This is a genomic window from Citrobacter sp. RHBSTW-00570 (assembly GCF_013739755.1).
In the GTDB taxonomy this organism is placed as follows: Bacteria; Pseudomonadota; Gammaproteobacteria; order Enterobacterales; family Enterobacteriaceae; genus Citrobacter; species Citrobacter braakii.
Window position 1 is genome coordinate 3,854,243 of sequence record NZ_CP056399.1, and the last position, 115,343, is coordinate 3,969,585.

The following is a 115,343-nucleotide window of genomic DNA, read 5'->3' on the forward strand; positions in this document are numbered from 1 at the left end:
CTTTCCCGGCATCAATTAATTGTTGTTCGGTACCTTCGATCGGATTCGCCACGGCATACACTGGTGGAGTTTGTAACACCTGCCATTTTTGCGTCTGGGCTTTGAGCAATTCGGTGACGGGGACAATAACCCCGACCTGATGCCCATCGACAATCGAGGCCACCAGCGGGGGGATAATACGTAACGGCTCCAGCAGAATACTATTGCGGGCGGTCAGGCGAGCGATTGAGGCGGTACTCATCAGCAGGATCACGTCAAAGCCCTGGTTATCCAGCACCTCCACGATACTTTGCAGCGAGCGCTCTACCTTCTGGCGTGAGACATGCGCAAGTTGGTGGTCGCTGAGCAGCGTTAATAAAGGCTCGTCACCGGGCGAAACGCCGTACTCAGCCATCACATCTTCTCGCCGCATCTGTCCAAGCAGACTGTGGTGAGTAATGTGCTGTTCATCGATATATTCCGTCAGGAGCGGTAACACCTCACACATTGGCACCACGCCAATCGTGAGGATAGCCAACGACGCACTCATTTGTTGCTCCACCATCTTCTTACTTTGCTGTGAAATCCCGGGCAAGTGCCGGGCGCTGACCTGCGCTACAAATGCTCAAAAGCGTAGCAGCTGATCGGCGGTGTATTGTGTAAAGATTCCAAATCATTCCGGTACTGGATTGTTATTGCTTAATTTTCAATTTTAACGGTATACGGCGAAATTTAAGAAAATGTGATGAACGCCCGTCGTGGCACTTTTCAGACTCGTGCCAGGACGGTGCTTAATATCAGGTTTTATCGGGGTCTTCGTAGCGTTTTTTGGCATCCATGGCTTCCTGCGCAGAAGGATGCTCACTGATCAACGTATTCGGTTTAGGGTGATCGGCTCGAAGTTGATACCAGGTTACCGTCTGGCCTGGCGTCCCCTTTTCAACCGTAACAATGTTCGCTTGACGTGGGTAAGGTGGTTTTGTCGGCATAGTTCTTCCTTTTCACTGGATGAACATTAAGTATAGACACCGCCCTGTAACCGTGGCGCTGCCTGCGCCAGTATCTCAAGAATGTCTTCCACCACCTGCGCAGGTTTATGGGTGGCATCAACGATGTAGTGCGCAGCTTCACGGTACAGAACATCGCGCTGGGCGAGCACTTCCTGCACCTCTTCAGTCAACGGCTTACCGGTTAAGGTTGGGCGCAATCCCTCTTCAGGCGTGGCCTCCAGACGATCAACCAGTACTGATACCGGTGCGCTTAAATAGATGACCACGCCGTGGCTGCGCATGTAATGACGATTAAATTCGGTAAGAATGATGCCGCCGCCGGTCGCAACAACCGTTGCCGGGGCCGTGACGGCCTGCAGAGCGCTCGTCTCCTGGGCACGAAACCCTTCCCATCCTTCCCTTTCGACGATCTCCGCCACGGTCATCTGCACGTGCGATTGCAACCAGCGATCGGTATCGACAAACTGGAAATCGATAGCCTTCGCCAGCGCCATACCGGTAGTTGTCTTACCACACCCCCGGGGGCCGACAAGATAAAGAGGTTGCGTCATTACAGAAATTCCCCAGGGAGCCGCGAGCGAGCGGGATCTGATGCGGTTAAAGATATAATCATATCACCAAACTAGTACATCGCCAAAACGTAAAGAAAAAATTACATTTAGGGTGACTGTACCTATTAACCCCTACTATAACAAGAATTCACCATGAATAAAGTGTAAATAATAAATTACACGCTTTATTTTCTACGCTGTACTTCCAGCCACCACTTATCAAGCTCAGCAGCAAAATGCTGCCTGTCTCGTGGTGAAAGGCTGTCCGGCCCGCCGGTCTGAATACCGCTGGCGCGTAGCGTATCCATAAAATCACGCATCATCAGACGCTCACGGATCGTGGCTTCGGTATAACGTTCACCGCGCGGATTAAGCGCCGCCGCACCTTTTTCAATGACTTCCGCCGCCAGCGGGATATCCGCTGTTATCACTAAATCACCGGCACTACACTGACGTACAATCTCGTTATCCGCCACGTCAAACCCGGCGGGAACACGTAATGTGCGGATAAACCGCGAAGACGGGACGCGCAAACTTTGGTTGGCTACCAAAATAAGCGGCATCTGCATGCGCTCAGAAGCGCGGTACAAAATATCTTTAATCACATTCGGACACGCATCGGCATCCACCCATATTGTCATAATTTCTCCCCACTGATGTGCAGTTGCACATTGTCGCGTGCTTTTACTTGCAGGCAAAGTGCTGTTTATCCTTCTGCACATATTCAATCCGCGCTAAGCTTAGCTTTCCCAGGTAAAACAATGAATATCACGCATAGGGAGTGACAAAATGGACAAGAAAATCGGTTTTATCGGCTGCGGTAATATGGGCAAAGCGATACTTGGCGGCATGATCGCCAGCGGCCAGGTTCTCCCCGGACAAATCTGGGTCTACACCCCTTCCCCCGATAAAGTCGCTGCATTGCACGACCAGTACGGTATTAATGCGGCGCAGTCAGCGCAAGAGGTCGCGCAAATCGCTGACATCGTTTTTGGGGCCGTAAAACCAGGCATCATGATTAAAGTGCTGAGCGAAATTACCTCCAGCCTGAACAAAGACTCCCTGGTCGTCTCGATTGCCGCTGGCGTCACCCTCGATCAGCTCGCCCGCGCGCTAGGCCATGACCGTAAAATCATTCGCGCGATGCCAAACACGCCGTCACTGGTGAATGCCGGAATGACTTCCGTCACACCGAACGCCTTAGTCACGCCAGAAGACACCGCCGACGTGCTGAATATCTTCCGCTGCTTTGGTGAAGCGGAAGTCATTGCGGAGGCAATGATTCATCCGGTCGTTGGCGTCAGTGGTTCAGCCCCGGCCTATGTCTTTATGTTTATTGAAGCGATGGCGGACGCCGCCGTGCAGGGTGGCATGCCTCGCGCGCAAGCTTATAAATTCGCGGCGCAGGCAGTAATGGGTTCGGCGAAGATGGTGCTGGATACGGGTAAACATCCCGGAGAACTGAAGGATATGGTGTGCTCGCCTGGTGGAACCACCATTGAAGCGGTACGCGTCCTGGAAGAACGAGGTTTTCGTTCATCAGTGATTGAAGCGATGATTAAGTGCATGGAGCAGTCGGAAAAACTCAGCCGCTCCTGAGTTAATACCGCCGGACGTCAGGCCGCCGCCTCAGTGCGGTTACGTCCGGAATTCTTTGCTTTGTAGAGCGCCATATCCGCCGACTTTAACCATTCTCGATAATGCTCGGTTTCTGCGGTCAGCGGCGCAACGCCCACGCTGATCCGCAGAGCAACCTGCGGCGCGCAGGATAAACGCAGTTGGCCAAGTCGTTCGTGAACGCGAGACATCGCCGCAATCGCGCTGGTTGCCGGCGTGCCGCACATAATCACCGCAAACTCATCACCGCCAAAGCGCCCGATCACGTCGCTACCGCGTAAGGTCATCTGCAGCTGGCGGGTCAGCGCGACAATCGCCTGGTCCCCAACGTCATGACCCCAGGTATCATTAATGCTCTTAAAATGGTCGATATCGATAATCAGTAACGTGGCGTCACGCTGGTAGCGGCGGCAATTATCAAATTCATTACGCAGTAACAGTTCCCAATGGCGGCGGTTGTACACCCCAGTCATGCCATCTCGCGTACTCATCACCTGTAAACGGCGTTTATGTTCCGCCAGCTTGATGACCGTCTGGTAGCTGACCCAGGCAAACAGCAGCGGATAAATCACCAACACCGGCAGCGTCAATAGCACGCTAAGTTGAGTACTGCTAAAAGCGACGGAGATATCGGTTAACTGTAACGTCACCAGGCATGAAACCATCATCAAAACGGCGCCTGCGATGAATATTCGCATCCCGCCTGCGCCCATCAGGTTGATGCAGATAATCATCAGCAGCGCCGTGGATGGCAACAGGTTTACGCCCATAATCCCTATCCACATACCGGCAAGAATGGCATCGGCTTTTAAGTTGGTAAATTCTCTATGCAGAGGATCGTCGGCTTTGCTGGCCAACTGCCAGGCCAAATGCGGCCAGACAAACGCCCATCCCACCAGTAATAGCCACCAGCCACCGGTAATAGGCTGAGCAACTAATACCGACGCGATAGGGAAAAACATTCCCCCCAATCCCACCGCTCGCGGCAGCCTGATTCGTCGGGCGAATCGCAGACCGGAACGTTGGTGGTCATTTTGATGAAGCGATAAAAATGCTTCATTCGGGACGACCTTCTTTTGATAAAAGTTTTCATCATTCATTGTATTTGGGAATATTCTGAAACAAATTTCCCAAATTATAGGAAGGGGTCTGGTGGCGGAAGTATGATATTTCGGGTGAGCGATTTTACCTGCTCACCCGTAAGTGCTACGCAGATTTCTTCAGGCAAGCGCTCATAAATTTATTACGATCATCACCTTTCAGAGACTGCTCCGTCGCCTTAACGTTACATTCACGCATTTTTTGCTGCTGCGGCGTCAGGCTCTTTTCCTCCGGAGCAGATTTACTGTTTTTCAGGCAATCACTCATATATGTCTTACGCGCATCCCCTTTTAAGGTCTGCGCCGTTGCCTGCTGATTGCAGGTGGTCATACGCTGTTGTTGCGGGGTTAAAGTCTTCTCGGCAGCACCGACGGTAGTTAAAAAAATCAGACCAAAAAGCAGCGTCATTAATAATGTAATTTTCATAGCATCCTTCTTTTCTGAACGACAACACACAGGTAAGTTTGGCTGCTAACGATAAAAATACCACCCGGCGGCAAAAGTATTGCCGCCGGGCGTCGGGTTATTTCAGTCCTAACGCCGCTTTCATGGTGTAAAACAGGTCGGTTTGATCGGTCAGGCCGACCACATTCGCCGCATGCGGGCCATAGGCTGCAATTCGCAGTTGGCTGCCGGTGTGCTCCTGAGATTCCTCTTCAGAGTTGCCGTAGCTGATGACCATAACCGCGCCATCTTTGGTGTTCAGCGCCTGGGTCAGGCCTGGTGCTTTGGTATCCGGCGCGACAATCTGGCTGGCATGTGCGTGGTCAGCGGTTACCACCACCAGGGTGTTGCCATCTTTCTTCGCAAAGGCAAGCGCGCGCTGTACCGCTTCGTCCAGATCGACCGTTTCGCCAATCTGTCCGCACGGGTTGGCGGCGTGGTCCTGTTTATCGATTGACGCCCCTTCCACTTGCAGGAAGAAACCTTTCTCATTTTTGCTTAACAGCTCAATCGCTTTATCCGTCATCTGTGCCAGCGTTGGCACGCTGTCGTCACGCTTTGGATTTGGCGTACAGGTCACAACCGGCTTATCCAGATTGCCATGATAAGACGCTTTCGGACCTTCCCAGCGCACGGGCATATTGCCGTCAGAGAACAGACCCAGCAGCGGTTTATCCTGATTAGCTTCGGTAATCGCCGCCAGCGTCGCGGTATCACTCACCATCTGATAACCACGGGCCAGGGCTTGTTCACGCAACGTTTTACCCTGCCACTCGCCCGCCGCAGCGGTTTCCGCAAACGTTTTGGCCCCGCCGCCCAGCGTAACGTCAGCCCGGGCATTCAGTAATTGTTCGGTGATTGACCCTTTACCGCCTTTTTCCAGCGCATTGGTTGGGCATTTTTCACGTGTCACGCCTGGGCCATAGCACTTACGCGAAGTCACATGGGCTACCAGCGCCGCCGGGGTAGCATCCTGCAATTCAGCGGTAGAAACGTTGCCCGTTGCCAGCCCCGCCGCTTTTGCCATTTCAAGAATTGTGGCGTGATCTTTTTCATGAATATCAACGCCCAGCGCGCCATTATAGGTTTTCACACCGGTGGTCCACGCCGTCGCGGATGCCGCAGAATCCGTCACATAATCGGGTTTACCCGTTTTCTTATCCAACGCATAGTGCGTGTATTGTCCGGTCAACGGTAAAGCATCAATCCCTTTAAAAAAGCCGCCTGCGCCTTCGGCATAATTTCGCGCGGCCGTTATTTCTGAGTCACCCATCCCATCGCCAATCAATAAAATAATATTTTTGGCAGGTTTATCGCTCAGAGATTCGCGCAGAGCCGCCGTTTGATCGGCAGACAATCGGCGGGCGCCGCCCGGCGTGGTGATATCACCCTGAGCGGCACGATTATCCATAACCGTTATGGCAGAGGTTTCTGCATTAATAACCGGGGTAAACAGCAAAGGTAACAGGGCAATAGCGAGTGCGCTTTGTTTCACTTTATTTTCTCCATGTATAAATACGGTAAAATTAAAACAAAGCGACTATAAGTATTTGATGTGACACTTTTATGATAATTTGTGGATGACGCACCACGGATTACTCAAAACGCTTTTGGCACACTCTCGCCAGCGTTATGAACGTTGGTCAGAAACGCAGGCATACGGCCTTCTCCAGCCAAAGCCCCCTCAATTTGGCGAATAAATATTTGCCGATCGTTACACGTCATATTGCGCAGCATTTCGATGATTACCTGCTCCAGCGTTTCAACCTGCGCCGTCAGTTCTTGCGACTCTTCTTCTTTTTGGGCGAGCTTAAGTAACAACTCAGTAACGAGATTTTTCATTTACGTATTCCCTTAACCAAATATAGGCCACGTTATCATTAAGACTCACAACTGCCTAGAGGATGAAAGTTGTATTTTCATAAGAAATAAAACGTTTTGCGAAAACAATCACAACACAAAATAAGGGAGAAGGAGTCTTAGCGCAGAATTATTCCATATAAAAGGGTAAGGGGATTAATAATCACCTGGATATATAAATGCATAATGATGGATTAACAACGCTTGCGGGCAGCGTTGTTAATCAGGTACTCAGCGTGCGCAGCGCCGACGTCGCAACGCGATAGCCAGTTGCCAGATGTTGATTAGCACAATGCACGCCGTGGCAATAAACACCCAGCGAAAGCCCGCCATTGCCGAAACCGTTGCTCCCATTAATGGCCCGGCTACGTTGCCGAGGTACATAAATGACTGGTTATAACCAAAAATGCGCCCGGTTATCTGGTCGCTGGAGTATTTCACCAGCAACGTCTGCACCGCGGGCAACATCGCGCCGTCGGCAAAGCCGAGCAGAAAACGTAAGATCCCCAACTGCAACGGCGTAGTGACCCATGACATGGCGAAAAACAACACGACGGCGAAGATTAACGTTGCCATTAAAATCCGCTCGGTCCCAATACGATCGCCTAATTTACCTAGCCGGGGCGCAGAAATCAGCGCCGAGATGCCCGGAACCGAAGCAATCAGCCCGCTGAGAAAGGCAATATTAGAACTGTCTGGGACCATTGATTTAATAAACAGCGCCAGAATCGGCCCAATTGAGCCGTTACACAACTGGATCACCATCGTAGTAAAAAACAGGCTGATCACCAGCGCCGGATAAGGCAGCGAGGCAAAGACGGCCTTCCCGCTCAGGCGTTCGCTTTTTTTGATTGTCGGGCGCACACCTTCTTTGATTAAGAACAGCGTGACCAGAAAACTCACTACCAGCAAGGCCGCGGTAATACAGAATACCGCCCGTAAGCCAACGTGGTCGGCAATAAAGCCCCCCATCAGCGGTCCGCCAATTACGCCGCTAATTTGCGCCGTCGAGAGCGTACTCAGCGCCCACCCGCTGCGTTCGCGCGGAACCTGTGAGGCTACCAGCGCCATCGCATTGGGAATATAGCCAGACGTTAACCCCATGACCCCACGCAGCAGAAAAAGCTGCCAGACGTTAGTGGCAAAGGCCTGCAGTAAAATCGCAATCGCCATACCCAAAGAGGCCCGCAGCAACATTAGCTTGCGTCCTTTACGGTCGGCTAAACTCCCCCACATCGGAGAGACGATGGCTGAAATCAGGAAGGTGACGCTAAACGTTAAGCCGGACCACATTGAGAGTGCTTCATGGGAGCTCACCCCCAGTTGGGAGATATAGAGCGGTAAAAAAGGCAGGATTTGGCTGATCGCCAGGCCGGTGAAAAAGCAACCGAACCATACGGAAATGAGGTTTACTCTCCAGGATTCCATAGGGACTCATAACGATAAGTAGCTGAAAACTGTGAGTAGCTTAACAAATTACTTAGCCAAATAAGGGTCCACAGGTGCGATATATCACAGTTTAGGATTTTATCTTCCCGCTCATCATATTTGTGATATACCTCACATCAACCCCACAATATCAGCAGGGGTTTATGCTCCGCGTCCGTTCTGCGCGTTTGCGCTTATCTGTTCCTCTGTTGCCCATCAAAACAATCTGCCAGAAGCCGAGGAAACCTGCGTTTTGTCGTGGTAATGTATGTGCTTTGCATTCATGGAATGGGTTTTTAAGATGGCAAAGTTGCGGGTAGGAATCGTATTTGGTGGTAAATCAGCGGAACATGAAGTGTCATTGCAATCGGCAAAAAATATTGTCGATGCCATCGACAAGACTCGCTTTGACGTTGTGCTGTTAGGTATTGATAAGCAAGGGCAATGGCACATTAGCGATGCCAGTAACTATCTGCTCAATTCAGATGATCCAGCGCATATTGCGCTGCGTCCTTCCGCGACCAGCCTGGCTCAAGTCCCGGGTAAACAAGAGCACCAGTTGATCGATGCGCAAAACGGTCAGCCACTGCCAACGGTCGATGTTATTTTCCCGATCGTACACGGCACGTTGGGTGAAGATGGCTCTCTGCAGGGTATGCTGCGCGTGGCGAATCTGCCGTTCGTCGGTTCTGATGTCCTGGGTTCTGCGGCCTGTATGGATAAAGACGTAACCAAACGTCTACTGCGCGATGCCGGATTAAACATCGCGCCATTTATTACGCTCACTCGCGCCAATCGCAACCGCATCAGCTTTGCCGAGGTGGAATCCCGCCTTGGCCTGCCGCTGTTTGTGAAACCAGCCAACCAGGGCTCGTCCGTTGGCGTCAGTAAAGTGACCAGCGAAGCGCAATACGATCAGGCCGTCACGCTGGCATTTGAATTCGACCATAAAGTCGTGGTGGAACAAGGGATTAAGGGCCGCGAGATCGAATGCGCGGTGCTGGGCAACGATCAACCGCAGGCCAGTACCTGTGGCGAGATCGTGCTGAACAGTGATTTTTACGCTTACGACACCAAATACATTGACGATAACGGTGCCAAAGTGGTTGTTCCGGCAGCGATCGCACCGGAAGTTAACGATAAGATCCGCGACATTGCTATTCAGGCTTATCAGGCGCTGGGCTGCGCCGGTATGGCGCGCGTGGACGTTTTCTTAACCGCAGAGAACGATGTTGTGATCAATGAGATCAACACGCTGCCGGGCTTTACCAACATCAGCATGTATCCAAAACTGTGGCAGGCGAGCGGCTTAGGCTATACCGATTTGATCACTCGCCTGATCGAACTGGCGCTGGAACGTCATGCGGCGGATAGCGCGTTGAAAACCAGTATGTAAACCCGCCTGGATGCCTGATCGATAGCTATTGGGCATCCTTTGCTTCTTCTTCATCTTCCACGCGGCGACGGATAATTAATCCGGCCAGCCAAAAGCTAATCACCCACGTCACCAACCCCACCGCATAGGTCTGCCATCCCTGCGCTTCAAAACCCAGTAAGCCGACCACACCGTTCAGAATAAAGATAAGCCCAATAGCGAAGGCATAGTAGTGCCAGTCTCGGCGAATTTTAACAGGCAGGTTCATAACGGCTCCGGTGGAAATACAACGTGAAAGCGCATCCTCGCACATTTCCTCATAGACGTCTGTGGCCTGTGCGGAATTTCTGAAATGTAACTTGATTTCACTTAAGGTTACGTAATTGTGACAATCAGCAAAAAACCGAGATCCAGGAATAATCTCTACCTGAAATTACCATCATTCTGATATTGACATTGCCGATCACCTGTCAGACTCACTGTCAGTTCCAGGTATCACGTCAAAAAAGCAGGTTATTTCCGGAGGTCTTTATGGCTGATTTTACGCTCTCAAAATCCCTGTTTAAGGGCAAGCATCGGGATACCTCCTCCCTGCCCGGCAACATTGCGTATGCCGTATTTGTGCTGTTTTGCTTTTGGGCAGGCGCGCAGGTTTTAAATCTGTTGGCCCACGCTCCCGGCATCTATGAACAACTGATGCAGTTGCAAATGCAAGAGACAGGACGCCCACGAGTTGAAATTGGCTTAGGCGTCGGTACCCTTTTTGGGCTGGTCCCTTTCCTTGCCGGAAGTCTGATTCTTGGCGCCATCGCGGCATTCGTGCGCTGGCGCCGCCGTCATCATAATGATGGCTGACCTATACATTTCGCCCGACGCTCGTCCACGCGTTTCGCAAACCACGCGGTGGTCAAATTACGTGTAATCTTAGGGCTTTCCAGCTGAATGCCTGGCAGCATTTCACGGGGTAGCGCTTTCCCAGTCTTCGCTTTCGCCAGCTTATAGACCTTCTCGTACAGCGCGGTATCCTCAAATGCCAGGCTGTCACCTTTTTGCAGTTGACGGTGGATCTCACTCTCGCTCATCCCCAGCTTCCCGGCCAGTTTACGTACCGCCAGCTCGGTTTTGCCCGGCTCGCTGCTGCCGTAGAGAATCAAGTCACCATCCATCGCCAGTTTCACTCCGCTGGCTTTACTGACCGCATTCTGGAAAGCCGCATTGCGGCTGGCATACCATCCCGCATTGAAATCAGCGAAACGGAAGATTGGCGCGCTGTAATTCGCCGGGTAGTTAAGCAGATGATACGTACCGAACCACAGCCCACCGCGGCGGCTGAACACTTCCTGACGTACTGTTCCCGCCATTTTCCACGGATACCCGTCGGCGTGCTGCTCGGCAAACGCGATACTGACCTGCATTGGCCCACCGGTATGTACCGGATTAAGCGAACCAAACAGCGTCTGCCCCATCGGTACCATATTGATAAAATCATCAAAAATGGCGCTAAGCTGTTTTTCCGTTTTCACCGTATCCAGACGCTCGCTGTAACTTTTCCCCGTTGGCGAGTTAATCTTCAGTGCGGTATGCACCACAAACTGCGGGATATGCATACGCTCGGCGCGCCGGTCGATCTCTTTCCAGGCGATTTTACTTAAGTTTGGAACGGCCGGATCCGCCTGATAGTTTGACTCCTGTTGCGCGACCGCCAGCACCGAACAGATATTTTCAACCGTCGGCGCCAGCTTCTGGCTTTCAAACGTCTTCGCTAAATCCTGCGCCCATGCGTCCCGGTCTTTCACGCTGGCGGGCATTTTCTGGCGCACCACGCTCGCCACATCGACGGCTTTCTCCCCTTTTTTTAGCGGCTGCGCGGGTTGGCTACTACATCCCACCAGCACCAGAGCGGCCAGACCGGACAAGGGGTAAAGACGGGAAACCGTCGACATAACATCTCCTTTTTTATTAACTAAGCGTATGGGTAACTTCCTGAATATCCTGGCCATCAAGCTCACGTTCAAAGCTGCGCAGACGCTTATAAATAGACATCAGTTCGACTAACGTTGTCCAGGAGTTAATCAAATACTGGAACGAGCCGCGCACCTGGCCAAACACGTTGGTGATTTGCGTCATCAGGCCGAGCGTAATCGTACCGGCAACAATCGACGGAAACAGCAGGAACAAGCCGAAAACGTTATCAACCTGCAGGTATAGAATACGGGCGATATTGAAGTACATATAGTGAAAATAGAGGCGGAAGTAGTTCTGGCGCACCGCATGGAACAGTTCACGCACCGTCGGCGGGGTCGCACGATTAGCGTCATCTTCACCGTAAACCAGTTCTTTACGGTAGGCCGCTTCCACGCGCTGGTTTTTAAACTCCAGCCCCGGAAGTTTGATGCCGACTACCGCCAGCAAGCCGGTTCCCATCAACGACCAGACAATCGCGGCAATCACCAGGCCATAAGGAACATGTCCAACAATTGGCAGGTCCGGCACATGGGCTGAAAGAGTGACCAGTACAGGTAAGAAGGCAATCAGCGTCATAATCGCATTGATAAAGCTGACCCCCATATCTTCAAGTGTGGAGGCAAAACGCATGGTATCTTCCTGCACACGCTGCGCCGCGCCTTCGATATGACGCAGATGCTGCCAGTGCGCCATATAGTGTTCGTTCATTGCGGTACGCCAGCGGAAAACATAGTGGCTGACGAAAAAGTTGTTCATTACCCCAATAACCACAGCAATCAGCGCAATGCCAAGAAAGATGCCCACTTCATGATAAAACTGCTCAATCTTCACCTTATGCGGTGCACTCAACGCGGATTGAATTAAATCATAGAATGGCGCATACCAGGCGTTGACGGCGACGCCAACTTCAACCAGAAACCAGGTCACGAAAATAATTAGCGACGTGCCCAGTATGGACCAGTACTGCCAACGGTGAGGGCTGTAGATAAACCAGAACAGCGCGAACACGCCAACGCAAAGAATGTAATACGCATAAAAAATCAGGTAATTCAGTGACCAGAATCGGGCCGCGCTAATCGGTACGTCTCCCGACGCGCCGGTAATGTGTGCAACCCAGGCTCCCCCACCTGCTTGCCAGAATATAACGGCGACCAGTGCCCAAATAAATGCCGAAATAAAGAACGGCCCCGGCTTTGGGAAAAAAGACTTAAACATAGTGCTCTCCTGCTAACTTCTTATCGTTATGACGACTGCTGTGTATTTGCCACCGTGGAGTGCAGCGGCCAGACGGCTTACGCCCAAAAAACACAAGCTGAAACCGACAATTGTGACCAAAACCGCGGCACTTAGTTCGCACACGGGTATGAAGAATTGTTTCTGTGATTTTCACACTCGACAACGTTCCAGCAAGTGCAGATTATCACAGCGTGAGATCACAAAAGCGAACATCCCTAATCCGGGAAACGCTCGCGTTTACTCATCGTTACGTTTTTCACACTATCATTGGCTGATAAGCGCTTTGCAATACGCCGATGAGTAGTATAAATACGCATACGCACGACATCCTTTTTCACTTTCTCTAACTCATGGACACCACCGTTGAAACGTAGTCTGCTTTTTTCTGCCGCGCTGTGTGCGGCGTCATTGACATCTGTCCAGGCGGCACAGCCTATAACCGATCCGGTCTTCGCCTCTGATATCGTCGATCGTTATGCCGACCATATATTTTACGGCAGCGGTGCTACGGGGATGGCGCTCGTGGTGATTGATGGTAACCAGCGCGTATTTCGCAGCTTCGGCGAAACACGCCCTGGCAATAACGTTCATCCGCAGCTGGATTCCGTTATTCGAATTGCCTCTATTACTAAATTAATGACCAGCGAAATGCTGGTGAAATTACTCGATCAGGGTACGGTTAAACTCAACGATCCATTGAGCAAATATGCGCCGCCTGGCGCGCGCGTGCCAACTTATCAGGGCACGCCGATTACGCTGGTGAATCTGGCGACGCATACCAGCGCGCTGCCGCGCGAACAGCCTGGCGGTGCGGCGAAGCGCCCAGTGTTTGTCTGGCCAACCCGTGAACAGCGCTGGAGCTATCTATCAACCGCCACGCTTAAAGCCGCACCGGGTTCGCAGGCTTCTTATTCCAACCTGGCGTTTGACCTGCTGGCCGATGCGCTGGGAACCGCATCCGGAAAGCCTTATCCGCAACTGTTTGAAGAAAAAATTACCCGCCCGCTGGGAATGAAAGATACCACCTTTACCCCATCCCCCGATCAATGCAGACGCCTGATGGTCGCGGAAAAAGGTGCCAGTCCTTGCAACAATACCCTGGCGGCGATGGGCAGCGGTGGTGTTTATTCAACGCCCGGCGATATGATGCGCTGGATGCAGCAGTATCTCTCATCTGATTTTTACCATCGTAGCCAGCAGGCCGACCGTATGCAGACGCTGATTTATCAGCGTACGCAGTTAACCAAAGTGATAGGGATGGATGTTCCAGGTAGAGCCGATGCGCTGGGTTTGGGCTGGGTCTATATGGCACCGAAGAATGGGCGACCAGGAATTATTCAAAAAACCGGTGGCGGCGGCGGCTTCATTACCTATATGGCGATGATCCCACAGCAAAACGTCGGGGCATTTATCGTGGTGACCCGTTCTCCGCTAACCCGATTTACCAATATGAGCGACGGTATCAACGATCTGGTTGCAGAGCTGAGCGGGAATAAACCGCAGGTTATTCCTACATCCTGACTTAATACTCAAAAGGCAAACGGTTAATGCTCACCAGTTTGCCTTTATTCATTTCAATGTAACCACCTTTACGCAATGCCGCGAGAACCTCAGCGACAACTGAGCGTGAAATTCGCGTGCGTTGGTGAATATAGTTCATGACGCCGATACGCGAACGCAGTACGTCGTCCCATTTCATCATGGATATCAGCGTCGCGCGGATCTGATCGTAGGAGTTATTGCCGATCAGCTGCAGATCGCGCAACTCAAACATGGAATTTTGCCATGCTAACCAGCAAAAGGCTTCACGCCAAAGCTGGCATTGTTCAATTATATTTATCGTTTGCGAAGCAGGCAGGTGGTATCCCGTACAATTATTTTCGGTTATTAATCTGTATTGTACATCTGTTTTCATCACACCATCAGAAAGGCCCATAATAAAAGGCGCCTGTGCAATCCCGACCAGCACGCTTTCCCCTCTACGTAAGGAAACAACACCACTTAAAATAACAAAAGTTTCGTCACTATTAATATCGCTGGAAAAAATTATTTCTTTGTCGTTATCACACTCAAAGTGCTTACCATATTTCGCTAAACATTTATCAAGCTTACCAAACTCAAGAAGAGGTTTATTTGAAGATAGCATGTGCGAATTCCTTGCAAGAAATGCCCGTCAAATGCGTGACGGGCATTATTTCTAAATAAAATTACCTTTTATTTCTCTGCAAGAAAGTTTTTACCAGGTATATTTAACACCAACGTTTGCAGACCAGTCTTGATCGACATCACCGCCACCGAGGTAATTAGCATCGGTGTACGCGCTGAAGTTCTTGGTGAAGCTGAACTGAGTACCCAGCCCAACGCGTACCGCAGAACCTTCTACGCCGTTGTCGATAGAATCACCGTTTACATCAGAATCGTTGTTAGAGTCGTCGTAAACGTAGGCCAGTTTGAAGTACGGGGTCAGCGCCTGGTCATCGCTGTAGGCGAAGGTATAACCCGCATCTACACCAAGTTCATAACGCATGCTGTCATAAGACTGACCGTCAACTTTCATGTCGTTGCTCAGCTTATAGTCATCACCAGACTGGAACAGACCGGATACGCTACCGTAAGGGGTTACGTAACCTGCTTCACCCAGCTTCAGGTCATAACCCAGTTTCAAGCCGAAGCCCCAGGCATCAGAAGAGGTGCTGCCATCAACATACTGACCGTTGCTCATGCTGGCAGACAGATCGTTGTTGAAGTGGGAGTAGCTTAAGTTACTGTCAACAAAGATGTTGTTCGCAAAACGAGCAGAAGAGTAGAAATAGGCAGTCTGGCTATCCTGATCTACCTGACCGGTACGATCACTCATGTCACCTTTCGCGAAGCCTGCCGCAGCACCGACAATCCACTTAGCGTTGTTACCATCGATTTTGGAATCAACACCGACCATGATGCCGTTAACATCCTGATCATAGTTAATGTTGCCGTTATCCGCATCGAAGCTGCCGCCGAAGTAGCTCACCCATGCACCACCGTTATCTACCAGACCATGACGCGCGTTAGTCAGACGAGTACCAACGGTGTCTTGCTCCAGGTTCCAGATATTGGTGTTGGCAGACGGAATACTCAGCGCCATGTTCGCGTAGTCGGTCAGCTCCATCTGCTGCAGAACAACGGTGTTACCCTGCTGCTGAGCCTGATAGGTGTAAGCACCCAAGTCTGCTTTGTTGGCTGCAGAGAAGGTTGCGGTGCTGTTCTTGTCGTTAACGTAGATCAGCTCGTTACCCTTGTAATCGGTAACAGAACCTGCGCCAGTGGCGTTATCGATGCGAACTTTATAGTTACCGGTTGCCGCTGCTACGTGATCACCGTAGTTATCAACTTCAGACTGATCGCCTGAGGTGTCGGAATCACCGTTACCGTTGATAGTCAGATGACCATCAGAGTTCATCGCGATCACGCCATAACCGTAGTTAGCCTGGCGCGTATCGTTAGTACGATCGTTGGTCAGGTCAGCATTCAACACATAGTTAGCGCTGTTGATGTCGAAAACACCCGCATTAACATGGTTGTAAGCGTCGGTGTAGCTGGTCAGATTCAGGGTATCAACCTGCAGTGCGTTACCGGTGCTGTTGCCCACATCCAGAACGCCGTTGTTGGTGACGTTAATGGTATTGGCATACAGCGCGGCATTAAGCACATTCCAGCCAGCAGAGACATCATCAGCAATCGTTACGGTACTGTTGTCAATAGACAGCGTATTAGTCGCAACACGACCATCTTCATTGATGTTCAGTGCGGAAGCACCGGTCAGAGAGATGGAGTCAGAAACCAGCGCAGAATCGCCCACGTTGACAACGGAACCGCTGTTGATGCTCAGGGTGTCAATCAGAGAAGTTTTGGTGGTATCCCACTGGGAAGCGCCGTTCAGCGTCACGTTGAACAGACCGCTCTGATAAACGGTATTGCCAACCACATGACCATTTTCGTCATAAGAGGATGTGTTGCTATCGATACCGTAGGTTGAAGAAGGCCACAGGCTGTTGGCAGCGATATCAATCAGCGTAGGAGTGGCTTCAGTGCCCTCAGCATAGCTTTCGTAAACGCCATCACCATCAACGTCAACCTGATGGACGGACATTGCCGCACCAACCCACTTGCTGCCGTGGTTCAGGGTCAGATCCAGACGGTCAGTACCATCCCAGCCGTTGGTATCCAGATCGGCATCGGTATCACGGTAAGTATCAGCACCGTTCGGGAAGAAGTTCTCATCAAAGTTGCTGGAGAACAGCACATCGCCCATCAGCGTAGCGTTATCAAACGTGGCGGTGGTCTGCATCGCGTTATCTGCATTGGGATTAGCAATAACCGCCAATGCGATATCATTCGCGTTCCAACCGTTACCGTTGTAGTCGCTCGCATTGCTGGTGTTACCAAACCAGCCGGATCTTCCTTCATCAGACCAGGAACCTGAGGTCAGGGTAGAGTCGGTAACAGCGATAGTGTTGTTAAACACTTCGCCGCTGTTTACGCCGGTGATGACGGTATTATCGTCAATATCATCCCACTCATAACCCTGAGTCAGGGTAATACCCGCGACGTGAGAGTTGTTGGAGATAGACAGATCAACTTCTTGATCCAGAGTGATAGCCGTACCCAGGTTATAAACGTCGACAACGTGCGTATCAGCCACGTCATTATAGGTACCGTTGTAGGTATAATGTTCGTAGTTGTCATCGATAGTGGAGTTGATGACATTCATCGCCAGACGGTCGTAGTAATAGTCGGTACCCGTACGGTTAGTACAATCCGTGGTCATACATTCGGATGTCACCATTCCGTGAATGGTACTGTTTTTAATCGTCAGGCTGTTATAATTGCCGTTAGTTGACAGTCCATCATCCAGATAATAAGTAGAAATAACGCCGTTGACAGTAGCGTTATTGATTACCGGATAAATATCACCGTTATAAATGCTATCAGTGCCGTAATTGTTCCAACCGACATAGCCATCGAAGTAAACGTCATCAACATGTGATGCGTCATTATAATGGGTGAACGTTGTGTATGTAGTTCCAGAAATATCAGTAGAAGCATTCGCCTGAGAAGTGATTGCCAAAGTACAGGCTAATGCTAATTGTGAGACTACTAGTTTCTTTTTCCAAGTGTGCATTTGTCATCCCTCCTCAGGGACGTAATATAGTTGATCCATCAATTATCAATGCAAAGAAAACATTTTATGTTTCGCGGAGACGATTATGCGGTTTCACAAAGTAAAGGTTCAATTATTCTTTGCTAGTCGTCCGAAACCGGACAACACTACGAATATCCTCACCTCTGACACAAAAAACAAAAAAACTCATTCTTTCAATGAAATACCGTACAACACATCTCTGAATCATATAATTAACAAATAACTCACCACACACCCAAACAAATAAACAATAAATAAAGAGGAATTATCACCAGCCCTACACAAATAAACATATCGATATTTAAAATAATAAAAATAGAAACAAGCAAAATAATGAATATAAATAAATTGCCATAAATGTGAATAAATTGCTCTAATGATTCAGCCTTCCACGATGGAAAATCCAGATATAACGCCAACTTTCGTAAACCACCCACCCTCAGGTTCGGGTATACTACGGCCTTCGATTCCACAAACATCAGGCATACCATGACAGACCTAATCCAACGCCCTCGCCGCCTGCGCAAATCACCTGCGCTGCGCGCTATGTTTGAAGAGACAACACTCAGCTTAAATGACCTGGTGTTGCCGATCTTTGTTGAAGAAGAACTCGACGATTACAAAGCTATCGAGGCCATGCCCGGCGTGATGCGCATTCCAGAGAAGCATCTGGCGCGCGAAATTGAACGCATTGCTAATGCAGGCATCCGCTCGGTTATGACCTTCGGCATTTCTCATCACACCGATGACACCGGCAGCGATGCCTGGAAAGAAGACGGTCTGGTGGCGCGCATGTCGCGTATCTGTAAGCAGACCGTACCGGAGATGATCGTCATGTCCGACACCTGCTTCTGTGAATACACCTCGCACGGTCACTGCGGCGTATTATGCGAGCACGGCGTTGATAACGATTTAACCCTTGCCAATCTCGGCAAACAGGCGGTCGTTGCCGCCGCTGCGGGCGCAGATTTCATCGCCCCTTCCGCCGCAATGGACGGCCAGGTGCAGGCGATTCGCCAGGCGCTGGATGCCGCGGGCTTTACCGATACCGCGATCATGTCCTACTCCACCAAATTTGCCTCTTCTTTCTATGGCCCATTCCGTGAAGCCGCAGGTACCGCGCTGAAGGGCGATCGTAAAACCTATCAGATGAACCCGATGAACCGTCGGGAAGCAATCCGCGAATCGCTGCTGGATGAAGCCCAGGGCGCAGACTGCCTGATGGTCAAACCGGCTGGCGCATACCTCGATATTCTGCGCGATATCCGCGAGCGCACCGAGCTGCCGATTGGCGCTTATCAGGTCAGCGGTGAATACGCGATGATCAAGTTTGCAGCCCTCGCGGGTGCCATAGATGAAGAGAAAGTGGTGCTGGAAAGCTTAGGCTCGATCAAACGCGCTGGCGCAGATCTGATCTTCAGCTACTTCGCACTGGATCTGGCTGAGAAAAAAATCCTGCGCTAACTTTGTTGTTCCATGCCGGGTGGCGTAAACCATCCGGCCTGTTATCGCTAGCCTAAAGATTCTAATGAGTACCAGCGCTCAGCGACTTGCTGTTTATGATTCATTCTGAAAGTAATATCCCCTCTGAAATTCATCATTACAATCAATATCAATTATTCGTAAATGAATACTAAAATGACATATGTATTCTATTCTTCTATTTGAAGGTATAGTTACAGTACAATTTAATAACCTCATCATCTAATTATAAAAAACCAATCACTCAGAAAAATAAAACCAGTAAAAAAAATTAATGCATTCATTTTTCTTATTGATTAAGAAAAAACATCCTAACTTTCAATAAATATTATTTTTTGACTAATCAAATTACACATTGTAATATCTTTATTACGACAAACACTAATCCATCCCGTCTTTCCAACAAGAGCTTTAAATATCTGCAAAACAGATATTGTGTTTATATTCATTGAACACCCAAATAACACTCTCATAGAAAAGTGAAGGATTTGCTCATGGTTACATCATACCAAAAAGGGATATTAGCAATCGGTGCCCATCCGGACGATATTGAACTCGGATGTGGTGCCTCGTTATCCCGCTTAATAAAAGAAGGCTATCACGTTACTGCCGTCGTCATGACCGCAGGGGCTGAAGGGTGCGTTTTAAAAGCCGACCGACACGCAGAATCTCAATCGGCATTAACATCATTAGGCTGCCATCAGATTTTTCATTTTCATTTTGAGGACACACGCACACCGTACTTTGTTGATACGATGATCAAATCACTTGAAGACGTCATCACAAATCACATTCCCGCACAAATCAACATCGTGCGAACGTATACTATGCATGATTCTGACCGGCATCAGGATCATCGCGCGGTACATAAGGCTTCTATCGTTGCCTGCCGAAATATTCCCCAGGTTCTCGGTTATGAAACTCCCAGTACCTGGCTGACGTTTGTTCCCCAAGTCTTTGAAAAGGTCAGTGAAAACTGTTTCATTCAAAAACTTCGTGCGCTTTCATTTCACCAAAGCCAGCAGCAACGTGATTATATGCGTACAGAACGTCTGCGTACCGTAGCTCAATTCCGAGGGCAACAGGCCGGATGTGAATTATCTGAAGGTTTTGTTGTTCACAAAATGATTCTCTAATTATATGAAAACAATATTTTTTATTATGATGAGCCTATGTATATTACTTTGGTTCCTCACAACCTTAAAACGAAAACCTAGTTTACGTAACGACAGTATTGACGCCATTATTCCGGCCTATAACGAAGGTCCTTGCCTGGCACAATCGCTGGAAAACTTGTTATTAAATCCTTATTTTCATCGAGTCATATGTGTAAACGATGGTTCCACTGATGATACCGAAATCATTATGCATAAGGTGAAAGAAAAGTGGGGAGAACGCCTGATTACCGTGACGCAAAAGAATACCGGGAAAGGTGGCGCCTTAATGAATGGATTAAACTATGCTACCTGTGAGCAGGTTTTTTTAAGCGATGCTGACACCTATGTCCCTCCTGATGGTGACGGTATGGGATTCATGTTAGCAGAAATAGAAAATGGCGCCGATGCCGTTGGTGGAATCCCCTCAACACATCTGCCTGGTGCTGGATTGCTGCCACATATCCGTGCAACGGTAAAACTTCCGATGATCGTAATGAAGCGGACATTACAGCAGTTGCTCGGCGGTGCGCCTTTTATTATTAGCGGAGCCTGCGGCATGTTTCGTACTGATGTGCTACGCAAATTTGGTTTTTCCGATCGTACCAAGGTGGAGGATCTCGATTTAACCTGGACCCTGGTCGCGAATGGTTATTGTATCCGTCAGGCAAACCGCTGCATTGTTTATCCTCAGGAGTGCAATACCTTGGGCGATGAATGGAAACGATGGCGGCGATGGATCGTGGGCTATGCCGTTTGCATGCGTCTGCATAAATCACTCATCCTCAGCAGATTCGGCATCTTCAGCATACTCCCAATGGTGCTGGTCGTGTTGTATGGCGTAGCAATCTATCTCATTACATGGCAACACATCACGCTCACTATCGGCCCACATGCGATTGTGCTTTCCTTGTTTCCCATTATTTGGGTTGGAGTGGTTTGCTCAATTGGAGCATTTAGTGCCTGGTATCACCGATGCTGGAAACTTATTTTCCTTGCGCCTTTTTCTGTTTTTTACGTACTTCTGGCTTATTTAATTTGGATTGTATATGGACTTATTGCCTTTTTTACTGGACGAGAACCCCTACGTGACAAACCCACACGCTATACCGCGGTGGTGGATGCGCCAAACAATAACGCCCCCTCAGCTACCCGCGGTGGTGAAGAACTATCTAAAGCTTAGCGAACAGAATAATAAGTCAGTATCCATTGCACCTGGCGTTGTTATTGATGAAAGCGCGGGAGCGGTGACGATCGGTGCTGGCAGTAAAATTTGTCATGGTGCAGTTATTCAGGGGCCTGTCGTAATTGGGGCCGATTGCATTATTGGTAATTACGCCTTTATTCGACCGGGTTGCTTAATTGGCAATCAAGTACGTATTGGCTATGGCACCGAAATCAAAAACGCAGTATTGGAATCGACGACCACCATCGGTCCCCAATGCTTTATTTCTGACTCGGTTATTGGCAAAGGCGCTTACCTGGGCGCGCAGGTAAGAACCAGCAATCATCGCCTCGATGGTAAAACCGTGCATGTCAGGCTGGACGATGAAGACATTGATACAGGCTGCGAAAAATTAGGGTGTTATATCGGTCCCGGTGCGCGGCTTGGTGTTCAGGTCATTATTTTACCTGGCCGATATATCGCAGCTGAAAGCACAATTGGCCCACGGATAACCATCGAGCAAAACCTGCCAAAAGGTAAATATATCCTCAAACAAGAGATCTCCTGTCTCGTAGGTGAAGAATAATGAAAAGGACTTTATTTGTATCGTTGATACTCAGCACGGCTTCTCTCCCGGCTGAAGCAACCGACCTGAACCTGACAGCCGGATACGACTTTACTGATTATTCGGCAAGGCATGGCACCCGTAACGTCATGTTCAGCGAATTAAAGACGCAGATTGACGATGGTGCCGCGGTTTTCAATATTTCCGAAGGCAGACGCGATTACGACAACGGTGAATCATGGAACGCGTTACGTGGCCGCGCGACCGTTTGGTATAACTGGAATCAGTGGTTATCAACAAAAACGGGTCTGGCAATTGCCGAAAACACCCCCGTTTTTGCCAGACGCGATGCTCAGCAGGATATCAGCGTAAAAGTTCTGCCTAAAACCGTATTTACCTTTGGTTATCGCTATGCCAACTACTTTGACGATACGGACGTCAATGCTTTTTCAGGCGGAATATCTCTGTATACCGGACCGTTTATCACCTCATGGCGTTATACGCATTACGATACTGAAGATGCTGGGGGAAGCTATAGCCACATCGTTTCACTGCGCCTGAACGACCTGAACGGTAAAGGCAATACGCAGCTCTGGGTAAGCCGCGGAACGGGAGCCTATACCTATGACTGGTCACCGGACACCAAAAAAGGAACGTTAAAAAGCATCAGCCTGCGTCGCAATCAGCCGCTGACCGAGCAATTAACTCTCGGTCTTGCCCTCGGCAAACAATGGTATGACACGCCGGTTGAGAGCTATCACAGCCAGCAAATTCTCGCCGATCTCACCTGGCAGTTTTAAATCTCTCCCCCTCGATAGGGGAGAATCAACCACCAATGAAATAGCCATTCTCTCAGCCCTCACGCCGCCATCCATTAATCAATGCCGGATACGCAACGCTTATCCGTCCTACAACACCCGGCAAATTATTGCGATTTTGTTACATTCGTTACATATCAGCGCCACGGGGATTGCCAGCGCGGCGCTGGCAGGCATCATAGATGCCATTGTCAGGCAAGAGAGCAAGATCATGATTCATGTTGTGCTGGTGGATGACCATGTGGTGGTGCGTTCCGGCTTTGCGCAATTACTCAGTCTCGAAGACGATCTCAACGTTGCTGGCCAGTACAGCAGCGCGGCCCAGGCGTGGCCTGCATTACTGCATGATGACGTCAACGTTGCGGTGATGGATATCGCCATGCCAGATGAAAATGGCCTGAGCCTGTTAAAACGACTGCGGGCGCAGAAGCCCGGTTTTCGCGCCATTATTCTCAGCATCTATGACTCACCCACGTTTGTGCAAAGCGCACTGGATGCCGGTGCCAGCGGTTATCTGACCAAACGTTGCGGACCGGAGGAACTGGTGCAGGCGGTACGATCGGTTGGTATGGGCGGGCATTACCTGTGCGCCGACGCGCTGCGGGCGCTACGCGGCGGCGAACAGCCCGCGCAGGTACTGGAGGTATTGACCCCGCGCGAGCGCGAAGTGTTTGATCTGCTGGTCAAAGGCGACAGCGTAAAAGAGATCGCCTTCAAGCTCGACCTCAGCCATAAAACGGTGCACGTTCATCGTGCGAACGTGCTGGGCAAACTGCAATGCCACAGCACCATCGATCTGGTGCATTTTGCACTCGACCACCAGTTGCTGACGGGGCATTAATGTCACGCAGCCTTCGTCATTGGGTTATTTCTCTGTTTATTCTGCTGGCCTGGGGATCGGGCTGGCTGATGCTGTGGACGCTGGGGTTTTACCTGACCCACAACGGCCAGCAGGCAGCGCTATTCCTGCCGCACGGCGTCTATCTCGCCCTGCTAATCCTGCTTTCTCGCCGTTACTGGCCCGCGCTGGTACTGCCGCCGGTGCTGATGCTGTTCTGGCTGCACAGCGAGCAATTAGTGAATGGCTATATCCTGCTGGTTGCGCCGTTGATTAGCCTGATCCCGGCGAGTATCGGCCAGTCATACTGGCACCGATTCCCCCTTTACTGGCAGCGCTTAACGCTGCTGCTGGCCGCGGTGACGATCACGTCATTGCTCAATACCCTCCTGCTTTCACCGTTTATCCAAAGCCCGGCAACGTTAATTGGCCTGGCGTCGTTTACCGGCGGCGTGCTGCTGACGCCGTTTGTCTATCTGATCTATGAATTTCTGCGCCAGCAGCACCGCTATCATTTGCTCGGACTGGATACCACCAATCCCCCCCTGCGTACCTCGCTTATCATCTGGTGTAGTCTGTTTTTCATTATCGGCATAGGTACCCAGATGGTGCTGTCACCGGAGATCGAGCGCCTGCTGCTAATCGTGGTGTTCTTACCGAACGTGGTGATGGCGTGGAAATTTGGCTGGCAGGGCGGCGTGTTGTCCGGACTGCTCGGCAGCATGATGATCACCATCGCCCGGCAAATCGGCGTCGGGTTCAGCAATTTACTGGAGTTGGAGATTTTCCTCGCCACCCAGGCGCTGCTGGGCATAGGGCTGGGGATCGCTATCAGCCGCCAGCAGCATCTGGCGCAAAACCTGCACCATTATCGCCAGCGTCTGGAAGCCGAACTGGCAGCGCGACGCGCGCTGACCGAACAACTGATCCGCACCGAGGAAAATACGCGCAAAAGCCTGGCGCGGGAACTACACGACGAAATTGGTCAGAACATCACCGCCATTCAAATTCAGTCGCAACTGGTCAAGCGCGCGCCGGGTCGCGAGCAAACGCTTGAAGCGGCAAATCAGATCAACGACCTTGCCCGGCGCATTCACCACTCCACCCGCCAACTGCTGCGCCAGCTGCGACCGCCCGCGCTCGATGAATTGGCCTTTAAAGATGCACTGCATCATCTGGTGAATGAATTTGCCTTTGCCGAACGCGGCATTCGCTGTTGGTTTGACTATCAGCTTGAAAATACGCCAGAAAATGAAACGGTGCGTTTCACACTGTATCGCCTGCTGCAGGAGTTGCTCAATAACGTCTGTAAACATGCCGACGCCAGCGAAGTGTCGATTACGCTGCGCCAGCAGGAACACCGCGTGTTTCTGCACGTCGCTGACAACGGCGTAGGTATTCTCGCGGAGAAAATCCCCGGGTTCGGTATCCAGGGGATGCGTGAGCGGGTCAGCGCCCTTGGCGGCGAACTGACGCTCGAATCGAACAACGGCACGCGGGTAATTGTTAACCTGCCCACAAATTTGCAACAAATCAGCCGTTAACCAGGAAAAAGTCTTAGTCACTGCGGACTTTATCTCATCCCATTTTGCTTTCACTTTCCTATAGTCAGCACAAACGGAGGCTGCCATGCATGCACGTGCATCACGCGAAACAGACCAACAATACCGGGCGCTACGCCCCCGGCTGCTGATGTGTATGGTGATTGGGTACGCCGCGTTTTATCTGACGCGCAAAAGCGTTAACTACGTCCTCCCGGCACTGCAAACGGATCTGGGTCTGGATAAAGGCGATATCGGCCTGCTGGGATCGCTGTTTTATCTGACCTATGGCCTGTCGAAATTCACCGCCGGGCTATGGCACGACAGCCACGGACAGCGCGCGTTTATGGGCATTGGCCTGTTTGCCACCGGCGTTTTAAACGTGCTGTTCGCCTTTGGTGAATCGCTGACGCTGCTCCTGGTGGTCTGGACGCTGAACGGATTTTTTCAGGGCTGGGGCTGGCCGCCCTGCGCCCGACTATTGACCCACTGGTACTCGCGCAACGAACGCGGCTTCTGGTGGGGCTGCTGGAATATGTCGATCAACATCGGTGGGGCCATCATCCCGCTGATTAGCGCCTTTGCCGCCCACTGGTGGGGTTGGCAGGCAGCCATGCTGGCTCCAGGAATAATCAGCATGGCGTTAGGCATCTGGCTCACCCTGCAACTGAAAGGCACGCCCCGGGAAGAAGGCTTACCCACGGTTGGGGAATGGCGGCAAGACCCGCTGGAGTTGCGTCAGGAGCAGCAAAGTCCGCCGATGGGGCTGTGGCAAATGTTACGCACCACCATGCTGAAGAACCCGATGATCTGGCTACTCGGCGTGTCATATGTGTTGGTCTATTTGATCCGCATAGCGCTGAACGACTGGGGCAACATCTGGCTGACGGAAAGCCACGGTGTGAACCTGCTCAGCGCCAATGCCACGGTAATGCTGTTTGAAGTCGGTGGCTTGCTGGGGGCGCTGTTTGCCGGATGGGGTTCGGATCTGCTGTTCAGCGGTCAGCGTGCGCCAATGATTTTGCTGTTCACACTGGGGCTGATGGTCTCCGTCGCCGCGCTGTGGCTGGCGCCGGTGCACCACTACGCGCTACTGGCAGTGTGTTTCTTTACCGTGGGCTTTTTTGTGTTTGGCCCACAGATGCTAATTGGCCTCGCGGCCGTGGAATGCGGACATAAAGCGGCAGCAGGTTCAATTACTGGTTTTCTCGGGCTATTCGCCTATCTGGGGGCCGCGCTGGCGGGTTGGCCGCTGTCGCTGGTCATAGAACACTACGGCTGGTCGGGAATGTTCAGTTTGCTCTCGGTTGCCGCTGTCTTTATGGGTTTATTGCTGATGCCATTGCTCATTGCGGGCATTCCCCCTTCTCTCAGTCAAAGGATAAAACAATGAAACTGACGCTTACCTCTACCCTAATTGCCTCCGCTCTGACGCTGGCAGCCTTCAGCAGTGCAGCTCAGGCGCAGGGTCGTCTGGTGGTGTATTGCAGCGCCACCAACGAAATGTGCGAAACCGAAACCAAAGCCTTCGGTGAAAAATATGATGTGAAGACTTCATTCATTCGCAACGGCTCAGGCAGTACGCTGGCGAAAGTGGATGCCGAGAAGAAAAACCCGCAAGCGGATGTCTGGTACGGCGGTACGCTGGATCCACAGTCTCAGGCCGGTGAAATGGGCTTGCTGCAGCCGTATAAATCACCAAACCTCGAACAAATCATGGAGAAGTTCCGCGATCCGGCAAAAGTGAAAGGCAACCTCTCCTCGGCGGTTTATGTCGGTATTCTGGGCTTTGGCGTCAATACCCTGCGCCTGAAAGAGAAAAACCTACCGGTGCCAAAATGCTGGAAGGATCTGACCAAACCGGAATACAAAGGCGAAATCCAGATTGCTGATCCGCAAAGCTCCGGTACCGCCTATACCGCACTGGCGACCTTTGCCCAACTGTGGGGGGAAGATCAGGCCTTTGACTACCTGAAACAGCTCAACGCCAACGTCTCCCAGTACACCAAATCCGGCATTGCCCCGGCGCGTAACGCCGCCCGTGGCGAAACGGCTATCGGCATCGGTTTCTTGCACGACTACTCGCTGGAAAAAGAACAGGGCGCACCGCTGGAACTTGTCTCACCGTGCGAAGGTACCGGTTATGAAATCGGCGGTGTCAGCATCCTGAAAGGCGCGCGTAACCTCGATAACGCCAAACTGTTCGTTGACTGGGTACTGTCGAAAGACGCGCAGGAGCTGGCGTGGAAGAAAGGTAAATCCTATCAGATCCTGACCAACACCACCGCCGAGACGTCCCCTAACTCGCTGAAGCTCGACGACCTGAAGCTTATCAATTACGACATGGATAAGTACGGCTCGACCGACGTGCGTAAAGCCCTGATCAATAAGTGGGTCAGCGAAGTGAAGATGGGTAAATAACCCCAGATTTGCGTTCATTTGCCGGATACGGCCTCAACGCCATATCCGGCCTGAAATACCGGAACCGCTATGTCACACACACTTGCACTCCATCCCGTGAAAAAACGGGATGCGATATTTCTTTGGATTTTACTCGGCTGGCTGGCGTTTGCCCTGCTGCCGAGCTGGAGCCTGGACTACGGTCTGCTGGAATCGACGCGCGAAGAAATTCTCGCCGCCTACGGCTGGTCACAGTTCAATATCAGTTGGCTCTGGTATCTGCTGCCAAGCCTGCTGCTGGTGCGCCCGTTCCATGAAGCCAGACGCGAACAGCGCAGCCGCCATTATTTTGACGCGGGCTGGGCGTTTTTCTGTATGGCCTTTATCGTCGCCAGCGCGACTCTTGAGGGGCGCGGCTTAGGCTATGCCACCATCGTGCTGTTTGTGGCACTTGGCGCGATCATGACCCTGGCGCTCACCCGTCTGGAATGGCTGGGTGGCGACCGTTTCGTCATCGGCTCGCTCACCGCGATTGTCGCGCTGATCGGTATTTTTATCGTCTGGCCAAGTATCGCTATTTTCATTCCGATGTTCACCAACGACGCCGGAGAATTTGCTCCGCTGGCGTTTATGAATGTGCTGTCGCAGGCGCATATCATTCAGGTGATCCTCAACTCGATTATGCTGTCGATTGCCGTCGGCGTCGGCTGTACCTTCTTTGGCCTGGTGCTGGCTATCTACACCACCCGTATTGCGAAACGCAGCGCCATTATCGGACGTATTTTCTCGATTCTGCCGATCGTCACCCCGCCGTTTGTTGTGGGTTTAGGCGTAACACTGATGATGGGACGCTCCGGTTACATCACCGAATTTATGGTCGAATGGTTTGGTTTGACCAACACCAACTGGCTGTACGGTTTTACCGGCATCTGGCTGGCGCAGGTGCTGGCCTTCACTCCGATGGCGTTTATGATCCTCGACGGGGCGATCAAAACCATTCATCCGTCGCTGGAGGAGGCGTCATACACCCTGCGCGCCAGCCGCTGGCAAACCTTTAACGGTGTGTTTGTCCCGCTGCTAAAACCGGCACTGGCAAACGCCTTTTTAATTGTGGTGGTGCAGTCGCTGGCCGACTTCAGTAACCCGCTGGTGCTTGGCGGTAACTTCGACGTGCTGGCAACGCAAATCTACTTCTACATCACCGGTTCCCAGCTCGACTACCAGGCCGCCAGTACGCTGGGTGCCTTCCTGTTGCTGTTCTCGCTGCTGGTGTTCTGCGTGCAGTACATGTGGATTGGTAAACGCTCGTACGTCACCGTTTCTGGTAAATCCTATCGGGGCGACGTGCAGCCGCTGCCGGTAACGCTGGTATGGAGCGTGGTCGCGCTGCTGGCGGTGTGGATTGCCTTTAACGCCCTGCTCTATGGCAGCATTTTCTACGGCAGTTTCACCGTAAACTGGGGCGTGGACTACACCCTGACGCTGGCGAACTTTACCAAACTGTTCGGTCAGGGAATGAGCGACGGCGCGTGGCCTTCACTGCTCGACACCCTGCTCTACGCCGGGATTGCCGCGCCGATCACCGCTATCTTCGGCCTGCTGATCGCATGGGTTGTGGTGCGTCAGCAGTTTAAAGGCAAAAAGACCATCGAGTTCACCACTATGCTGTGCTTTGCCGTTCCGGGCACCGTAGCGGGCGTGTCGTACATTCTGGCCTTTAACAGCGCCCCGGTATACCTCACCGGCACCGCCGCCATCGTGATTATCTCAATGGTAATGCGTAATGTCCCGGTCGGTATCCGGGCGGGCATTGCGGGCTTAGGCCAAATCGATAAATCGCTGGATGAAGCCTCGCTCAGTCTGCGCGCCGGTTCCCTGCGCACCATTACGCACATCCTGTTGCCGCTGCTGCGCCCGGCGATCCTCTCAGCGCTGATCTACAGCTTTGTGCGCGCCATTACCACCGTCAGCGCCATTGTGTTCCTCGTCACGCCGGATACCCGCGTGGCCACGGCCTACATCCTGAACCGCGTAGAAGACGGCGAATACGGCGTGGCGATTGCCTACGGTTCCATTTTAATCGTGGTGATGCTGGCGATTATTTTCATCTTTGACTGGCTGATCGGTGAATCACGTACCTCCCGTTCAAAAGCCAAAAACCAGGCGTAATGGAGCGCACTATGACTCAGAAAAATTTCGTTGAACTGCGCAACGTCACTAAACGATTTGGCAGCAACACGGTTATCGACAATATCAATCTCACCATTCCGCAGGGGCAAATGGTAACGCTGCTCGGCCCGTCCGGCTGCGGTAAAACCACCATCTTGCGTCTGGTTGCCGGGCTGGAAAAACCGAGCGAAGGACAAATTTTCATTGATGGCGAAGACGTTACCCATCGTTCTATTCAGCAGCGCGATATCTGTATGGTGTTTCAGTCATATGCCCTGTTCCCGCATATGTCGTTAGGGGAGAACGTCGGTTATGGCCTGAAGATGCTCGGCGTGTCGCGCGCGGAGGTGAAAACCCGCGTCAAAGAGGCGCTGGCGATGGTGGATCTGGAAGGATTTGAAGACCGCTTTGTCGATCAGATCTCCGGCGGTCAGCAGCAGCGCGTGGCGCTGGCCCGTGCGTTGATCCTCAAACCGAAAGTGCTGCTGTTTGATGAGCCGTTAAGTAACCTGGACGCCAACCTGCGTCGCAGCATGCGCGACAAGATCCGCGAGCTGCAAAAGCAGTTTGATATCACCTCGCTGTACGTCACCCACGATCAAAGCGAAGCCTTTGCGGTTTCCGATACCGTACTGGTGATGAACAAGGGACACATCATGCAGATCGGCTCGCCGCAGGATCTCTATCGCCAGCCCGCCTCCCGCTTTATGGCGAGCTTTATGGGCGATGCCAACCTGTTCCCGGCCACCTTCAGCGACAGATACGTTGATATCTACGGCTATCATCTGCCGCGCCCACTGCACTTTAGCGATCAAGGCGAGGGCATGGTAGGCGTGCGCCCGGAAGCGATCACCCTCAGCGACCGCGGCGAAGAGAGCCAGCGCTGCGTGATCCGCCACGTCGCGTATATGGGACCCCAATATGAGGTCACGGTGGAGTGGCACGGACAGGAGATTTTATTGCAGGTCAACGCTACGCGTCTGCAGCCGGACGTCGGCGAGCAGTATTATCTCGAAATCCATCCGTACGGCATGTTTGTGCTGGCGGATGCGGCATAAAGTGTTACCCATGTTTCCGGTTCATACCGTATCGCCATCTGGCAAAAAATGCCCGATGGCGGCTTACGTCTTATCGGGCCTGGGCCTGAACTTTTAACGCGGCAATATCCGCAGGCGTGGTGCGACAGCACCCGCCAATCAATCGTGCGCCAGCGGCCTGCCACTGTGGCAGATAATCCGCCAGTTGCGCACAAGACTCACCGTGATGATGCCAGGTTTTGCTCGCGGCATCGTACTGCTCGCCCGAATTCGGATACACCACCAGCGGCAGCGCCGTTAAGCCGTGTAAATGCAGCAACGCAGCGGTGGTGTTTTCCAGCGCAATGCAGTTAATGCCTAACGCCACCACCTGCGGATAATCCGCCAGCAACGCGACCACGTCACGCAGCGGCGTACCGTCGCTCAGGTGCTCGCTGTCACGCAGAGTAAATGAGAACCAGGCACGCGCACGCGGGTACGCGGTCAACAGCGCAGCCAGTGCGCTAATCTCGACAAAATTCGGCAGAGTTTCGCAGGCCAGCAGATCGGCCCCGGCATCCAGCAATGCTTCCACGCGCGGGCGATGAAACGCCTGGAACGCCTCGGCGCTGCGCTGGTAATCGCCACGGTATTCAGAGCCGTCCGCCAGATACGCGCCGTAAGGTCCGACAGATCCCGCCACCAACAGCGTGCCCGCTTGCGGGTTCTCTGCCAGATACGCTTCACGCGCTTTACGCGCCAGCTCCACGCTTTTGCCAATCAGCGCTTTCGACTGCGCTTCATCCAAACCACGCGCGGCAAAGCCCGCCGGTGTCGCCTGATAGCTGGCGGTGATCGCGCATTGCGCCCCCGCCCGGTAATAATCAAGATGCACTTCGCGGATAAGCTCCGGGTTTTCTGCCAGCACTTTGGCTGACCACAGGCTGTCGGCTAAGTTACACCCTCGCGCTTCCAGCTCCGTCGCCATCGCGCCATCCAGTAACAGGACATCCTGTTTCTCAAGGAGAGCGCGTAACGGATTATTCTGCGACATGTTCTGGCTCCTGTTTTGCGTTACGGGGTTGAGTAAGGAAATATGCACCATAGCACAACGCAACAAACGGTAACCCGCACCACAACGCAATTCTCTGCGCTGGATCGAATGCCAGCCCCACACAGGCCACCAGGCACAACACAAATCCTAATACCGGCACCAGCGGATACCACGGCGCACGATAATGTAATGCACCCAATGCCTTACCCTGTTGCAGATGACGGCGGCGAAAAACAAAGTGCGAGGCGCAGATGCTCAGCCACACCGCCACCACCGCAAATCCGGAGATTGCCGACAGCGCGACAAATACCGTGTCCGGGGCCACCACGCTGGAAAACAACGCCAGTACGCCGCCGAGCATACTGACCGACAGCGCCGTCAGCGGCACGCCGTTTTTCGTTACTCGCGCAAAACAGGCTGGCAGCGTACGTTCATTCGACAGCGACCAGAGCATGCGCCCGGAGGCATACAGTCCGGAGTTCGCCGCAGAAAGAATGGCAGTCAGGATCACGAAGTTAAAAATATCGGCGGCGTACGGAATCCCTACCTTCTCAAACACCAGCACAAACGGGCTTTTCTCCACGCCCGCCTGCTGCATCGGGATCAGCGCCGCCAGCACAAACACGGTGCCGATAAAGAAAATAATCAGTCGCGCGATGGTGGTACGAATCGCCACCGGGATCACCTTGCGCGGATTTTCCGTTTCACCGGCGGCAATACCGATAAGCTCGGTTCCCGAAAAAGCAAAGTTCACCGCCACCATAGTCATCAGGATCGGTAAGCCGCCATGCGGGAACCAACCTTCCGCCGTGATATTACTCAGCCCCGGCGCGGGCGAGCCATCCTGCATCGGGATAAAGCCAAAAATCGCCGCCCCGCCGAGGATAATAAAGGCGATGATAGTGACCACTTTCACCAGTGAGAACCAGAACTCCCCTTCGGCAAAAAAGCGCGTGGAGATAACGTTCAGGCCAAAAATAATCACACAGAACACCACGCACCAGACCCATACTGGCACCAACGGAAACCAGTACTGCATACAGAATCCGGCAGCGGTAAAACTCGAACCAAGCGCTACGGTCCAGGTCAGCCAGTAGAGCCAGGCCACGGTATACCCCGTCGCCGGGCCGAGATAGCGCGCGGCATAGACGTGAAACGCCCCGGTCTCCGGCATCGCGACCGACAGCTCGCCCAGACACTGCATAACCAGCCAGACCACCAGCGCGCCAATCAGATAGGCCAGCAGCGTTCCCGCGGCCCCGGTAGTGGAGATGATGTAGCCGGTATTGAAGAATAACCCTGTGCCAATCACGCCGCCTAAGGAGAGCATAATCAGGTGACGCGTTTTCATCGTGCGCTTCAGTGGCGCATTTTGTTGTGTTGTTTGCATATAACCTTCCAAACGTATGGACATCTAAACATCCAAAGAAGGTGTGTTATACCGCGTTTGTTAACACAATGCAAAATCAACCCTGCACCAGACGCAGATGACCGCGCCGGGCGCTTAATACCGGGTGGGGGTTAATTATCAAATATAAAAAGGGCCGCCAGCTCATAACGCCTCCGTTGCCAGGCTTTACATAAACTCTGGCAACGTCATCGCCGGCTGGCGTTCACCCGGAAGTGGGAACCGTATCTCCCCACTCATACAACCGAACGATTGTTTATGAGCCACTGGTCGGGATCGGCATCTGCGATTTACGGCTCATCAGGAAAAATACCGCCAGCCCTGCCAGTAAAATGCCCGGCGCAGAAGCCGCCATCACGCCTACCGTTCCAGTGCCGAGCGCTAACATTTTTCCTGCCAGCAGCGGGCCGCTCATCGCCCCCAGACGCCCAACGGCGACGGCGGTACCCACGCCTGTCGCGCGGATCTGCGTACTGTAAAACAGCGGAGCCAACGCATACAGCACGCTTTGTCCTCCAGTAGCAAACATCCCCGCCACAAATCCGGCCATCAGCATACCGCTCAATGACGACACCGTCCCCAGCGCCAGCAGCGAAGCCAACATCCCGGTGTAGATCAGAAGCGACATGACCACCGGGCGCAGTTTGTCCATTAACGCCCCGAGAATTAACGTGCCGCTGGCCGCACCGATTTGCAGAGCAAACATCACGCCAGCCGCCTGCGAGGGCTGAAAGCCCTGCTCCACCAGCAGCATCGGTAGCCAGTTGATCAGCATATACACCACCAGCAGGGTGAAGAAATAGCACAGCCACAGCAGCAGCGTGGCTGTCGCGGTAGCAGGTGCGAACAGGGCGCGCAACGGCGCGGCGGCCACCTGCGTTTGCTGGGCATAAACCTGTGATTCTGGCAGCCAGCGCATCAACAACGGCACCAGCAGCAGCGGGATCACTCCGCCAACCCAGAACACCGTTTGCCAGGCGGCGGCCAGACCGCTAAACCCGAGCGCCGCCGCTAACGCCGCGCCAATCGGCACGCCGCAGTACATCAGGCTCACCGCCGTACCGCGAAAACGCGGGCCCGCCGCTTCGGAGGTCAGCGCGATCAGATTCGGCAACGCCGCGCCCAACCCGACGCCGGTCATCAGACGGGCAAACACCAGCGACGAGAAATCCCAGGAAATCGCCGTCGCCAGCGAGAACAGGCCGAACAGCGCCACGGAAGCAATAAGAATGCGCTTGCGCCCATAGCGATCGGCCAGCATGCCGCCCACCAGCGCGCCGGGCAGCAGCCCGAGAATGCCCGCACTGAAGATCCAGCCCATCTGCATTTTATCCAGCGAAAATGCCTGGGCGATACCGACGGCAGCGATCCCGGCGGCCTGTAGATCCAGCCCTTCCATCAGGGCAACTAAAAAGCAAAGCCCGACGGTTAACGTCAGGCGGTAAGATGTGGGGGTACGGGTAGTCATAAGATGTACCTCTGAGGTCACGATGCAGGTGAGTCGCGGCTGATACGTTGCCAGCCGCGTAATCATTTTTATTTGCTATTGCGCAGATCCAGCGCCACGTCGACGATCATATCTTCCTGGCCGCCCACCATTCGGCGTTTGCCCAGTTCAACCAGAATATCGACCGCGCTCAGGCCATAACGCGCCGCCGCCACTTCGCAGTGACGCAAGAAGCTGGAGTACACCCCGGCATAGCCCAGTGCCAGCGTTTCGCGATCCACCCGCACCGGACGGTCCTGCAATGGACGCACCAGATCGTCGGCGGCGTCCATCAGCGCATACAGATCGGTGCCGTGCTGCCAACCGAGCTTATCCGCAGCGGCGATAAACACTTCCAGCGGCGCGTTGCCCGCGCCAGCGCCCATACCCGCCAGGCTGGCGTCGATACGGTCGCAGCCCTCTTCCACCGCGGCAATCGAGTTCGCCACGCCGAGACTCAGGTTGTGATGCGCATGCATTCCGGTTTCTGTCTCCGGCTTCAGCACCGCTTTCAGGGCGCGGAAGCGGGCGCGAATATCGCTCATATTCATCGCCCCGCCGGAATCGACCACGTAGATACAAGTCGCGCCGTAGTTTTCCATCAGCTTCGCCTGCTGCGCCAGATTCTCCGGCGTGGTCATATGGCTCATCATCAGAAAGCCGACGGTATCCATGCCAAGCTCACGCGCGTACTGAATATGCTGGGCCGACACGTCCGCTTCGGTGCAGTGGGTCGCCACGCGCACCACTCGCGCGCCGGCCTGATACGCGTTTTTCAGGTCATGAAGAGTGCCGATGCCCGGCAGCAACAGCGTGGCGATCTTTGCGTGTTTGACCACGTCTGCTGCCGCTTCAATCCACTCGAGATCGCTGTGCGCGCCAAAGCCGTAGTTAAAGCTGGAACCTTGTAAACCGTCGCCGTGGGCCACCTCAATGGAATCAACCCGCGCGTCGTCCAGCGCTTTGGCAATCTGGCGCACGTTTTCCAGCGAATACTGGTGACGAATCGCATGCATACCGTCGCGCAGGGTCACGTCAGAGATATAGAGTTTTTTACCGTTCATGCTGCTTCTCCTGGCTGACGGGTGAGTGACTGCGCCATCTGCTCAGCGGTCGCCAGCGCGCTGGAGGTCATAATGTCGAGGTTGCCCGCGTAGGCGGGTAAATAGTGCGCCGCACCTTCCACTTCCAGATACACCGCGGTTTTCAGCCCGGAAAACTGACCAATACCCGGCAGATTCACCGGTTTATCCTCCGGGATGATTTCAAACTGGACGCGCTGTTTCAGGCGATAGCCCGGCACATACGCCTGCACCGCCGCCGCCATGTCATTAATCGACGCTTCAACTTCAAGCTGAGAGGCCGCTTCGCTCAACACATACACCGTGTCGCGCATCATCAGCGGCGGCTCAGCCGGGTTAAGTACGATAATGGCTTTGCCTTTGGCCGCGCCCCCCACCACTTCAATCGCCTTCGAGGTGGTTTCGGTAAACTCGTCGATATTGGCGCGGGTGCCCGGTCCCGCAGATTTACTGGCGATCGAGGCGATAATTTCGGCGTAATGGACTTTTGCCACGCGAGAAACCGCCGCCACCATCGGGATGGTCGCCTGCCCGCCGCAGGTCACCATATTGACGTTCTGTTGGTCAACGTTAGCCTCCAGGTTCACCACCGGGACGCAGTACGGGCCGATCGCTGCGGGCGTCAGGTCGATCAGACGGATCCCCGGTTTTACGGCGCGCAGCGCGGCGTCATTTTTCACGTGCGCGCCCGCGCTGGTGGCATCAAACACGATGTCGATGTCAGCGAATTCAGGCATCGCAAGAAGCCCCGTCACCCCTTCATGGGTGGTGGCAACGCCCATACGCCGGGCGCGTGCCAGACCGTCGGATTGCGGATCAATCCCCACCATCACCGCCATCTCCAGACGTACGCCGTGACGCAGAATTTTAATCATCAAATCGGTGCCGATGTTGCCAGAGCCGATAATGGCGACTTTACGCTTACTCATGACTGACTTCCTTTTGTAACCGCCGCTGAAAAGGTGGCGGCAACTGAACCAATACCGTCGATATGGGCTTCGAAACGATCGCCCGCATTCACCGCCACCATCGGGCCTAACGCCCCGGTGAGAATAATGTCCCCGGCACGCAGCGGCTCGCCGAGGCTGGCCATTTTGCGCGCCAGCCACACGGCGGCGTTGATCGGATGTCCCAGACATTCGCTACCGCGCCCGCTGGAAACCTCTTCGTTATTGCGCGTCATTTTCATCGCGCAGTTTTTCAGATCTAATCCTGCCGGACGTTGTGCCGGGCCGCCGACCACATACACGCCACAGGAGGCGTTATCCGCCACGGTATCAACAAACTTGATCGACCAGTCGCGAATACGGCTGCCGACCACTTCCAGCGCGGGTAGCACCCACTCGATGGCGTTGTACAGCTCGTCAAAGGTGGTATCGGCATTGGGCAGATCGCGGTTCAGCACCAGCGCAATCTCCGCTTCAATACGCGGTTGTAGCACGCGGGCAAACGCAATGGTGTCGTTGTCGCCGTAGCACATGTCGGCGAACAGCGTGCCGAAGTCCGGCTGATCGACGCCCAGCTGCTGTTGCACTTTCGGGTGCGTCAGTCCCACTTTGCGCCCGACGACGCGACGCCCTCGCGCCACGTCATACTGCACATTGATACGCTGAATGGCGTAGGCCGCTTCGGCGTTATCCACGCCGATCAGTTCACGCAGCGGGGCGATAGCGTCCCCTTTTTCCTCAGCCTGACGTAAATCGGCGGCTAACTGCTCAAGATTAAGATTCGTCATGTCCGTTCCTTAAGGGCGTGCGAGGAAGTTCAGCACCAGCTGGTTAAAAGCATCCGCATGTTCCCACTGTGCCCAGTGCCCGCAGTCGCGGTAGATGTGCAGCTCAGACCCGGCAATCCCGGAGAGCAGGCGCAGGCCGGCGTCCATCGGCACGAAGCGGTCGTTGCGTCCCCAGACAATGAGGGTCTGGGCTTTGATTTCCCCCAGGCGTGGGCTGAAATCCGGAAACTGTTTCGGGTTGGCTTCAAGGCTGTGGACAAAGTTTTCCAGGTGATCGCGACGCGACAGCATGTTATTCAGACGCGCCTCAAACAGCGCCTCGGTCAGGTCGCTGGTGTCGAAGACAAAGATCTCCATCATCAGCTTCAGGTTCTCGATGGTCGGTTCGCGGTACAGCTGATTCAGGCGCTTGATGCCTTCGGTCGGCATCGGGGTAAACAGGCTCATGCCCCCCGTCCCGCCGCCCATCAGCACCAGCTTGCCCACACGCTCCGGCCAACTCAGGGTGAACGCCACGGCACTGTGGCCCCCCATCGAGTTGCCCAGCAGATGGATTTTCTGAATATCCAACTGATCGACGACGCTTTTCAGGATGCGAGCATTGAGATCGGATCGCGAACCGCGGTTAACGATGCCATCGCTTTTGCCCCAGCCAGGACAATCCAGCAGGATCACCCGGTATCCAGCCTCCACCAGCGGATCGATATTGCGGCTGAAGTTCGCCCAGCCCGTCGCACCCGGACCAGATCCATGCAACAGCACGACGGTCTCTTCGCCCTGCCCACAGTCATTGAAATGCACGCGCAGCGTTTCGCCTGCTTCCTGCACCTGCAGAAAACGACTGGTTGCGGCTTCGGTTTGCGGTTGGTAAGTCATGATGTTCTCCTGCATATTCAGTTCTGTTTCAGTTCTGTGTGGTGGCGCTCAGGGAGCCGAATCCAGCGATCCACTCTGGGATCGGGCGGTAATAACGGCCTTCGCTGCGCCAGTTGCCAAAGGCAGAAATAGCGGCGAAGGCAGCAACCCAGGTTTTAACTTCGTGCGTTGATTTGCCCGCCATCGCGGACAGTTCTTCGTTACTGACCGCGTCCAGCTCCTGCAAACGCCCCTGTTCAAGCAGCGTCATAAAGCGGTTATCCCAGACAGGGTTAAGCGGATGCAGCGTGTGTTGATCGGCCACAAACTTCTCGGCGGCGCTGATCACCCGCTGCTGGCGCAGCTCGCGCTCGTTTTCAGGCAGTTGTTTGCCGCTGCCGAGCAGGCGGTCGCGCATATGGGCATCAGCCTTCGCCAGCTCCGGGACCGGCGGCTGATGCGACAGGCCGCCAGAGCCTAAAAACAGCACACGCTGATTCAGCGAGCTGGCGAATCGGCCAATCGCTTCACCGAGCATGCGGGTACGCTGAAAGCCCGGCAGCGGCGTGGCGACGCCGTTAATAAACACCGGCAGCACCGGCACGTTATCCAGACCGCCGAGCAAAAACTCCAGCGGCTGCGCGAAGCCGTGATCGACCTGCATGTTGTAGGACACGGCGAGATCGATGCCGCTTTTCATTACCGCGTGGGCGCAGGCTTCAGCGAGATCTGTCGGCACCGGCAGTTCCCCCGCCGCGCTACCGAAATCGCCGATCGCCGTAGCGCCTACGCCTAAACAGAACGGCGGCATCACGTCGTAGAAAAATCCGTTGTAGTGATCGGGGGCAAACAGCACCACCAGTTCAGGGTCGAACGCCGCAATACGTGCCCGGGCGCTGGCGATCACACCGTTAACCTCGTCGAGCACGGCCTGCGCCGGGTCGACGTAACCCACCAGCGGCGAGTGGGAAAGACAGTGAAGATAAGCGTGCATATCAGGCCACCTTTTCAGCGGGAATGTGGGCATTAACGCGGGTGAGCGTCATCACCGACGCCAGTTTATTCAGGGTACTGCCCAGGGTTTGCGGAATGGCGATGGCGGCTACAAAGCGGTCCGGGCGTATCACCACCAGCGCGGCGTTGTGCTGGGCAAACCACGCGCGCAGGCGGTTTTGCGTATCGCCAATGCGGGTAACGCCGTCGTGGTTATCCTGATCGGTTTGTATCTGTGTATCCGGCACCACCTGGATAAACTGTGTCCCCAGCGCCTGCCACTGTTGGATCTGCGCCTCGCTCATGCCCCACAGCGGGTTACAGCCCCAACCGATCACCGCGAAATTCGGTCCGATGACGTTGTCGAGCAGCGTCACTTCACCAGATTCCAGCGTTACCTTCGGCTGGATAAACATCTTGCCAACGGGAGAGGTTTTCGCGTCGCCTTCACGCACCAGCGCCCCGGCGTGGTACTGCGGCATCGGCTTAAAGCGCATTTCAAGGAAGTAGCGTTTGACCGGCGGAATGTAGTTCAGCAGCCAGGAAACCCCGTCGCGCACCGCGCCGTGCCAGCGTTTCGGCGGCGCAAGTACGTTGCCTGCGGTCACCGAGAGATCGATCATCGCTTTGGCGTGGTCGCGGCGCTCCTGCTGGTAGGTATCCAACAGCGCATCACCGGCTTTGCCCTCAATCACCAGCGCCAGTTTCCACGCCAGATTGAAAGCATCGCGCATGCCACTGTTGTACCCCTGCCCCTGCCAGACCGGCATAATGTGCGCCGCATCGCCCGCCAGCAGCACGCGGTCAATGCGAAAACGTTCGGCCAGACGTGCGTTATGGGTATATACGCGCTGGCGGATCAGCTCGACGTTGTCCGGGTTCGGCAGCACTTTGCTCAAAAGCTGGCGCATATTCTGCGGTTCGTTGAGCTGCGCTTCGGTTTCCCCTGGCATTACCATAAATTCAAAGCGGCGCACCGCGTGCGGCAGCGCGGCGGAGACATACGGGCGCACCGGATCGCAGCACAGATACACATGCGGCGTGCTGAGCGGATCGTTAGCGATATCCACCACAATCCACTGATTCGGCGCGGTTTTGCCTTCAAATGGCACATTCAGCGAACGTCTGACGTTGCTGGCCCCACCGTCGCAGGCCACCAGCCACTGAGCTTTCACCGTTTCACGCTGGCCATCCGGCGCTTTCAGGTTCAACGTCACTTCACCATTTTGCTGGCTGAAGGCTTCCAGTTCTCGGGAGAACAGGCAGCGCACGTTGGGAAAACGCGACAGCCCTTCCAGCATCACCGCGTCTACCTGCGGCTGAATAAACGCGTTGCGGCGCGACCAGCCAAATTCGTCGGTCATCGGCTGGATATCAGCAAAACAGCGCCCTTTCGGGGTGAGAAAGCGCATCGCATGCCACGGCGTGGTGTGCGGCAGAACATTTTCGACCAGACCGACGGACTGCATGGTGCGCAGCGCTTCATCGTCAATGCCGATGGCGCGAGGATAGTCGATAAGGGTATCGAGCTTCTCCACCACCAACACCTCAATGCCCATCTGGCCAAGATAGTTCGCCATCATCAGCCCTACCGGACCGGCTCCGGCAATCGCTACCTGCACGGTGTGCTGCACAGCGGGTTGGATATCTGGATTTATTGTTGTCATTTCAGAACCTCACTACTCGGACAATATGCAATTGCAGACCCTGGTGAGGCGCAATTGTTTTTGTTAAAATAATGTGAATAATTTTTTATTGTGCGGTCAGTATAGAAGTGAGTTTTTGCGCTACAATCAAAACATGCCTGGATGTGCACTAAGTGCACAACGTTGTTTTAACTGTAGATTTGTCAATAAATATGAAAAGTGACGACGGTACCGAATACAAAACCGTGCGCGGGTTAACGCGCGGACTAATGTTATTAAATATGTTAAATCGTCTCGACGGCGGGGCCAGCGTTGGCCTGCTGGCAGAGCTGAGCGGCCTGCACCGCACCACGGTCAGGCGACTACTGGAAACCCTGCAGGATGAGGGTTACGTCCGGCGCAGTCTGTCCGATGACAGCTTTCGCTTAACCATTAAGGTCCGTCAGCTCAGTGAGGGATTTCGTGACGAGCAGTGGATTTCTGCGCTCGCCGCCCCGCTGTTGGGAGATTTGCTGCGCGAGGTCATCTGGCCGACCGACGTTTCCACGCTGGATGTGGACGCGATGGTGGTGCGTGAAACCACCCATCGCTTCAGCCGCCTGTCGTTTCATCGGGCGATGGTCGGGCGTCGTTTGCCGCTGCTGAAAACCGCATCCGGCCTGACCTGGCTGGCATTTAGCCCGGAGAATGAACGTCAGGAACTGATTGAAATGCTGGCTTCACGACCAGGAGATGAGTTCCAGTTGGCGCGCGAACCGCTGAAGCTCGACGCCATTTTGAGCCGTGCGCGAAAAGACGGTTTTGGCCAGAACTTTCGCGGTTGGGATCAGGAGGAGAAAATCGCCTCCATCGCCGTCCCCATTCGCAGTGAACAGCGGGTGATCGGCTGCCTGAATCTGGTGTATATGGCCAGCGCCATGACCATCGAACAGGCCGCGGAAAAACATCTTCCGGCCTTACAAAAGGTGGCGAAACAGATAGAGGACGGCGTTGAGTCGCAGGAGATTTTGGTTGCCGGGAGGTGAGATGGATCACAGTTAAGCGGATCATCGGATTAATAGCTGAGATAACTCACTCACCGACCGATATAACACAGTGGCGTCTTGCCCTAAATATATCTTCATCACATAGTGTGCATTCGTTTTCTGCCAGGAGGCTGCATGTTAAAGGTCATTGCCGAAGATTTCATCAAACCTGAGTATATTGAAACCGTTCTCCCTTGGTACCGTGAGCTAATATCGGCGACGAAGAAAGAACCACAATGCATTGCTTATGACCTCTATATTGATGAAAAAGATCCGGGGCATTTTATTTTTATTGAAGAATGGCCAAACCACGCGGCTCTCGATGAACATTGTGCCAGTGAGCATTTCCGGCGACTTGTGCCGTTAATCGATCAATACACGCGCCAGGAAGCACGTTACATACTGATGGATGACGTGGTAATTCCAGGTGCCTCATCAAAATAAAAAAACAGAATGGAATTTGCTATTTGGCTCAAATGGATATTCCCTTCTGACAAAAATACGCATAAAAAAACCGAAACCCCGCTTCTGAAAAGAGCTGGATTTCGGTTTTCATTCACTCTGAAGGGCTTCAGACCTTAAGCAGTTTCACCGTCTCGTCGATATCGATTTCATCTTCCGAGAAGATCAGCGTCGTGCCCTGGAAGGTGGTGATGGCCAGCTTTTTCAGCGTGCGCATTTCACCAGGCTTCACGTCTGATTTCGGTCGGATGCTGTTCATCAGCACACCAACGGACAGCACCGCATTTTCTTTGTCGATACGAGTCTCAGCAGGGACTTCTTCGCTGTAGACCAGGTAAGACTTGATCGCCGTGAGCTTCAGACGCTCGCCCGCGATATAGATGTATTTGCTGTCGGGTATGACTTTTACCGCGTAGGCAGATAAGCCTTTGTTGTTGGTGGTAGGCTCAAAGGTCACCGCCGCGTCTTTCTTGATCAGCTCAGGATTAGCAACCTTAATCACATGAAAATAGCGGTTGTCGCCGTTTTCATCTTTGATAAATCCAAAGCCTTTATCTTTAAACCACGTTGTGATTGTTCCGTTCATTGCTGTTTCCGCCTGATTAAACCTATTACTTGTAGAGTATACCTACTCAATTTGCGCGCAGTGTAAAACACAGGCTATGTCTTTGGCTACTCGTTACCCCAACGATTGAGGAACTCCGCGATATCATCGATACGCTGTGCGTCGACTCCAGCCTCGGTTGCCATCTCCTGCTGCGCTTCTTCGCTGATCTCTTCATTGTTCATCAAACGAGTGATCAACTGCTGGAAGTAGAGTGCCAGTGCGTCGCGTTCTGTATCGCTCACCGGCTTTGCAGCTTCAGTCGCGTATTCGTCGGCGATATCATAAAATTTTAGCGGAATGTCGTTGTTCATCGGGTGCTCCGGGGTAAATGCGTGTGCCAGCAGTTGCCTGCCGCGTCTGGTGTGAATGATAGCATTCTTATTTCATGGTTCGCGATCTGTTTTATTGGCTGCAATACGTTGCATATATCAACACTATTTTCTGGAGCCGCTTCGAATTTAATAAATCTACTCTTATTTAAATGACGTTTTTTTTCAGTACGAGATAATGGCTGCGAATTAAATAAAGAGTCGCAAAGGAAATATTCAATTACTTTAATTCTAATTACATTATCGAACTCTGCCATCTGCTATTGGCCCAATCTCATCGCTAGTCGCCCATTTGCCCACATTCATCTTCTGGGCAACACTCTACGATGACACCACTGACCCAACATGTGGAGCAAACACCATGAACATCACGCAAATCCGTAACGCCACACAGCGCATCACCTTTGGCGGCGATTAGCCACGTTTTTGCGCCAGCCAGATGGTATGCCCGGCGCAGTGCGGATCTTCCATCACCATCTCTACCACCACAAAACCCTGCGCTGACAGCAATGCACGGTATTCATCCGGCGCGAGGCTGGCGTGAAACAGCGGTTCGCCCTCAAATTGCCCCATCGCGATACCGTTTTCCGTCCCGCTGGTAAACATCAGCGCGCTGCCGGGACGGCTGAGTCGGTCAAAAATCGGGAACATCTTTTGCTGATCCTGCTGAGTTAAATGGAAAAAGCTGTCCCAGGCGATCAGACCATCGAAAGTCTCGTTAAGTCCCAGCTCGCGCATATCCTGCTCCAGCCAGCGCTGTGCGGGAAAAGAGTGCCGGGCCCGCGCCAGCATCGCCGCAGAACCATCAATTCCCGTAAGCTGAAAGCCTTGCTGAATAAAATAACCAGCAATCGGCTGACCGTTGCCGCAGCCAATATCCACAATGCTGCCCTGCCCGCCCATCACGGTGATGAACTTATCCAGCCAGCTTTTCTCGAACAGTGCGCGTGAACGCTGGCTGGCAAAGGCCTCCGCATGACGTTGGTAGATGGACAGAATGTTGTTTGCCGCAGAGTCGCTCACGATGTCCTCACTTTTTTATGCTGTTAAGCATCACGACGATAAATCCTCCAGCACACGATCCGCAACCCTGGAATGCGCCTCGCAGAACCAATGCGCAAATACCCCAAAACCGTCCCGCTGTGGCATCATAGCGCGCAGATAACGTCATGACAGGGGTGATAAACGTGAAACCGGTAACGCTATACGATGTGGCAGACCATGCAGGAGTCTCTTACCAGACCGTCTCGCGCGTCGTGAATCAGGCCAGCCACGTTTCCGCAAAAACCCGACAGAAAGTTGAGGCCGCGATGGCGGAGCTCAATTACATCCCCAACCGCGTCGCACAGCAGCTGGCGGGCAAACAGACGCCGCTGATTGGCGTCGTGACGGCGAACCTTGCCCTGCACGCCCCCTCGCAAATCGTTGCCGCCATAAAATCCCGCGCCGACCAGTCCGGGGCCAGCGTGGTGATCGCCATGGTCGAACGTAGCGGCGTTGAGGCATGTAAAGCCGCAGTCCACAACCTGCTTTCTCAACGCGTAACCGGGCTTATCATCAACTACCCGCTGGATGAAGAAGACGCCATTGCCGTGGCTACCGCCTGCGGTACGGTGCCGGTACTGTTTCTTGATGTCTCTGATCAGACGCCAATTAACAGCGTGATTTTCTCCCATGACGACGGCGCACGTCTCGGCGTTGAACATCTGGTGCAGCATGGGCATCAGCGTATCGCCCTGCTGAGTGGGCCACACACTTCGGTTTCGGCAAGACTTCGCCATGCGGGGTGGCATAAATATCTGGCGCACTACCAGCTGCAACCCACCGCGGAGCTGGAAGGCGACTGGAGCGCGATGTCAGGTTTTCAGCAAACGCTGCATATGCTTAATGGTGGTAATCTCCCCACTGCCATGCTGGTCGCTAACGATCAAATGGCGCTGGGCGCGATGCGGGCAATCAGCGAGTTCGGTCTGCGGGTGGCGGTTGATATCTCGGTGATCGGCTACGATGACACCGAAGACAGCGCCTGCTACATCCCACCACTGACCACCATCAGGCAGGATTTTCCGTTACTGGGTGAAACCAGCGTCGACAGACTGCTGCAACTTCCCCGTGGGACCTCAAGCGTGGGCAACCAACTGCTGCCCGTAACCCTGGTTAAGCGCAATACGGTTCTGCCTCCTGATACGCAAACCCTCTCACCCCAGGTACTGGCCGACTCACTGATCCAGCTAGCGCGGCAAGTTTCGCAGCTCACACCTAAATTGTGAACGCATAACAATTGTGTGAGTCAGTTCACTCATTGAGCGCCCCATCCTTTACAGTTGGGATCGCTTATTCGTATTTTGATTGAAATTGTGAGCGAATAACAAATTCAAACAGGATACCGTTATGAACCTGAACACAGATTCACTCTCCGCTGTACTGGCCCGCCGTGACTGGGAAAATCCCGGCGTCACGCAGCTCAACCGCCTGGAGGCGCACCCGCCGTTTTGTAGCTGGCGCTCAGCAGATGATGCGCGCACCAATCAGCGATCAACTCAGTTACGCTCGCTAAATGGCAAGTGGCAGTTCGCCTGGTTTTCCGCGCCTGAGGCCGTGCCGGAAAGCTGGCTGACGAGCGATCTGCCACAGGCTGATACTGTCAACGTCCCCTCTAACTGGCAGATGGATGGTTACGACGCGCCAATTTATACCAACGTCACCTACCCGATCCCGGTTAACCCCCCGTACGTTCCAGCGCAGAATCCGACAGGATGTTACTCGCTCACATTCAGTATCGAAGACGCGTGGTTAGATGAAGGTCAGACGCGCATTATTTTTGACGGGGTGAATTCCGCGTTTCATTTGTGGTGCAATGGTCGCTGGGTTGGCTACGGTCAGGACAGCCGCCTGCCGTCTGAATTCGATCTTAGCGATTATCTGCTGCCAGGAGAAAACCGCCTGGCAGTGATGGTGCTGCGCTGGAGCGACGGCAGTTATCTGGAAGACCAGGACATGTGGCGCATGAGCGGGATCTTTCGCGATGTATCTTTGCTGCATAAGCCCACTACGCAAATCCGCGACCTGCGCATTAACACCCGTTTTAACGACGATTTCAGCCGCGCCACGCTGGAAACAGAAGTCAGAGTGGCGGACAACGAGAGCGAAGATTTACGCGTCACCCTGCAATTGTGGGACGGTGAAACGCTCACTCACGAAACGACTTCCCCGCTCGGCAGCGAAATTATTGATGAACGCGGCGCTTATCATGATCGGGTTACCCTGCGTCTGAACGTCGAAAACCCGGCGCTGTGGAGTGCCGAAACGCCTAATCTGTACCGCGCTGTGGTCCAGTTACGTACCGCTGACGGAGTGCTGATTGAAGCGGAAGCCTGTGATGTCGGCTTTCGTCAGGTTCGTATTGAAAACGGCCTGCTGTTACTCAACGGTAAGCCGCTGTTGATTCGCGGCACCAACCGTCATGAGCACCATCCGGTCAACGGTCAGGTGATGGACGAGGCGACGATGGTGCAGGATATTCTGCTGATGAAGCAGAATAACTTTAACGCCGTGCGCTGCTCCCATTACCCGAACCATCCATTGTGGTACACCCTGTGCGATCGCTACGGCCTGTATGTGGTCGACGAAGCCAACATTGAAACCCACGGCATGGTGCCGATGAATCGCCTCACCGACGATCCCACATGGCTGCCAGCCATGAGCCAGCGCGTCACGCGCATGGTGCAACGCGATCGCAACCACCCGAGCATCATCATCTGGTCACTGGGCAATGAATCCGGGCATGGCGCCAACCATGACGCGCTCTACCGCTGGATAAAATCAGAAGATCTGTCCCGCCCGGTACAGTATGAAGGCGGCGGCGCAAATACCACAGCGACCGACATTATTTGCCCAATGTACGCCCGCGTCGATCAGGATCAACCCTTCCCCGCGGTACCCAAATGGTCGATTAAAAAGTGGCTGTCGATGCCCGGCGAGCAGCGTCCGCTGATCCTCTGCGAATACGCCCACGCCATGGGCAACAGTTTTGGCGGCTTCGCCAAATACTGGCAAGCGTTCCGTCAATTTCCGCGCCTACAGGGCGGGTTTGTCTGGGACTGGGTAGATCAGTCGCTGATTAAATATGATGAGAACGGCAAGGCATGGTCTGCCTACGGTGGTGATTTTGGCGACACGCCTAACGATCGTCAGTTTTGCATGAACGGCCTGGTGTTCGCCGATCGCACCCCGCATCCGACATTATACGAGGCCAAACATGTGCAGCAGTTTTTCCAGTTTACGCTGCTGCCGGGACCCAAACGCCAGATTGAAGTAACCAGCGAATATCTGTTCCGCCACAGCGATAACGAAGTTCTGCACTGGTCGATTGCCCAGGATGGCAACCCGCTGGCCGCCGGAGAAATCGTGCTGGATATCGCCCCACAGAGTCGCCAGGTGATTACCCTGCCAGATGTCCCGCTACCGGAAACCGCCGGACAGTTATGGCTAACGGTACGCGTAGAGCAACCTCAGACCACCGCATGGTCAGATGCCGGGCACATTAGCGCCTGGCAGCAATGGAAGCTGGAAGAGAAACTCAGCCTGGCGCCACGGCCAACTGCCCGTACCGCACCACAGCTGAACGTGAGCGAAAACACCTTTACTGTTGAGATCAACGACAAGCGCTGGCAATTCGACCGTCAGTCTGGCCTGCTGACACAGTACTGGATTGGCGACGCAGCCCAGCTGTTAACCCCGCTTACTGACCAGTTCACCCGCGCGCCGCTGGACAACGACATCGGCGTGAGCGAGTCAACCCGCATCGACCCTAACGCCTGGGTCGAACGCTGGAAAGCCGCCGGTCATTATCTGGTCGAAGCAACGTTACTGCACTGTGCTGCCGACACGCTGAGCAATGCGGTACTGATCGCCACCGAACATGCGTGGCAGTATCAGGGCGAAACGCTGTTCGTCAGCCGAAAAAGCTATCGCATTAACGGCAATGGTGAAATGCAGATAACGGTGGATGTCGACGTCGCCAGCGGCACGCCACATCCGGCCCGCATCGGCCTGAGCTGCCAACTGGCGCAGATCGCTGAGCGCGTGAACTGGTTAGGTCTCGGCCCACATGAGAACTACCCGGATCGCCTGAGCGCCGCCTGTTTTGATCGTTGGGATTTGTCGCTTGATGAGATGTACACCCCGTATGTTTTCCCTGGCGAAAACGGTCTGCGCTGCAACACGCGTGAGCTACGCTACGGCGCGCATCAATGGCGAGGGGACTTCCTGTTCAACATCAGCCGCTTTAGCCAGAAGCAACTGATGGAAACCAGCCACCGCCATCTGCTGCAACCGGAGGCAGGTACCTGGGTCAATATTGATGGCTTCCATATGGGCGTGGGCGGTGACGACTCCTGGAGTCCTTCCGTTTCACCAGAGTTCCTGCTGAGTGCCGGACGCTACCACTACCAGCTGGTCTGGGGTCAAAAATAATAATAATCGGGCAGGTTCCCCCCTGCCCGCATTCATCGTAAGGAAGTCCATTATGTATTATTTGAAAAACACTAACTTTTGGATGTTCGGCTTCTTCTTTTTCTTTTACTTTTTCATTATGGGTGCCTATTTCCCCTTCTTCCCTATCTGGTTACACGATATAAACCATATCAGTAAAGGTGACACCGGGATCATTTTCGCCTGTATTTCACTATTTTCATTATTATTCCAGCCTGTTTTCGGACTGCTTTCCGATAAGCTTGGCCTGCGTAAACACCTGCTGTGGGTAATTACCGGAATGCTGGTAATGTTTGCCCCATTCTTTATTTACGTCTTTGGCCCGTTATTACAGGCTAATATTTTACTGGGTTCGATTGTCGGCGGGATTTACCTTGGCTTTATCTACAATGCCGGCGCTCCGGCGATTGAAGCCTATATTGAAAAAGCCAGCCGCCGAAGCAATTTTGAATTTGGTCGCGCGCGCATGTTTGGCTGCGTGGGCTGGGCGCTGTGCGCCTCAATTGCCGGGATTATGTTCACCATCAATAACCAGTTTGTCTTCTGGTTAGGTTCCGGCTGTGCGGTCATTCTGGCATTGCTGCTGCTCTTTTCAAAAACAGATGTCCCCTCTTCTGCAAAAGTTGCGGATGCGGTAGGCGCCAACAACTCAGCATTCAGTCTGAAGCTAGCGCTGGAGTTATTTAAACAACCGAAACTCTGGTTCCTCTCCCTGTACGTGGTCGGCGTTTCCTGTACGTATGATGTGTTTGACCAGCAGTTCGCCAACTTCTTTACCTCGTTCTTTGCCACCGGCGAACAGGGTACCCGTGTGTTTGGCTACGTCACGACCATGGGGGAATTACTTAATGCCTCTATCATGTTCTTTGCGCCGCTGATTGTGAACCGCATTGGCGGAAAGAACGCCTTACTGCTGGCCGGTACGATAATGTCGGTGCGGATCATCGGCTCCTCCTTCGCCACCTCTGCGCTGGAGGTCGTCATTCTCAAAACGCTGCATATGTTTGAAATACCGTTCCTGATCGTCGGTTGCTTCAAATACATCACCAGTCAGTTTGAAGTGCGCTTCTCGGCCACAATTTACCTGGTGTGCTTCTGTTTCTTCAAACAGTTAGCAATGATTTTCATGTCAGTTCTGGCCGGAAAAATGTATGAGAGTATTGGTTTCCAGGGGGCGTATCTGGTGCTGGGGATAATTGCGCTAAGCTTCACGTTGATTTCCGTATTTACCCTAAGTGGACCGGGGCCGTTTTCTCTGCTGCGTCGTCGCGAAAGCGTCACGCTGTAAAAGCCTCTTTGCCGGATACACCACTCACGTGGTTTATCCGGCCTTCGATGTGCCATCCTCACACGATGAGTCCTGACCTGGTGGTTTAAGTTCCGAGGACAACACGCCGCTTTTTTATCGTTATGGTAAAACGGGGCGAGAAGCCAGGTCATAGCATGAGCAAAAAGACGGTTGCGGTAACAACGCTCTTTATCAGCGTATTACTTACAGGATGTGGCAGCATTGATGCGCGCACGGCAGGCGAGGATTCAGATACGTATTACGTGGGTATGCGCCATGATATTGATAAACTAAAAAACCTGGGCGCTTACGATTATAACTATTTCGATTTAGCGCTGTTATTTGTTGATGTGCCGTTATCGTTCGTGGCCGATACGGTTTATGCGCCGTTTGATTACTATCACGGGCCGTATAAGAAAGTTGATTAACACGTAGGCCCGGTAAGCATTGCGCCACCGGGCATCACACGACGTTACTCCTCGATCGCCTGACGGATTTGCTGCAACGATGCGGGATCGTCAATGGTCGTCAGATCGCCAGGATCGCGGCCTTCGCAGATCGCCTGAATCGTCCGTCTGAGCATTTTGCCGGAGCGTGTTTTCGGCAGCTGCGACACAAACCAGACGTGCGCCGGACGACCAAAATTACCAATTTGACTGTCCACCAGCGCCATAATCGCCTTCTCTTCCGAATGGGCAATGTCGCTGTCTTCCAGACTGTCGCTCTGTTTTGGAATAACGAACGCGACCGCCACCTGCCCTTTCAGCGCATCCTTCACGCCAACTACCGCCACCTCGGCGACGTTTGGATAGCTGGAAATACTCTCCTCTATCTCGCGCGTCCCCAGCCGGTGTCCGGCCACGTTGATCACGTCATCCGTACGGCCCAGAATGAAGTAATAGCCATCGGCATCGCGAATGCCCCAGTCAAAGGTGGCGTACACCTGGCGGGAAAACAGCGACCAGTAGGTATTCACAAACCGCGCGTCATCCCCCCAGATAGTCTGAATACAGCCCGGCGGCAGCGGCCCTTCAATCACCAGCATCCCCTTCTCGTTCGCCGCACAAGGTTCACCGGTCACCTCATTGAGCAACTGCACGTTATAGCCGTACATCGGCACGCCAGGACTGCCCAGCCGCGACGGTCGGTCGTCCAGCCCGCGGGCGATAGCCATAATCGGCCAGCCGGATTCAGTCTGCCAGTAGTTGTCGATAACCGGGACGCCCAGCGTTTCCGTTACCCAACTGGCGGTCGGTTCATCCAGCGGCTCACCCGCCAGATACAGCACCTCCAGCGAGGAGAGATCGTGATTGCGGATTTGCGCGGTTGGGAATTTTTTCAGCACGCGGATGGCGGTCGGGGCCGAGAACATCCGGCTGACCTGATACTTCTCAACAATTTTCCACCATACGCCGCAGTCCGGATACGTTGGCAGCCCTTCGTAAACCACCGTCGCCATCCCCGCCAGCAGCGGGGCATACACGATATAGGAATGCCCAACCACCCAGCCGATATCCGACGCGCAGAAGAACACGCCGCCCGCTTTGCCGCCGAAAATGGTGTCCATCGAGGTCGCCAGCGCGACCGCGTAACCACCAACGTCGCGCTGGACGCCTTTCGGTTTACCGGTTGTCCCGGAGGTGTAGAGAATGCAGGACGTTTCGTTCGACTCCAGCCACACAACCGGCACCCGTGCGCCGAGATGCTGTTGGCGTAGCGCGGCAAAGTCGAGGTCACGCCCCTCCACCCGCGCCATTTTCGCCAGACCGCGGTCGACCAGCACCACATGACGCGGCTGATGCTGAGCCTGATCGATCGCATCATCGAGTAGCTTTTTATAGGGCAGGATCTTGCCGCCGCGCGCCCCGGCATCCGCCGAAACGATAACCACCGGTCGGGCGTCATCGATGCGCGCCGCCACGCTGTGCGAAGCAAAACCACCGAACACCACCGAATGGATCGCCCCAATGCGCGCGCAGGCCAGCAGCGTAATGTGCGCTTCGGCGATCATCGGCATATAAACCAGTACCCGATCCCCGCGCTGTACGCCGAGCGACAACAGCATCGCTGCCACAATATTCACTTCGTCATACAACTGACGAAAGGTAAACGTGCGTTCTTCTTCGGTTTCTGATGACACCGCAATCAGCGCCAGCGCCTCGGGCTGTTTCTCCAGCCAGCGGTCGATGGCGTTATGGCACAGATTGGTCGTCCCGCCGCAAAACCAGCGGGCAAACGGCGGATTGCTGTGGTCCAGTACCTGCGTATACGGCTGCTGCCAGTCAATACGCTGGGCCTGCTCGGCCCAGAACGACTCCGGCTGCGTAATAGAACGTTGATAAAACTCGCTATAAGACATAATGCTCTCCTGTTGAACTTACGCCTGATGAGTCGGGTTTCAGATAACAAACAAATCCATATACTCATTGACCGGCATCTGCTCCAGGCGAGTTCTGTCCAGGGAGACATCCAGAATGCGCTGCTGCTGACGGGTCGGGAACTGACGCGCCAGGTTGATTTTGAACTTCTCGACCAGCTTCGGCATCCCGTCGTTACGACGGCGCGCATGGCCGATTGGGTACTCCACCACCACTTCTTCAAAACGTGAGCCGTCGGTGAATTCCAGGGTGATGGCATTCGCGATGGCGCGTTTTTCAGGATCGTGGTAATCGGCTGTAAAGGCCGGGTCTTCAAAGCAGTTGATCTTCTCGCGCAGGGCATCAATGCGTTTGTCCTGCGCCACGCCGTCTTCATAATCTGCCGCGGTTAAACGCCCGAACAGCAGCGGAATAGCGACCATATACTGGATGCAATGATCGCGATCCGCCGGGTTATTCAGCGGGCCTTTTTTATCGATGATACGGATACAGGCTTCGTGCGTACGAATGGTCACTTTTTCGATATCCGCCGCCGTTTTCCCTGCAGCCTGTAGCTGCTCGTACAGCGTCATCGCTGCCTCTACCGCAGTCTGCGAGTGGAACTCGGCCGGGAAGGAGATTTTAAACAGCACGTTTTCCATCACATAAGAGCCGTACGGGCGCTGGAAGCGGAACGATTCGCCTTTGAAAGAGACGTCATAAAAGCCCCAGGTTTTCGCCGTCAGCGCAGACGGATACCCCATCTCACCGGTTTTCGCCATCAGTGCCAGACGTACCGCGCGCGAAGTTGCATCGCCAGCTGACCAGGATTTACGCGTGCCGGTATTTGGCGCATGGCGATAGGTACGCAGCGACTGCCCGTCAACCCACGCCAGCGACACGGCGTTGAGGATTTCATCCCGGTTCAGGCCAAGCATCTCGGCGACCACCGCCGTGGAGGCCACTTTGACCAGCAGGACGTGATCGAGACCGACGCGGTTAAAAGAGTTTTCCAGCGCAATGCAGCCCTGAATTTCATGGGCTTTAATCATTCCGGTGAGCACTTTTTTCATGGTTAACGGCGCTTTCCCCACCGCTACCGCATTGCGTGACAGCCAGTCAGCCGTGGCCAGAATGCCGCCGAGGTTATCGGAAGGATGACCCCATTCCGCGGCCAGCCAGGTGTCGTTAAAGTCCAGCCAGCGGATCATCGCGCCGATGTTAAACGCCGCCTGCACCGGATCGAGCTGGAACTGGGTGCCCGGAACGCGCACGCCGTTCGGCACCACAGTCCCTGGGACTACCGGCCCCAGCAGTTTTTTACAGGCCGGATATTCCAGCGCTTCCAGGCCGCAGCCTAAGGTATCAAGCAGGCAATAATGCGCGGTGTCATACGCTACCGTCGAAGTGATCTCGTAATTCATGACGTAATCAACAATATCAACGATTTCACGGTCAAATTCCGGGCGGACGTTCGAAATATGTGCAGACATAACAAGGGTTCCTGTTTTTATATTTAGAGGTTTTGCATTAGCAACGCTGATCTATCGCGACAAAGACACGATCTTCCGGGCCGGTGTAATTGGCGGAAGGACGGATAATTTTGTTGTCTTGGCGCTGTTCAATGATGTGCGCCGCCCAGCCGGTGACGCGGGCGATGACAAACAGCGGTGTGAACATTTCAGTCGGGACGCCCATCATGTTGTAGGAGACTGCCGAGAACCAGTCGAGGTTGGGGAACATCTTTTTCGTTTCCCACATCACGTCTTCCAGACGGTCGGCGATGTTATACATTTTCAGCGAACCGCCTTCCTGAGAAAGCTGTTTCGCCACGCGCTTTATCACCTGATGGCGCGGGTCGGCGATGGTGTAAACCGGATGACCAAAGCCAATCACCACTTCTTTGTTTTCAACGCGTTTACGGATATCCGCTTCCGCTTCGTCTGGCGTTTCGTAGCGCTGTTGGATCTCCAGCGATACTTCATTCGCCCCGCCGTGTTTCGGACCACGCAATGCGCCAATCGCGCCGATAATCGCGGAATACATATCGGATCCGGTCCCTGCAATCACGCGGCTGGTGAAGGTGGAGGCGTTGAATTCGTGTTCGGCGTACAGCACCAGCGAAATATGCATCGCTTTTTCCCAGCTTCGCGACGGCTTTTCGCCATGCAGCAGATGCAGGAAGTGTCCACCAATGGAATCATCGTCAGTTTCCGGCTGAATACGCTCGCCGTTATGGCTGTAGTGATACCAGTACAGGAGAATAGAACTGAGCGATGCCAGCAGCTTGTCGGCAATATCGCGTGCGCCGGAAACGGTATGCCCTTCTTTTTCCGGCAACGTACAACCCAGCGCGGAGACGCCGGTGCGCATCACGTCCATCGGGTGCGAGGCAGCAGGCAGCGCTTCCAGAACGGTACGCACGTTTGCGGGCAGCCCGCGCAGCGCTTTTAATTTGCTTTTATAGGCGGTGAGCTCATCACGGGTGGGCAATTTCCCGTGGATCAGCAGGTGCGCGACTTCTTCAAATTCGCACTGCTGCGCCAGGTCGAGAATATCGTAGCCGCGATAGTGCAGGTCGTTACCGCTTTTGCCTACGGTACACAGCGCGGTATTTCCGGCGGCGACGCCTGACAGCGCAACCGATTTTTTAGGCTTAATGACATGGGTACTATTTTGCAGGATCGTTGTGTCGCTCATGTTGTCCTCGTCATTTTTATAATATGTAGGGTACAAATTTATTGCCGGATGGCGGCTACGCCTTATCCGGCCTACGACGGTTACTTCTTGGTATACAACGCGTCGAGTTTCTCTTCGAACTGGTAGTAATTGATGCTTTCGTACAGCTCGTTGCGTGTCTGCATAATGTCGATAACGCTCTTTTGCGTTCCTTCCTGGCGCAGCACGTTGTAAACCTTTTCCGCAGCGCGGTTCATGGCGCGGAAGGCCGACAGTGGATACAGCGCCATCGCGACGTTCGCGCTGCGCAGTTCATCAGTGGTGAACAGTGGCGTAGCGCCAAATTCGGTAATGTTGGCGAGGATCGGCACCTGTACCGCATCGGCAAACTGACGGTACATGGCAAGCTCGGTAATGGCTTCCGGGAACAACATATCCGCGCCTGCTTCGACGTACGCCTGGGCACGTTCGATGGCGGCCTCTAACCCTTCCACCGCCAATGCATCGGTCCGCGCCATGATCACAAAGTTGGGATCGGTACGCGCATCGACGGCGGCGCGGATCCTGTCGACCATCTCTTCTTTCGAGACGATCGCCTTGTTCGGGCGATGGCCGCAGCGTTTGGCGCCGATCTGATCTTCAATATGCAGCGCGGCGGCACCAGCTTTGGAAATCGACTTCACGGTCCGCGCCACGTTGAAGGCTGACGATCCAAAACCGATATCCGCATCCACCAGCAATGGCAGCGGGCAAACATCAGTGATACGGCGAATATCGGTTAGCACATCATCAAGGGTAGAAATACCAAGATCCGGCAGACCCAGAGACCCAGCCGCGACGCCGCCGCCGGAGAGATAAATCGCCTGATATCCGGCGCGTTGGGCCAGCAGAGCGTGGTTGGCGTTGATGGTGCCAACGATTTGTAATGGGTTTTCTTTGCTGAGCGCGGCGCGAAACGCCTGCCCTGGGGAGTGTAGAGACATATCCCGTCCTTTGTTATCAACTTGTTATCGTTCGTTGATTTATTTAAAGCAAGGGGTATGCCAAAGACCTTAATTTTTAATTAATTTATATATTTATCTTTAAAAACAATATATTAAATTAAATCCTTGTATCTTTGTTGCACAAAAGCGTGTCAGCTATCGTTTCATGAAACGTTCCTTCACGTTTCATTGCAACATTAATGAAACACAACTAAACCCTAATACTCGGTGCCTTACTTTTTAGGATGGTTATGGCTGATACGCATCTTCCGCCGCGGGTGAACGACGACAAACCGGTTATCTGGACCGTTTCGGTCACGCGCCTGTTCGAACTGTTTCGCGACATCAGCCTGGAGTTCGACCACCTGGCAACCATCACCCCTATTCAGCTTGGTTTTGAAAAAGCGGTGACGTATATCCGCAAGAAGTTAGCCACCGAGCGTTGTGATGCCATCATTGCCGCGGGTTCCAACGGGGCGTATCTGAAAAGCCGTTTATCGATTCCGGTGATCCTGATTAAACCCAGCGGGTTTGACGTGCTACAGGCGCTGGCCAAAGCGGGAAAGCTCACCTCGTCGATTGGTGTCATTACCTATCAGGAAACCCTCCCCGCGCTGCTCGCTTTTCAAAAAACCTTCAATTTGCAGCTTGAACAGCGCAGCTATATCACGGAAGAAGATGCCCGTGGTCAAATCAACGAGCTGAAGGCCAGCGGCACGCAGGCGGTCGTGGGCGCGGGGTTGATTACCGACCTGGCAGAAGAAGCAGGCATGACCGGCATCTTTATCTATTCGGCCGCCACCGTGCGCCAGGCCTTTGTCGATGCGCTCGATATGACTCGTCTGACGCTGCGCAGAAACGGTCCGTACGTTTCCGGCGATACGCTGCGCACCCGCTATGCATTGGGGGATATGCGCGGTCACTCGGCACAGATGGAACAGGTGCGGCACACCATTATGCTTTATGCCCGTTCACGTGCGCCGGTGCTGATTCAGGGCGAAACCGGCACGGGCAAAGAGCTGGCGGCGCAGGCAATTCATCGTGAGTTTTTCACCCGTCAGGAGAATCGGCGCGGTAAACCTTCGCCGCCGTTTGTTGCCGTCAACTGCGGGGCAATCACCGAATCATTACTGGAAGCGGAGCTGTTCGGCTATGAGGATGGCGCCTTTACCGGCTCCCGTCGGGGAGGACGCGCGGGCCTGTTTGAAATCGCCCACGGCGGAACGCTGTTTCTTGATGAGATAGGCGAAATGCCGCTGCCGTTACAAACCCGACTGCTGCGCGTGCTGGAAGAAAAAGAGGTCACCCGGGTAGGTGGACATCAGCCGATTCCGGTCGATGTACGAGTGATTAGCGCCACCCACTGTCATCTGGAGCAGGAGATAAAACAGGGAGAATTTCGCACCGATCTGTTTTATCGCCTGAGTATTTTGCGCCTCACGCTACCGCCGCTACGCGAGCGATTGCCCGATATCCTGCCGCTGGCGGAAGGCTTTTTAAAACAGTCGCTGGCGGAACTGGAGGTGCCGTTTTCTGAACCTGTGCGCAAAGGGCTGGGTCTGAGTCAACCGACGTTACTGAATTATGGCTGGCCTGGGAATATCCGTGAACTGCGTAATATGATGGAGCGCCTGGCGCTGTTTTTAAGCGTCGAGCCGCAGCCGGAGCTGAACGTACAATTCCTGCAGCAGCTGTTACCGGAACTGGCCGTTGCTGCTGACGCGCCGCAGGTATCCTCATCGCTGACGCCGCAGCAGGTTCTGGCGCAATTCAATGGCGATAAAACCGCGGCTGCACGATATCTCGGGGTAAGCCGAACCACCTTCTGGCGCAGATTAAAAGAAAACCCGCCGATACAATGACCGGCGGGTATCGTGATTTTTACAGTAGCGTATTATTTTTTCTTGTAGATATTGGCTGTGCCATGGATTTTATTATCCGTTTGACCGGAGGTTAATACCACCACATCGGCCCCTTTCTCTTCTGCTTTCTTCAGCAGCTCTTCTTTAGCGTCTGAGACAGAAACTTCATTACTCGTTGAGATATCACCGATTTTTGTGTACTGCGACTCAACCTTTTCAAATTCAAGTTTTGTCATAAATTCCGCGGCATATGCGTTGGTCACGACAAAAGCTAATGCACCAATAAGTACTTTAATTCCAGTTTTCATAGACCAGCTCCAGGTTTTGTTATTACGCCATCATCGATCCCTGAACATTACATAACGCGATTCAAGGATGATTAATAACTAGTCCAGCCTGGATAAAAAATCCACATTCAGCAGGAATATATAGAGATTTTGCGGCGCAGAAAAAACCGGTCACCGGGTAGCAGCGCGTCAACCTGTTCAAAGTTTCAATAGCCAGTGTGAGTTGATCCTCAGAACAGGCAGCGCACTGAAATTATAGTGTTAACTTTATGAGAATCTGAGGAATTGTTGTCTATGGAACCTCTGCACGCCGTCGTACTCACCGTCAGCCTGTTTGTTTTAACTTTTTTTAACCCCGGCGCGAACCTGTTTGTGGTGGTGCAAACCAGTCTGGCGTCAGGGCGACGCGCGGGCGTGATAACCGGTCTGGGCGTCGCCTTAGGCGATGCGTTCTACTCCGGCCTCGGGCTCTTTGGCATGGCGACGCTTATCACTCAGTGTGAGGAGATTTTTTCGTTGATTAAGATTGTCGGCGGCGCCTATCTGCTGTGGTTCGCCTGGAACAGCATCCGGCATCAGGCGACACCGCAAATGCCAACGCTACAGCAGCCGCTTTCCGCCCCCTGGTATGTGTTTTTCCGCCGTGGGTTATTAACGGATTTATCTAATCCGCAAACCGTGCTGTTTTTTATTAGTATCTTCTCGGTCACCTTAAGCGCAGACACGCCAACGTGGGCCAGGTTGATGGCCTGGGCAGGCATTGTGTTGTCTTCCGTTATCTGGCGTATTTTTCTCAGCCAGGCGTTTTCGTTGCCCGCCGTGCGCCGTGCGTATGGCCGAATCCAACGGGTTGCCAGCCGGGTGATTGGCGCCATTATTGGTGTCTTCGCGCTCAGGCTTATTTATGAAGGTATTAGCCATCGATAAGAGAGTTTAACTTGACCATCGTGAGGTAATTGTCCGTAATACCGCCTGAATTTTTAATCGCACGTTGAGTGGCAGTAAGATGGAACAGGTTGAACCGGTAAACGACACATTACTCCTTACAGAATGGCAGGCGCTGTTACGTCAAACATCGCCTGAAGTTCACACGCTCCTGACATCGTTAAGCGATGAAGAGATCCGCCATTTAGTAACCGTTTTTTATGACTATATGCTCTCCCATGCGGAGAGCGCATTGTTCCTCAATACAGAACAGGTCAGTACCCGCCTCAGCGGCAGCATGTTTGACTGGCTGCGCAGCGTACTTGGCAGCGCCCACGAAGATCTCTCACAACTGCTGGCCAAACAGCGCAAAATTGGTGTGGTGCATGCCCGTATCGGCCTGCCCATCGATCTGGTTAACCGCGGCGCGCGCAAGCTGAAAGATGAGCTGTACAGAGTGTTAAAAACAAAGGCAGATTCCACTCCCGCCCTGCTGAGCGATGCTATCTGTTTCAGCAGTCTGGCAATGGATACTGCGCTGGAGGCCATGACGGTCTCCTATTCCCCCAGTTTTCAAAACTCTATGCACACGCAGGAGCAGTACCGTCTACAGACTATTTACGATGACGTTAACGTCGAGCGCGAGCGGCAAATCCGTTCGTTTACCGACTGGGAAAACCAGTTTATTTATAACATCGCCACCGGAATGCCTTTCGGTGAGATGGTGTTTCTGGCGAATTCTGACTTCGGTATGTGGTTATCACATAAGGGAAAACATATCCTCGGCAACAGCAATCTGCTGAATAAGATGGAATCACTGATTGCAGAGATCGACAGTCGTCTGACAACAACCCTGTCGCATCAGCATCAGCCGACAGAACCCGAGCGGATGAGCTTATTGCAGGATGTACGCCAGCTATCGGCAAAAATCCATTTCCTGCTCGCCTCAATGTTCGACGCGCTGGTTAAGCAGGAAAATGGTAAAGATTCGCTGACCCAGTTGCTTAATCGCCGCTTTATTCCGACCATCATGCGGCGCGAGATCTCGCTGGCGTTACATACGCGTAAGCCTTTTACCCTGGCGATGCTGGATATCGACTACTTCAAGCAAATTAACGATAACTTCGGGCATAATACTGGCGATCTGACGCTCAAAAACGTCGCGGCGGTCATTTACGATCATATCCGCAGCAGCGATTACGTGTTCCGCTACGGTGGCGAAGAATTTATGATTCTGCTCGTCGAGTCAGATGAAACACAGGCCAGTATTATTCTGGAAACGCTGCGTATGAAAATTGCCGAGATGCGCATGGCAGCCTCAGCGACAGAAACGTTTTCTATTACCGTCAGTATTGGTATTGCCGAATATGACTATCATCCCGACTATAAACAGTTGGTTGATAAAGCCGATCGCGCACTTTATCTGGCGAAAAGTAATGGCCGCGACCGCGTTGAGGTTTATCAGGAATAATCGTTGCCCAGCAGAGAAATAAATACCCCGTTCAGGGTATTTATCTGACCTGTGATAAATATCGGGCTGTTATTATTTTTCAGGCATATTGGCATGAAGAAAATAACAGCCGCGTAATAAGATGCAAATCAAATACACCAAATCTGAATAGCGCTAGCATATCCCGGTGATGACGCCTTCTGAATGCAGAAGGGGAAATATGAGGGATACTATAAAACCATGAACGGGAAGATGAGAACGCGCTGGCAGCGCCGCCCAGGCACGACCGGGGGCAAACTGCCGTGGAATGACTGGCGCAACGCCAGCAGCTGGCGAAAAGCCACCCAGTTTCTCCTGCTGGCTATCAATATTTATATTGGCGTGGCGTTCTGGTATTGGGTCCGCTATTTCGAAACCGCCGGCACCAGCGTTTATATTCCAAGGCCCGGCGGTATTGAGGGATGGCTGCCGATAGCGGGTTTGATGAATTTCCGCTATACGCTAGAGACCGGTTTTCTTCCGCCTATCCATGCCGCCTCAATGCTGCTGTTAGTTGCGTTTATCCTGATTAGCCTGTTGTTAAAAAAAGCTTTCTGTTCATGGTTATGCCCGGTGGGGACGCTTTCCGAACTGCTCGGTAATCTGGGGAGAAAATTATTCGGTCGTAACTTTACGCTGCCGCGCTGGCTGGATATCCCGCTGCTCAGCCTGAAGTATCTGCTGCTGGGGTTTTTCTTGTATATCGCCCTGTCGATGCCCGCCCAGGGGATTCAGTACTTTCTGACGTCAGCCTATGGAATCATCATCGATGTGAAGATGCTCGATTTCTTTCGCCATATTGGCTCCGCCACGCTCATCTCCGTGGTGGTTATCAGCCTCCTGAGCCTGTTTATTCGCAACGCCTGGTGTCGTTATCTGTGCCCTTACGGCGCACTGCTTGGTCTGTTCTCGCTGTTCTCGCCGTTTAAAATCCGCCGCAACGCCGACAGTTGCATTGATTGCGGGAAATGCGCGAAAAATTGCCCATCGAAAATCCCGGTCGACAGACTGATTCAGGTGCGTACTGTGGAATGCACTGGCTGCATGACCTGTGTTGAATCCTGCCCGGTGGCTTCAACATTGAGCTTTTCCCTGCAGACACCGCCGGGTGCAAAAGGCAGCGGTAAAGCGTTATGGCGACAAACGGCACTGTCGGGTGTTGCCATGACAATACTGGTGCTGGGGATTCTGTTTGCCACTATTGGTTACGCGGTATATGCCAATGTCTGGGATACGCCGGTACCGGACCACCTGTATTTCCAGTTGATCCCGAAAGCAAAAATGATCGGCCATTAATGCTTTACCAGTATGTTCAAAACCCCTGCCAATTCTGGCAGGGTTTCCTGCCTGTAACGCCATTTTAAGACTATTGAACTTGTGTCATCGTGCCCCCGTTTATACAACCTTAAATATCACCCGTAATCATTTTTTTATTATGTTATGGGCGACTGGGACCACAATAATGAACGGGATAACATCATGACTAAAATAAAACTGGCGCTGCTTTTACCTCTGTTTCTGGCGGGTTGTACGGTGAGCGATGGAGAATTAAGAAACGCTTACGCTCAGCGTTATCAGCAGCCCGCCGCTTATGTCGATATCTATAAACAGAAAATAGCAGGCATGGATATTAATGCGCTGGCCCAATATGCCGCAGCAGAAGATAAGAAAAAAATGCGTGGGCAACCAAGACTGAAAATCGACGAATTCATTACCATTGAAAATGTGCAGGCGAAAGGAAACCGGGTGGTCTACGATTACTCGCTGTCCGAGAGCTGGCTGGCGCTGTCCGCAGATAAACAGCGTGAAAAGCAGACCAATATGAATAAAGACCTGATCTACCGTACCTGCTCGCTGGAAACGGTACGTCTGGCGCAGGCGAAAGGGTTGGAAGAAGAGCATAACTATTACAGCCAGTACCCAGACAAAGTCGCCTTTACCCTGAGAACCAGCGCGCAGATTTGTATGCAAAACGGTTTTACGCAATAACCGCAATCCCCCAGCCTGATGGCGCTGCGCTTATCAGGCCTACAATTTGCACGCAACTGTAGGCTTGATAAGGCGCCAGCGCCGCCATCCGGCTAAAAAACGATACTCAGAACTTCCATGAAACGCTGCCGACAATGCTGCGCTCGGCGCCGAAGTAGCAGTATGAGAGCGAATTACAAGCCGCAACGTAGCGCTTGTCGGTCAGGTTGTTGACGTTCAACTGAGCGCTCAACCCTTTAATACCGATATTCGTTAAGTCGTAGCCAATTGCCATATCCACCAGCGTGTAGGACGGCAGAGTGTGAGTATTCAGGCGATCGCTGGCAATACCGTTGACATAACGCACGCCTGAGCCCAGCGTCAGGCCATCCAGCGGACCGCTTTTCACATCGTAGCTCAGCCAGGTACTGGCCTGGTTACGCGGCGCGTACACTGCACGCTTACCCTGCTCTTCCGGGCTGCTTTTCTTATAGCGAATGTCGGTATAGGTATACGCCGCCTGCAGACGGAAGCTCTCCGTCAGTTGGCTAATGGCCTCCAGCTCCACCCCTTCAGACTCAATTTCCCCAATCGAGCGGTACGGATCGGTCGGCTCTTCTTTGGTGGCAATATTCGTCTGATTGATACGGAATACCGACGCGCTGAACTGACTGTTGAGTCCTTCCGGCTCATATTTCAGCCCGGCTTCCCACTGCTTGCCTTTCATCGGATCCAGCAGATTGCCGTTCTCATCGGCAAAGCTGGTTGGCGTAAAGGCGGTGGAATAACTCACATACGGCGCAAAGCCGTTATCGAACAAATAGAGCAGCGCAGCACGGGTGCTGAAGTTGTTTTTGTCCAGATCGCTGCGGGTATTGTTGATCTTATCAATGTTAGAAACGCTGACCTGATCGTAGCGACCGCCGAGCGTAATACGCCAGCGATCCCATGACATCTGATCCTGCAAGTAGTAGCCTGTCTGGCGCAGCTTGTGCTTCTCACGCGCATACATGTTGATGTAATCAGGCTGCGCGCCGTATACCGGGTTAAAGGCGTCAATCGGCGGGAATGCACCGTAGTAACCGGTGGTATTGTTGCTGCGATCCTGATAGTCGATCCCCACCAGCACACGGTGGTTGACCTGCCAGGTATCAAAGCTGCCGTCGAGTTGGTTATCCAGCGTAATCGCTGACATTTTTTCATCGGAGCCGGAGTAGCCGCGGTTAAGCTCGGTTTCATTCAGCCAGCCCGCCGCATACACCTGATTCAGCTCAACGTCGGTATGCAGGTAGCGCAGTTTTTGCCGCACCGACCAGCCGTTATCAAACAGGTGCTCAACGTTGTAGCCCACCATGTTTTCACGGCGATCGTATTTGTCGTAATCATCCTCGCCTTCGTAAAAGGTGTTGGAGATCTTTTGCCCGTAATGTGGAACCACGGTGCCGTCATACGGCAGACCGGAGTGGCTTCCGCCTTCCGGGTCACGGTGCAGATAAGCCATCAGATCCAGACGCGTCTGGTCGGTGATGCGCCAGGTCAGGCTTGGCATCAGCGCATAACGTTCTTCCTTCAATGGGCCAAACTGCGAGTCCGCGTAACGCGTCATTCCACTCAGTCGTGCCGCCACGCGATCGTTATCATCCAGCGCCCCAGTGACGTCAAACGCCGCGCCGCGCTGGTTATTGTTGCCAGCAAACAGTTTCACTTCTCCGCCGGCATCAAACGACGGCTTACGTGATGTCAGCGCGACAATACCGCCCGGAGAAGAACGGCCATACAGTACGGAAGCCGGGCCGCGTACCACTTCGATATCTTCGAGGAACCACGGATCAACCACCAGCGAGCTGTGTGAGTTGGTGTCCCCCATCATCTTCAGGCCATCCAGATAGACGTTGTCCAGGCTACCATCCGAGAAACCACGCAGCACAATATAGTCAAAGCGGTTGGAGGCACCAATCTGATTGCTGTACACCCCCGGCGTATAGCTTACGGCCTGGCGCACGCTGGTTGCGCCCTGCTCTTCAAACTGTTCACGGGTAATGATCGATACCGACTGAGGCGTTTCAATATCCGGCGTGGCGAGCTTCGTGGCCCCGCTTTGCATTTGCGAGGTGACAACCACCGTATCGTTTTTTGTTGTTTCCTGCGCCAGCAGAGGAAAAGCCACGCTACCGGTCACCCATCCCACCAATAGCGCCAACCGAGTCTTCGCGAACATGAATATCTCCAAAGGCATGTCTAATTGTAAGTGAGAATTATTACCTTTTTGCTAACGGAGATAGCTATGCAGGATGCCAGGTTGCCTATGCGCAGTGCCAAATTGTCGGGAAGGCACGTGCGAAAAACGTAAAAATGGATTAGCAAAGTTTGAGCACATCGCCAGGCGAAAAGCCGTAACGACGCCGAAATGCGGTAGAGAAGTTGGTAGCATGTTGATAACCCGACATCCAGGCCGCCTGCTGTACGCTGTATCCTTCCAGTAAATAGCCGCGCGCGCGTTCCAGACGGCAATCACGCAGATAGTCAAAGACGGAACAGCCATAGGCCGCACGGAACTTGCTGCGCAGGCTGCTGGGGCTCATCGCCGCGCGTTGGGCCAGGGCATTGAGGGTGTAGTCATTCTCGGGACTCTGCTCCAGCAGACGACGAACGACCTCCAGCCGCTGCTGTTCACCGCTTGCCGCAAGCCGCTTGCCACTCTCGACCTGACACACGCTGAGGCCATGGCCAAACAGTTGTAATATCAGCCCTTCCAGCATCAGTTGGCGAGAAACATGACCGATCGTGCTCCGCTGCGCATACTGCAGGCCGCTGAGTAAAAACCCCGGCACCTGCCAGATAAGCGTCGGCGTTTCGCATCTTTCCCACTCACGCATCAACGATTCGAGCAACCCCGTGCGCCACGCGCCGTCGGGATACAGACCGAGCGATAACGTGCGCAGTTTGCAGTCAGCATGATGGCGGGCACGCATCGTCTGATGCTCGCTCAAGCGTGAGCTAAACGCCATCCCGGAACGCACCACATGCTCCTGCCCGTTGAGCGTCAGGATGACGCAGCCTTCCAGAACCACCAGCATATACAGAGGACTGCTGTGGCGGGAGGTGGTTTCGTAAGGTTGTAGCACCTGCACATCAGAGTGCGTGACACACATCCCGCAGGGGAGCGTCATCTCCTCAACCTCCCCCTGCAAAACGGGGCTGCAAGACGACAAATCCGGCTTTTGCGCCAGCAGGGGAAAACGGTAATCGATCCCGTAACGCTCACCAAAATCCATAAACTCGCTGACGGAGAAGGTGCGGGCTACGCGTCTGGACGTATTCAGGGCGGTGGTGTTGTTCATGCTGTCTTCTGCACAGGAAATGGGATTAACGGTTGATAACTGAAGCAACATTACCATTACCTGTACAACACAACAATAATAATGAGAATTATTATCAATATGACGAATACGATTTCAAATCGCGCTGGAGAACGTCATTCCCGATATTTTTCTCGCGCAGCTCATCAGGCAACATTGACACCTGATGAGCTGCGGTCTGTGAGCCGTGTGCAGCTCAACCTTTCTCACTGTCATAAACGGGCACGTCAAACGCACCACGATACCCGCCGAGTTTGTACTCTACTTATTATGCTGAAGGCTGGTTTTCCTCCACCTGGAACACCGCCACAGCCTGGGATAGCATTGCTGACTGCTCTTCCACACTGCCTGTCGTGGCGGCTATCTCCTCAACCAGCGAGGCGTTTTGCTGAGTCACTTGCTCCATTTGCGTTACCGCAACCCGGATCTGTTCGATGCCGCGACTCTGTTCCCCCGAGGCTCCGGAGATATCTTCCATTAAGACATTAATGTTGCGTATTGCCTTCGCAATATCCGCCATCATGGCGCCACTGTTTTCAGCTATCTCTACCCCTTCCTTGACGCTAATTGCCGCTTTGGCAACCAGTTCACTGATTTCTTTCGCCGAGGAGGCGCTGCGCTGAGCAAGCGTTCGGACTTCGCTCGCCACAACGGCAAACCCACGCCCGGACTCACCAGCGCGTGCAGCTTCCACCGCCGCGTTTAATGCCAGGATATTGGTTTGAAAAGCAATACTATCAATAACATTGGATATTTCGTTCACGCCTTGCGCATTACGGCTGATCAGGTGAATTTTCTCAACCATATCACTCATTAAACGCTCGCCACGCAATGCCATTTCCGTGCTTTCGCTGGTCATGACGGATGCCTGATGTGATTTATCAGTATTATTTTTTGTTGTGACTGAAATCTGCTCCATACTGGCCGCCGTTTCAACGACTGCCGCAGCCTGCTGTTCCGTTCTGGTTGATAAATCGGAATTACCGGAAGCAATTTCCTGCATACCGATATTAATAGACTCAACGCCATCGCGAATAGTGCTGACAGTCTCGCGTAGGCCTTTTTGCATATTATGCAAATTTAAGCACAGTATGCCGATTTCATTGTTACCCGATACCTTAACAGGATGGCTGAGATCGCCTTTACCAATCCGCGCAAAATGTTCAGAAACGATTTTTAAAGGCTGAATGATGGTCCGGTTCAACCAGAAATTACAGATAAAGAAGATAAGCACCGTAATGACCAGGATCACGGATACTTTCAGGATCGAGGTATTAAACTGAACGTGTGTTTGTGCAACGATCTTCTCACCAATCAGCATTGTTGATTTGTAATAATTCGTCACTTCGTTATCGAAATTTTTGCGAGCCGCGAGCAGTTCCGCATTAGCATTTTCTTGTGCATTAATAATACTGTTGCTGGAAAGCATCTGATTTAATGTATCAATAGACTTTTGCTCAGCATTCATTTGTTGCTCAAAAGCCGTTCTGATGACTTTACCGATTTGCAGATCGTCAGCCGTCAATCCAGGAATACCCCAGAAAATATCGAACTGTTTTCTGGCATACGCCATCTGCTCTTGCATTTGATTCACTGTCTGTCGGGCATCGGTCGCATTATGTTGTTGAATATTATCACGAACGCTTCTGACTTTATAAACAGCCTCAACGACCTTATGCAGGGTATCCTGCTCCTTAATGATGTTATGTAGTAATAACGTATTTTTTTGATTTCCTTTGAGATCAACTAACTCAAATCCATTGGAAAAGAACTGCATGAAGGTAAATAACAACAGTAATAATAACAGGCTGGTTTTAATTCTCATATTCTTTAACATTTAAACATCTCCATAACAATAAAAATCCTCTACGACTTAATTGTTATCGACACATCACGCAATACCTTAACCTGTAAAATGGTTAATTATTAGAAAGTTTCCGCATTCATTCTTAGGTAATAAATTAATTACTCAGGGGGACATACTGCGATAAACAGCAGCCCTCTAACATTGGCAAAAATAAGGCCAAAACTATTCAACATTAATATTATTTATGGATATAAACGGTAATGTCTTTCTGACTATCGACAGGCACCCGCACCCAGGACAACGAATCGACGGTGATCGGTGCCATTTCATTTTCTAAACGTAACAACGGCGTGCTGGCGTCTGGCACACCTGTACTTTCAGTTATCTCGAGAACGCCCCGAAAAGAAATGGACACACTGTCTGGAATATCAGACAACCTTATCCATTCGTTGGCAATCACTAACTTTCGAGTAAACATTCGCTGTCCTTGGCGCGTGGTTTCTATCCGATAAATTTACAAGTTGATCAATCTATTCTTTGCATTAACAGCACATTGTTCACATCGTCAGTTAAGCATTACTTACCAGAAGAAAATGGAAGTGATAAAACTCATTTGAAACGTGTTTTACAAATTCAGCCGGAAGGTTATGTTTAATGAACGTTAACTTTGCAAACTCAACATCGCCATATACCCGGATACAGAAGGGTTTGACAATCTCACCCTGCACGCCAAAACACGCCTGCAGCCGAGTGTCATCCATAAAAATAAAATTACCTTCTCTTACCTTAATCTTTTCATGCAGATCTCGCCATTTCTCTGGCGTAAGCAGAAAGCTTTCCCAGCCATTATTTCTCAACACCTCAATCGTATGAGTAAACTTAAAATAGTCGTTTTGCATCGATACATCGCCACTCGAAGTCGAGTATAGATATTCTATTTTAAATTTAAGTTGTGCATTGAGGCTTTTTTTCTTGCCTTCATCAATTAACCATTGAAGTTCATTGACTACGTTCCTTGAGAAGAGTTTTCTTTTTTTAGCGATGGCCAGCCATTGCATAATAAAAAGATGCTCTGACATTTTAGAATGAATCTTACGGTCCCGTATTGCGATACCAATTGCTACCAATGCACTCCAGGTAAACGCTTCCAGGTCATCCTGATAATGGTGTCGTAACGTACTAACTTTTCCTGAATCCCTTACCACTTAAACCTGCCCAAATAAATCATTATTACATGTAAATCTTGCATCATTTCATTTTAAAAAATACTACAACTAAAAACATCAAAATATGATCCAGATTAATTAATCCCTATGTAATAAAATTGCAAACTTAACACATCACTCTTATTAATCATTGATGCCCAGATGGCTCAGCGATAAATAATAAGAATTATACGATAAAGATAAAAACTAATAATACTCACAGGTTATCAATTCCACCTACTGTTAAAAATATGATCATCATAAAACTTCAAAAATTGCTGATTAGAAGAAATATCCTGATAGTTTTGACCAGACACACCAGACAAACACCCATTTCAACGCTAAACAGCCATTAAACATCCTAATGAAATCGCATTTTATCCTCCGCTGAGCGACAGTCAGCCTCACAGTAGCAGGCAAGGCTTTTTATACAGGTATCAGTAATATTAACGCTTTTAAATTTCGCCTAATTCAAAAAGCCAACCTCCGGATTCAATGAACCGGAAGTTGGCTTGTCGCTGGTACGGTTAATAGAAAATACCGATGATCAGGGTGTGAGTAACGAACCCCACAATCAGCGGTACGGCGGTACGCTTCACCACATCGAATGGGGTTATTTTCGCTCCGCTGGAAACGGCAATCACGACGCCGGATACCGGTGAAATGGCCCGTCCCATATGCGATGCCTGCTGCATCGGCAGGATCATGGCAACGGCGTTAGCGCCCATACTGGCGGCAATTTGCGGGATGAGCTCAACGAAGGCGAGGAATGGCGCATTCCCCGACCCCATAATGATAGCCGCGGCCAGCGTCACCAGCGCAAATACTACCGCCATGGCAAACGGCGGTAATCCCACGTGTTCGGCCATCAGAATGAGCTGATCGATCGCACCGATGACTTTAATTCCGTGAGCAAAAACCCCTGCCGCAACCAACAGTCCAACCACACCGGTAAACGCAGTGCCCATTCCTTTCAGGAAATGGCTGAAACCTTCGCAGACCGACTTTAAATCACGCACTCGCAGCCATTCAATCAGCATACAGATGGTCATTGAAATGAGGACAATGGTGATAATATTCAGGTTGATACCCCTGACGAACATTTCGGATGATCCTACTGCCATCAGTATCGGAAGCATGGGGAGCAGCGCGTAAAAAGCCGGGGATTTTCCTGAATCAGTCACTTCTGCGCTACCGATTTCCCGCGGTAACGTCCCTGCTTTACGGTCGCAATGCCGCTGCCAGAAAAAATGGCACACGCCGACAACCAGAACCGTTGCCAGCGCGGCGGGTCCCTGGTGGTAAACAACATATTCCACTACATCCATATTCACTGCTTTAGAGCCCCTGATAGCATCGATTGCCGTCGGGGTGTAAGCCACGCCAAGCGAAGTAGCAATGACCCCGGCAGCCGAGGCCGCTGAGAGCCCTAACCCCAGCATAATGGGGAACATCGTCCCCATCAGCAACACGGCAAGCCCGGTTGCCGAAGGAATGGCCAACTGCAGGAGGCTGGCGAGCAGGTAGGAGAAAAAGAGGAGCACATAGGGTGAACGCAGCGCCCGTAAGGGTTTCGTTACTACCCGCACGACCGCCTCATTTGCGCCGATATGATCCATGTAATGCGCAAATCCCATTAACGCCATGATCATCAGGCCGAGATCGGCGGCGCGCGTGCTGAAGAGATCGCGCATTACCTCGAAAGGATCGAGAAAGGAAATTCCCGTACTGGCAACCCCCTTCGGTAATACGGACCCCCATCCGGTTAACGCGGTGCAAATCATCAAGACTAAGCCCGCAATGAAGAGCACCGGTTCAGCGCGGTAACCTTTCAGAATCAGACGCGCGACCACCACGATAACCAGAAGTGCGATTAACACCTGAATCATGACTGAGCTCTCCGCTGCGCGAACTCAGTATAAGTTTCCTCAATCACCGCCACCACCACATCACTGGCGGCCCGCAGAGAACGCACCGGCAGATACTCATAAATTGAATGGAAGTTATGAGCACCGGTAAAAATATTCGGGCACGGCAATCCTTTCTGCGACAGCACCGCGCCATCATACCCGCCACGCATGGCGACAGGTGCGGGCGTTATGCCGCATTTCTGATACGCGCGGAATGCAATATCAATCGGGTAGTGAGCGTCCCCCTGCAAACTGTTCAACACATTCGCGTAGCGATCGGCTAAATGACAGACCACGCTGTTTTCCCCCCACAGGGCACAGGTGCTGACGGCAAGCTGGCGAATAAACGCCATACGCGCCTTATAACCTTCTTCACTGAAATCGCGGATATCCAGCTTAAGTACCGTGCGGGCACTGTTACCCTGTAGCTGTTTTACCCAGTAATATCCTTCGCGCCCTTCCGTATATTCAGGCGCTTCTCCCCCTGGGAGCATGGCAATAAACTTATGCGCCATCAGCAGCGAATTCTTTAACTTACCTTTGGCCGACATCGGGTGTGCGGACTGGCCGGTAAAGATGATTTCCGCATCGCCCGCATTCCAGTTCTCGTAAACAAACTCACCGATACCGCAGCAATCCAGGGTATAGCCAAAATCAGCACCAAACGCGGCAACATCAAACGCTTTTGCGCCACGCAAGCCCTGTTCCTCATCCGGGACAAAACCCACTTTTACCGGCCCATGTTTTATTTCCGGGTGTGCGACCAGATACTCAAGAGCATTCATAATCGCGGCGATGGCTGCTTTATCATCAGCGCCCAACAGACTGGTCCCGTCGGTCACCAGCAGGTCATCACCGATATAATTTTTCAGTTCCGGAAATTCACTTTCGCGCAGGTAAATATTCAGCTCTTTGTTCAGGCATAAATCCCCGCCGTGATAATGCAGGCGCTGTGCTTTGGTGTCTGCGGTCTGTTCCGCACTGGTATCCAGATGACCAAAAAAAGAGACCACCGGGATCGTGTCATCAGTATTTGCAGGTAAGGTTGCCGTCACTATAGCGGTATCCCTGACCTCAATGTTTTCCATTCCTAATGCTTCAAGTTCTGCTGCAAGCAGTTTTGCCAGTTCCATTTGACCAGGAGAAGAAGGCATTATCCCATTAGCGCCGTTTTCCCTTGATGTCGTGGTATTGATTTTCGTGTAGTTAATAAAGCGTTCAACAATATCCATTCCAGGAGATCCTTTAATGTATCATTTATGAGGTACTGCGAGAGGTGTTCTGCATGCAGCGTGGAGTAAATAATCTGAGAACCAAATAAAATCAGCGCTCATCCCAGAACGCTGATTTTATGGGCATTACGACAACGATTTATATAAAGGAAGATAAAAAGGCCAGTGATTATATCTGCGATTAAAAAACTCCTTTCTGATTGATAAAATCATATTCCCTGTCTGTTTTTACTGCTATTTCCCATGGTGTTAAGCTAACAGAAGTCATAAACGGCATCCCTATACCTATGAGATAATAGAAATCATTTAGATTCCTGTACTCTGTACTGGCATAAGACATACCATCGCTATATTTTTTTAATGAACGAATACTGTATCAGCAACATGCAACCGTTTGCACCTCTCTACAAATAGCCACTTCGCGCACTAAAATCCGTGAACAAAATCACAATTACCTCAAAAGCAAAAAACTTCTATCGCGCTGAAAAAAAGGCAGTTATAAGGAAAGCTATATAATACCCACATAAACATAGCCAGAATTATACTATTCACTATGAAATAGATTCAGGCTGATACTATTTCAATATTGCCGTAGGGGTCAGTAGAGCTAAATCGTCGTAACCAATAATGTGAACATGAATAACGATAATATTAAAATTTCTATTTATGACGATAGGCTAAATAATATACAGGCAAAAAAAACCTCTCCCCCGAGAAGAGATTCAGGGCAGAGGTAATACGGGTGTTAAGGACATACTTATAGTTTTAATGATAACAGAAGCGCTTCTTGCAGGACCGAGTATACACACTTAGCCACGTTAAGAAAATTCTTAAAAACATTAAATTGCAAATTTCATTTAAAACCACAATTATGATAAAGGAGCATTTATCAAAGAACAAAATTAACCAGCAAAAAGAGTAAATCATACTAATCAATGAGGTGATAAAAAAAGAATAGCAATGCTGTATGGCTACCGATAGCGTTTCTGGCGACGCTGAAACATTAAATTAATTTAATGAATAAATGCGATTTACATAACGAGAATTAAAAAGTCATTAAATAAAAGAAATACAATTTTTCGTTACAGATCACACTTCCACTACAAGGAAGTTCCCCTACTGTGTCTTGCAGGTATGATTCAGCATGTAAATACCTTTCAACTCAACCCGAGGCTTTGATGCTGGAGAATGTAATCATCTGATAATCAGCTTCCCGACCTTTTCAGGCCGGACTGGTTATCAATGCGCCGAATTCGAATGCGGACACCGCTGTGTGTTTGCACGTTTTGCACATGATGATTAAACAGGTTTTCCAGTATGAATTTATCCCGTCAGGAACAACGTACCTTACACGTTCTCGCCAAAGGTGGTCGTATTGCTCACGTCCGCGATGCCTCTGGCCGCGTCACTTCCGTCGAATGCTATAGCCGTGAAGGGTTGCTGCTCTGCGACTGCACGCTCGAGGTGTTCAAAAAGCTCAGAACCAAGAAACTGATCAAATCCGTCAATGGTCAGCCCTACCGTATTAATACGACCGGCCTGAACAACGTTCGCGCCCAACTTGATAATCGCTAAAGGAGAGAGAGAGAGATGGATATCCCAAAGATTTTTACCATCAGCGAAAGCGCACATCGCATTCATAATCCGTTCACCGCACAGAAATACGCCACGTTAGGCCAGGTTTTACGGATGGCACCGGGAACACGCATTCTGGACCTCGGCAGCGGTTCGGGTGAGATGTTGTGCACCTGGGCACGTGATCACGGTATTTCCGGCGTTGGTATCGATATGAGCCGGCTGTTCAGTGAGCAAGCCACCCTGCGGGCCAAAGAGTTGGGAGTCAATGAGCACGTGCGTTTTATTCATGCCGATGCAACAGGTTATATCGCCGAAGAAAAATTCGATATTGCCGCCTGCGTTGGTGCGACCTGGATTGCCGGCGGCGTCGCTGGAACGATCAGACAACTGGAACTAAGTCTCAAACCAGGTGGGATCATACTCATCGGCGAACCGTACTGGCGTCAAATACCCGCCACGGAGAAGATCGCCCAGGCTTGCGGTGCCACCGCCGTGGCCGATTTTCTTTCTCTGCCAGAGCTCGTTTCATCTTTCGACCTGCTCGGTTATGACGTGGTTGAAATGGTACTGGCTGACCAGGAGGGTTGGGACAGATACGAGGCGGCCAAATGGCTGACGATGCGCCGGTGGCTGGAGGCAAATCCGGACGATGAATTTGCCCCGGAAGTCAGAGAGCAACTGAGGAGTTCACCAGCACGCCACGTAGCCTTCACCCGGGAGTACATTAGTTGGGGCGTGTTCGCACTCATACAGAGGTAATATCTACAGTCGGTATAGCCAGGCAGGTTATACCGACTTTTTTCATCGCTTACTTCATTAATACTTCAACAAATTTAGCCAGCCATTGCGGATGCGCGGGCCATGCAGGCGCGGTAATCAGATTGCCATCCACGTGGGCTTGATCAATGCCGATATCTGCGTAATGCCCGCCGCTCAGACGAACTTCCGGCGCACAGGCCGGATAGGCGCTACAGGTCCGGTTTTCTAACACCCCCGCCGCCGCTAACAGCTGAGGTCCATGACAGACCGCGGCGATAGGCTTACCGGCAGCGTTGAAATCTTGCACCAGCTTAATGACATCCGGATTCAGCCGGAGATATTCCGGAGCACGTCCGCCGGGGATCAGCAGCGCGTCGTAATCGGTGGCCCGCGCCTCGGCAAAATTCGCATTCAGCGTAAAACGATGACCCGGTTTTTCACTGTAGGTCTGCGCCCCATCAAAATCATGAATAGCGGTTTGAACGTAGTCCCCCTGACTTTTATCCGGACAGACGGCATCAACACGATGGCCCAGCATCTGCAACGCCTGAAAAGGCACCATCGTTTCATAATCTTCGACATAATCGCCGACCAGCATCAGTATCTTCTTCATTCACATCCCCCGCTCACGGTTATTAATGATGAGAAATAACGGCCATCTTTACTATAGCCCACGCATTTCACGACATTAATAAATACCGCAGGACACGCCGTCACCGGACGTCTGAAGGGGGTTGCCCCTGACGGCGCGCCCTGTTGTTAATACCTGAAGTTTCTATCACTCCCAGGCCTGCTCAGATTTCGCGGCGTCAAACTGCGGCGGCGGCTTGCGGAAACGTCCGGTCAGGTAGGCGAGATACACCAACCCCACGCCAGCCCATACCAGTCCCAGCGTCAGCGATGTCACCTCCAGGTTCACCCACAGTACGGCAACGGTGGCGGCGCCGACCATTGGCAATACCAGGTAGTGCAACTTTTCCTGCCAGGTATGCTTACGCCCTTCACGACGCCAGAAGTGGTTAAACACGGACAAATTAACGAACGTAAAGGCCACCAGCGCGCCAAAGTTAATCAACGCAGTGGCGGTCACCAGGTCAAAAAACAGGGCCGAGAGTGCCACAATCCCGACCATAATGACGTTCAGCGCGGGTGTACGCCATTTCGGATGGACATAGCCGAAGTACTTCTCCGGGAAGACGTTATCGCGGCCCATCACGTACAGCAGACGCGAAACGCTGGCATGGGACGCCAGACCTGACGCCAGCGTATTCACAAAGGTCGTACACAAGAAAATAGACTGGAACAGTTTGCCGCCAACGTACAGCGCAATCTCCGGCAGCGCCGCGTCCGGGTCTTTAAATCGGCTAATATCCGGAAAGAACAGCTGCATAAAGAACGAGGCAGCAATGAAGATCAGTCCGCCGTAAAGCGCGGTAAGGAAAATTGCTTTTGGAATGGTACGCGCGGCATCCGGTGTCTCTTCAGAGAGCGTGGTTACCGCATCAAAACCGAGAAACGAGAAGCAGACGATGGTCGCCCCGGTGATAATCGGGATCAAATGCGCATTCTGGCTGATAAACGGTTGCAGCGACCAGACGGTCCCAACCCCTTCGCCTTTGTGCAGCCCCTGCACCACGAGAACAATGAACACCACGATTATCGCGACCTGCACCAGTACAAACAGCGCATTGAAGTTCGCCACCAGATTAACGCTTTTCAAATTGGCCGCGGTGAGGATCGCTACAAACATCACCACCCAAATCCATGGCGCAACGCCCGGGAACAGCGCGGAAAGGTAAATTTTCGCCAGCAGGACGTTAATCATCGGCAGGAACAGGTAATCAAGCAGTGACGACCAGCCGACCATAAACCCCACATGCGGGTTGATTGCTTTTTGCGCATAGGTGTAGGCCGAACCGGCTTGTGGAAACTGGCGTACCAGCTTTCCGTAACTGATGGCGGTAAACAGCACGCCCGCCAGGGCCAGCAGATAGGAGGCCGGAACATGGCCATTGCTGATTCCCGAAACAATACCAAAGGTGTCAAATACGGTCATCGGTGTGAGATAGGCCAGCCCCATCACCACCACCTGCCACAGCTTGAGGGATTTACGCAACTGTGCTTTGCCCGGCTGGGCCGCGAGATCCACAGAAGAATTAGTCGACATAGCTTTCCTCCCCGCCACGGGCCAAGATCTGCGTTCGAAACGTGGGTACAGCAGACCTGGGTCGTGTCGGGGTGGAAAGCCAAAAGAAAGGCGTCAATGTTGCACGGCACAGATGCGGTCCGTACTTACTGCGGGAGCCATGGATGCTCACGCGGGGCGGGTTTTTAAACATTGGCATCATCACATTTCCTCGTCACAAACTCTGTCGGTTATCTGAAGACCCGTTGTCGCAAGCCGCTCCATTACGCGACATCCGGGAAATGGCAGGTGATCCTGCAATATTGACGGGCTGGCTCCGCTCAGACCGCATGATGCGACTTCTTTTTTTCAATGACTAAACAATGCGACAGGCCCGACAAACATTCCGCCGCCGGGCCACTTTCCTGTCAGGCGTTTTTCAGCATCCACTCAATTTCAGTGTCGGTAATCAGGCGTTCAAACTGGATCAGTTCATCGTGTTTACAGGCGTGATACACATGGCTAAAACGCTCCCCGAGCAACTCACGCAGACTGTCATTTTGCATGAACTCCCACAGCGCATCGCTCTGGCGGATCGGGAACGGTAGCCCTTCCTGCTCCAGGCCGTTGCCTTCCACCTCTTCCTGCAACGGCAGCTCGTTATCCAGCCCATGCAGGATCCCCGCCAGAATGGTCGACATCACCAGATACGGGTTGGCGTCAGCCCCCGCCACGCGATATTCAACCCGATGGTTATCACGATCGCCGCAGGGAATGCGCAGCGCCACCGTACGGTTGTTGTGCCCCCAGGAAGCCTGGGTCGGAACATACATCCCCGGCTGGAAGCGGCGATAAGAGTTCACATTCGGCGCCAGCAGCGCCATTGACGCAGGCATCAGATCAATCATCCCGGCAAGCGCACGTTTAAGTAACGCGGAATCATCGCCATTCGCATCGGCTAACACGTTCTCGCCTTTATTATTCATAATGCTGATGTGGATATGCATTCCGCTACCGGCATGCTCCTCATAAGGTTTTGCCATAAACGTGGCATGCATCTTATGTTTCTCCGCCACCAGCCGTACCAGCCGTTTCAGCGCCAGCGCGTCGTCGCAGGCGTCGAGTACGTTATCGGTATGGTAGAGGTTGATTTCAAACTGCCCAGGGGAGGCTTCAGCCACCGCGCCGTCAGCCGGGATCAGCTGCAAACGGGCCAGTTCATCGATATCGTTCAGCACATCAGCAAAGTGGTTCAGGTTATCAACCGAGTAAACCTGACTTTGCGTATTCCGATCGTCCGTTCCCGGCGCGCACGGCGGCTGCAGATAACCTTCGGGATCGCGCTTACGATCGAGTAAATAGAACTCCAGCTCTACCGCTACGACGGGGAACAGACCGCGCTGGCGAAGTTTCTGCCAGAGTCGGTTAAGTACGTTCCGCGGCTCAACGTCAAAGGGAGCGCCATCTTCATCCAGCATCGTCAGCATCATCTGCGCAATACATTCCGGATCGGCGGCCGAAGGCGTTAACGTGCCAGGCACCGGGACACAGGTCCGATCCGGTTCGCCAAGCTCCTGGCCTAATCCCGCCTCTTCGACCACATTGCCAAGAATATCCATCGCGAAAACGGATGCCGGGAAATAGCAGCCTTTCTCTAACTTGTGTAATCCCGCAACGGGAATGCGTTTACCACGAAAACAACCATTCAGGTCGGTTAACAGCACATCCACGAACTGCGTGTTGGGATAGCGCTCCAGATACTGCTTAACTTCACGCGCAAACGCGCTACTTCGTCTCTCTTCAGAATGCTGAACAAAATTCTCAACTTCTACGATATTGGTTTCCATGATTCACCGCCGTTGGCCTGTAAGCTGTTCTGTGATTTGACTGTTAAATATAATGTCCACCCTTCGACTCTGGATGCAAACAAATTGTTTGTCAAATGTTAAATTAAGTTTGCTAGAAGGTTATTCCACTGCTAGATTGAGAAAATAATGAACGGAATGGCATAACAAGGAACCGTTTGGCAATAATTTATTCCAAAACGTGAGGTCGATCATGGGCAATATATTTGACAAGCCAGTTATTGGTGTAGTGATGTGTAGGAACAGGCTTAAGGGTCACGAGACCCAGACTCTGCAAGAAAAGTACCTGAATGCAGTATTGAACGCCGGTGGATTACCGATAGCGATTCCCCATGCGCTTGCGGAACCCGAATTACTGAACGCGCTGTTACCGAAACTGGATGGTATCTTCCTGCCAGGAAGCCCAAGCAATGTGCAGCCGCACCTTTATGGTGAAAATGGCGATGAGTCTGACGCCGATCCCGGGCGTGATCTTCTGAGCATGGCGCTAATTACCGCCGGGCTCGAAAGGCGCATTCCCATTTTCGCCATCTGCCGGGGCTTACAGGAATTAGTTGTCGCCACTGGCGGGACTCTGTATCGTCGCCTGTGCGATCACTCACAGTTCCTGGAACATCGTGAAGATGCGGAACTCCCGGTGGAGCAGCAATATGCGCCATCTCATGAAGTCCAGGTTCAACAGGGAGGATTGCTATCTCAGCTAATACCAGGTTGCAGCACGTTTTGGGTTAACTCCTTGCATGGTCAGGGCGCAAAAACCCTTGGCCCGCAACTGCGCGTGGAAGCACGCTCGCAGGATGGATTAGTGGAGGCAGCCAGCGTTCACGACCATCCTTTCGCGCTTGGCGTGCAGTGGCACCCGGAATGGAACAGTAGCGAATACGCCCTGTCGCGTTTGTTACTTGAAGGTTTTATCACCGCTTGTCAGAACCACCTCGCTGAAAAACAGCGACTCTGACCACTACAGTTAAGGAAATGCAATTATGAGCGATGACGGCCTGGCGCCGGGTAAACGTTTGTCAGAGATCCGCCAGCAATTGGGTCTTTCACAGCGTCGTGCCGCCGAACTGTCTGGGTTAACGCATAGCGCCATCAGCACCATAGAGCAGGATAAAGTCAGTCCTGCCATCAGTACGCTGCAAAAGCTATTGAAAGTTTATGGGCTGTCGCTCTCCGAGTTCTTCGCGGAACCGGAAAAGCCTGACGAACCGCAGGTGGTTATCAATCAGGATGATTTGATTGAGATCGGGAGTCAGGGAGTATCCATGAAGCTGGTACACAACGGAAATCCGAATCGTACGCTGGCCATGATGTTTGAAACCTATCAGCCAGGTACGACAACCGGGGAGAGAATTAAACACCAGGGTGAAGAGATTGGGACAATACTAGAAGGTGAAGTGATACTGACCATCAACGGTCAAACGTATCATCTTGTTGCAGGACAAAGTTATGCCATTAACACCGGTATACCACATAGCTTCAGCAACACCTCGGCAGGGATCTGCCGCATCATCAGTGCCCACACTCCTACCACTTTCTAATAAGTAGCGGCCTGAGTTTCTCAGGCCTTCTTAAATAACGCGCATTAACAGGGTACATCCCTGGGGCATCGTGCAGCCTGATTTTGCCTGAAAAAGATCAGCAACGAACTTTATCTTATTGATATAAAAGGAGTAGCTATGAACTTTCAGAATCTTAAATATTGGCGTGAAAAAGCCAGCCATTATTCGCCGGAGACCCGTTTATTTATTAACGGCGAATATTGCGCAGCCGCCGATAACGAAACCTTTATTACGCAGGATCCGGCAGGACAACGTCCGCTCGCCAAAGTCGCCCGCGGCAAAAAAGCAGATGTAGACCGAGCGGTCACCGCAGCCCGCACCGTGTTTGAACGCGGAGACTGGTCGCAAGCATCACCCGCAGAGCGCAAGGCAGTCCTGCACAAGTTCGCCGATTTAATGGAGCAGCATCACGAGGAGCTGGCGCTACTGGAAACGCTCGACACCGGTAAACCGATTCGCCATAGCCTGCGTGATGATATTCCAGGCGCGGCACGCGCCATCCGTTGGTACGCCGAAGCAATAGATAAAGTCTATGGCGAAGTGGCCACCACCTCGGTGAGCGATCTGGCGCTGATTGTGCGCGAGCCGGTGGGCGTCATTGCGGCCATCGTGCCGTGGAATTTTCCCCTGCTGCTGGCCTGCTGGAAACTTGGCCCGGCACTGGCTGCAGGCAACAGCGTGATCCTCAAACCTTCAGAAAAATCACCGCTGACCGCCATTCGCCTTGCTGCGTTGGCAAAAAAAGCCGGTTTGCCAGATGGCGTTCTCAGCGTGGTGAGCGGATATGGCCACGAAGCGGGCCAGGCGTTGTCGCAGCATCCGGATGTTGATGTGATCACCTTTACCGGCTCGACCCGCACCGGCAAGCAACTGCTCAAAGACGCTGGCGACAGCAATATGAAACGCGTCTGGCTGGAGGCCGGTGGTAAAAGTGCCAACATCGTTTTTGCCGACTGCCCGGATCTGCCGAAAGCCGCCGCCAATGCTGCAGCAGGCATCTTCTATAACCAGGGTCAGGTCTGTATCGCCGGTACGCGTCTGTTACTGGAGGATAGTATTGCCGACGAGTTCATCGCCCTGCTGAAAGAGCAGGCGAAAAACTGGCAGCCGGGCAACCCGCTGGATCCGGAAACCACGATGGGCACGCTTATCGACAACGCGCATGCCGACACCGTGCACGGTTTTATTCGCGACGGTGAAGCACAAGGCACGCTGGCGCTGGATGGTCGCAGCCACGTACACCCAGCGGCTATCGGCCCGACTATTTTTGTCGATACAGCCCCGCAAGCCCACGTCAGCCGCGATGAGATTTTCGGCCCGGTGCTGGTCGTCACCCGTTTTAGCAGCGAAGCCGAAGCCCTGGCGCTGGCCAACGACAGTGACTACGGCCTGGGGGCCGCGGTCTGGACCCGCGATCTGTCGCGCGCCCACCGCATGAGTCGTCGCCTGAAGGCCGGTTCGGTCTTCGTTAATAACTACAACGATGGTGATATGACTGTGCCGTTCGGCGGTTATAAGCAAAGCGGCAACGGGCGCGATAAGTCCCTGCATGCGCTGGAAAAATTTAGCGAACTGAAAACCATTTGGATCTCCCTGGAGCCTTAATCATGACTGAACATACCAGCAGTTATTACGCCGCAAGCGCCAATCAGTACGAACCGTTTCCCACCCTTAGCGAGTCGGTTAGCTGTGATGTTTGCGTCGTGGGCGGTGGATATACCGGACTCTCCTCCGCCCTGCACTTAGCGGAGATGGGTTACGACGTAGTGCTACTGGAATCCGCGCGTATCGGCTTCGGGGCCAGCGGACGTAACGGCGGTCAGTTGGTGAACTCCTACAGTCGCGATATCGACGTCATCGAGCGCACCTATGGCCCGGACGCCGCCAAAATGCTTGGCAGCATGATGTTTGAAGGCGGTAATATCATCCGCGAACGTATCAAGCGTTATCAGATCGAATGCGACTATCGCCCCGGCGGACTGTTTGTGGCGCTGAACCACAAGCAGATGGAAACGCTGGAGGAGCAGAAGTCGAACTGGGAACGCTACGGCAACACGCAGCTTGAACTGTTAGACAGCAGCGAAATTCGTCGCGAAGTCAGCAGCGATCGTTATGTCGGCGCGCTGCTCGACCACAGCGGTGGTCATATTCATCCGCTGAACCTGGCGATTGGCGAAGCTAACGCCATTCGTCTGAACGGCGGGCGCGTCTTCGAACAGTCGCCGGTCACCCGTATCCAGCACACCAGCCCGGCGGTGGTCAGCACCGAAAAAGGTCAGGTTACGGCCCGCTTTGTGATCGTCGCGGGCAACGCCTACCTCGGCGACAAACTGGAGCCTGCGCTGGCAAAAAGCAGCATGCCATGCGGCACACAGGTGTTAACTACCGAACCGTTGTCTGCAGAGATGGCGCGCTCGCTGATTCCAAAAAACTACTGTGTAGAAGATTGTAACTATTTGCTGGATTACTACCGTCTGACCGGCGATAACCGCCTGTTGTACGGCGGCGGCGTGGTCTACGGCGCCCGCGATCCAGACGATATTGAACGTCTGGTAATGCCGAAACTGCTGAAAACCTTCCCGCAATTGCAGGGGGTAAAAATTGATTACCGCTGGACCGGTAATTTCCTGTTAACGCTATCTCGCATGCCGCAGTTCGGCCGTCTTGATACCAACATTTACTATATGCAGGGCTACAGCGGCCACGGCGTGACCTGTACCCACCTGGCAGGACGTCTGATTTCTGAACTGCTGCGCGGGGATGCCGAGCGCTTTGACGCTTTCGCCAAACTGCCGCACTACCCGTTCCCGGGGGGGCGCAGCCTGCGCATTCCGTTTACCGCCATGGGGGCGGCATATTACAGCTTACGCGATCGCCTTGGGGTTTAAGTTCTTCCGCAATAAACCCGACGCACAGGGCGGTCTCCCCTGTGCGTTTTTTTATTCCCGGACAGTGAAAAACAGGTAACGGGCACGAAAATATCGCAATAGGACATAACCCTACACTTTACATTGTTTCTCCCCGCTGATCGGATAGGCTTTTTTAGATTATCGCTGGCGACGTGGCCAGAACTCAACGGGGGAAGAAACGCGTGTTATGAATACGAATAACGAGGAGACCTTTTATCAGGCGATGCGCCGCAAAGGGGTGAGTCGACGCAGTTTTCTCAAATATTGCAGCCTCGCAGCAACATCGCTTGGGCTGGGAGCCGCAATGACGCCCAGAATAGCCTGGGCGCTGGAAAACAAACCCCGGATCCCGGTCGTCTGGATCCACGGGCTGGAATGCACCTGTTGCACTGAATCATTTATCCGCTCCTCTCACCCACTCGCCAAAGACGTCATCCTCTCCCTGATTTCTCTTGATTACGACGACACCCTGATGGCCGCCGCCGGAACGCAGGCCGAAGAGGTATTTGAAGACATTCTGAGCCGCTACCACGGCCGATACATTCTGGCCGTCGAGGGCAATCCTCCGCTGGGTGAACAAGGAATGTTCTGCATCAGCGGCGGGCGACCGTTTATTGAAAAGCTAAAAAGAGCCGCGGCAGGCGCCAGCGCGATTATCGCCTGGGGAACCTGTGCCTCCTGGGGCTGCGTGCAGGCCGCCCGGCCTAATCCAACCCAGGCAACGCCGATCGATAAGGTGATCACCGATAAACCAATCGTGAAAGTGCCCGGCTGCCCGCCGATTCCGGATGTCATGAGCGCCATCATTACCTATATGGTGACGTTTGATCGTCTGCCTGAACTCGATCGTTTGGGGCGTCCGCTGATGTTCTATGGTCAGCGTATTCACGACAAATGCTACCGCCGCGCCCACTTTGACGCCGGGGAGTTCGTTGAGAGTTGGGACGATGACGCTGCCCGAAAAGGCTATTGCCTGTACAAAATGGGCTGCAAAGGGCCTACCACTTATAACGCCTGCTCCACCACCCGCTGGAATGGCGGCGTTTCTTTCCCCATCCAGTCCGGTCATGGGTGTCTGGGATGTTCAGAGAACGGCTTCTGGGATCGCGGTTCGTTCTACAGCCGCGTGGTCGATATCCCGCAGATGGGGACGCATTCAACCGCCGATACCGTGGGCCTCACCGCGCTTGGCGTGGTGGCCGCCAGCGTCGGTGTCCACGCAGTCGCCAGCGCCGTCAATCAACATAACCGCCACAAACAGCAATTAGCCGACGCCGGACAACAGTCGCCAGACAATGAGGATAAACAGGCATGAGCAATTCGTATCAAACCCAGGGATATACGGTCAATAATGCCGGCCGGCGCCTGGTTGTCGACCCCATTACGCGCATTGAAGGGCATATGCGTTGTGAGGTGAACATTGATGAGCAGAACATCATCACCAACGCGGTGTCCTGCGGCACCATGTTCCGTGGACTGGAAATTATTCTGCAAGGGCGCGACCCGCGCGATGCCTGGGCGTTTGTCGAACGAATTTGCGGGGTGTGCACTGGCGTACATGCGCTCGCATCGGTCTATGCCATTGAAGATGCCATTGGCATCATGGTGCCCGACAACGCCAACATCATTCGCAATATTATGCTGGCGACGCTGTGGTGCCACGACCACCTGGTCCACTTTTACCAGCTAGCCGGAATGGACTGGATTGACGTTCTGAATGCCCTTAAAGCCGACCCGCGCGCAACATCACAGTTGGCACAAAGCCTTTCTGCCTGGCCGATGTCCTCCCCGGGCTACTTCTTTGACGTACAAAACCGCCTGAAGAAATTTGTCGATGGCGGTCAGTTGGGGATTTTCCGCAACGGTTATTGGGGACATCCGCAGTACAAACTGTCGCCAGAGGCTAACCTGATGGGCTTTGCCCATTATCTGGAAGCGCTCGATTTTCAGCGCGAGATTATCAAAATCCATACGGTGTTTGGCGGCAAGAATCCGCATCCTAACTGGATTGTCGGCGGCATGCCATGCGCTATCAATATCGATCAGAGCGGCGCGGTTGGCGCGGTCGATATGGAACGTCTTAACCTGGTACAGTCGATCATCACTCGCACCGCCGACTTCATCAACAACGTCATGGTTCCTGACGCGCTGGCTATCGGCCAGTTCAACAAACCCTGGAGCCAGATTGGCACCGGGCTGTCTGATAAGTGCGTCTTAAGCTACGGCGCGTTCCCGGATATCGCCAACGACTTCAGCGCGAAGAGCCTGTTGATGCCTGGCGGTGCGGTCATTAACGGTGATTTTAATAACGTCATGCCGGTGGATCTGGCCGATCAGCAGCAAATTCAGGAGTTTGTCGATCATGCCTGGTACCGTTATCCGGACGATCAATTAGGTCGTCACCCGTTCGAGGGGATTACTGAACCCTGGTACAACCCCGGCGATGTCAAAGGCAGCGATACCGATATCCAGCAGCTCAACGAACAGGAACGCTACTCGTGGATTAAAGCCCCGCGCTGGCGCGGACACGCCATGGAAGTTGGACCGTTGGCGCGTACGCTGATTGCCTATCACAAAGGGGATGCCGCCACGATTGAATCCGTCGATCGCATGATGTCCGCACTCAAACTGCCACTGTCGGGTATGCAGTCGACGCTGGGGCGTATTTTATGCCGCGCGCACGAGGCGCAGTGGGCCGTGAGCAAGCTGCAATATTTCTTCGACAAGCTGATGACCAATCTGAAAAACGGCAATCTGGCTACGGCGAATACCGAAAAATGGGAGCCTGCAAGCTGGCCGCAACAGTGCCGTGGGATCGGTTTTACCGAGGCGCCGCGCGGAGCACTCGGTCACTGGGCGTCGATTCGCGACCAGAAGATCGACGTGTATCAGTGCGTAGTGCCGACCACCTGGAATGCCAGCCCGCGCGATCCGAAGGGGCAAATTGGCGCCTACGAGGCGGCGTTGATGGGCACCCAAATGGCTATACCGGATCAACCACTGGAGATCCTGCGCACCTTGCACAGCTTCGACCCCTGCCTGGCATGTTCAACCCACGTCCTCGGCGACGACGGCAGCGAACTTATCGCAGTCCAGGTTCGCTAAGCGTTAAGGAACGGAACGATGACTGGAAAGATATCCCCACGCGTCGGGGAGGCGCGTGATACCGCCGTCAGCCACTATGTGTTTGAAGCGCCCGTACGCTTGTGGCACTGGCTGACAGTGGGCTGCATGTTGGTTTTGATGGTAACCGGATACTTCATTGGCCGACCACTGCCGTCGGTCAACGGCGAGGCCACTTACCTGTTCTACATGGGCGACATCCGGTTAGTACATTTCGCCGCAGCCATGGTGTTTACGGTGATACTGTTGGGTCGCATTTACTGGGCCTTCGTCGGCAATCGCTATTCACGCGAGCTGTTTATCGTGCCTGTCTGGCGTCGCAGTTGGTGGCAGGGTGCCTTTTCGGTGGTGCGCTGGTATCTGTTTCTGGAAAAAAAACCGGGAGAGGATATCGGCCATAACCCCGTCGCGCAGGCGGCGATGTTCGGTTATTTCCTGCTCTCAGTTTTTATGATCCTCACCGGTTTTGCCTTATACAGCGAGCATAGCCAGTACGCCATTTTTACCCCCTTCCGCTATGTGACGGAGTTTTTCTACTGGACCGGCGGTAACTCTCTCGATATCCACAGCTGGCATCGGTTGGGGATGTGGTTCATCGCCGCCTTCATCATCGGTCATGTGTATATGGCTATCCGCGAGGACATCATGTCTGACGATACCGTCATCTCAACCATGATCAACGGCTATCGTAGCCACAAATTTGCCAAACGCCAGCACGATAAGGAGGCGTCATGAGCGAACCTAACGTCATCGTGATGGGCTTAGGCAACCTGCTGTGGGCAGACGAAGGATTTGGCATTCGCGTCGCCGAGCGCCTGTACGCCCACTATCACTGGCCGGAATGGGTAGAGATTGTCGACGGCGGCACGCAAGGGCTGAATCTGCTGGGCTACGTTGAGCAGGCCAGCCATTTGTTGCTGCTGGACGCCATCGACTACGGACTCACGCCAGGCACTTTGCAATCCTACGCCGGTGAACAAGTCCCCAGTTACCTCAGCGCCAAAAAAATGAGTCTGCATCAGAACAGCTTCTCCGAAGTGCTTGCTCTGGCGGAGATTCGCGGTCATCTGCCCGCCCACATCGCCCTCGTAGGACTACAGCCGGTGCAGCTGGACGACTATGGCGGCAGCCTGACCGACATCGCGCGCGCTCAGCTCCCGGCGGCAGAACAAGCCGCGCTAAGGCAACTGGCCGCGTGGGGCATCGCGCCACAGACAATCGATGAAACGCGTTGCCTGAACTATGAATGCCTGTCGCTGGAAAACTATGAAGGCGTGCGTATTCGCCAGTATCGTGTAACGCTGGAGAGATAAGCAACATGTTGAATGACAAACCATTTTCTGCGCTATGGCAACGCATGCTGGCGCGCGGCTGGCAACCGCTGACCGCATCTGAACTGGATGACTGGGTAACGCGTGTGCGTGATGGCGTGGTGCTGCTCAGTAGCGATCCCCGCCGCACGCCAGAAGTCAGCGATAACCCGGTAATGATTGCCGAGTTGCTCCGCGAGTTTCCCCAGTTTGACTGGCAAATCGCTATGGCGGATCTCGAGCACAGCGAGGATATCGGCGATCGTTTTGGCGTATTCCGCTTCCCGGCCACGCTGGTATTTATCCACGGCGAGCTGCGCGGCATTCTCAGCGGCATCCACCCGTGGGCCGACCTGCTCAACCTGATGCGCCCCCTCGTTGAAGAACGCATCCCCCGGAGCCTGTAAGATGAGTGATACCTTTTTTCATCTGCTGGGACCGGGAACCCAGCCGGGCGATGACAGCTTCAGCATGAATCCCTTGCCCCTCACCTGCCAGGTCAACAGCAGCCCCAGCATGGCGAGGCTGGAAAACTGTCCGCACAGCCCGGCGGTGATGGCATTGCTAGCCGACGTGCGCCACCAGCTTAGCCAGAAAATCCCCGTAAAACAGGACGTGCTGGGATGGGATTTATCCACGCTCAACGCAGACGACCTCACGTTTTTGAATACGCTGCTCGGCGAAGGCGAAGTTTCCGTGCGTATCCAGCAGGCTGACGGCAGGGCGAGTGAGATTCAGGAGTCTATTTTCTGCGGAATCTGGCGGGTGCGTTGCCAGAATGACTTGGGTCAATGGGAGGAGCATCTGGAGGCAGGCAGCGCGCCACGGGCGCTGTGGCAGGCAGCAACAATCACTACGCTGCCAGACGATAGCCTGTTGCCTCCGCCCGTCGATGGGTTGATGAATGGCCTGACGCTGGCTCAGGAACTGCTGGCGCACGTGCGCAATCCGGCCACGCAACCTCATAGCATTAACCTCACCCAACTCCCGGTTAGTGATGCGGATCGCCAGTTCCTCTCCCGCCTGTGTGGCGAAGGGAGTATTCAGATCCGTACCATCGGCTACGGCGAGAGCCAAATCGACGCCACGGCGCTGCGCCATGTCTGGCATGTGCGCTGTCTGGATACCCTGAAAGGACTTCTGCTCGAGAGTTATGAGATCTGTCCATTACCGGAACTGGTACTGGCTGCTCCAGAGGATCTGCTCGACTCGCTCCAGCGCCTGGATGAAGTCTGTAGCTGGCTGGCATCCGGCCCGCCAGCCTGATCCCCTTCTCCCGACCCGCATACTTTTCTGCTGCGGGTCTGGTGTTTTCTTCCTTATCTATTCACTCTCTAATGCCTGATGGAGTTCGCATGTGGGACGTCATTGACTTATCGCGCTGGCAGTTTGCGCTGACCGCGCTCTACCATTTTCTGTTTGTTCCCCTGACGCTGGGGCTGATTTTTTTGCTGGCCATCATGGAAACTCTGTTCGTGGTGACGGGCAAAACAGTCTACCGCGACATGACGCGTTTCTGGGGAAAGTTATTCGGTATTAACTTTGCGCTCGGTGTGGCGACCGGCCTGACCATGGAGTTTCAGTTCGGGACTAACTGGTCGCTCTATTCCAACTATGTGGGCGATATTTTCGGTGCTCCGCTGGCGATGGAAGCCTTGATGGCTTTCTTTCTTGAATCCACATTCGTGGGGCTGTTCTTCTTCGGCTGGCAGCGCTTAAACAAGTACCAGCATTTACTGGTGACCTGGCTGGTAGCGTTTGGCTCCAATATCTCTGCCCTGTGGATCCTCAACGCCAACGGCTGGATGCAATATCCAACGGGCGCTCACTTTAATATTGATACCCTGCGCATGGAGATGAGCAGCTTTAGCGAGCTGGTTTTTAACCCCATCAGCCAGGTGAAATTTGTGCATACCGTGATGTCCGGTTATGTCACAGGCGCCATGTTTGTGATGTCCATCAGCGCCTGGTATCTGCTGCGTGGTCGCGCTCGCGAGTTCGCCCTGCGCTCCTTCGCGGTAGGTTCCGTCTTTGGCACACTGGCTATCCTCGGCACTCTGCAACTGGGAGATAGCTCAGCCTATGAGGTCGCCCAACGCCAGCCGGTAAAACTGGCGGCAATGGAAGGGGAATGGCAAACCGAACCAGCACCTGCGCCCTTTCATGTGATAGCCTGGCCGCAGCAGGAGCAAGAGCGTAACGCCTTTTCCGTGAAGATACCGGCCCTGCTGGGTATCCTGGCGACTCACTCTTTAGATACGCCAGTTCCGGGGCTGAAGAACCTGATGGCAGACGCGCTACCCCGCCTGCAGCGGGGCCGGGAAGCATGGTTGCTGATGCAGGAAATCGCCAAAGGTAACCGCACGCCTCAGCTACTGCACGCTTTTCACGCCGTGGAAAAAGATCTGGGTTACGGCATCCTGTTAGCAAACTACGCCCCTGACATGAACCATGTCACGCCAGCGCAATATCAGGCCGCACAACGCGGCGCTATTCCGCAAGTCGCCCCCGTGTTCTGGAGCTTTCGCATCATGATTGGGTGCGGTTCCCTTTTGCTGCTGGTGATGGCGATTGCGCTGATACAGACCTTACGCTGGCGTATCGACCAGCATCGCTGGGTACTGCACATAACGCTGTGGAGCCTGCCGCTACCGTGGATTGCCATTGAAGCAGGCTGGTTTATGACGGAGTTTGGCCGTCAGCCGTGGGCGATTCAGGATATTTTGCCGACCTGGTACGCCCACTCTGCGCTGAGCGTGGGCCAACTGGCCTTCTCCATGGGGCTAATCCTCACGCTTTACACCCTGTTTTTAATTGCCGAAGTCTACCTGATGCAAAAATACGCGCGTCTTGGTCCAGATGCGATGCAACGTCAACAACCGGCACAACAACAGGAATAAAGGAGAGCATCATGTTGGATTATGAAACGTTGCGGCTCATTTGGTGGCTGCTGATTGGCATTATTCTGGTGGCCTTTATGGTCACTGACGGGTTTGATATGGGGGTCGGCTGCCTGTTACCGCTGATCGCGCGCAACGATGATGAACGTCGGGTGTTAATCAATAGCGTAGGGGCGCACTGGGAAGGTAACCAGGTGTGGCTCATTCTGGCGGGCGGTGCATTATTCGCAGCCTGGCCGCGCGTCTATGCTGCCGCATTTTCGGGGTTTTATGTGGCGATGATTCTGGTGCTGTGCGCCCTTTTCTTTCGTCCATTGGCCTTTGATTATCGCGGTAAAATAGCGAATGCACGCTGGCGCGCCATGTGGGACACCGGGTTGGTTATCGGCAGCCTGGTGCCACCGGTTATCTTCGGCGTCGCCTTCGGCAATCTGTTCCTGGGGGTGCCTTTTGTGTTCACACCACAATTACATGTGCAATACCTGGGCACTTTCTGGGAATTGCTCTCTCCTTTTGCCCTATTGTGCGGCGCATTAAGCCTGATGTTGGTCATTATGCAGGGGGGCGTTTGGCTCCAGTTGAAAACCGACGGCCTTCTTCACCTGCGCGCGCTGTCTGCCACCCGCCGCAGCGCGATGTTAGTGGTGCTCTGCTTCCTGTTAGCCGGGTACTGGCTGTGGACGGGGATCGATGGCTATGTGCTGCTTAGCCAGGATCCTAATGGTCCGTCCAACCCGCTATTAAAGGCAGTAACAACCGCACCGGGCGCGTGGATGGCGCACTTTGAAAATTCACCACTACTGTTGGTTATTCCGCTGTTGGGCATGATTTTTCCAATGCTCGCGATCTATGCCTGCGGGCAACGTCGGGCCGTGTGGGGATTTCTGTTTGCTTCATTGACCCAGACCTGTGTGATCTTCACCGCTGGAATCACCCTGTTTCCATTTGTGATGCCATCCAGCGCGTATCCACTCTCTAGCCTGACGGTGTGGGACAGTACCTCCAGCCAGACGACGCTCAGTATCATGCTGGTTATCGTGCTGATTTTCCTACCGATAGTTTTGCCTTATACCTTGTGGAGTTATTACAAGATGCTGGGACGAATCAACGTAGAAACAATCCGCCGCCACAACCACGAACTTTATTAGGGAGGACTGTACGATGTGGTATCTGTTTTGGTTTGTCGGCATTCTGCTGATGTGCACGCTCTCCACGCTGGCGCTGGTCTGGCTTGAGTCTCGGCAGAAATAGCCCTGCGCGTGCGTTACGCTTCCTGGCTCCCCTGTTTATTCGGGGGGTCTTTATTCGTTCGCACAAAAGCAGCATGGCTGTACCCAACCCCTGGTTAGCACCAAGCTTATCTATAAACGGCAGTGTGGTGCTGCAATGGACGTGTTCGAAGAGCGGAAAGGAAATGAGAAGCTATAGAGTGCTAAACCAGTGCGCGAGACAAAAAGAAGGGGATTACATTGAAGATGTGGAGTTGTAACTGCTTGATTGAATGGTGCCGATAATAGGAGTCGAACCTACGACCTTCGCATTACGAATGCGCTGCTCTACCAACTGAGCTATATCGGCCCTGAAAAGGACATGTCCACGAATGTGAGCACGGGGTAGAAGGTTAAAACTAACCGGGCGATGCGTCAATGGCCTTGCGAATCAAACGCCTATTTTTGCATCATCCGGTTTCAATTACGCACGAATCGTGTCGTTACAGGCATGCTTATACGCGGTCGGGTATTACTATAACCAGCGGCGAACGTGTTGTTCATAGCGCTCCCACTCCAGCCCGAAATGTTTTCGCAGTTGTTCCTCTTCAAAATCAATATGTAATCTGGCAACCACCAGCATAAACACCGGTACAGCCAGTACTCCAGTCAGGCTACCGATGCAAAGAGCAAAGGCCAACTGGAGTCCACTCATACCAAGGTAGATCGGGTTGCGGCTCCAGGCATAACATCCGTCGGTAACAAGCGTGGTCGATTTATGTGCATGCAGCGGATTCAGGGTCGTACGTTTCATCCGCATCTGCCACGCGGTATGCAATATCACCAACAGACTGACGCCGGCCAGCAATGCGCATATCACGATATTCACCTCGCCGAATGTGAAACGCGGACTCGCCGTCAGCACATCCGCAACGAGAAAAAGTACTAAGATAAGAGGCGGCGGAAACCAGACTCTTAATTTTGTCAGGAAATGACGCATGGCCAGGAACTCACCTCGGCATCGGTTTAATTAACGCTGATACCGCTATAAATACCCCGTATTAGATACATAAACAAACGATGCCTCACTCACAACAGGCTATCGCCTTCACCAGACAGGCGGGAGTTATCGTACTCACCTCGACAAAAATACCTGCATCAGAGGCATCCGCCCCTGATGTTCCCGAAAGGCTTTACGTTGAGAAAGTAGAATCCGACGCTGATTCAAAAAAATTTACAGACTGCTTGTAGTAACGCATAAAATCATCAAACGTCACTGGCGGTAAAAATTGATAACCCTGCAGGTAATCAACATTATTTTTCCCCAACCATTGCTGCTGATAGCCATATTCAACGCCTTCCGCCACCATGCGTAACCCCAGGAGTTCGGAAAGGTGAATGATTGACTCGAGCATAGGGATATGTTGCTCAACTTCTTTAATAGCTTTGATAAACGTTTTATCAATTTTTATAACATCCAGGTCTAACTCATTGAGATAGCAAAGGTTAGCGTATCCCGTCCCAAAATCATCTAAAGCAAACAGAACCCCTCTGTTTCGCAACGATCGTATCAGCTCTTTGATTGCAGGAGTAATAGTGAGAGTCTGGTTTTCAGTTATTTCAATCATCAATTTTATCGGTAGCCTTTGCGTTATTTCCATAAAATTAAGACACTCCCAATAAAAGACGGGGTTACTTAAACCTGATGGACTCACATTAAAGGAGACGAATAAAGTTTTATTGAAATCCTCGCTTCCGTCGACCAGATTACGCGCGACGGTGTTCATTAAATAGCTCGTTAACTCATTCATTAAACCACTTTTTTCAGCCAGCGGTATAAACTCACGCTGAGAAATAGCATAATTATCCCCCTGTGGCCAACGAGCCAAAACCTCAACACCACAGACATCTTCGTTGATATTTACGATGGGTTGAAAATAAGGAATGATCTCTTCATTCCTTATTGCCATACTCAGTCGACTAGAATCTGAGACATCATATGCTTCGCCGTATATTACATTCTTACCAGAATAACTGTTCGTCGAGGAACCTTCATGCAATAGATTATTCCTGGTTAAAAAAATGATAGTTTCATTAAAATGAGAAAATCCCAGACGAGCGGTAATTCGTTCCCGATATCGATACACTGACTTAATTGTTATCGAGTTAGCATGACAAAAATCGTGCAATTTTTCCTTTGTGAAAGATGCATACAGCATTTTCTCTTCAAACTCAGTCAAATGAAAAGTAAATATCGCTGAACCTTTAGTGACTTCCACAACCTCATTGGGAGCCATTAGATTGGCTCTCAACTGAGAAATCAGCTGATCCGATAGTTCCCGTCCATTAATGAATGCATACTCCTCATACCCCCGATTAATAGAACGATTTTCATTCATCCGAAGAACAATACAGTTTATATTGATAAACTGCGTGCTATTTCTCTGAAACCACTTCCTGACCTGGAATAATGGTAACCGGTTATCGATCACCAGTAAACAGGATGGATACCGTGGAATAATTGACTGTGAACCAGAAATAAATGCCCGCGCATCGACCAACACCAGATTTGGCAACCACGCTTTTATCCCTGAGAAAAGAAAAATATCATAACTGAGCAGAAAAACCTTTTTCGTATTCATAGTTACCACCAACTTAAATTTATGGCATGGCAGGTCCCTCGTTTTATACACGAGAGAATATACAACACCTTTAGCCTCCAGAAATTACAATGCAGTCCGCGAATTAACTTTATCCATAAGTCATCTCACGCAGTTTCAGATTTTATAATCACGATTATCCATATGAATATTACCATTAAATGTTAAGGCCATTTTAATTATTGAAAAAGGAAAAATCCTAATTCTTCATCAATACAAATCCTATTGCTCATTTTCACTGCAAGACAAAACAAAAAACCACGAATACTAAAAACGACAAAATATAAAACTACTAAAACCATAAGGATAACATATTATTGTTACTCATGCTGCCCGACAAACCATTAACGTACGTCGCAGATCTCTGATCGCATAGACATTTTTGGCGATATGGATGATCTTATAATAAAAAATTTCCTGTCGTGACATGAGTTGTTCGGTAACGTCATCAGGAACATTATCATTTTTATTTTTAACAATAGCTACACGACGGGTCTGCAGGTAACCATCACGATCTTTACCAATAAAATTCAGGATAACATTACGATCTACAGCATAATTTTTACCCTGAATATTGAGGCTTCCTATCTGAGATACCCGCCCTTCGGTAGCAGAAGAAATACGAAAAACCAGCAGAACTTCACCTTCAATTTTTACCCCCTGAGTTTGCGCCTCCAGATGCAGGTAAGTTTTTGCCGAGCAGGTCAGCGTCTCAGGTTCTTGATGGCGATATAAAAAATATGCTGTTATCGCTGCAAGAAAGATTGCCCCACTAATAAACAAAATTTTCACATTCACGGACAACCCCTCCTTTCTCTAACGTACAAATCCCAAGCAAATTCACTCTAAGATCATTGCCGGCTGATAAATTATTATCGTCATAAAAAACAATTGTTTTCTTGCCATCATGACAAGCCGCATTTACTTTTCGCCACATATCAGAAGATAAAAATGCTTTCGTTTTATCAGCATTATTGTCATCGGCAGTATAAAGTTCACAATCATCTATTGCCCTGATATAGATAAAATTTTTGGAACTTGAATTAAGTGCTAAAAATATAAAAATAGCGCTTCCAAGAAATGCAAATAATAAAATGAACAGAATAATGTTTTTACGTTTTGGTCTTACGGATGAGTTCACCGTCTCAGTTACCGAACGCACAGTTTCATCTTCAGAGGAAGATGACGATTCATCGCTGATCGAAGCATGGAACAAAAATCCCTGCCGAGGCAGCGTTTCAATGGGATTACCCGCCCCCAGCTCACTAAATGCTTTTCGCAAAATACTGATGCTTTTATTAAGACTATGACCCGATGGGGCCATGCCATGCTTTTTCCAGACTTCTTCAATGATAAACTCGCGGTGGACTTGTTGATTTTTATGGGCAATGAATAGCTCAAGTAGTCTCGCGGTAGACGCCGAAAGAATTATTGTCGTATCGCGATGTTTCAGGCTTTTTCTGGTGGAATCATACTCAACCTGTTCATTAATTATACTGTTCATACTACCTGACTCTTAATTACCGTGACGTTGAGTGCAAATGACTAAAATTTCATCTGTGCCGAGCTGATCACTGCATTGTATAAAGATAGTTACAGTATAGGTTCGATATCTAACCATGACATATCGGATCAGACTTAATGCTTACTATTGATTGAGTTTGAAGCACCCCTGACCTACTGGTATGTATTTCTGCAATGCAACGATAAATTTCCGGTTTTTTGATTTCAATTCGCTACTACGCCAGGTTTCACCCGGCAACACATAACGCATGGTGGCTTCATCATCAGTTGAGTTGCACCCCAGATGTACGATGATTTTAAAAAAAGTATTCCCGGTATTTTTCAGTGTTCCGTTTGCCTCATCAATGGTGTAGGCCAGATTCATTTTTCTCGGGCGAACAACCAATATGGTGTCCATAGCGATCACCGGGAGAGCCTGCCCTCCTTTCCCTTGATTACGCTCGGTAAACAGCGTTATCGGCATTTCACGAAACAGAATTCGGTAATAGCGTTCTTTATCATCCTGCGGTCCACGGTAGAAAATCTTAAAAAACTCACCCGCCTGCGGAGCCAGTGAAAAATTCAGCGGCGTAAACAGAAGTTCGCCTTCAGCAATGGCACTTCTGTTTTCACCTCCCGGTCCAGGCTTATCAATTTTTACTGCGCCAATACTGTACAAATTCTGTTTCTGGCTATCGTTATAGATCCGTTTGCTGATAAATGATTTATCCGATGGCATCTCATAAATGGTCGACTCCAGGTAGACAGCCTGTGCGGAGAATATAGTCAACCCGGAAAGTAAGATAAATCCCCATCTAAACACCAAACGGCAGCGGTTCATGGCGTCACTCCCACCCAATTCGCCGTGACTTTTATCTCTCCACTGGCACTGACGACACCTTCCCAATCTGTTCCGGAAACAGTTAACATCGACCGTGAATCATTCATTGGGAAAAGCAATTTTAAATCCGTAGTATAGTAGCTTCCATCATCATTGTTATTTGCGTCCCAGGGCGTCTGTTGCCACTGCGCATCGCTCATATTGATTGCTGCTTCACTACAGCTATTTCGTTTCTTCACCACGCCCCCCGACTGACTGTTGTACTGCAGAAAGGCGGGGATTGGGACTGACAGCCCGCCTTGAGGGGAGGTAAACAGACAGTAAGGCACACTGTTTATCGTCGTACTTTCTCCAATAACTTGCGCGGTAATGCTATCAGCCTGACGAGGACCGGAGACTGTCACGGTGTAATCTATTTCTATAGGAGCGGCGTCGCCAATCGTGCCACTGCCGCTCGCAGAAGCGGTGTTGTCTGAAGAGACGATACTGATCCCATACTCCTTCGGCACAATATTGATCTGTAGCGAAGGCGTAAACTGGTAGTGCCCTGACTCAGGTGTTAAGCCATTATAAAAACCGAAGGTAAACGGTTGAGTGTTAGTAATGCTGATTCCTGAATCGACGAGTTTTTTCAGGAATACTTTTGACAGAAAAATATATATGTACTCTCCAGAGGTCGTGAAAACGTTGTAATAAGCAGTTGAAGTACCATAGTTATACCAGTTTGAACCATTCCCGGAGTATTTCACGGTGGCCGGTCCAGGCGTAAAACCAAGCATCGCCGTGTCGACATAAGCGCGAAACGTCAGAGAGGCGGTCAGATTGGCGGTTTGTTGCAGGTTATAATTTACCATTTTGCAAATCACGCCGTCTTCGCCGTTAACCACGCCAAGCTCGCAATAACCAGTGTCTTTGGTGATGCTCGGCGTACCGTCGCTGGCAACCCAAAGCTCCTGAAATGCATTAGTCGATACCAGTGACAGATGACCGCGTTTGGTTAACGTATAATTGACGTAATTCCATAATCCTTTCGATTGATCTTTGCAACGTTGCCCGGAAGAATAATCATAATCAACGGAAGTATAACAACGGTTGAACACATAGGTTTCGCTGCTACCGGTAGGCACATTGCGAAAGTACTCATAGGCAGTATCCGTCAGGGAAGCGAATCCGTAGGCACCACCAATAACACCTGCGACAGATCCCACCTGCGCATGATAAAAACCGTTTTTATCAGTGCCTTGCCCGGCAATAAACCCAGTTGATGGACACTGGCTGCCGCTATAACAACGGATCCCCCGAAAAGGCCCGTTAATCGGGGAATTATCAATCCACATGTCCTGATAATAATTTCCTGGCGCAGTCCAGATGACAAAACCTAAATACCCGAGACTTACCTGAGAGGTACCGTATTTTATCCACGTGTTTGAACCGCTGAAACGAGGGTCGAGTGCGGAGGGGGTGATAAAGTATTCACTATCAATGGCATTTTCAATAAACAAATAGTTATTACTGACTGAGCCGGAAGATACAGCATTTAAAGCCAAAGCAGGCGCAGGCGTGAAACTCCCCACGGCACAGATTACAGTAGCTACTTTAATTAATACTTTCATTTTATTACCTCTGCGCCATCGTGGTTTGCGTGGAACATTTCACATCACCAACCCACGCTGCGCCACGTGCTTTTTCCAAATCGAGATCGGCTTCGCATAGGCTGCCATTGGCTGAAATTAACGTGATGACCGGATATTTCTTATCGATATCGATAGCAAACTCCCCTTTTTCATCCGTACGCGTTTTACCGATGTGATTATGAATATCGGTGTTTGCAGCCAACTGCCCATCGGGATAACGAATACGCCCGAATACGGTGACCATACTTTTCACTTCAGGGTTGATAACACCCACGTTACCCGGATATAGCGTCAGTTCCTGTTTGCGCCCTGAAACAATATCAAAGCTGTCTTCAGAGTTTTTATCATTGAGGATCTCCAGCTTGTACTGAGCATAAGGCGGCAGTGCAATGAAATTTGATTTACCGCTGAGAAGATAATTTCGGTTATTAATCTTCGCAGCCAGTTTCCCTTCGCCGGTTAAATCGGTTTTCACAATAATGCCTGACCTTTGCCTCTCTTTACTCAGACCGAAATCTTTTCCTGCCCACGCCAGGGAACCTTGAGAAGAGAAGTTCATATTGGTTGAGTTGTCCGCAGAACGCGTTACCGATACGGTGCCGGCGTTATATTTCGTGTCATAACTCAGATTGCCGTTTACCGAATAATTATTGTCGTAATACTGCTCGCCACTCAGGCGTGTCGAAGCCGACAATCCGACAGATTTAATGGGGCCTTCAGCATACTGCTTGCGCGCGCTGAGATTACCCTGAGTGCTGCCATAGCGATCCCGGGAGACGCCCATGCTCATCCAGGACGCCAACGGCAACGATAAATCCAGGCTGACATAACGTTCCTGTCGCCCATCGTCATTCCGGTTGTTGTAGTAATAACGCTGAATACCTGCGCGCAACCCAACCGTGGCATACTTGCCTGAATAAAGGTTTGTGCTGTAGTCCAGGTTACGGTATTTATTTCCCGAGTAGCGATTCTCCGTCTGACTCACGGTAAGCGAGCCGCCATGAGGAATAAACTTCCCGAGGTTAAGAGTGCCACCAATGGAATAATTGTCACGCTCCTGCATGGGCAGACGGTCGCCAATTTTACTGTCTTCACGAGATGCCCAAAGGGAACCATATCCCTCGGGGATATTGAGATTGATATTACTGATGTTTCGCCATGACGAATCGTTCGCTACCAGCGTCTGATTGCCAATGCTTACGTATTCATTCACATTGAGTGTGACATCCGTTTCATTAACCGTATTGTTGCCAAAACCGTAGAGCGTAGATTTCAGGCCCAGCCCCGACAATATCGCCAACGTCACCGATGCGGCACCGCCGGCAATCCAGGTCTGCTCATTGCCTAAATCCTGATAGTGGTTTCGCTTATAGCTCACACGGTCATAATCCAGTGAGCCACCAAACAGTTGCCATGAGAGCTGATCAATTCCAGCTGCCTGCTGGCGGGCAAAGATTTTATTAACCCGACTGATACGACTATTAATTGTCCGGCCATTGACCACGATATCTACCGTGACATCATAAACACCATACGGAAAACGACTGGTATCAATTTCATAACTGCCCATATTAAAGTTCTGTACGCTGAGCAAACGCCCGTCACGAAATACATGAACCTCGCCAGCGGCTGGCAAAAATACGGTAATTGGCGTGAGCGAAAGCGAGGTATTCTCAACAACCGTACTTCCTTTGTTTCCGTAGCTTACGCCGTAAATTTTCCCACCATTCAGCGCATTCAGGCTGGCAATAGACTGGACATTCCAGGTGTCGAGCATCCCGAGCGCCAGTCGATATCCGTCATAATCACGCTCATACATCGCGCGATAGAGTTTACTGGTGCTGTTGCTGTCGCCTATGCCGTAAAACGAACCGTTAATGTTGACATGGTGTTCACGCAGCGATGTTGTATTGTCCATCGTCAGATAGCTGCGGGTACTGCTGCCGTTATGATAATCGTTGTAGTAGGTGCCAAAGTTATAGTTCAGGACGTTAGAGAGAGTCTCCACGCTGGAAGGTCCAAGCAGGCTGCTGCGTGCGACAATCGCTTCAGTTAACGCATCTTTGCTGACAATCATCTCCAGGTGAAATGAGGAGACGTTGAGTTGCAGACGTGCATCATTCGATAGCTCGATATTGGTGTTATCGTGAAACTTCACATCACGAATTTTTTCCACCAACGCGCGGGTTTTTCCAGATAACACGGCATTATTGGGCAATTCAGCAAGAGTCAGGGCTTTAACCGTAATATTGCCATCAACAAGGGAAATCACCGCATCGGCAACTTTTTGCTGACTTTTCTCGTCAGTCTCGTTGTAACGAATATATACCGGCACCGTCATTCCCTGCTCCAGTGAACGGGCGAAAGCGCTGGGGATAACATAATTACCCACTTTTACTGGGGCTGCATGTGAAAATCCTGGTGTCAGCGCAAGAAAAAGACAAATGCTACCGCCGACAATATTTGTTGTTGTCATCTGCATCCTTACATTCCGGTAATTTTATTTATCCCTGCTATTGACCATCACTTCACTGTAATAAACTGCTTACCGTGCCAGATACCGATGTGTGAACGGCTATTACTAATGTCGGTAAACTGTAATTTTATTTTTGTACCCGGCATAATGTAATAACGTTCGCGACAGCCTCGCCCCCGCTCGCGAGCCTTATCTTTACAAGCCCCATAAGCGATCACACGAAACGATACATTGCCGGTATTGGTAATAACATCGCCATTTCGGCTATATTCAAAACGCTCCTTGCGCGGCGCGACTACCAGGATAGTGCCAATTTCAGCCGACGCTGTTGCAACAGCCATTTTATTCGCCCGGGTTTCCGCGCTCTCGGTGACCGGCTCATCTATCCATTGCAGACGATAATAACGCTCGACATCATCTGCAGGTCCTTTATAAAAGAAACGAAATACATCCTTCGCCTGGCCAGGAAGAATAAGATTGGCAGGTGTAGAGAGTAATTCTCCGGAATTAACGGGCTTTATTTCGATTCCCCCCGCCAAAGGTGATGACAATTGTTTTACCGAAACACTGACATAACGCGCCGCATCTGTCGTATTGATAATTTCTTTCGATAATGAACTCTCAGCAGAAGTCATGATCGATGTGATTTCACCAACATTAATTGCCCATCCGGGAAAAGATGCTACTAACCCTACCAACATCGCTGCCGGTAAATATTTTTTCATGACACCATTCCTGATAAATTCGGGAGAACAAATTCTCCCGAATTTTTATTACTTAGGCAGACGGAGTCGTCCAGGTTGCATTGAACTGTACTTTTACATCGCCAGTCCAATAGCCGTCTGGCAGTGCGGAGTAATCTGCTACTGTCTGACTACCATCAGAAGTCGCTGACGCGATGGTGAATTTGAAGTTGGATTGATCGCTGACACGATCGGCACCGTTATAAGCGCCATCAGCCATCAAGCTTTCAAGACCAGAAGTGGAGCTGGAGTTAACAAGGACAGTATCTGATGAATTAGTCAGCGCAGTGCCATTCCATGCCACCCCTACGTTCAGGGTAGAAGCATCACCACTGGCGTTGATCAGAGTGTTACTAATAATCTGAGCAGTCAGCTCAAAATCAGTTGCCGTCTCCTGACCCTGAATCGTCACATCAAAAGCACCGTCCTGAGAGTTGAAGGCATTCAGCCCTTCAGCATACTGGAAAGTTAAAGAGTTCAGCGGGGTGACAACCAACATGCTGGTGGTATCTTTCGTTGCCGTCGCGTCCCACGAGGCTGTTGCAGAAGCAGTAACATCTGCCATTGCATTTGCTGCAACAAATACAGAAGCCAGAGATGTTACTAATAATATTTTTTTCATTTTATCTTCTCCTAAGAACAAACTCACCACCGAGTCTTATTATTAAGTCACTCCAGCGGTTCCATTAATTGCGAGCCAGAATTGCCGCGCCAAAAAATTATCATTTGGATTAAGTAACATCTCAACAAACCCTGAAACGTAAAAATTACAAAAAACTAAGAATTTTCCTATAAAAAACATTATCTAAGAAGTTTCCTAAGATATAATTACTTAAAATATGTACATTTTTAGAATTATTATCCACACAAATAATAAAAACCAAACAATTCATCTTTTTTATGTTTTTGATAAATATCAAAAAGATCATACAAATACCCCAGGAGTAAAACCCTTAAAAAACATAAAGATAATTAACATTCACATACTCTCTCTGTAATGCTTATTATTTGTTGCAATTATGCTAATTTTTTAACTTCACAAGAAAATTCTCATGAAATATTTATTTAAGGGGGAATATTCTTATAAAAATAGCGCTGACCTGTAGGATTATCATTCGAATTGATAATTATTCCACATAAATAAAACCAGGAATTTTCCATATAAAATGAATATTCCTGGAATATCAAGAGATAAATAACGCACGGCAAAGATAGCGTTAGCTGAAACCTTTTAACCCCAAATAACTATTAATTGTTACCGTACGAACCCGATGTAAGCTAATCAACTTTTGTCGTTCGAGGGATTTTAATGAGCGGCTAACGGTTTCAATTTTAAGATCGAGATAACTGGCAATTTCCTCCCGCGAGAATGGCAAGCGAAGCGTCGTTTCAGGCCTACCAATACGTAAATGCATTTCGTAAAACTCCACGAGGAAAGCAGCGATTCTGGCCTCAGCATGTTTATTGGCATAACGCCGTAGTTTTTCAACAATGAATCCATTGTCCCTGCAGAGAAACTTGATGACTGCCGCTGCAACCGACGGCTCCTTTTCTGCTGCCTTGAACAACCGCGCAATATCGATATGACATACCTCCGCAGCCGTTGCAGCCTTGATCGTTGTCAGATACTTACCCCCCTCAACGGCATCCAGCGCCATGATGTCTCCCGGAACATAAAAGCGACTGATAAAATCGTTATCACCACATTCCACGCTGGACGTGCAGTACCCCTCGTGAATAACAAAAAGCATGTCCGCGGCTCCATCCTGCCGGGCGAGTATCTCCCCCGCTTTAAACTTCCTTCTTTTGTCTATTAATCGGTATTGATTATCACGATCAATCGCCGCGCCCTTTGGACACAGTGAACAATGGCGGGGGGGAAACGGGTTGCCGAGTGGCACAACAGGAATGCTATGTTTGTGAATATCCGATTTCACGCAACGACTCCTCATAAAAATGAGACTGATTCTAATAGATTGGACCATAGGAACAATACGTGAGCCACAGACCCAGAAAATTCATGCTGGTAGGGAAAATTCTGTGTTACGTCGCCTTTTCGACGCCGGGGAGCACATGGCTAAAAACCAGACTGATGCGGATGATGATAAAACACAGGATAGAAAACAAATGCGGTAGCGGGGTAAAGAGTAGAATTAACCGGGCAATGCCTTAACAGACCTGAAAATCATAGACCTATTATGGCATCGCCCGTTTTCAATTACGCACGAATCGTGTCGTCACCGAAGCCAACCCACTTATAGGTGGTCAGTGCTTCCAGACCCATTGGGCCACGCGCGTGCAGTTTTTGCGTACTCACAGCCACTTCCGCCCCCAGTCCGAACTGGCCGCCATCGGTAAAACGAGTAGAGGCGTTAACGTACACGGCAGAAGAGTCCACTTCATTCACGAAACGATCGGCGTTACGCAGGGTGCGCGTCAGGATGGCATCGGAATGCTGGGTCCCATGCTCGCGAATGTGGGTGATAGCATCGTCCAGATCGGTAACGATTTTCACGTTCAGATCCAACGACAGAAACTCGTCGTCATACTCTTCGGCTTTCACCGCAACCACGTTAGCGGGCCCTGCCTGCAATGTGGCCAGCGCGGTGTCGTCGGCATGCAGCGTGACGCCGCTTTGTGCCATCTGCTGGCTCAGCGCAGGCAGAAAACGCGCAGCGATATCCTGATGCACCAGCAGGGTTTCTACGGTGTTACAGGTGCTCGGACGCTGGGTTTTGGCGTTGACGATAATCTTCAGCGCCGGGTCGATCTCCGCGCTATCATCAACATAAATATGACAAACCCCAATGCCGCCGGTGATGACCGGGATAGTCGACTGCTCACGGCACAGCTTATGCAGACCCGCGCCACCGCGAGGGATCAGCATATCAATGTACTTATCCATACGCAGCATTTCAGCGACCAGCGCGCGGTCCGGGTTATCTATCGACTGCACGGCTGCAGCGGGTAAACCACAGGCTTCCAGCGCCTTTTGGATAACCGCCACGGTTGCCGCATTCGTCCGGTACGTCTCTTTCCCACCGCGCAGAATCGCCGCATTACCGGTTTTCAGGCACAGGGAAGCCACGTCAACGGTGACATTTGGACGCGCTTCATAAATCACGCCAATCACGCCCAGCGGAACGCGACGACGTTCGAGACGCAGGCCGCTATCCAGCAGACCGCCGTCAATCACCTGCCCGACCGGGTCAGCGAGATTACATACCTGACGCACATCGTCGGCAATCGCTTTCAGACGCGCCGGAGTCAGCGCCAGGCGGTCGAGCATTGCTTCGCTCAGGCCGTTGGCTCGCGCTTGCTCAACATCTTGTACGTTCGCGCTGAGGATGCTTTCCGTTTGCGCTTCCAGCTCATCAGCTATTGTTTCCAGTACGCGGTTTTTTTCGCGACTGGAGAGCAGCGCCAGCTTGTATGACGCAGCTTTGGCAGCAATGCCCATTTGTTCCAGCATATGCCTGTTCCTTAACGGGTAATCATGTCGTCGCGATGGACAGCAACCGGACCGTATTCGTAGCCCAGGATGGTGTCGATCTGTTGTGAGTGATGTCCGGCAATACGGCGCAGCGCATCGCTGTTATAGCGGGTAACGCCGTGGGCAATATCGCGCCCTTCGAGATTGCAGATGCGGATCACTTCACCACGAGAGAAGTTGCCTGTCACGCTTTTAATGCCTTTTGGCAGTAATGAACTGCCACGCTCCAGAATCGCTGCGGTCGCCCCCTCATCAACGGTAATTTCCCCGGCAGGTGGTGCGCCGAAGATCCAGCGTTTACGGTTCTCCAGCGGAGAGGCCTGTGCATGGAAACGCGTCCCAACGGAAACGCCTTCCATCACGTCGCCAATTACGCCCGGCTTGCTGCCTGCGGCAATAATGGTGTCAATCCCGGCGCGGCATGCAACATCAGCGGCCTGCAGTTTAGTCCCCATACCACCGGTTCCCAGACCCGAGACGCTATCACCGGCAATGGCGCGCAGCGCATCATCAATACCGTGAACGTCTTTGATCAGCTCAGCCTGCGGGTTGGTGCGCGGATCGGCGGTAAACAGCCCTTGCTGATCGGTCAGCAGCAGCAGCTTATCGGCCCCGGCCAGAATCGCCGCCAGCGCTGAAAGGTTGTCGTTATCACCGACTTTAATTTCGGCGGTCGCTACGGCGTCGTTCTCATTAATGACAGGAACGATGTTGTTATCCAGCAGCGCGCGTAGCGTATCGCGGGCGTTAAGGAAGCGCTCTCTGTCTTCCATATCCGCACGCGTTAGCAGCATCTGTCCGATGTGAATACCGTAAATCGAGAACAACTGTTCCCACAGTTGAATCAATCGGCTCTGCCCTACCGCCGCCAACAGCTGTTTCGAGGCTATCGTTGCCGGGAGCTCAGGGTAACCCAGATGCTCACGTCCGGCGGCAATCGCGCCCGAGGTAACGATAACAATACGATGCCCTGCGGCATGGAGCTGCGCACACTGGCGAACCAGTTCTACGATATGGGCGCGGTTCAGGCGGCGCGATCCGCCCGTTAACACACTGGTGCCAAGTTTTACCACCAGCGTCTGGCTGTCACTCATGATTCTCTGCCATTCAAAATTGGGGAAAATGATATCAAACGAACGTTTTAGCAGGACTGGCCCCGGTTGCCAACAACCAGCTCACAAAGCATGAAATTTTATTGCGCAGGATCAGCAAGCGTAGCGGCAGATTTTGACGCATTTATTACAGAAACAAAAAAACATCCTTTTTTAAAAATATTCTTACTTTGTCATAAAACGTTCATTACCAGACGTTAAAAACCCTCCTGTCTTTTAACGGGGATCACACCCAGTGAATATTAGCGCGTACTTTTAATCAGGAATGAAAATGAAAAAGAGCACTCTGGCATTAGTGGTGATGGGTATTACTGCGTCGGCATCCGTACAGGCAGCGGAAGTGTATAACAAGAACGGTAATAAACTGGACCTGTACGGCAAAGTAAAAGCCATGCATTACATGACGGATTATGACAGCAAAGACGGCGACCAGAGCTATATCCGTTTAGGTTTTAAAGGCGAAACGCAAATTAACGATGAACTGACGGGATATGGCCGCTGGGAAGCAGAGTTCGCCGGCAATAAAGCCGAAAGCGACTCAAACCAGCAAAAAACCCGTCTGGCCTTTGCCGGTCTGAAATTAAAAAACCTTGGCTCGTTTGATTACGGTCGTAACCTCGGCGCGCTGTACGACGTGGAAGCGTGGACCGATATGTTCCCGGAATTCGGCGGCGACTCCTCCGCGCAGACCGATAACTTTATGACCAAACGCGCCAGCGGCCTGGCGACCTACCGTAACACCGACTTCTTCGGCGTCGTGGATGGTCTGGATCTCACCCTGCAATACCAGGGGAAAAATCAGGACCGCGATGTGAAAAAACAAAATGGCGACGGTTTTGGTACTTCCGTTACCTATGATTTTGGCGGCAGCGATTTCGCGGTGAGCGGTGCGTATACCAACTCCGATCGTACCAACCAACAGAATCTGCAAACGCGCGGGACTGGCGATAAAGCAGAAGCCTGGGCAACCGGTTTAAAATATGATGCTAACGATATTTATATTGCGACGTTCTATTCTGAAACGCGCAATATGACGCCAATTTCCGGCGGCTTCGCCAATAAAACACAGAACTTCGAAGCGGTAGTTCAGTACCAGTTTGACTTTGGTCTGCGTCCGTCACTGGGTTATGTGCTGTCAAAAGGGAAAGATATTGAAGGCGTAGGCAATGAGGATCTGGTCAATTATATCGACGTTGGCGCAACGTACTATTTCAACAAAAATATGTCCGCGTTTGTCGATTATAAAATCAACCAGCTCGATAGCGACAATAAACTGGGCATCAACAATGATGATATCGTTGCTGTCGGTATGGTTTATCAGTTCTGATGTAGCATAAAAAAATGCCGGATGGGTTGCGCCGCCATCCGGCATTTTACTGTTCATTATGCCGTTAATTTAACCGGTTCATCGTTAAAATCGTCAGCAGGCTCCAGCGCCAGATTCAGCGACGTTAACAACCCACGTAATTTTTCATGAAATTCACGTAAGGTGTATTCCAGTCGCTCTACCACTTCAGTCTCTTTCACCGGCACCGCAGTCCAGTTCCCGTCTTTATCGAACAAGCCAAACTGGTAGCTGTACGTGAAGCGTTTTTCCTGCGCCTCCAGTTCCATCCACCAGCCCCAAAACTCGCGTTTCTCTGGGGCGGGTTTCACATTGACGCAAACAGCCAGACAATCGAAAAAAAACCGATTATCTTCGCACTGCCCTTCCCGGATGTACGGGCCAAGCGCGGTGAATTTCTTGATCAATCTACTTTTCGGATGCCCACTCGGTAACGTCATTACGATCTCCTTAGGTGAAGCACCTGTTTTACCAAATCGATAAAATTTAGCAAACTTTTAACACAATCTCTGATTGATCCAACCGGTTATTTCCTGCAGCCCTTTGTCAAAATTGCGATACACCGGGTTGAATGGAATCTCCAGCAACTTACCGTCAGAAGATGAAGAAGTGATTAAACGCGACTCCTCTTCCGGGCTAAACGGATCGTTTTTCCAGAACCCCGACAGCATTGGCGTTGGGCAGCGTCGGCCCAGCAGGCCCTGCACTTTTAATGAATAGCGATTAAGCTCAACGCGCAACGCTTCATCGGATGCGTCGTGCATTCCCAAACGACTGGCCAGAACGTCAAGGTACATTTCCGGGACGCTTGCCTGGCGCTGCGGGTCGCTAAGCAGCGCATGAACCACCGGCCCCAAACAGGCCACCGCCTTCAGACGTGATGATTCCAGATACGCCAGGCGTACCGCCACGTTGGCGCCAAAACGGAAGCCGAAGGCTGCCACACGGGTGTGATCCACCCACGGAACATTCGGCAGTGCTTTTAATACGTGCTGATGCAGCAGGCTGGAGTCCTGGGTCAGTTTCCATTTTGACGAGAACCCGACCGACGGCATATCCAGCGTCAGCATGGCAATACCGCGCGGGGCAAAGTAGCGCTCATACAGAGTGTAATAATCCGTTTGCATGGAATCGAGGCCACCGCACATCAGCACCGTCGGGAACGGACCGTCGCCTTTTGGCATATGCAGGAAGCCGGTAATCGGCGCGCCGCCGGTAACGGCAAATTCCATCTCACGCAGCGTGCCCGGCAGACGCTGTGCGGCCTCTTCATAGGCGCGATTGGCCAGAGCCTGCGCCTGCTCTGCCAGCTCATCGCCTTTTAAGTGCGGATAAGCGGCGATGTTATAGAGCGTGGAAGCATGCAGCCAGTGGCGTCCGCTCACCTGCGGATCCTCTTCCATAGAGGCTTTCTGTTGCCAGTCCATCGCCTGCTTCGCCCACTCGTAAATCCAGTTTCCGCCGCGATAGCCGATAACCGTGTCGTAAAGCTCTTTATCGGTGCGTTCGGCTTCGCTCATGACGATACGTGCCTGCACTTCGAGGATTTCGCGCGGATCGACGCCACGCCAGATCCACATCAGGCGGTTCACCATACGGTACCAGTGCGGGATGGTTTTGCCATCCAGGGTCGATTGTACGGACGGCTGCGCGCCGTGATTAAAACGACGAACCAGCGTTGACGTTTCAGGGTGTTTGAAGCGGGGTTTAAACAGGACTTCGCTGAGGTTAGCCTGTGACATGATTGCAGCCTCCATGAGTACTCACTAAGGCATAGTGTAACCTGACACAGCACAAAAAGAACAACGCCCGACAGTGCGGGCGTTGAAAACTTTTTAGATTAGCGACCCGAGATCGGCGGAACGAACACTACGCCCATATCCCACGGCTGCTCAATCCAGGTATCCTGAGGGATATCAACAACATAATCATTCACCAGCGGGCGACCTGCCGGCTTAGCGAAAATAGTGACGAAATGCGCTTTAGGGTACATTTCGCGAATCGCTACGGCGGTACCACCGGTGTCAACCAGGTCATCAATTACGATGAAACCTTCACCGTCGCCTTCGGCACGCTTCAGCACTTTCAGTTCGCGCTGGTTGTCGTGATCGTAGCTGGAGATGCATACGGTATCGACATGACGAATACCCAATTCACGCGCCAGCAATGCGCCCGGCACCAGACCACCACGGCTAACGGCAATAATGCCTTTCCATTGTTCAGAAGGCATCAGGCGGCTTGCCAGTTTACGTGCATGGATCTGCAACATGTCCCAGGTGACGACGTATTTTTCGCTCATGTGAAGTGTCCCAGCCTGTTTATCTACGGCTTAAAAAGTGTTCGAGGGGGAAATAGGTTGCGCGAGATTATAGAGATCTGACGCACTAAAAACCAGTGTTTCGCGGAATCCGCGCCTCTTTTTGCATGCTTTATGCTAGCCGTCAGCGGAGAAAGTGGTATTCTCAATCGCATCGCGCAAGCCTGACTTGTGATGTTTTTAATTCTGCTAACCCTGTGGCCTGCAAGCAAGTTTTGTAGGACATCGCCAAGGAGACTCAACGTGTCTGAACTGTCTCAGTTATCCCCGCAACCGCTGTGGGATATTTTTGCCAAAATCTGTTCTATTCCTCATCCGTCCTACCATGAAGAGCAGCTCGCTGAACACATTCTGAGCTGGGCCCAAGAGAAAGGTTTCCACGTCGAGCGCGATCAGGTCGGTAATATCCTGATTCGCAAACCCGCTACCGCAGGAATGGAAAACCGCAAGCCGGTCGTTCTGCAAGCGCACCTGGATATGGTCCCGCAGAAAAATAACGACACCGTGCATGACTTCACTAAAGATCCTATCCAGCCTTATATTGACGGCGAATGGGTAAAAGCCCGTGGCACCACGCTGGGTGCGGATAACGGCATCGGTATGGCGTCCGCACTGGCCGTTCTGGCTGATGACAACGTGGTACACGGTCCGCTCGAAGTGCTGCTGACCATGACCGAAGAAGCAGGTATGGATGGCGCGTTTGGTCTGCAGGCTAACTGGCTGCAGGCAGATATCCTGATCAACACCGACTCTGAAGAAGAAGGTGAGATCTATATGGGTTGCGCAGGCGGTATCGACTTCACCTCTAACCTGCCGCTGTCCCGTGAAGCAATCCCGGCTGGCTTCCAGAGCTTTAAGCTGACGTTGAAAGGCCTGAAAGGCGGTCACTCCGGTGGCGAAATCCACGTTGGTCTCGGTAACGCTAACAAGCTGCTGGTACGCTTCCTGGCGGGTCACGCTGAAGAGCTGGATCTGCGTCTGGTTGATTTCAACGGCGGTACGCTGCGCAACGCAATTCCGCGTGAAGCCTTTGCCACCCTCGCCGTGGCGGCAGATAAAGTTGATGCGTTAAAAGCGCTGGTCAACACCTACCAGGAAATCCTGAAAAACGAACTGGAAGCCAAAGAGAAGAACCTGGCTCTGCTGCTGGATGCCGTTACTCACGACAAAGCCGCGCTGACCACTCAGTCTCGCGACAGCTTCGTACGTCTGCTGAACGCCACCCCGAACGGTGTTATCCGCAACTCCGACGTAGCCAAAGGCGTGGTAGAAACCTCCCTGAACGTCGGCGTTGTAACCATGACTGACGACAACGTTGAAATTCACTGCCTGATCCGTTCCCTGATCGACAGCGGTAAAGACTACGTGGTAAGCATGCTGGATTCACTGGGTAAACTGGCTGGCGCGAAAACCCAGGCCAAAGGCGGATACCCAGGCTGGCAGCCGGATGCTAACTCTCCGGTTATGCACCTGGTTCGCGAAACCTACCAGCGTCTGTTCAACAAAACGCCAAACATCCAGATCATTCACGCCGGTCTGGAATGTGGTCTGTTCAAGAAACCGTATCCGGAAATGGACATGGTTTCCATCGGGCCAACCATCACCGGTCCGCACTCCCCGGATGAGCAGGTTCATATCGAAAGCGTTGGTCACTACTGGACGCTGCTGACTGAACTGCTGAAGTCTATTCCGGCGAAGTAAGATCCTGCGCTAAATGCCGGATGGCGCTACGCTTATCCGGCAATCCATCAGAGTCACAGCCCCAACAGCAGCTGTCTTTCCAGTTGGGGATCCAGCAGCGTGACGTGTAATCCCACCAGCCTCACGCCTCGCCCTCCCCGACGTTCTTCCCAGGTTTTACGCGCCGTCGCAATTAAGTCATCTTTATTTAAGCGCGGCCAGACGTGCTCCTGCGTGGTCTGCTGAAAATCATTAAACTTGAGTTTTATCCCCTGGCGAGCGATAAGGAGATCCGGCTTTACCTTGGCCAGACGCCGTTCCAGTTCGGGATAAAGCCGCTCAATAATCGCCTCACACTCTGACCACTCATGAATATCTTCCGCCAGCGTGCGCTCCACGCCGACGGATTTGCGCAGTCTGTCGTTGTTAACGTCCCGCTCGTCAATGCCCTGGCTTCGCTCCCACAGCACGCGACCAAACTTACCAAAACGTTTGAGCAGCATTGCCAGGTCGTATTTTTGAACATCCTCGCAGGTACGCAATCCCATTGATTCCAGCTTCGCGGCGGAGACTTTGCCGACGCCGGGAATTTTGCCTAGCGGTAACGTTTTGAGAAATTCAGGAACATCGGCAGGGGTAATCACATATTGCCCGTTGGGCTTGTTGAGATCGGAGGCTATTTTTGCCAGAAATTTAACCGGCGCAATCCCGGCAGAAGCGGTTAGCTGCAGCTCGTTAAAAATCGTCTGGCGGATCTCCTGGGCGATCAGCGTGGCAGAACCGTGGCAGTAGGTGCTGTCGGTTACATCCAGATAGGCTTCATCCAGCGACAGGGGTTCAATCAGCGAGGTATAGCGGGAGAAAATCGCCTGAATCTGGCGGGAGGCTTCTTTGTAGGCCTCGTAGCGACCGGGTAATAAGGTAAGATGCGGGCATAGCTTTAACGCCATTCCCGTTGGCATCGCGCTACGCACGCCAAATTTGCGCGCCGGGTAATTGGCTGTACTGATAACCCCCCGGCGCTCCCGGCTGCCGCCGATGGCAATGGGAATGTCACGCAGAGCGGGGTTATCGCGCATTTCCACCGCTGCGAAAAAGCAGTCCATATCAACATGTATGATTTTGCGCATTACTCGCCTCCCACAACACTGTTTAAGTATACAGTATTTTTATAGTGTGAGAAGTATGATTATTCCTTACGCCGGACCATTCATGACGAAGCGGGCATCGCACAGGTAACGCACAATATCCTTTTTCGTATGTTCTGCGGGATTACCCGCCGTACTGACAAACAGTTTATTCACTTTGCGAACATTTGCCCGCAGCAGTTTTTCGATTGTCATCAGCCGGAAGGCATCATTTTCAACGCAGAAAAGTTCGTAGTCGCCCAGACGTTCACCACAAATTTCACAGTGATTCATCCAGTAACGTAGCCCGGTGGTTTTACTTTTATCGAGGTAGTAATTGCTGGCTTTGATGCTCTTTTTTATCTCTTCAGGCAGAGAATTAATGTGGAACAAAAAGCTGTTACGCCTGACCGACTGCCAGCCCTGACCATCCTGATTTTTCTTAATAAAGCGGGTAAACATCACGCCATGGATGCGGGTAATTTGGTGGCAGCTCCAGCAGTGCATCTTCGAGGTAATCACCAGAGAGTACGGCGCGACAATATTAAAATTGTCGGTCTCGTAGACATAGTCACGAAGCGCCCCGTTTAGCTCGTGGGGTTCGGTGTACCAGATACCTGAAACCTTGTCGAAATGCGCCCCCTGACAGGCTACATCGGTGACGTTATCAGTATGAATCTCCAATGGAATAATATGGGTTACATCTATCACATTGCCTTCCTGAGGAATAAATTGCCCCCACATTGCGTGGGGGACGGGAACAGAATTAATGAGTGACGGGAGCAGATTGCTGACGTAAAGAAGTCACTTGCTTTTGCTTGTCCAGCTTATCCACCAGCGGTTGCACAACCTTCTCTCCCTGCTGGCCAAAATATTGATACAACGTATCGGAAGCGCTTTGCGTCAGCACCATGATCTCAATGCGACGGTTCCCGGCACTTTCCGGGTTTTTCGCATCCAGCAGCATTTGGTCCGCCATCGCGCTGACCTGCATGACTTTATTCTGCGGCATTCCGGCATCCTCCAGCACGCGTCGCGCCGACAAAGCGCGGTCGCCGGAGAGGTTCCAGTTGTTGTAAATGTTACTCTTATAGCTCATCGCGTCTGTATGCCCGGTGATGATTATCTTGTTATCCAGCGAGTCAAACACGGGAGTCAGTTCGACCAGCAGCGATTTAAAGAACGGCATAATCCTGGCGCTACCGCGTTCAAACATATTGCGATTCTGGTCATCTTTAATCAGTACGCGCAGCCCCTGAGGAACAATCTCCATCTCAAGGTTAGTTTCCATATGCGCATTGCGGGCGATAACGTTAATGTCGGTCGCCAGTTCGCCCAATTCGCGGGCTGATTTTTGTTTCAGCAGCACCGCTTTTTCATTCACATCCAGCGCCTTTTTCGCGTTCTCTTCCGTAATTTTCGCCGTCTCCTGCGGGTTGACGGTTTTATCGAGTTTGTTGCGCGTGACGTTTTTCTTCTGCGCTCCCGGCGCTATCGGCTGCTTGCCCAGCTTATTTAACGGCGCCATACCGCCACCGTTAAAGATTGACTGACCATGCAGCGCCGCCACGATATTTTCGCGGTCAGCTTTACTGACGCTGTTCACAATCCACAACGTCATAAACAACGCCATCATCGCCAGCGTAAAGTCAGCAAATGCCACCTTCCACGCTCCCCCATGATGACCTGCATGATTCTTTTTGATTTGTCGGCGGATAATGGTGGTTTTCGCGCCGCGATCGCGACGATTTGGCCCCTTCCTCATGCTTATTCTTGCTCCAGCATCGCATTCACCCACGCATCCAGATTGGCGAATGTGGGTTTGGAAGCCAGATGAATAAGTTTACGTCCCGCATCAACCGCCAGCAGCGTCGGCTTACCGCCCGCTTGCGCCACCAGCACGGTACGTACACATTCGAGCAGCGAATGTTCCGCCCGCGCCTGCTGTTCCATGGCGTTTGCCAGCGGATCCATCACGCAATAACAGATGAAGACCCCTAAGAATGTCCCCACCAGCGCCGCCGCCACTTTCAGGCCGATAAGCGCAATGGAACCATCGATTGACTGCATGGTGATGATGATACCCAGCACCGCCGCGCAAATGCCGAAGCCAGGCATCGCCTCGGCGGTACGCTGCAGGGAGCGCGAAGGGGTTAACAGCGATTCTTCCGCGGTATCCAGTTCCTGATCGAGGATCCCTTCCAGCTCGTGGGCATCAATTTTCCCCATCGCCATCAGACGGAAATTATCGGCGATAAAGGTCACCAGTCGTTTCTGGGTCAGTACCAGCGGGTATTTCTGGAAAATGGTACTCTCTTCCGGCTGTTCGATATGCTGATCCAACATACGCAGACCGCCGTTCTGCACCATTTCCAGCAGTTCATACAGGCACATCAGCAACTGACGCTGGAACTCCGGCCCCATTTTCTTTTTGCTGACCACGCCTTTGATCTGGTGAGCAATCTCTTTAAGCACATGCATTGGGTTACCGATAATCATCGCCCCCAGACCGGCCCCCACGATAATAATAATTTCTGCCGGCTGCCAGATAGCAATTAACTGTCCGCCAGCCTCAAAGTAGCCACCAAATACGCAGCCTAAAACCACCAATAAACCAAAAATCTTTTGCATTACGTCCTCCGCATGTTGATT

The 115,343-nt window shown here is 52.1% G+C and carries 103 protein-coding genes and 1 tRNA gene (1 of these 104 cut by a window edge); 43 read left to right on the forward strand and 61 right to left on the reverse strand.

Annotated features, from left to right (window positions below; all coding sequences use genetic code 11):
- The 4 genes from HV237_RS18385 to HV237_RS18400 form a co-directional block, all read right to left on the reverse strand.
- Positions 1–529 carry the 5' portion of an AroM family protein gene (locus tag HV237_RS18385; RefSeq protein ID WP_016155840.1) on the reverse strand. 149 nt of this gene lie to the left of the window's left edge, so the window shows 529 of its 678 coding nt (coding positions 1–529); it begins with the start codon at positions 527–529; its stop codon lies beyond the left edge, outside the window.
- 247 nt (positions 530–776) lie between these two features.
- Positions 777–968, reverse strand: a complete 192-nt coding sequence (yaiA, locus tag HV237_RS18390) for a protein YaiA (protein WP_016155839.1) — start codon at positions 966–968, stop codon at positions 777–779.
- Between the two features lie 26 nt (positions 969–994).
- Complete coding sequence (gene aroL, locus HV237_RS18395; protein WP_016155838.1) at positions 995–1,540, reverse strand: shikimate kinase AroL; 546 nt, start codon at positions 1,538–1,540, stop codon at positions 995–997.
- 185 nt (positions 1,541–1,725) lie between these two features.
- Positions 1,726–2,181 (reverse strand): YaiI/YqxD family protein, encoded by a 456-nt coding sequence (locus tag HV237_RS18400; RefSeq protein ID WP_016155837.1) that lies wholly within the window; start codon positions 2,179–2,181, stop codon positions 1,726–1,728.
- Positions 2,182–2,329: 148 nt separating this feature from the next.
- On the opposite strand from HV237_RS18400, the gene proC reads away from it, so the two are divergent.
- Complete coding sequence (gene proC, locus HV237_RS18405) at positions 2,330–3,139, forward strand: pyrroline-5-carboxylate reductase (protein WP_016152005.1); 810 nt, start codon at positions 2,330–2,332, stop codon at positions 3,137–3,139.
- Between the two features lie 17 nt (positions 3,140–3,156).
- Here proC and adrA read toward each other — a convergent pair whose 3' ends face one another.
- From adrA to HV237_RS18430, 5 genes are all read right to left on the reverse strand, one after another.
- The gene (adrA, locus tag HV237_RS18410; protein ID WP_094169089.1) at positions 3,157–4,272 is read right to left on the reverse strand and encodes a diguanylate cyclase AdrA; all 1,116 of its coding nucleotides are present in this window, start codon (positions 4,270–4,272) and stop codon (positions 3,157–3,159) included.
- Positions 4,273–4,363: 91 nt separating this feature from the next.
- Positions 4,364–4,684 carry a phosphate starvation-inducible protein PsiF gene (gene psiF, locus HV237_RS18415; protein WP_003830956.1) on the reverse strand — a complete coding sequence of 107 codons (321 nt, stop codon included), beginning with the start codon at positions 4,682–4,684 and terminating at the stop codon, positions 4,364–4,366.
- 97 nt (positions 4,685–4,781) lie between these two features.
- Positions 4,782–6,197: an alkaline phosphatase gene (gene phoA / locus HV237_RS18420; RefSeq protein WP_047357675.1), complete on the reverse strand. Its 1,416-nt coding sequence runs from the start codon at positions 6,195–6,197 to the stop codon at positions 4,782–4,784.
- Positions 6,198–6,301: 104 nt separating this feature from the next.
- Entirely contained in the window at positions 6,302–6,544 is a 243-nt protein-coding gene (locus tag HV237_RS18425) for a sigma-S stabilization anti-adapter protein IraP (RefSeq protein WP_016152002.1), read from the reverse strand.
- A gap of 249 nt (positions 6,545–6,793) precedes the next feature.
- Positions 6,794–7,990, reverse strand: a complete 1,197-nt coding sequence (locus HV237_RS18430) for a multidrug efflux MFS transporter (RefSeq protein ID WP_046275379.1) — start codon at positions 7,988–7,990, stop codon at positions 6,794–6,796.
- Positions 7,991–8,291: 301 nt separating this feature from the next.
- Here HV237_RS18430 and ddlA point away from each other — a divergent pair, with 301 nt between their 5' ends.
- Positions 8,292–9,386, forward strand: a complete 1,095-nt coding sequence (gene ddlA / locus HV237_RS18435) for a D-alanine--D-alanine ligase (RefSeq protein WP_047357706.1) — start codon at positions 8,292–8,294, stop codon at positions 9,384–9,386.
- A 25-nt stretch (positions 9,387–9,411) separates the two neighbouring features.
- Here ddlA and HV237_RS18440 read toward each other — a convergent pair whose 3' ends face one another.
- Entirely contained in the window at positions 9,412–9,633 is a 222-nt protein-coding gene (locus HV237_RS18440; protein WP_019076140.1) for a DUF2754 domain-containing protein, read from the reverse strand.
- 263 nt (positions 9,634–9,896) lie between these two features.
- On the opposite strand from HV237_RS18440, the gene HV237_RS18445 reads away from it, so the two are divergent.
- A complete protein-coding gene (locus tag HV237_RS18445; protein WP_047357674.1) occupies positions 9,897–10,220 on the forward strand; it encodes a DUF2755 family protein in 324 nt (107 codons plus the stop codon).
- Here HV237_RS18445 and HV237_RS18450 read toward each other — a convergent pair.
- Together HV237_RS18450 and sbmA are read right to left on the reverse strand one after the other, a co-directional pair.
- Positions 10,205–11,308, reverse strand: coding sequence for a DUF1615 domain-containing protein (locus HV237_RS18450; protein WP_047357673.1), 1,104 nt, complete (start codon positions 11,306–11,308; stop codon positions 10,205–10,207). The genes HV237_RS18445 and HV237_RS18450 overlap by 16 nt on opposite strands.
- 16 nt (positions 11,309–11,324) lie before the next feature.
- Complete coding sequence (gene sbmA, locus HV237_RS18455) at positions 11,325–12,545, reverse strand: peptide antibiotic transporter SbmA (RefSeq protein ID WP_047357672.1); 1,221 nt, start codon at positions 12,543–12,545, stop codon at positions 11,325–11,327.
- A 384-nt stretch (positions 12,546–12,929) separates the two neighbouring features.
- Here sbmA and ampH point away from each other — a divergent pair, with 384 nt between their 5' ends.
- Positions 12,930–14,087, forward strand: coding sequence for a D-alanyl-D-alanine-carboxypeptidase/endopeptidase AmpH (ampH, locus tag HV237_RS18460; protein WP_047357671.1), 1,158 nt, complete (start codon positions 12,930–12,932; stop codon positions 14,085–14,087).
- Position 14,088: 1 nt separating this feature from the next.
- Here the strand turns inward: ampH and iprA are convergent, their stop codons facing one another.
- Together iprA and ehaB are read right to left on the reverse strand one after the other, a co-directional pair.
- Complete coding sequence (iprA, locus tag HV237_RS18465) at positions 14,089–14,712, reverse strand: hydrogen peroxide resistance inhibitor IprA (protein ID WP_047357670.1); 624 nt, start codon at positions 14,710–14,712, stop codon at positions 14,089–14,091.
- Between the two features lie 90 nt (positions 14,713–14,802).
- Positions 14,803–17,727, reverse strand: a complete 2,925-nt coding sequence (gene ehaB / locus HV237_RS18470; RefSeq protein WP_047357669.1) for an autotransporter adhesin EhaB — start codon at positions 17,725–17,727, stop codon at positions 14,803–14,805.
- A 510-nt stretch (positions 17,728–18,237) separates the two neighbouring features.
- Here ehaB and hemB point away from each other — a divergent pair.
- The 11 genes from hemB to fbpC all read left to right on the forward strand — a co-directional run bounded on the left by hemB (position 18,238) and on the right by fbpC (position 30,938).
- On the forward strand, positions 18,238–19,212 hold the full coding sequence (gene hemB, locus HV237_RS18475; protein ID WP_016151991.1) for a porphobilinogen synthase: 975 nt from the start codon (positions 18,238–18,240) through the stop codon (positions 19,210–19,212).
- Between the two features lie 512 nt (positions 19,213–19,724).
- Positions 19,725–20,366, forward strand: a complete 642-nt coding sequence (locus HV237_RS18480; protein WP_047357667.1) for a PIG-L deacetylase family protein — start codon at positions 19,725–19,727, stop codon at positions 20,364–20,366.
- Positions 20,367–20,370: 4 nt separating this feature from the next.
- Entirely contained in the window at positions 20,371–21,567 is a 1,197-nt protein-coding gene (locus HV237_RS18485) for a glycosyltransferase family 2 protein (RefSeq protein WP_047357666.1), read from the forward strand.
- Positions 21,506–22,135, forward strand: a complete 630-nt coding sequence (locus tag HV237_RS18490; RefSeq protein WP_047357665.1) for an acetyltransferase — start codon at positions 21,506–21,508, stop codon at positions 22,133–22,135. The genes HV237_RS18485 and HV237_RS18490 overlap by 62 nt, the downstream gene beginning before the upstream one ends.
- Entirely contained in the window at positions 22,132–22,914 is a 783-nt protein-coding gene (locus HV237_RS18495; protein WP_047357664.1) for a YaiO family outer membrane beta-barrel protein, read from the forward strand. Before HV237_RS18490 ends, HV237_RS18495 begins: the two co-directional genes overlap by 4 nt.
- 229 nt (positions 22,915–23,143) lie before the next feature.
- Complete coding sequence (locus tag HV237_RS18500; RefSeq protein WP_029139427.1) at positions 23,144–23,773, forward strand: response regulator transcription factor; 630 nt, start codon at positions 23,144–23,146, stop codon at positions 23,771–23,773.
- On the forward strand, positions 23,773–25,314 hold the full coding sequence (locus tag HV237_RS18505; RefSeq protein WP_046275611.1) for an MASE1 domain-containing protein: 1,542 nt from the start codon (positions 23,773–23,775) through the stop codon (positions 25,312–25,314). Before HV237_RS18500 ends, HV237_RS18505 begins: the two co-directional genes overlap by 1 nt.
- An 85-nt stretch (positions 25,315–25,399) precedes the next feature.
- Positions 25,400–26,704 (forward strand): MFS transporter family glucose-6-phosphate receptor UhpC, encoded by a 1,305-nt coding sequence (gene uhpC / locus HV237_RS18510; protein WP_047357663.1) that lies wholly within the window; start codon positions 25,400–25,402, stop codon positions 26,702–26,704.
- Positions 26,701–27,732, forward strand: a complete 1,032-nt coding sequence (locus HV237_RS18515) for an ABC transporter substrate-binding protein (RefSeq protein ID WP_047357662.1) — start codon at positions 26,701–26,703, stop codon at positions 27,730–27,732. Before uhpC ends, HV237_RS18515 begins: the two co-directional genes overlap by 4 nt.
- A gap of 69 nt (positions 27,733–27,801) precedes the next feature.
- Entirely contained in the window at positions 27,802–29,880 is a 2,079-nt protein-coding gene (locus tag HV237_RS18520) for an iron ABC transporter permease (protein ID WP_047357661.1), read from the forward strand.
- An 11-nt stretch (positions 29,881–29,891) separates the two neighbouring features.
- Positions 29,892–30,938: a ferric ABC transporter ATP-binding protein gene (fbpC, locus tag HV237_RS18525; RefSeq protein WP_046275613.1), complete on the forward strand. Its 1,047-nt coding sequence runs from the start codon at positions 29,892–29,894 to the stop codon at positions 30,936–30,938.
- 70 nt (positions 30,939–31,008) lie between these two features.
- On the opposite strand, the gene mmuM is transcribed toward fbpC, so the two are convergent.
- The 9 genes from mmuM to HV237_RS18570 form a co-directional block, all read right to left on the reverse strand.
- Positions 31,009–31,950, reverse strand: coding sequence for a homocysteine S-methyltransferase (mmuM, locus tag HV237_RS18530; RefSeq protein ID WP_047357660.1), 942 nt, complete (start codon positions 31,948–31,950; stop codon positions 31,009–31,011).
- Positions 31,937–33,340, reverse strand: a complete 1,404-nt coding sequence (mmuP, locus tag HV237_RS18535; RefSeq protein WP_047357705.1) for an S-methylmethionine permease — start codon at positions 33,338–33,340, stop codon at positions 31,937–31,939. Before mmuP ends, mmuM begins: the two co-directional genes overlap by 14 nt.
- A 274-nt stretch (positions 33,341–33,614) precedes the next feature.
- A complete protein-coding gene (gene mhpT, locus HV237_RS18540; protein ID WP_047357704.1) occupies positions 33,615–34,826 on the reverse strand; it encodes a 3-(3-hydroxy-phenyl)propionate transporter MhpT in 1,212 nt (403 codons plus the stop codon).
- Between the two features lie 68 nt (positions 34,827–34,894).
- Positions 34,895–35,908: a 4-hydroxy-2-oxovalerate aldolase gene (gene mhpE, locus HV237_RS18545; RefSeq protein WP_016151976.1), complete on the reverse strand. Its 1,014-nt coding sequence runs from the start codon at positions 35,906–35,908 to the stop codon at positions 34,895–34,897.
- Positions 35,905–36,855, reverse strand: coding sequence for an acetaldehyde dehydrogenase (mhpF, locus tag HV237_RS18550; protein ID WP_047357659.1), 951 nt, complete (start codon positions 36,853–36,855; stop codon positions 35,905–35,907). The genes mhpE and mhpF overlap by 4 nt, the downstream gene beginning before the upstream one ends.
- On the reverse strand, positions 36,852–37,661 hold the full coding sequence (mhpD, locus tag HV237_RS18555; RefSeq protein ID WP_016151974.1) for a 2-keto-4-pentenoate hydratase: 810 nt from the start codon (positions 37,659–37,661) through the stop codon (positions 36,852–36,854). Before mhpD ends, mhpF begins: the two co-directional genes overlap by 4 nt.
- Positions 37,662–37,670: 9 nt before the next feature.
- Positions 37,671–38,537 (reverse strand): 2-hydroxy-6-oxonona-2,4-dienedioate hydrolase, encoded by an 867-nt coding sequence (mhpC, locus tag HV237_RS18560; protein WP_016151973.1) that lies wholly within the window; start codon positions 38,535–38,537, stop codon positions 37,671–37,673.
- A 28-nt stretch (positions 38,538–38,565) separates the two neighbouring features.
- Positions 38,566–39,510, reverse strand: coding sequence for a 2,3-dihydroxyphenylpropionate/2,3-dihydroxicinnamic acid 1,2-dioxygenase (mhpB, locus tag HV237_RS18565; protein WP_046275617.1), 945 nt, complete (start codon positions 39,508–39,510; stop codon positions 38,566–38,568).
- Position 39,511: 1 nt separating this feature from the next.
- Positions 39,512–41,176, reverse strand: a complete 1,665-nt coding sequence (locus tag HV237_RS18570) for a bifunctional 3-(3-hydroxy-phenyl)propionate/3-hydroxycinnamic acid hydroxylase (protein WP_047357658.1) — start codon at positions 41,174–41,176, stop codon at positions 39,512–39,514.
- A gap of 191 nt (positions 41,177–41,367) precedes the next feature.
- On the opposite strand from HV237_RS18570, the gene HV237_RS18575 reads away from it, so the two are divergent.
- A complete protein-coding gene (locus HV237_RS18575; RefSeq protein WP_046275638.1) occupies positions 41,368–42,180 on the forward strand; it encodes a DNA-binding transcriptional regulator in 813 nt (270 codons plus the stop codon).
- 135 nt (positions 42,181–42,315) lie between these two features.
- On the forward strand, positions 42,316–42,624 hold the full coding sequence (locus tag HV237_RS18580; protein ID WP_046275619.1) for a putative quinol monooxygenase: 309 nt from the start codon (positions 42,316–42,318) through the stop codon (positions 42,622–42,624).
- Between the two features lie 127 nt (positions 42,625–42,751).
- Here HV237_RS18580 and HV237_RS18585 read toward each other — a convergent pair whose 3' ends face one another.
- From HV237_RS18585 to HV237_RS18595, 3 genes are all read right to left on the reverse strand, one after another.
- Complete coding sequence (locus tag HV237_RS18585; protein ID WP_016151966.1) at positions 42,752–43,228, reverse strand: cold shock domain-containing protein; 477 nt, start codon at positions 43,226–43,228, stop codon at positions 42,752–42,754.
- Positions 43,229–43,314: 86 nt separating this feature from the next.
- Positions 43,315–43,560 (reverse strand): DUF2543 family protein, encoded by a 246-nt coding sequence (locus HV237_RS18590; protein ID WP_019076120.1) that lies wholly within the window; start codon positions 43,558–43,560, stop codon positions 43,315–43,317.
- 432 nt (positions 43,561–43,992) lie between these two features.
- On the reverse strand, positions 43,993–44,601 hold the full coding sequence (locus HV237_RS18595; protein WP_047357657.1) for a class I SAM-dependent methyltransferase: 609 nt from the start codon (positions 44,599–44,601) through the stop codon (positions 43,993–43,995).
- A gap of 164 nt (positions 44,602–44,765) precedes the next feature.
- Here HV237_RS18595 and HV237_RS18600 point away from each other — a divergent pair, with 164 nt between their 5' ends.
- The 4 genes from HV237_RS18600 (at position 44,766) to HV237_RS18615 (ending at position 50,787) form a co-directional block, all read left to right on the forward strand.
- Positions 44,766–45,848 carry a LacI family DNA-binding transcriptional regulator gene (locus HV237_RS18600; protein ID WP_016151953.1) on the forward strand — a complete coding sequence of 361 codons (1,083 nt, stop codon included), beginning with the start codon at positions 44,766–44,768 and terminating at the stop codon, positions 45,846–45,848.
- Positions 45,849–45,969: 121 nt separating this feature from the next.
- Positions 45,970–49,053, forward strand: coding sequence for a beta-galactosidase (locus HV237_RS18605; RefSeq protein ID WP_181541581.1), 3,084 nt, complete (start codon positions 45,970–45,972; stop codon positions 49,051–49,053).
- A 52-nt stretch (positions 49,054–49,105) separates the two neighbouring features.
- Positions 49,106–50,359: an MFS transporter gene (locus HV237_RS18610; RefSeq protein ID WP_047357652.1), complete on the forward strand. Its 1,254-nt coding sequence runs from the start codon at positions 49,106–49,108 to the stop codon at positions 50,357–50,359.
- Between the two features lie 155 nt (positions 50,360–50,514).
- On the forward strand, positions 50,515–50,787 hold the full coding sequence (locus tag HV237_RS18615; protein WP_047357651.1) for a YceK/YidQ family lipoprotein: 273 nt from the start codon (positions 50,515–50,517) through the stop codon (positions 50,785–50,787).
- 44 nt (positions 50,788–50,831) lie between these two features.
- Here HV237_RS18615 and prpE read toward each other — a convergent pair whose 3' ends face one another.
- From prpE to prpB, 4 genes are all read right to left on the reverse strand, one after another.
- Positions 50,832–52,718, reverse strand: coding sequence for a propionate--CoA ligase (gene prpE, locus HV237_RS18620; protein WP_047357650.1), 1,887 nt, complete (start codon positions 52,716–52,718; stop codon positions 50,832–50,834).
- 39 nt (positions 52,719–52,757) lie between these two features.
- The gene (locus tag HV237_RS18625; RefSeq protein ID WP_047357649.1) at positions 52,758–54,209 is read right to left on the reverse strand and encodes a bifunctional 2-methylcitrate dehydratase/aconitate hydratase; all 1,452 of its coding nucleotides are present in this window, start codon (positions 54,207–54,209) and stop codon (positions 52,758–52,760) included.
- A gap of 37 nt (positions 54,210–54,246) precedes the next feature.
- Complete coding sequence (gene prpC, locus HV237_RS18630; RefSeq protein ID WP_016151947.1) at positions 54,247–55,416, reverse strand: 2-methylcitrate synthase; 1,170 nt, start codon at positions 55,414–55,416, stop codon at positions 54,247–54,249.
- A gap of 80 nt (positions 55,417–55,496) precedes the next feature.
- Positions 55,497–56,378 (reverse strand): methylisocitrate lyase, encoded by an 882-nt coding sequence (prpB, locus tag HV237_RS18635; protein WP_016155797.1) that lies wholly within the window; start codon positions 56,376–56,378, stop codon positions 55,497–55,499.
- A 251-nt stretch (positions 56,379–56,629) separates the two neighbouring features.
- Here prpB and prpR point away from each other — a divergent pair, with 251 nt between their 5' ends.
- A complete protein-coding gene (gene prpR / locus HV237_RS18640; protein ID WP_046275626.1) occupies positions 56,630–58,240 on the forward strand; it encodes a propionate catabolism operon regulatory protein PrpR in 1,611 nt (536 codons plus the stop codon).
- Between the two features lie 32 nt (positions 58,241–58,272).
- Here the strand turns inward: prpR and yahO are convergent, their stop codons facing one another.
- Positions 58,273–58,548: a DUF1471 family periplasmic protein YahO gene (yahO, locus tag HV237_RS18645; RefSeq protein ID WP_016151944.1), complete on the reverse strand. Its 276-nt coding sequence runs from the start codon at positions 58,546–58,548 to the stop codon at positions 58,273–58,275.
- A gap of 273 nt (positions 58,549–58,821) precedes the next feature.
- On the opposite strand from yahO, the gene HV237_RS18650 reads away from it, so the two are divergent.
- The 4 genes from HV237_RS18650 to HV237_RS18665 all read left to right on the forward strand — a co-directional run bounded on the left by HV237_RS18650 (position 58,822) and on the right by HV237_RS18665 (position 62,929).
- Positions 58,822–59,454 carry a LysE family transporter gene (locus HV237_RS18650; RefSeq protein WP_016151943.1) on the forward strand — a complete coding sequence of 211 codons (633 nt, stop codon included), beginning with the start codon at positions 58,822–58,824 and terminating at the stop codon, positions 59,452–59,454.
- A gap of 79 nt (positions 59,455–59,533) precedes the next feature.
- Positions 59,534–60,922, forward strand: coding sequence for a diguanylate cyclase (locus tag HV237_RS18655; RefSeq protein ID WP_016151942.1), 1,389 nt, complete (start codon positions 59,534–59,536; stop codon positions 60,920–60,922).
- A gap of 219 nt (positions 60,923–61,141) precedes the next feature.
- On the forward strand, positions 61,142–62,236 hold the full coding sequence (locus HV237_RS18660; RefSeq protein WP_032931024.1) for a 4Fe-4S binding protein: 1,095 nt from the start codon (positions 61,142–61,144) through the stop codon (positions 62,234–62,236).
- 183 nt (positions 62,237–62,419) lie between these two features.
- Positions 62,420–62,929 (forward strand): hypothetical protein, encoded by a 510-nt coding sequence (locus HV237_RS18665; protein ID WP_223307927.1) that lies wholly within the window; start codon positions 62,420–62,422, stop codon positions 62,927–62,929.
- 106 nt (positions 62,930–63,035) lie between these two features.
- On the opposite strand, the gene foxA is transcribed toward HV237_RS18665, so the two are convergent.
- The 7 genes from foxA to pepT all read right to left on the reverse strand — a co-directional run bounded on the left by foxA (position 63,036) and on the right by pepT (position 72,421).
- On the reverse strand, positions 63,036–65,144 hold the full coding sequence (gene foxA / locus HV237_RS18670; protein WP_103928950.1) for a ferrioxamine B receptor FoxA: 2,109 nt from the start codon (positions 65,142–65,144) through the stop codon (positions 63,036–63,038).
- A gap of 121 nt (positions 65,145–65,265) precedes the next feature.
- Positions 65,266–66,249: a helix-turn-helix transcriptional regulator gene (locus tag HV237_RS18675; protein ID WP_032931274.1), complete on the reverse strand. Its 984-nt coding sequence runs from the start codon at positions 66,247–66,249 to the stop codon at positions 65,266–65,268.
- Between the two features lie 286 nt (positions 66,250–66,535).
- A complete protein-coding gene (locus HV237_RS18680) occupies positions 66,536–68,104 on the reverse strand; it encodes a methyl-accepting chemotaxis protein (RefSeq protein WP_047357646.1) in 1,569 nt (522 codons plus the stop codon).
- Positions 68,105–68,312: 208 nt separating this feature from the next.
- Positions 68,313–68,552 carry a hypothetical protein gene (locus tag HV237_RS18685; RefSeq protein WP_016151936.1) on the reverse strand — a complete coding sequence of 80 codons (240 nt, stop codon included), beginning with the start codon at positions 68,550–68,552 and terminating at the stop codon, positions 68,313–68,315.
- A gap of 91 nt (positions 68,553–68,643) precedes the next feature.
- On the reverse strand, positions 68,644–69,279 hold the full coding sequence (locus tag HV237_RS18690; RefSeq protein WP_046275632.1) for a DUF2913 family protein: 636 nt from the start codon (positions 69,277–69,279) through the stop codon (positions 68,644–68,646).
- Positions 69,280–69,806: 527 nt separating this feature from the next.
- Positions 69,807–71,168 (reverse strand): C4-dicarboxylate transporter DcuC, encoded by a 1,362-nt coding sequence (gene dcuC / locus HV237_RS18695; protein ID WP_016151934.1) that lies wholly within the window; start codon positions 71,166–71,168, stop codon positions 69,807–69,809.
- Positions 71,165–72,421, reverse strand: coding sequence for a peptidase T (pepT, locus tag HV237_RS18700; protein ID WP_016155790.1), 1,257 nt, complete (start codon positions 72,419–72,421; stop codon positions 71,165–71,167). Before pepT ends, dcuC begins: the two co-directional genes overlap by 4 nt.
- Positions 72,422–73,738: 1,317 nt before the next feature.
- Between pepT and HV237_RS18705 the strand changes: the two genes are divergently transcribed.
- The gene (locus HV237_RS18705; protein ID WP_016151932.1) at positions 73,739–73,996 is read left to right on the forward strand and encodes a YjhX family toxin; all 258 of its coding nucleotides are present in this window, start codon (positions 73,739–73,741) and stop codon (positions 73,994–73,996) included.
- A gap of 15 nt (positions 73,997–74,011) precedes the next feature.
- Positions 74,012–74,758, forward strand: coding sequence for a class I SAM-dependent methyltransferase (locus HV237_RS18710; protein ID WP_047357645.1), 747 nt, complete (start codon positions 74,012–74,014; stop codon positions 74,756–74,758).
- A gap of 49 nt (positions 74,759–74,807) precedes the next feature.
- Here HV237_RS18710 and HV237_RS18715 read toward each other — a convergent pair whose 3' ends face one another.
- The 3 genes from HV237_RS18715 to HV237_RS18725 form a co-directional block, all read right to left on the reverse strand.
- A complete protein-coding gene (locus tag HV237_RS18715; RefSeq protein ID WP_016151930.1) occupies positions 74,808–75,371 on the reverse strand; it encodes a DJ-1/PfpI family protein in 564 nt (187 codons plus the stop codon).
- A 165-nt stretch (positions 75,372–75,536) separates the two neighbouring features.
- Positions 75,537–76,925 (reverse strand): APC family permease, encoded by a 1,389-nt coding sequence (locus tag HV237_RS18720; RefSeq protein ID WP_016151916.1) that lies wholly within the window; start codon positions 76,923–76,925, stop codon positions 75,537–75,539.
- Positions 76,926–77,311: 386 nt separating this feature from the next.
- Positions 77,312–78,730 carry a glutamine synthetase family protein gene (locus tag HV237_RS18725; protein ID WP_046276299.1) on the reverse strand — a complete coding sequence of 473 codons (1,419 nt, stop codon included), beginning with the start codon at positions 78,728–78,730 and terminating at the stop codon, positions 77,312–77,314.
- Positions 78,731–78,941: 211 nt separating this feature from the next.
- Between HV237_RS18725 and puuD the strand changes: the two genes are divergently transcribed.
- From puuD to cbdX, 13 genes are all read left to right on the forward strand, one after another.
- Entirely contained in the window at positions 78,942–79,706 is a 765-nt protein-coding gene (gene puuD, locus HV237_RS18730; protein WP_016151914.1) for a gamma-glutamyl-gamma-aminobutyrate hydrolase, read from the forward strand.
- A 25-nt stretch (positions 79,707–79,731) separates the two neighbouring features.
- The gene (puuR, locus tag HV237_RS18735) at positions 79,732–80,289 is read left to right on the forward strand and encodes an HTH-type transcriptional regulator PuuR (RefSeq protein ID WP_016151913.1); all 558 of its coding nucleotides are present in this window, start codon (positions 79,732–79,734) and stop codon (positions 80,287–80,289) included.
- A gap of 138 nt (positions 80,290–80,427) precedes the next feature.
- Entirely contained in the window at positions 80,428–81,915 is a 1,488-nt protein-coding gene (puuC, locus tag HV237_RS18740) for an aldehyde dehydrogenase PuuC (protein WP_047357644.1), read from the forward strand.
- A gap of 2 nt (positions 81,916–81,917) precedes the next feature.
- Positions 81,918–83,198 (forward strand): FAD-binding oxidoreductase, encoded by a 1,281-nt coding sequence (locus tag HV237_RS18745; RefSeq protein WP_016155784.1) that lies wholly within the window; start codon positions 81,918–81,920, stop codon positions 83,196–83,198.
- A 208-nt stretch (positions 83,199–83,406) separates the two neighbouring features.
- A complete protein-coding gene (gene hyaA / locus HV237_RS18750; RefSeq protein ID WP_046276297.1) occupies positions 83,407–84,534 on the forward strand; it encodes a hydrogenase 1 small subunit in 1,128 nt (375 codons plus the stop codon).
- Entirely contained in the window at positions 84,531–86,324 is a 1,794-nt protein-coding gene (hyaB, locus tag HV237_RS18755) for a Ni/Fe-hydrogenase large subunit (protein WP_047357643.1), read from the forward strand. Before hyaA ends, hyaB begins: the two co-directional genes overlap by 4 nt.
- 18 nt (positions 86,325–86,342) lie before the next feature.
- A complete protein-coding gene (gene hyaC / locus HV237_RS18760; protein WP_016151908.1) occupies positions 86,343–87,077 on the forward strand; it encodes a Ni/Fe-hydrogenase b-type cytochrome subunit in 735 nt (244 codons plus the stop codon).
- Positions 87,074–87,655 carry a hydrogenase 1 maturation protease gene (hyaD, locus tag HV237_RS18765; RefSeq protein WP_047357642.1) on the forward strand — a complete coding sequence of 194 codons (582 nt, stop codon included), beginning with the start codon at positions 87,074–87,076 and terminating at the stop codon, positions 87,653–87,655. The genes hyaC and hyaD overlap by 4 nt, the downstream gene beginning before the upstream one ends.
- Positions 87,656–87,660: 5 nt before the next feature.
- Positions 87,661–88,059, forward strand: coding sequence for a hydrogenase-1 operon protein HyaE (gene hyaE / locus HV237_RS18770; RefSeq protein WP_047357641.1), 399 nt, complete (start codon positions 87,661–87,663; stop codon positions 88,057–88,059).
- Between the two features lies 1 nt (position 88,060).
- Complete coding sequence (locus HV237_RS18775) at positions 88,061–88,918, forward strand: hydrogenase expression/formation protein (RefSeq protein ID WP_047357640.1); 858 nt, start codon at positions 88,061–88,063, stop codon at positions 88,916–88,918.
- 89 nt (positions 88,919–89,007) lie between these two features.
- The gene (gene appC / locus HV237_RS18780; protein ID WP_047357639.1) at positions 89,008–90,552 is read left to right on the forward strand and encodes a cytochrome bd-II oxidase subunit 1; all 1,545 of its coding nucleotides are present in this window, start codon (positions 89,008–89,010) and stop codon (positions 90,550–90,552) included.
- A gap of 11 nt (positions 90,553–90,563) precedes the next feature.
- The gene (gene appB, locus HV237_RS18785) at positions 90,564–91,700 is read left to right on the forward strand and encodes a cytochrome d ubiquinol oxidase subunit II (RefSeq protein WP_047357638.1); all 1,137 of its coding nucleotides are present in this window, start codon (positions 90,564–90,566) and stop codon (positions 91,698–91,700) included.
- Between the two features lie 13 nt (positions 91,701–91,713).
- The gene (gene cbdX, locus HV237_RS18790; RefSeq protein WP_016151902.1) at positions 91,714–91,803 is read left to right on the forward strand and encodes a cytochrome bd-II oxidase subunit CbdX; all 90 of its coding nucleotides are present in this window, start codon (positions 91,714–91,716) and stop codon (positions 91,801–91,803) included.
- 251 nt (positions 91,804–92,054) lie between these two features.
- Here cbdX and HV237_RS18795 read toward each other — a convergent pair.
- The 13 genes from HV237_RS18795 to proB form a co-directional block, all read right to left on the reverse strand.
- A tRNA-Thr gene (locus HV237_RS18795) sits at positions 92,055–92,130 on the reverse strand.
- Between the two features lie 165 nt (positions 92,131–92,295).
- On the reverse strand, positions 92,296–92,760 hold the full coding sequence (locus HV237_RS18800; protein WP_047357637.1) for an isoprenylcysteine carboxylmethyltransferase family protein: 465 nt from the start codon (positions 92,758–92,760) through the stop codon (positions 92,296–92,298).
- Between the two features lie 193 nt (positions 92,761–92,953).
- A complete protein-coding gene (locus HV237_RS18805; RefSeq protein WP_047357636.1) occupies positions 92,954–94,402 on the reverse strand; it encodes an EAL domain-containing protein in 1,449 nt (482 codons plus the stop codon).
- A gap of 342 nt (positions 94,403–94,744) precedes the next feature.
- Positions 94,745–95,218: a hypothetical protein gene (locus HV237_RS18810; RefSeq protein ID WP_046276288.1), complete on the reverse strand. Its 474-nt coding sequence runs from the start codon at positions 95,216–95,218 to the stop codon at positions 94,745–94,747.
- Positions 95,193–95,924, reverse strand: a complete 732-nt coding sequence (locus HV237_RS18815; protein ID WP_019076099.1) for a winged helix-turn-helix domain-containing protein — start codon at positions 95,922–95,924, stop codon at positions 95,193–95,195. The genes HV237_RS18810 and HV237_RS18815 overlap by 26 nt, the downstream gene beginning before the upstream one ends.
- Positions 95,925–96,068: 144 nt before the next feature.
- Complete coding sequence (locus HV237_RS18820; protein WP_047357635.1) at positions 96,069–96,764, reverse strand: fimbria/pilus periplasmic chaperone; 696 nt, start codon at positions 96,762–96,764, stop codon at positions 96,069–96,071.
- Positions 96,761–98,377 carry a hypothetical protein gene (locus HV237_RS18825; RefSeq protein WP_046276285.1) on the reverse strand — a complete coding sequence of 539 codons (1,617 nt, stop codon included), beginning with the start codon at positions 98,375–98,377 and terminating at the stop codon, positions 96,761–96,763. The genes HV237_RS18820 and HV237_RS18825 overlap by 4 nt, the downstream gene beginning before the upstream one ends.
- 4 nt (positions 98,378–98,381) lie before the next feature.
- The gene (locus HV237_RS18830; protein WP_047357655.1) at positions 98,382–100,874 is read right to left on the reverse strand and encodes a CS1-pili formation C-terminal domain-containing protein; all 2,493 of its coding nucleotides are present in this window, start codon (positions 100,872–100,874) and stop codon (positions 98,382–98,384) included.
- A 47-nt stretch (positions 100,875–100,921) separates the two neighbouring features.
- Complete coding sequence (locus HV237_RS18835; protein WP_047357634.1) at positions 100,922–101,599, reverse strand: hypothetical protein; 678 nt, start codon at positions 101,597–101,599, stop codon at positions 100,922–100,924.
- Between the two features lie 52 nt (positions 101,600–101,651).
- Positions 101,652–102,239 carry a common pilus major fimbrillin subunit EcpA gene (locus tag HV237_RS18840; RefSeq protein ID WP_046276283.1) on the reverse strand — a complete coding sequence of 196 codons (588 nt, stop codon included), beginning with the start codon at positions 102,237–102,239 and terminating at the stop codon, positions 101,652–101,654.
- A 595-nt stretch (positions 102,240–102,834) separates the two neighbouring features.
- The gene (locus HV237_RS18845; RefSeq protein ID WP_047357633.1) at positions 102,835–103,554 is read right to left on the reverse strand and encodes a Crp/Fnr family transcriptional regulator; all 720 of its coding nucleotides are present in this window, start codon (positions 103,552–103,554) and stop codon (positions 102,835–102,837) included.
- Positions 103,555–103,835: 281 nt separating this feature from the next.
- The gene (gene proA, locus HV237_RS18850; RefSeq protein WP_016151868.1) at positions 103,836–105,089 is read right to left on the reverse strand and encodes a glutamate-5-semialdehyde dehydrogenase; all 1,254 of its coding nucleotides are present in this window, start codon (positions 105,087–105,089) and stop codon (positions 103,836–103,838) included.
- Between the two features lie 11 nt (positions 105,090–105,100).
- The gene (gene proB, locus HV237_RS18855) at positions 105,101–106,204 is read right to left on the reverse strand and encodes a glutamate 5-kinase (protein ID WP_003031373.1); all 1,104 of its coding nucleotides are present in this window, start codon (positions 106,202–106,204) and stop codon (positions 105,101–105,103) included.
- A 289-nt stretch (positions 106,205–106,493) separates the two neighbouring features.
- On the opposite strand from proB, the gene phoE reads away from it, so the two are divergent.
- Complete coding sequence (gene phoE / locus HV237_RS18860) at positions 106,494–107,549, forward strand: phosphoporin PhoE (protein ID WP_016151867.1); 1,056 nt, start codon at positions 106,494–106,496, stop codon at positions 107,547–107,549.
- 56 nt (positions 107,550–107,605) lie between these two features.
- Here phoE and crl read toward each other — a convergent pair whose 3' ends face one another.
- From crl to gpt, 3 genes are all read right to left on the reverse strand, one after another.
- Entirely contained in the window at positions 107,606–108,007 is a 402-nt protein-coding gene (gene crl, locus HV237_RS18865; RefSeq protein WP_016151866.1) for a sigma factor-binding protein Crl, read from the reverse strand.
- A 57-nt stretch (positions 108,008–108,064) separates the two neighbouring features.
- Positions 108,065–109,309, reverse strand: a complete 1,245-nt coding sequence (gene frsA, locus HV237_RS18870; RefSeq protein ID WP_016155767.1) for an esterase FrsA — start codon at positions 109,307–109,309, stop codon at positions 108,065–108,067.
- Between the two features lie 98 nt (positions 109,310–109,407).
- Complete coding sequence (gene gpt / locus HV237_RS18875) at positions 109,408–109,866, reverse strand: xanthine phosphoribosyltransferase (protein WP_003031380.1); 459 nt, start codon at positions 109,864–109,866, stop codon at positions 109,408–109,410.
- Between the two features lie 261 nt (positions 109,867–110,127).
- On the opposite strand from gpt, the gene pepD reads away from it, so the two are divergent.
- Complete coding sequence (gene pepD, locus HV237_RS18880; protein WP_016151863.1) at positions 110,128–111,585, forward strand: cytosol nonspecific dipeptidase; 1,458 nt, start codon at positions 110,128–110,130, stop codon at positions 111,583–111,585.
- Between the two features lie 53 nt (positions 111,586–111,638).
- Here pepD and dinB read toward each other — a convergent pair whose 3' ends face one another.
- From dinB to motA, 4 genes are all read right to left on the reverse strand, one after another.
- Positions 111,639–112,694 carry a DNA polymerase IV gene (dinB, locus tag HV237_RS18885; protein WP_047357632.1) on the reverse strand — a complete coding sequence of 352 codons (1,056 nt, stop codon included), beginning with the start codon at positions 112,692–112,694 and terminating at the stop codon, positions 111,639–111,641.
- A gap of 66 nt (positions 112,695–112,760) precedes the next feature.
- Positions 112,761–113,402 carry a hypothetical protein gene (locus tag HV237_RS18890; protein WP_047357631.1) on the reverse strand — a complete coding sequence of 214 codons (642 nt, stop codon included), beginning with the start codon at positions 113,400–113,402 and terminating at the stop codon, positions 112,761–112,763.
- Positions 113,403–113,457: 55 nt separating this feature from the next.
- The gene (gene lafU / locus HV237_RS18895) at positions 113,458–114,456 is read right to left on the reverse strand and encodes a putative lateral flagellar export/assembly protein LafU (protein WP_016151860.1); all 999 of its coding nucleotides are present in this window, start codon (positions 114,454–114,456) and stop codon (positions 113,458–113,460) included.
- A gap of 2 nt (positions 114,457–114,458) precedes the next feature.
- Entirely contained in the window at positions 114,459–115,322 is an 864-nt protein-coding gene (gene motA, locus HV237_RS18900; RefSeq protein WP_181541582.1) for a flagellar motor stator protein MotA, read from the reverse strand.
- Between the last annotated feature and the right edge of the window lie 21 nt (positions 115,323–115,343).

Coding starts and splice junctions, on each gene's coding strand:
- HV237_RS18625 (WP_047357649.1), bottom strand. CDS start 54,209: ATGTCTGCACATATTTCGAACGTCCGCCCGGAATTTGACCGTGAAATC.
- mhpB (WP_046275617.1), bottom strand. CDS start 39,510: ATGCACGCTTATCTTCACTGTCTTTCCCACTCGCCGCTGGTGGGTTAC.
- HV237_RS18725 (WP_046276299.1), bottom strand. CDS start 78,730: ATGGAAACCAATATCGTAGAAGTTGAGAATTTTGTTCAGCATTCTGAA.
- sbmA (WP_047357672.1), bottom strand. CDS start 12,545: ATGTTTAAGTCTTTTTTCCCAAAGCCGGGGCCGTTCTTTATTTCGGCA.
- HV237_RS18775 (WP_047357640.1), top strand. CDS start 88,061: ATGAGTGATACCTTTTTTCATCTGCTGGGACCGGGAACCCAGCCGGGC.
- hyaA (WP_046276297.1), top strand. CDS start 83,407: ATGAATACGAATAACGAGGAGACCTTTTATCAGGCGATGCGCCGCAAA.
- HV237_RS18710 (WP_047357645.1), top strand. CDS start 74,012: ATGGATATCCCAAAGATTTTTACCATCAGCGAAAGCGCACATCGCATT.
- cbdX (WP_016151902.1), top strand. CDS start 91,714: ATGTGGTATCTGTTTTGGTTTGTCGGCATTCTGCTGATGTGCACGCTC.
- HV237_RS18685 (WP_016151936.1), bottom strand. CDS start 68,552: ATGTTTACTCGAAAGTTAGTGATTGCCAACGAATGGATAAGGTTGTCT.
- puuD (WP_016151914.1), top strand. CDS start 78,942: ATGGGCAATATATTTGACAAGCCAGTTATTGGTGTAGTGATGTGTAGG.
- HV237_RS18610 (WP_047357652.1), top strand. CDS start 49,106: ATGTATTATTTGAAAAACACTAACTTTTGGATGTTCGGCTTCTTCTTT.
- yaiA (WP_016155839.1), bottom strand. CDS start 968: ATGCCGACAAAACCACCTTACCCACGTCAAGCGAACATTGTTACGGTT.
- puuC (WP_047357644.1), top strand. CDS start 80,428: ATGAACTTTCAGAATCTTAAATATTGGCGTGAAAAAGCCAGCCATTAT.
- HV237_RS18715 (WP_016151930.1), bottom strand. CDS start 75,371: ATGAAGAAGATACTGATGCTGGTCGGCGATTATGTCGAAGATTATGAA.
- aroL (WP_016155838.1), bottom strand. CDS start 1,540: ATGACGCAACCTCTTTATCTTGTCGGCCCCCGGGGGTGTGGTAAGACA.
- psiF (WP_003830956.1), bottom strand. CDS start 4,684: ATGAAAATTACATTATTAATGACGCTGCTTTTTGGTCTGATTTTTTTA.
- ddlA (WP_047357706.1), top strand. CDS start 8,292: ATGGCAAAGTTGCGGGTAGGAATCGTATTTGGTGGTAAATCAGCGGAA.
- prpR (WP_046275626.1), top strand. CDS start 56,630: ATGGCTGATACGCATCTTCCGCCGCGGGTGAACGACGACAAACCGGTT.
- HV237_RS18450 (WP_047357673.1), bottom strand. CDS start 11,308: ATGTCGACGGTTTCCCGTCTTTACCCCTTGTCCGGTCTGGCCGCTCTG.
- HV237_RS18440 (WP_019076140.1), bottom strand. CDS start 9,633: ATGAACCTGCCTGTTAAAATTCGCCGAGACTGGCACTACTATGCCTTC.
- HV237_RS18800 (WP_047357637.1), bottom strand. CDS start 92,760: ATGCGTCATTTCCTGACAAAATTAAGAGTCTGGTTTCCGCCGCCTCTT.
- HV237_RS18705 (WP_016151932.1), top strand. CDS start 73,739: ATGAATTTATCCCGTCAGGAACAACGTACCTTACACGTTCTCGCCAAA.
- mhpT (WP_047357704.1), bottom strand. CDS start 34,826: ATGACTACCCGTACCCCCACATCTTACCGCCTGACGTTAACCGTCGGG.
- hyaC (WP_016151908.1), top strand. CDS start 86,343: ATGACTGGAAAGATATCCCCACGCGTCGGGGAGGCGCGTGATACCGCC.
- HV237_RS18425 (WP_016152002.1), bottom strand. CDS start 6,544: ATGAAAAATCTCGTTACTGAGTTGTTACTTAAGCTCGCCCAAAAAGAA.
- HV237_RS18580 (WP_046275619.1), top strand. CDS start 42,316: ATGTTAAAGGTCATTGCCGAAGATTTCATCAAACCTGAGTATATTGAA.
- mmuP (WP_047357705.1), bottom strand. CDS start 33,340: ATGCAAACAACACAACAAAATGCGCCACTGAAGCGCACGATGAAAACG.
- HV237_RS18570 (WP_047357658.1), bottom strand. CDS start 41,176: ATGACAACAATAAATCCAGATATCCAACCCGCTGTGCAGCACACCGTG.
- HV237_RS18520 (WP_047357661.1), top strand. CDS start 27,802: ATGTCACACACACTTGCACTCCATCCCGTGAAAAAACGGGATGCGATA.
- HV237_RS18490 (WP_047357665.1), top strand. CDS start 21,506: ATGCGCCAAACAATAACGCCCCCTCAGCTACCCGCGGTGGTGAAGAAC.
- puuR (WP_016151913.1), top strand. CDS start 79,732: ATGAGCGATGACGGCCTGGCGCCGGGTAAACGTTTGTCAGAGATCCGC.
- HV237_RS18830 (WP_047357655.1), bottom strand. CDS start 100,874: ATGACAACAACAAATATTGTCGGCGGTAGCATTTGTCTTTTTCTTGCG.
- HV237_RS18805 (WP_047357636.1), bottom strand. CDS start 94,402: ATGAATACGAAAAAGGTTTTTCTGCTCAGTTATGATATTTTTCTTTTC.
- motA (WP_181541582.1), bottom strand. CDS start 115,322: ATGCAAAAGATTTTTGGTTTATTGGTGGTTTTAGGCTGCGTATTTGGT.
- frsA (WP_016155767.1), bottom strand. CDS start 109,309: ATGTCACAGGCTAACCTCAGCGAAGTCCTGTTTAAACCCCGCTTCAAA.
- hemB (WP_016151991.1), top strand. CDS start 18,238: ATGACAGACCTAATCCAACGCCCTCGCCGCCTGCGCAAATCACCTGCG.
- HV237_RS18825 (WP_046276285.1), bottom strand. CDS start 98,377: ATGAAAGTATTAATTAAAGTAGCTACTGTAATCTGTGCCGTGGGGAGT.
- proB (WP_003031373.1), bottom strand. CDS start 106,204: ATGAGTGACAGCCAGACGCTGGTGGTAAAACTTGGCACCAGTGTGTTA.
- prpC (WP_016151947.1), bottom strand. CDS start 55,416: ATGAGCGACACAACGATCCTGCAAAATAGTACCCATGTCATTAAGCCT.
- iprA (WP_047357670.1), bottom strand. CDS start 14,712: ATGCTATCTTCAAATAAACCTCTTCTTGAGTTTGGTAAGCTTGATAAA.
- dinB (WP_047357632.1), bottom strand. CDS start 112,694: ATGCGCAAAATCATACATGTTGATATGGACTGCTTTTTCGCAGCGGTG.
- HV237_RS18665 (WP_223307927.1), top strand. CDS start 62,420: ATGACTAAAATAAAACTGGCGCTGCTTTTACCTCTGTTTCTGGCGGGT.
- proA (WP_016151868.1), bottom strand. CDS start 105,089: ATGCTGGAACAAATGGGCATTGCTGCCAAAGCTGCGTCATACAAGCTG.
- hyaE (WP_047357641.1), top strand. CDS start 87,661: ATGTTGAATGACAAACCATTTTCTGCGCTATGGCAACGCATGCTGGCG.
- HV237_RS18680 (WP_047357646.1), bottom strand. CDS start 68,104: ATGTTAAAGAATATGAGAATTAAAACCAGCCTGTTATTATTACTGTTG.
- mhpC (WP_016151973.1), bottom strand. CDS start 38,537: ATGACTTACCAACCGCAAACCGAAGCCGCAACCAGTCGTTTTCTGCAG.
- HV237_RS18585 (WP_016151966.1), bottom strand. CDS start 43,228: ATGAACGGAACAATCACAACGTGGTTTAAAGATAAAGGCTTTGGATTT.
- HV237_RS18615 (WP_047357651.1), top strand. CDS start 50,515: ATGAGCAAAAAGACGGTTGCGGTAACAACGCTCTTTATCAGCGTATTA.
- HV237_RS18835 (WP_047357634.1), bottom strand. CDS start 101,599: ATGAAAAAATATTTACCGGCAGCGATGTTGGTAGGGTTAGTAGCATCT.
- HV237_RS18745 (WP_016155784.1), top strand. CDS start 81,918: ATGACTGAACATACCAGCAGTTATTACGCCGCAAGCGCCAATCAGTAC.
- HV237_RS18500 (WP_029139427.1), top strand. CDS start 23,144: ATGATTCATGTTGTGCTGGTGGATGACCATGTGGTGGTGCGTTCCGGC.
- dcuC (WP_016151934.1), bottom strand. CDS start 71,168: ATGATTCAGGTGTTAATCGCACTTCTGGTTATCGTGGTGGTCGCGCGT.
- HV237_RS18655 (WP_016151942.1), top strand. CDS start 59,534: ATGGAACAGGTTGAACCGGTAAACGACACATTACTCCTTACAGAATGG.
- hyaB (WP_047357643.1), top strand. CDS start 84,531: ATGAGCAATTCGTATCAAACCCAGGGATATACGGTCAATAATGCCGGC.
- appB (WP_047357638.1), top strand. CDS start 90,564: ATGTTGGATTATGAAACGTTGCGGCTCATTTGGTGGCTGCTGATTGGC.
- hyaD (WP_047357642.1), top strand. CDS start 87,074: ATGAGCGAACCTAACGTCATCGTGATGGGCTTAGGCAACCTGCTGTGG.
- HV237_RS18480 (WP_047357667.1), top strand. CDS start 19,725: ATGGTTACATCATACCAAAAAGGGATATTAGCAATCGGTGCCCATCCG.
- appC (WP_047357639.1), top strand. CDS start 89,008: ATGTGGGACGTCATTGACTTATCGCGCTGGCAGTTTGCGCTGACCGCG.
- HV237_RS18650 (WP_016151943.1), top strand. CDS start 58,822: ATGGAACCTCTGCACGCCGTCGTACTCACCGTCAGCCTGTTTGTTTTA.
- uhpC (WP_047357663.1), top strand. CDS start 25,400: ATGCATGCACGTGCATCACGCGAAACAGACCAACAATACCGGGCGCTA.
- fbpC (WP_046275613.1), top strand. CDS start 29,892: ATGACTCAGAAAAATTTCGTTGAACTGCGCAACGTCACTAAACGATTT.
- HV237_RS18660 (WP_032931024.1), top strand. CDS start 61,142: ATGAACGGGAAGATGAGAACGCGCTGGCAGCGCCGCCCAGGCACGACC.
- HV237_RS18515 (WP_047357662.1), top strand. CDS start 26,701: ATGAAACTGACGCTTACCTCTACCCTAATTGCCTCCGCTCTGACGCTG.
- HV237_RS18675 (WP_032931274.1), bottom strand. CDS start 66,249: ATGAACAACACCACCGCCCTGAATACGTCCAGACGCGTAGCCCGCACC.
- HV237_RS18575 (WP_046275638.1), top strand. CDS start 41,368: ATGAAAAGTGACGACGGTACCGAATACAAAACCGTGCGCGGGTTAACG.
- HV237_RS18820 (WP_047357635.1), bottom strand. CDS start 96,764: ATGAACCGCTGCCGTTTGGTGTTTAGATGGGGATTTATCTTACTTTCC.
- pepT (WP_016155790.1), bottom strand. CDS start 72,421: ATGGATATTGTTGAACGCTTTATTAACTACACGAAAATCAATACCACG.
- yahO (WP_016151944.1), bottom strand. CDS start 58,548: ATGAAAACTGGAATTAAAGTACTTATTGGTGCATTAGCTTTTGTCGTG.
- lafU (WP_016151860.1), bottom strand. CDS start 114,456: ATGAGGAAGGGGCCAAATCGTCGCGATCGCGGCGCGAAAACCACCATT.
- HV237_RS18720 (WP_016151916.1), bottom strand. CDS start 76,925: ATGTCGACTAATTCTTCTGTGGATCTCGCGGCCCAGCCGGGCAAAGCA.
- crl (WP_016151866.1), bottom strand. CDS start 108,007: ATGACGTTACCGAGTGGGCATCCGAAAAGTAGATTGATCAAGAAATTC.
- mhpD (WP_016151974.1), bottom strand. CDS start 37,661: ATGACGAATCTTAATCTTGAGCAGTTAGCCGCCGATTTACGTCAGGCT.
- mhpF (WP_047357659.1), bottom strand. CDS start 36,855: ATGAGTAAGCGTAAAGTCGCCATTATCGGCTCTGGCAACATCGGCACC.
- HV237_RS18430 (WP_046275379.1), bottom strand. CDS start 7,990: ATGGAATCCTGGAGAGTAAACCTCATTTCCGTATGGTTCGGTTGCTTT.
- mmuM (WP_047357660.1), bottom strand. CDS start 31,950: ATGTCGCAGAATAATCCGTTACGCGCTCTCCTTGAGAAACAGGATGTC.
- prpE (WP_047357650.1), bottom strand. CDS start 52,718: ATGTCTTATAGCGAGTTTTATCAACGTTCTATTACGCAGCCGGAGTCG.
- proC (WP_016152005.1), top strand. CDS start 2,330: ATGGACAAGAAAATCGGTTTTATCGGCTGCGGTAATATGGGCAAAGCG.
- HV237_RS18605 (WP_181541581.1), top strand. CDS start 45,970: ATGAACCTGAACACAGATTCACTCTCCGCTGTACTGGCCCGCCGTGAC.
- phoE (WP_016151867.1), top strand. CDS start 106,494: ATGAAAAAGAGCACTCTGGCATTAGTGGTGATGGGTATTACTGCGTCG.
- foxA (WP_103928950.1), bottom strand. CDS start 65,144: ATGCCTTTGGAGATATTCATGTTCGCGAAGACTCGGTTGGCGCTATTG.
- gpt (WP_003031380.1), bottom strand. CDS start 109,866: ATGAGCGAAAAATACGTCGTCACCTGGGACATGTTGCAGATCCATGCA.
- HV237_RS18485 (WP_047357666.1), top strand. CDS start 20,371: ATGAAAACAATATTTTTTATTATGATGAGCCTATGTATATTACTTTGG.
- HV237_RS18840 (WP_046276283.1), bottom strand. CDS start 102,239: ATGAAAAAAATATTATTAGTAACATCTCTGGCTTCTGTATTTGTTGCA.
- HV237_RS18815 (WP_019076099.1), bottom strand. CDS start 95,924: ATGAACAGTATAATTAATGAACAGGTTGAGTATGATTCCACCAGAAAA.
- HV237_RS18400 (WP_016155837.1), bottom strand. CDS start 2,181: ATGACAATATGGGTGGATGCCGATGCGTGTCCGAATGTGATTAAAGAT.
- prpB (WP_016155797.1), bottom strand. CDS start 56,378: ATGTCTCTACACTCCCCAGGGCAGGCGTTTCGCGCCGCGCTCAGCAAA.
- HV237_RS18445 (WP_047357674.1), top strand. CDS start 9,897: ATGGCTGATTTTACGCTCTCAAAATCCCTGTTTAAGGGCAAGCATCGG.
- ehaB (WP_047357669.1), bottom strand. CDS start 17,727: ATGCACACTTGGAAAAAGAAACTAGTAGTCTCACAATTAGCATTAGCC.
- HV237_RS18590 (WP_019076120.1), bottom strand. CDS start 43,560: ATGAACAACGACATTCCGCTAAAATTTTATGATATCGCCGACGAATAC.
- mhpE (WP_016151976.1), bottom strand. CDS start 35,908: ATGAACGGTAAAAAACTCTATATCTCTGACGTGACCCTGCGCGACGGT.
- HV237_RS18505 (WP_046275611.1), top strand. CDS start 23,773: ATGTCACGCAGCCTTCGTCATTGGGTTATTTCTCTGTTTATTCTGCTG.